Genomic DNA, 113386 nt, shown 5'->3' on the forward strand with positions numbered 1-113386 from the left:
GTCTCCTACCGTCTGGCTTGCAGAAGCGGGTCTTGTCCCTCCACCCCCGACAGGTTCCTACCCTAACGCCATACAAGCGGGCCATGCCCGCGATCGCGCGCATGGCGCGCTCCTACAGGGAGCGTTGCTTAGGCGCCCTGCGTCAGGTGTCGGGCAATCGCCGTGCGCAGCGGCGGCAGGTTCTGCGCCAGGCGCAGGCCGGCGTTGCGCAGCAGGCGCACCGGCGGGCGCGGGTCGGTGTACATGCCGACGATCAGCCGGGTGGCCTGGTACAGCGGCCAGGTCGCCAGGCGATGGGCCATGGCATAGCGGCGCAGCGGCCAGGTGCCGCCGATATCGCCGCCACGACGATGGGTCGCGAGGATTTCATTGGCCAGCCGGCGCTGGCTCTGCAGGCCGAAGTTGAAACCGTGGGCGGTGACCGGATGCATGCCGACGGCGGCATCTCCGATCAGTGCGCTGCGCGGGCCGACGAAACGGTCCGAGTACACGCCCACCAGCGGGTAGCTGTGGCGCGGGCCGAGCAGTTGCATGCCCCCCAGCCGGCGGTCGAAGCGGCGCTCCATCTCCCGGGCGAAGGCCTTCTCGTCCAGTTCCAGCAGCGGCGCCATCTCGCGCTGCGGCAGGGTCAGCACCACCGAAGAGCGGTCGCCGTTGATCGGCAGCAGCGCCAGGGTCTGGCCGTAGCCGAACCATTCCCAGGCGACGTTGTGGTGCGGTTTTTCGTGGGCCATGCGGCAGACCATCATGGTCTTGCCGAAGTCTTCCATGTGCGCGCCGATGCCGAGCATGCGGCGGGTCTCGGAGAAGCGGCTGTCGGCCGCCACCAGCAGGCGCGCGTGGACGCGGCTGTCGTCGTCCAGGGTCAGCGACACACCGTCCTGCTGCACCTGCAACGTGCGCAGGGCACGACCGCAGACCAGCGAGACGTCCGCGCACTCGTGCACCGCGTCGAAGGCGGCACGGCGGATCATCTGGTTGGACACGAAGTATCCCAGCTGCTCGGCGCCGGCCTGCTCGGCCTCGATGCGCAGGGTGAACAGCGAGGGGCCATTGAGCACCTGGGCATCGCGCAAAGGCGAGACTTCCTCGGGATCGATCCGCGACCACATGCCCAGGCGCTGCAGCTCGGCGCGGGAGGCGTGGGTCAGGGCGATCTCGCGGCCGTCCTCGGCGGGCTCGGCCACGGCAGTCAGCGGCTGGCGGTCGATCAGCAGGATCGACAGGCCGTTGCCCGACAGCGAGCGGGCCAGGCAAAGTCCGGCGGGGCCGGCGCCGACGATGGCGATGTCCACGTGCATGGGAGACTCCTTTCGCGAGGGATGGGCGGTCCCGGAGTCTAGGCTGGCCACTGGCCCGTTTCGTTGCCATGGATCAGTGGCCCGCGGCGAATACCTCCAAATAGACGGGGCCCTTGCAACGACCTAGATCGACAGCCGCACGCCCCGCTGCGGATCGATCGCCGTCGCGCCCCGGCGCTTGTTCACCACCAGCTCGCCAATCTCGATCAGCCGCGTGCGCGTGACGTTGCGGCTGAGGCCGAGCAGGTTGGCGGTGTGCACCTGGTTGCAATGGCAGAAGCGATAAGCCGCGCGCAGCAGCGCATCCTCCACCCGCGCATGCAGGTTGCCGCCCTGCTCCTCGAACAGCCGCTGGAACGCCTGCCGGAGTATCTGCTCGGCGCCGAGGGACTCCAGCCGTGGTTCTTCGCTGCGTTCGATACGCAGGTTGGACAGGTGCAGGTCCTCCGCCCGCACCACGCCGTCGCGGCAGATCAGCAGGGTATGGTGGATGACGTTTTCCAGCTCACGGATGTTTCCCGGCCAGGAATAGCTGCGCAGCTTCTGCGCGGCCTCGGCGCTCAGCTGGCTCTGCCCGTAGCCCAGGCGCCGGCTGTACTCGGCGATGAAGTGGCGGGTCAGCGGGAGGATATCGCCGGGCCGCTCGCGCAATGGCGACAGCTCCAGGCTGACCACGTTGAGGCGGTAGTAGAGGTCCTCGCGGAAGTGCCCGGCGTTGATCGCCTTCTCCAGCTGCACGTTGGTGGCCGCCAGCACGCGCACGTTGATCGGGATGCTCTTGCGCGAGCCCAGGCGCACCACCTCGCGCTCCTGCAGCACGCGCAGCAGCTTGACCTGGATCGGCATCGGCAGGTCGCCGATCTCGTCGAGGAACAGCGTGCCGCCGTTAGCCTCCTCGAACCAGCCGGCCTTGGCCGCCAGCGCGCCGGTGAAGGCGCCCTTCTCGTGGCCGAACAGTTCGGCCTCCACCAGGGATTCGGAGAAGGCCCCGCAGTTTACTGCCACGAACGGCCCGCTGCGCCGCGCGCTGAGGTTGTGGATGTGCCGCGCCACCAGCTCCTTGCCGGTGCCGGTCTCGCCGATGATCAGCACGCTGGCCTCGCTGGGTGCGACCTGCTGCAGGTGATCGAGCAGTGCCTGGGATTTCGGGTCCTCGAAAACCTGGGCCGTGGCGCGGATGGAGGTGGCCAGCGCCGGGGACTTGGGCAGGGTCAGCAGACCCTCGGGGGTGGTCGCGTTCATGAGTAGAAGGTCGGTTGCGGCAGTTGCTGGTTCAGCGCCCAGTCGCCCAGCTCGCGGACCTTGTAGTCCACCGGGTCGTGCAGGGTCTGGGTGCGCAGGTTGCGCCAGTAGCGGTCGATGCGCAGTGCGGCATGGGTAGAGCGCGCGCCGGTGACTTCGAACAGGCGGTTGCAGATGTCCAGGCCGTTGCGGGTCGCCGCGACCTTGGCGGTGGCGATGGCCACGGCGAGCCGCCCGCGTTCCTCGGCGTCCAGCGCTGCGCCTTTGCTCCAGGCTTCATCGAGCAGTTGCGCAGCACGACGCACCAGCAGGCGGGTGCTCTCCAGGCCAACCCAGAACTCGCCGTAATGCGCGAGCACGTAGGGGTCTTCCGCGACCGTGGGGACGCTGGCGCGGAACCACGGACGGGCTTCCTTGAGCGTGTACTGCCGCGCCTCCTCGAACGCGCCTTCGGCGATGCCGAGGAACACGTGGGAGAAGATCAGTTGGGCAATCAGCGGGCGCAGGCAGGCGAACGGTGTGCTCAGCGGGCCCGGGTCGAGCAGCAGCTCGCTCTCCTCCACCCGCACGCGCTCGAAGGTGGCGCTGCCGCTGTCGGTCTGACGCTGGCCCATGTTGTCCCAGTCGTGGGCCAGGCTGATGCCGCTGCGCGCGGTGGGAATGGCGGCGATCAGCAGCTTGCCGCCCTCGCCGTCCAGCGCCGAGGCGATGAGCATTTCCGAGTCCAGCGCGCCGGAGCAGAAGCTCTTGCGCCCGGAGAACTCGCGCCAGCCGGCGAAGCTGCGCGACAGGGTGCGGGTGTCCAGCGGGTTCAGCGCGTTGCCCCAGAACCATTGGTTGCGCGCGGTCAGCTCGAACCACGGCTGCCACTGCTCGGGGCGGGAGAACAGGCGTACGGTCGCCAGCATCAGGTGCTGGAAACCGAACACGTGGGCGATGGAACTGTCGACCACGGCGAACTGGCGGACGATGTCCAGCGTGGTGCTCCAGTCGGCGCCCAGGCCACCGTACTCGGTGGGGATGATCAGCGACAGCAGGCCGCTCTGGCGCAACGCGTCGCGCTCGGCCTTCGGCGTGCCGCCACGGATGTCGCGCTCGGCGGCGGTTTCGGCGAAACCGGCGGCCAGTCGCTGGGCTATCTGTCGGGGAGTCGTATCGAACTGCCCGGGTGTCTGTGCGTCGAGACGCGTCTTGGCGTTCACGCTCGCTTCCTCTTGAGTCTGTTCAGGGCAAGCCGGGCCGGTGCCCGGCAAGTCGGGACGTGGATCGCCGGATCAGCCGGCCTTGCGGCCGGGCAGCACGTCGTTGGCGATCATTTCGCCGAAGGGCCCGGTGAGGTTGGTCACACCTTGCCCGGCCAGGCTCGCATAGGGCTCGGGGAGCAAAGGGAAGACCAGCTCGGCGAAGCGGTAGGCCTCTTCCAGGTGCGGGTAGCCGGAGAAGATGAAGCTGTCGATGCCCAGATCCGCGTATTCCTTGATACGTTCGGCCACCTGCTGCGGATCGCCTACCAGCGCGGTGCCGGCGCCGCCACGGACCAGGCCGACACCAGCCCAGAGGTTGGGGTAGATCTCCAGCTGGTCGCGGCGACCGCCGTGCAGCGCAGCCATGCGCCGCTGGCCTTCGGAGTCGAAGCGGGCGAAGGACTTCTGTGCATTGCTGATGGTCTCGTCGGAGATGTTGGCGATCAGCCTGTCGGCGGCCTGCCAGGCTTCCTCGGCGGTCTCGCGGACGATCACGTGCAGGCGGATGCCGAACTTCACGCTGCGGCCCTGCTTCACGGCCTTCTCGCGCACGTCGGCAATCTTCTGCGCGACCGCCTGCGGCGGCTCGCCCCAGGTCAGGTAGACGTCCACCTGTTCGGCGGCCAGATCGTGCGCCTCGGTCGAGGAACCGCCGAAATACAGCGGCGGATAGGGCTTCTGGAGCGGCGGATAGAGCGCCTTGGCGTTCTCCACCTGCAGGTGCTTCCCGGCGAAGTCCACGGACTCGCCCTGCAGCACGCGGCGCCAGATGCGCAGGAATTCGTCGGTGACTTCGTAGCGCTCGGCGTGGCTGAGGTGGATGCCGTCGCCACGGTTTTCATCCGGGTCGCCGCCGGTGACCACGTTGATCAGCAGCCGCCCGCCGGAGAGGCGATCCAGGGTCGCGGCCATGCGCGCGGAAACGGTCGGCGAGATGATCCCCGGACGGATCGCCACCAGGTAGCGCAGGCGCTCGGTGAGCGGCGCCAGGGCCGAGGCGACCACCCAGGAATCCTCGCAGGAGCGGCCGGTGGGAATCAGCACGCCGTAGTAGCCGAGGGAATCGGCGGCCTGGGCGATCTGCCTGAGATACGGCAGCGACACCGGGCGCGCGCCTTCGCTGGTGCCGAGGAAGTGACCGTCGCCATGGGTGGGCAGAAACCAGAAAACGTTCATCGATGGCTCCTCAGGCGGTCTTGCGCAGTGGCGGGCGGACGAACAGCGGCGTGGCGCGCTCGGCGGCCAACTGGATGCGGGCGCGCAAGGTGTCGCTGGTGATCTGGTAGTTGGCGAAATCCGCTTCGCTGGCATACACGCCAATCGGCAGCGTGATCGACTGGAAGAAGCTGAACAGCGGGCGCAGCTGATGGTCGAGGACCAGAGCGTGGCGCTCGCTGCCACCGGTGGCGGCGAGCAACACCGGCGTGTCGATCAGGGCGTTCATGTCCACCAGATCGAACAGATGCTTGAGCAGGCCCGGATAGGAGCCGCGGTAGACCGGCGAAGCGACTACCAGCAGGTCGGCGCTTTCGATCTCGCGCAGGGTGGCTTCCAGCTCGGCGGAGAGCTCCTGGCGCGACAGCGCGGCACCCAGTGGGCGGGCGATGTCGGCCAGTTCGATGATTCGGGCGTCTACCGGAAGCTGCTCGCCGAGGGCGTCGAGCACCGCCTGGGTGAGCACCAGGGTGCGCGAGGGGCGATAGGTGCCGCCGGAGACGGCGACCACTTTGATGGGGCTGGTCATGGGTTTTCCCTGTTGACTGTTGCGCTAGGTACAGAGGCCTTGAGCAAGGGCCGTACCAACCCCTGAAAGGGGCGTAACAACAAGGAAATGTGCGATTTACGGGCACTTCAGCCGGTTTTTCCGGCTTTGCGTGTCACCCAGGCAACAGTGCTGCTGATCGACTGTTGGCTGGGCAACACCCCGCCATCAATGCGCAGGCATCTCGCGCAGACCATGGGAGATATTCAGCCCTTCCAGTTCGGCCAGGTATTCGCCTGTGCTGAGCAGACCGATGCACGCAGTCGCGCCGCGCTGGCGCAGCTGCCCGGCGGCCAGCTTGCGCGCCAGCGCCACCGCCGCCATGCAGGGAATGTTCGGGCCGTGGTCCTGCTGCGCGAGGATTTCCCAGCACAACGCCAGGGGTCTGCCGTCGCCATCGACACCCTGCAGGTGGACGAACATGCCGCTGCGCCCGTCGCCCAATGGCTGCATCGCCACGGCCATGCGATGCAGGCCGGCGCCCAGGCGCGCGGCATCTTTCACCAGCCCGGCGCGCACCAGCCACGACAGGCCCCAGGTGCCGAACTGGGTGAGGCTCAGGCCGAGGCCGGCGGAGAAGCGCACGTCCTGCACGCCGGGATAGCGCTGGGGAAACAGGTCGAGGTCGGGCACATCGCAGTGGGCCAGCCAGCGCTGCCCCAGCGGTTTGGGGAAGCGGTGGCGATTGAGCCCCTGCCAGCCGTGCACGTCCTGCCAGCGGCCCTGGCGCCACTGGCGCAACGGCTTGCCGCAGTAGCCCAGCACGGCGGACACCGTGGCCTGCCCGGGAATCTTCGCCGAGGAACTGATGCCGTGGTGGATGCTGTCCAGGCGCTGGAAGCGCGGCAGCAACTCGTCGATCACCGAGGCGGCCAGCGCCGGGACTGAACTGGCGCCGCTGCAGACCAGCACCCCGGCGCTGCGCGCGGCGCGGTCGAGCTCCTGGATGCCGCAGACGAACTGGCGGGCGTCGGCCAGGTCGACGTAATGCGCGCGGGCTCCGATGGCGGCGCGGGCCACGCGGTAGTCCTGGCCCTGGAAGGGGCCGGCGGTGGAAATGACCATGTCCACCTTCAGCTCATTGAGGCGGCCGGCCAGCGTCGGCTGGTTCATGTCCAGGCACACCGGCTCGCCGCCCACCTGCGCAGCCAGTTCATTGGCGCGGCGCTGGTCACGCCCACCCACCAGCACGCGGATGCCGTCGATACCGCTCAGGCGCCGCACGATCAGGCTGCCGAAGTTGCCGTAACCGCCCAGTACCAGCACACGAAAATTCCGTTCCATTCCCACTGACCCTGTTGCTCCCTGACTGCTGCTGGCCATGCCAGCTCCTTCATCCCGGCTTCGCACCCTCATGGCGCGGCAGATGGTCGTCCAACGGCCACCAGCTGGCACGGGACGCCACGTAGTAATGCGCTTCGAGCTTTGTCTGCACGGGCTCGTCCAGGGTTCCCGCACGCACCCGCAAAGTTTCCGGCAGTGCATCGCGGGCGCTGTAGATCGGCGAGCCGCAGGTTCGGCAGAACACCCGTTTCTTGCCAGGCGTGGCGCGGTATTCGGCCAGCTCGGAGGCGCCGCTGAGCAGGTGGAATGCCGAGCGCTCCACCGGGAGGTTGGTGGCGAACGGCCCCCCCTGCGCCTTGCGGCACTGGCTGCAATGACAGACCTGGATCGGCGCCAGCTCGCCGCTGATCTCGTAGCGCACCGCACCGCACAGACAACCGCCCGACTGCATGCCCTGCTCTCCCGCCCGGGTTCACGAAGCGAAGGAGTCTAGAACAGCCTTGCCGACAAGTACCACCGTGCGCAGGGATGGATTTCAGACATCTGCGCCCCAGCCCAGCGGATACAGCAGTTCTTCCTTGTAGCCGGCCCACACCCGCACCGCCGCCGGAAAGCTGGCATCCAGCGCGGCGTCGCCGCTGTCGACCAGCAGCGGACGGCCGTCGAGGGTGCCCAGCTTGCGCTTGGTGGCGATCACCCGCAGCCGCTCGATGCCGATCGCGCGCAGCACGCGCGGGCTGATCTGCTGGTTGCCACGGCCGAGGATGTGACCCTGCCCGCCGATGGCAGTCACCAGCAGGAAGGCCGGGTGCCCGTCGACCAGGTCGAACAGCTGCGCCTCGGTGACATCGCGGGCGATCACCTCACCGTTCTCGATGACATCGACACCCAGCAGCGTGGTCTCCAGGTGCAGGTCGGCGGCCAGCCCGTGCAGCGTCGAGCCGGGACCGATGACGTAACGCACATCGTCCTCCCAGCTGTCCTCAAGCCAGGCGGCGAGATCGGCGAGCACCAGTTCCTCGGTCTCCATGCCGGCCTGTTTCACGTGCTGCATGAAATGGCCTTCCTCGGGCACCGTCAGCTCGGCGTACCAGCGCGCGGCGACACGGCCTTCGCGCAGCGCGGCTTCGTCGAGGTCGCGCACCTCGCCCTGGGTGAGGCGCACCAGGCCACCGTCCACCAGGCGCCGCGCCAGTTCCCCGGCGGCGCGCGGGCTGATGGTGTAGACCCCGGAGTGGATCTTCACCCCGGCGGGGATGCCCAGCACCGGCTGGCCTTCGCGGGCCACCTCGGCCACGTCGCGCGCGGTGCCGTCGCCACCGGCGAAGAGGATCAGTGCCACGCCGGCCTCCTGCAGCGCCTGCACGGCGTGACGGGTATCCGCCGCGCTGCTCTGCTCCGCTTCCAGGGCACCCACCAGGCGATGGGCAAAGCCCATCTCCGCCAGCAGGTCGGCGCCCATGGGGCCGGGAAAGGTGAGGAACTCCAGGCGCTCGCGCACCGCCAGCAGGTGCTCCAGGGCAACACGCGTGCGTTCCGCCGCCCGTGGTTCGGCGCCGCGCGCCAGCGCCAGGTCGGCCACGCCATCGCTGCCCTTGAGCGCAGTCGGGCCGCCAATACCGGCCAGCGGATTGATGATCAGCCCTATGCGAATCCTGTCCATACTCAACCTCGAGGGAAACTTCTTCGAACCACCGGCGCAAGGCCGGGTCGGACCAGGGAAGCGGCAACTCCACCACTATAACGACAAGCAAACGACCGGGGACCTCGCGATTGGCACGCAATCTGCGAGCGATCCTGTCGTCTGTCTTCGGTGACGGATATTCGGCGCCGCCCTGCGCGCCTCTGTCACCGGGGTTTCATCTGATCTGCCTAGACTGCAACGAACCTGATGTAGAGGAGATTGGCCATGAGCCTGCAAACCCACCAGCAATCCGCCCCCCGTCCCACTCCGCGCCAGCCTCAGCAGCCGGTCGGCGGTTCGATCATCGATGCCCAGGGCCGTGAAGTCCCGATTACCGAAGACATGATCCAGCGCGCCTGCCAGGAACTCGACAAGACCTGCGAACCGCCGCGCCGCTAAGCGAAGCAAAGCGCGGCAGCGCGTCCGCCCTACTCCCCGACCCGGTTGGCGCCCAGCGCGGTCAGCAGGCTTTCCAGGCGCGGCGAATCGCCCTGGATGTCGACCCACAGGCCGGTGATTTCCCGGCGCGGCGGGTAGTGCTTGCGCAGCGCGTCGAAGGCCGCCCGCCGGGTCTGGGTGTCCCCGATCAGACTGCGACGGAAATTGGCGTCATCGCTGCGCGGGTCGTACACCGCGCGGCAGAGCATCGCCAGCGCCCAGTCCGGGTCGCACTCTTCCTTCAGGCTCAGTTCGGCCAGCCATTGCGCGGGCAGCAGGTCGTCGAGATCGACGGCCGGCGCGCACTGCTGCCAGGCGCAGAAGGCCTCGTAGATCTGCGCTGTGCCGCGCAGTTTGCCGTCCAGGCTGTAGCCGGCGATGTGCGGGGTGGCGATGCGGCAACGCTGGGCCAGTTGCACGTTCACTTCCGGTTCGCCTTCCCAGACGTCCAGCGCGACGTCGATATCCGCGCCGGATTCGAGGTGGATGCGCAGCGCCGTGTTGTCGACCACACCGCCACGGCTGGCGTTGATCAGCCAGGTGCCGGGGCGCAGCGCCTTCAAACGCTGCGCGTCGATCAGGTGGCGCGTCGGGTTTTCGCCATCGCGGGTCAATGGCGTGTGCAGGCTGATCACGTCGCACTCGCGCAGCACTTCTTCCAGGCTGCGGAAATCACCCCCTTCGGCGGCGGCGCGCGGCGGGTCGCAGACGCGCACGTCCCAGCCCAGCCCGCGCAGCACATCCACCAGACGACCACCCACCTGCCCCGCGCCGATCACGCCATAACGGCGTTCGGAAAGCCTCGCACCGTGCACTTCCGCCAGGGCCAGCAGGCTGCCCAGCACCCAGTCCACCACACCGCGGGCATTGCAGCCCGGCGCGCTGGACCAAGCGATGCCGGCCTCGGCAAAGTAATCGAGGTCCAGGTGATCGGTGCCAATGGTGCAGGTGCCGACGAACTTCACCTGGCTGCCTTCGAGCAGCTCGCGGCTGACGTCGGTCACCGAGCGCACCAGCAGGACTTCGGCGTCGCCCAGGGCGGCGCGGTCGATGCCGCGCCCCGGCAGGCGGCGGATGTCGCCGTGGGCGCCGAAGAAGGCTTCGACCAGGGGAATGTTTTCATCGGCAAGGATACGCATGGGCTGACTCCAGAAATCGGCACCGGCTACTTTACCAGCGCCGTTGCGCGCGGTCCCGCGCCACACACACCGGGCTTTGCTGACCGGGCGGACAGCCCTTAAACTGGCCGGCTTCCCGCCCATTTCTTCTGCCAAGGAAAGCCGTGACCAGCCTCACCCAGCCCGTCTCCCGCGGACGGCGCACCGCCACCGAACTCAAGGAACTGCTGACCCTCGCAGCGCCCATCATGATCGCCCAGCTGGCGACCACCGCCATGGGCTTCGTCGATGCGGTAATGGCTGGCAGCGTGGGGCCGCGCGACCTGGCCGCGGTGGCGCTGGGCAACTCGATCTGGATTCCGATCTTCCTGCTGATGACCGGCACCCTGCTCGCGACCACCGCCAAGGTGGCCCAGCGCTACGGCGCGGGCGATCAGGCCGGCACCGGCCCGCTGGTGCGCCAGGCACTGTGGCTGGCGTTGCTGGTCGGCCCGCTGGCGGGGGCGACGCTGTGGCTGCTCTCCGAGCCGGTGCTGCGGGCGATGAAGGTCGAGGAGGCGCTGATCGAGCCGAGTTGCTTCTATCTGCGCGGCATCGCCTGCGGCCTGCCGGCAGTGGCGCTGTACCACGTGCTGCGCTGTTTCAGCGACGGCCTGGGGCGCACCCGGCCGAGCATGGTGCTGGGCATCTGCGGGCTGATGCTGAACATCCCGATCAACTATGTGCTGATCTACGGCCACCTCGGTTTCCCGGCCCTGGGCGGCCCCGGCTGCGGTTGGGCCACCGGCTCGGTGATGTGGTTCATGCTGCTGGGCATGCTGGTCTGGGTGAACTGGGCCAAGGTCTACAAACCCAGCGAGCTGTTCCGCCACTGGGAGCTGCCACAGCCGAAGGTGATCGGCAGCCTGGTGGCGGTCGGCCTGCCGATTGGCATCGCGGTGTTCGCCGAGTCGAGCATCTTCTCGGTGATCGCCTTGCTGATCGGTGAACTGGGCGAGAAGGTGGTAGCGGGCCACCAGGTGGCGCTGAACTTCAGCGCACTGGTGTTCATGATCCCCTACTCGCTGGCGATGGCCGTGACCGTCCGCGTCGGCCAGTCCCTGGGCGCCGGTGCCCCGCGCGATGCGCGCTTCGCCGCGGGCGTGGGCATGGGCGCGGCGCTGGCCTACGCCTGCGTCTCCGCCAGCGGCATGCTGCTGATGCGCGAACACATCGCCGGGCTCTATACGCAAGACCCGGAAGTGCTGGCGCTGGCCGCCACGCTGCTGGTGTTCTCGGCGCTGTTCCAGTTCTCCGATGCCGTGCAGGTCACCGCCGCCGGAGCCCTGCGTGGCTACCAGGACACCCGCGCGACCATGATCATGACCCTGTTCGCCTACTGGGGCATCGGCCTGCCGGTGGGCTACAGCCTGGGTCTCACCCACTGGCTGCAGGAACCCACCGGCCCACGCGGCCTGTGGGAAGGCCTGATCGTCGGCCTGACCTGTGCCGCGGTAATGCTGTGCATCCGTCTGTCGCGCAGCGCCAGGCGGCAGATCGTGCTGAACGAGATGCGCACGGCGGCGTAAATCCGCAGGATGCAGAAAAGCCGCCCGAGGGCGGCTTTTTCGTAGCGCTTTGAGGATCAGTCGGTGACCAGCGCCGGTTTCGGCCGACTGCTGAGCGTCGTGCCCACCGAAGCGACGATGATCGCGCCGATGGCGATCCACTGGTGCGAAGTCAGCTGCTCACCGAGGAACACCAGGCCGGACAGCGCGCCGAACGCCGGCTCGATGCTCATCAGGGTGCCGAAGGTACGCGCCGGCAGGCGGGTCAGTGCGATCATTTCCAGGGTGTAGGGCAAGGCGCTGGAGAGCACCGCCACGCCCAGCAGCGCCGGAAACAGACTGACATCGAACAGCGCCATGCCACTGTGCGCGAAGCCGATCGGCGCCACGCAGATCGCCGCGATGCTGATGCCCAGCGCCGCGCCCTGGGCGCCCAGGTCATTGCCGGCACGTTGGCCGAAGATGATGTACAGCCCCCAGCAGACACCCGCTCCCAGCGCCAGTGCGGCGCCCTTCGGATCGATGCCGTGGCCGAAGTCGGCGATGGGCAGCAGCAGGCCGAGGCCTACCACAGCGATGGCGATCCACAGGAAGTCGAGCGGCTTGCGCGAATAATACAGCGCCACCGCCAGCGGCCCGGTGAACTCCAGCGCCACCGCGACCCCCAGCGGGATGGTCTGCAGCGCCATGTAGAAGGTCAGGTTCATCAGGCCCAGGGTCACGCCATAGATGAACAGCGGCTTGAGCGGCTTGCCGCGCAGCGAGGTGCGCCACGGACGCAGGATCGCCAGCAGGAGGATCGCGGCGAAGATCAGGCGCATGGAAGTCACGCCTTCGGCGCCGAGCACCGGGAACAGGCTCTTGGCGACCGAGGCACCGGTCTGGATCGAGGCCATGGACACGATCAGGATAAGGATGGGGAAGACAGTGGAAAGGAAGCGAGAGCGAGGCATGATGCGGACCTGAACAGGCGTTGCAACGGTTGGGATTTCTTGGTTGACTGTTATGCGCAACATAATGCGCAAAAAGGCCAGAATGAGCAATATACTGCCCACTCCTTCCGAACGCCCCAGCGTGCTGGTGCATGTCGCCGACAACGTGAAGACCCACCGCCGCGGCGCCGGCCTGAGCCAGGACGCGCTGGCCAAGGCCTCGGGCGTCAGCCGCAGGATGCTGGTCGGTATCGAGAGCGGCGACACCAACGTCAGCCTCGCCACCCTCGACCGTATCGCCGCGGCCCTGCAAGTCACCTTCGCCGACCTGGTTCGGCCGCCATCCACCGGCGGCTTGTCCCGTGTGGATGCCGTCGCCTGGGGCGGCGAGCAGGCCGACAGCCGCGGCACCCTCCTCGCCAGCACCCCGGCCACGCGCCAGGCCGAACTCTGGCACTGGACCCTCGCCCCCGGCGACCGCTACAACGCCGAGCCCGACGCCGAGGGCTGGTACGACATGGCCTATGTCATCGAAGGCCGGCTGACCATCGTCCTTGCCGACGAGACCGTGGAGGTCGACGCTGGTGGATTCCATGTGTTCAAGAGCAACCAGCCATTTTCCTACCAGAACCATGGGGCTGTACTAGTGCGGTTCGTGCGGAACGTCGTGAATTGAGGGTTCGCGCTCGGTGTTTATGCGCCGCATCGGCGTGCGCTGGGACTACGTGTTTCGCCTCCTCGGGCGAGTCACTTTCTCAAACGCCAGAAAGTAACCAAAGGGCTTGCCCCTCCATCCGGTTTTTCGCTTGGGGCGAAAAATACCCTCGTTGAAAGGGGCCCTCCGGAGTGCGCGGACGTTTTTCTGGAAATCCTCAAGAACCAAAGAAAAAGCCGGCATGAAGCGGGCCTTCATCATCAGTACGTAGGGCGCATAACCCGGAACGGGTTATCCGCCGATGCCCCCACGGCGGATAACGCTGGCGCGTTATGCGCCCTACGGTCTGGATCGTGAAGAGAGCCCCACCCGCCCAACCAGCACCAAAAAGAAAGGCCCGCACCAGGCGGGCCCTTCTTCTGAACACCCAGCGTCAGTTGCCCTGCGGCATCTCACCCCGCGCCAGACGCGCATTGATATCGGCAATCACCGCCGGCAGTTCGGCGATGGTGTCGATCAGGTAGTGCGGGCGCGAGCCTTCGAACATCTGGCCGATGCGGCGGCGCTCCTGGTCCAGCTTCTCCGCCGGCAGCGCCTTGTATTGCTCGTAGGTCAGGCCCAGGGCGTTGCCCGAGCAGGTCAGCGCCACGGTCCACATGCCGGCGCTGCGGCCTTCGAGGATGCCCGGCCAGGTGTCGTCGACCTTCACGCAGGCCGCCACGTCGTTGATGCCCAGGGCAATCACGTTGGCCAGTGCCTGAGCCGGGTGCGGACGGCCATTGGGGACTTCATCGGTAGCAACGACATGGTCGGCGACGTAGCCGTTGGTCTTCGCCAGGGCGACGACTTTCTCCATCACCACCGCCGGGTAGCCGGAGCAGGAACCGATCTTCAGCCCGCCCTTGCGCAGGGTGGCGATGGCGTCCAGCGCGCCGGGGATCAGCGCCGAGTGCTCGGCGATCTTCTCGATCTGCAGCGGCATGAAGCGCTCGTAGATGGCGGTGACGTCATCATCGCTCGGCACGCGACCGAACTTGGCCTTGTAGCGCTCGGCAATGGCCGGGATGTCGCACAGGGTGCGGATATGGTCCCACTTGCCCATGCCCATCGGGCCGCGGGCTTCTTCCAGGCTGACCTGCACGCCGAACTCGGCGAAGGCCTCGACGAAGATCTGGGTCGGCGCGAAGGAGCCGAAGTCGACGACGGTGCCGGCCCAGTCGAGGATCACAGCTTGCAGTTGCTGGGGTTGCTGGTAATTCATGGCATTCAATCCTGTAGGAATTCGGGCGGACATCAGATTTCGAAGACTTCCATTTCCTTCAGCGTCTCGGCGATGGCCGCGACGGCGGCGCGCATGCCGCTGGCGTCGACCTGGCCGATGCAACCGACGCGGAAGGTTTCCACCTGGGTCAGCTTGCCCGGGTAGAGGATGAAGCCCTTCTCGCGCACCCGGTTGTAGAACTCGGTGAAGGTGTAGCGGGCGTCGCTCGGGGCGTGGAAGGTGACGATGATCGGTGCCTGGATCTCGGCCGGCAGAAAGCTGCGCAAGCCCAGTTCGGCCATCTCCGCCAGCAGAGTCTGGCAATTGTTTGCGTAACGCTGATGACGGGCGGCGAGACCACCCTCCTCCTCGTACTGGCTCAGCGCTTCGTGCAGCGCGGCGACCACGTGGGTCGGCGGCGTGAATCGCCACTGGCCGGTCTTGGCCATGTAGGCGTGCTGGTCCTGCAGGTCCATGGACAGCGAATGGCAGTTGCCGGCGCTGGCGTTCAGGGCGGCACTACGGGCGAAGACGAAGCCCATGCCCGGCACGCCTTCCAGGCACTTGCCGGAGGCGGCGATCAGCGCATCGAAGGGGATCTGCCGGGCGTCGATATCGAGCGCGCCGAAGGAGCTCATGGCATCGATGATCAGGCGCTTGCCGTGGGATTCGATGACCTTGGCGATCTCGGCCAGCGGATTGAGGATGCCGGTGCTGGTTTCGCAGTGGATCAGGGCGACGTGGGTGACGCTCGGGTCCGCGCTGAGCAGGCGGTCGACGTCGGCGGCAGTGGTCGGCACGTCCTCTTCGGTTTCGAAGGTGCTGAACTCGCGGCCGATCACCTGGCAGATCTTCGCCAGGCGCTTGCCATAGGCGCCGTTGATCAGCACCAGCACCTTGCCGTCACGCGGCACCAGGGTGCCGATGGCAGCTTCGACGGAGAAGGTGCCGCTGCCCTGCAGGGGCACGCAGGTGTGGCTCGCTTCGCCGTGGATGATCGCCAGCAGGCGCCTGCAGACGTCGGCGGTCAGGTCGTTGAAGTCGCGGTCCCAGGAACCCCAGTCGACCATCATGGCGCGACGGGTGCGGGGGGACGTGGTCAGCGGACCGGGAGTCAGCAGGATGGGGGCTCGCTCGGCAGTGCTCATGCTCGATTCCTCTTTCGTGGGAACGTCGTCAGGGCTGAATTCGCTTGGGCCGGGCGGGTTCGCGGCGGCCTGGGCATAACTTGCCGGCCGGGCAGATATCGTTCAAATTGTTTATCACGATGCACTGCATAAGCCGGACATATACCTTATGAACCTCTTCCAGCTCCGCGCCTTCGACGCCGTCGCCCGCGAACGCAGCTTCACCCGCGCCGCCGAGCGCCTGTTCATCAGCCAGCCGGCGGTGACCGGGCATGTGAAGGCGCTGGAGGAGCACTACCAGGTCAACCTGTTCCGCCGCACCGCGCGCGGCGTCGAGCTGACAGAAGATGGCGTTCGGCTGTCAGCGATCAGTCGCACGCTGTTCGCCCTGGAGGAGGAAGCCGAGGCCGTGCTCGATGCCAGCCGCGAGCTGGTGACCGGGCGCATCGAAGTGGCCGCCGACGGCCCGCACCTGGTGATGCCGATGCTTGCCCGGTTGCGCGCGCGTTACCCCGGCATCACCGTCAACCTGCGCCTGGGCAACGCACAGGAGACCCTTGCCGCGCTGATGGACGAGCATGTCGATATCGCCGTGCTGACCGAGGTGGAGCCGCGCGCCGGGCTGTTCCTGCGCGAGCTGGTGGAGTCACGCATCTGTGCCCTGGTGCCGGCCAGCCATGCCTGGAGCGAGCATGCCGGGGAGTTGCCGCTGGGTGGGCTGGACCAGCAGATCATGGTGCTGCGCGAGCCCGACTCGATCACCCGGCGTACCTTCGATGCGGCCTGCTCGACGGCTTCGGTCGAGCCCCGCGTGCTGCTGGAACTGGACAGCCGCGAAGCGGTGACCGAAGCGGTGGCGGCGGAGCTGGGGATCGGCATCGTGTCGTCGCTGGAGGTCAGTCCGGACCCGCGGGTGAAGGCAATTCCGCTGAGCGGTGACGGCCTGCTCAACCGCCACTCCATCGGCTGCCTGGAGCGGCGCCGGGGATTGCGGGTGGTGAGTGCTTTTCTGGAGTTGGCGCAGGACTGATGGTCCACGCCTGAATCGACTGCAGGAGCGCGCCAGGCGCGCGATCACGGGCATGGCCCGCTCCTGCAACAGCGCCGCGCGTTGAGTTCCCCTGTAGGGCGCATAACGCCCAGGGCGTTATCCGCCGTCCTGGCGGATAACCCGTTCCGGGTTATTCGCCCTACGGGTGCCGACGGAACCTTCGGAAGGATGCGACCAGTCGCCCTACTCCGAGGGCAGATCTTCCTTCACCAGGTCGAGAAAGGTCGCCACGATCCGCCGCGTGCTCTGCTCACGCAGGCACACCAGGGTCTCGCTCATGCGCCAGTGGCAGTCGAGGATCGGCAGCGCATGCACCCGCGCATCCGCCCCCAGTTCGGCGGCCGACACCACACCGACGCCAATCCCCACCGCCACCGCTTCCAGCGATGCCTCGCGGCCTTCCACCTCGATGGCCGGGCGGATGCGCAGCCCGGCACGGGCCATTTCCGCCTCCAGCATCTGCCGGGTCACCGAGCCCTGCTCGCGCAGTACCAGCGGGGCGTTGTCGAGGTCGGCCAGTTCGATGGACTCGCGCCCGGCCCAGGGATGACCACGGCCAACGAAGGCAACGATGGGGTCGCTGCGCAGGGTGAAGGTCAGCAGGCGTTCGTCCTGGACCTCGCGGCCCAGCAGCGCCAGGTCCGCCTGGTAGTCGAACAGGCGCTGCAGGGATTCGTCGGTGTTGCCGGTCTCCAGCTTCACGCGGATGCCCGGATGGCGCTGGCAGAAGCGCGCGATCTGCGGCAATACGTGCACCGGCGCATCCACCGCCAGAGTCAGGCTGCCGGTCTGCAGCGCACTGGATTCCTGCAGCAATTCCTGCGCCTCGGCCTCGATCACGAACAGCCGCTGGGTCACTGCCAGCAGGCGTTCGCCCAGTTCGGTCAGGCGCACCGAGCGCTTGTTGCGGTGGAACAGCAGCACGCCGTAGCGTTCCTCCAGCTTGCGCACCTGGTCGGAGATCGCCGGCTGGGTGAGGAACAGGCGCTCGGCGGCGCGGGTGAAGCTGCCGTGCACGGCAACGGCATGGAAGGCCTTGAGCTGGGCGTGGGAAACGGACATGGGCGCGCCTCTGCAGGAAGGTTCTGACCGTCTTATCGCCAGACGACGGAAAGCGACTACGAGGTCATTCACGCAAAACACTAGCGTCATGGCGCAGTGTCATACAAGCCCAGCTTATTTTTGAAATCTGATAAATCGATTTCAGTTATTTATTCGAAATTGTTTCCATCCCTCCACCGCCGCTGCAACCCACCGGTTCGCAGCGGCGGCACAGAACAGCCTCAGCGCTTCTGACCCGCACCGCGAAGACGGTGCGACGTGCTTCGACAACAACAATAAAAAAGGCGTTACCCACTGACTGCCGGCACAGCACAACAACAACGAGGTCAGACCATGCTCAACCCTCACGGCACCGCTTCGCCGCGCTCTTCCCTTGCACGCTGGAGATGGCAGATCTTCGCCATCACCTGGCTGGCCTACGCGGCCTTCTACTTCACCCGCAAAGCTTTCTCGGTGGCCAAGCTCGGCATCGCCGAAGACCCCTCCTTCCATCTCGACAAGATCGCGATGGCCAACCTCGACGCCATCTACCTCGCCGCTTACGCGGTGGGCCAGTTCACCTGGGGCGTCTTCGCCGATCGCTACGGCCCGCGCGTGGTGGTGTTCGGCGGCCTGCTGATCTCCGCCGCCGCCGCCCTGGTGATGGGCAGCTTCGCCACCCTGCCGATCTTCGCCACCTGCATGGTGGTCCAGGGCCTGGCGCAATCCACCGGCTGGTCCGGGCTGTGCAAGAACATCGGCAGCTTCTTCGCCACCCACGAACGCGGCCGCGTGCTCGGGTTGTGGAGCACCTGCTACGCCTTCGGCGGTCTGGTCGCCTCGCCCTTTGCCGGCTGGTGGGCCTACGAAGTGTTCGGCACCTGGCACGCAGCGTTCTACTCCACCGCCGCCGTGGTCGGTGCGGTCGCCATCCTGTTCCTCCTGCTGCAACGCAACCGCCCGCAGGACGTCGGCCTGCCGCCGGTGGAAGCCGATGTGCAGCAACCCGAGGCGGTGAACTACGCCGGCTTCAAGCACGAGGGCGAGAACGGCAAATCCCTGCGCATCCTCGGCAAGGTGCTGCGCAACCGCACCGTGCTGACCCTGGGCCTGGCGTACTTCCTGCTCAAGCCGGCGCGCTACGCGATCCTGCTGTGGGGCCCGGTGATCGTCTACGAACGCATGCCGGGGCTGGGCAAGGTCGGCGCGGCGATCCTGCCGTCGGCGTTCGAGGTCGCCGGGCTGCTCGGGCCGATCCTGATCGGCTTTGCCTCCGACCGCATCTTCGGCGCACGGCGCATGCCCGCCTGCGTGATCAGCCTGCTCGGCCTGACGGTGTGCCTGGCGCTGTTCGTCCCGGCCATGCAGACCGGCAGCAGCCTGCTGGTGCTGGCCCTGCTGTTCATGATGGGCCTGACCCTGTACGGACCGGACTCGATGATCAGCGGCTCCGCCGCCGTGGACTTCGGCACTGGCGAAGCGGCCGGCACCGCGGCGGGTTTCGTCAACGGCTGCGGCTCCATCGGCGCGATCCTCGGCGGCCTGCTGCCGGGCTACTTCGACACCTACAGCGTGTTCATCGGTTTCACCGTCACCGCGCTGATCGCCGCCGGCATCCTCATCCCGCACTGGAACAGCCGCCCGGAAGCGGCCAGCCAGGCCAAGCCCGCCAGCGAAGAGCCGAGTCTGAACGCACGCCCGGTGCGCTCCTGAGTCCCGCTTACCCCTCACCGGCCGGCTGAGGGAATGGGCGAGGCGCCCCGCGCGCCTCGCCCTTTTTTCGTTTCCCCGTACACATCCGGAACCACGGATGGGCTTGTGCCATCAGCCTCACCTGAATAACATTGATTATCATTTAAAAATTATTCCTGCTGGACGCCCTTGTGAGCACTTCCAACCTCGACGCGGTCTTCCTGGCCCAGCGCCTGCCTTTGCTGCGCACGCTGCTACGGATGGTGAAGAACCCGAGCATCGCCGAAGACCTGGTGCAGGAAACCTACCTGCGCGTCGCCCGCACCCTGCTCGAACGCCGCATCGATCACCTGGAACCCTTCCTCTTCCAGACCGGCCGCAACCTCGCCCTGGACCACCTGCGCCACCTGCGCATGCAGTCGCGGACCATGCTCGAGGACGTGCCTTTCGATGTGGTGCAGGCGGTACCGGCGCCGGGCTCCAGCGCCGAGGACCAGTTGCACGCGGAAAAGCTGCTCGAGCGCCTGGGCGCCACCCTCGCAGAACTCAGCGAGCGCCAGCAGCGCATCTTCATCCTCAGCCGCCTGCATGGCTGCGGCTACGCGGAGATCGCCGAGCAACTCGACATCTCGCCGAGCACCGTGCAGAAGGAACTGAAACTGATCATGGCGATCTGTGTCGGACTGGTCAGCCGCCTCGAGGAAACGGTATGACGGACTACCGTTCGCCGGCCGATTCGACAACAATGCGCGGCTCCCCCCCCCAGCACCGCCCCGAGGATCGCCCCTTGCCCCACGCCGCGCCGCCCGACGACCAGCAGATGGCCGAAGCCCTCGACTGGCTGATCCTCGAGGACGACATGGACGCCGCCACCCGCGCGCGCTTCGATGCCTGGCTCGCCGCCAGCGAAGGCAACGCGCGTGCTTACCAGCGCGTGCGCGATGCGTGGCAGTCGCCTTTGCTGCCGGTCGCCGCCGCACGCCTGGAGCGCACGCGAGAGCCCGAAAAGGTTCGTCCATTGCAGCGCAAACGGCGCTTCCTGAAGCCCTTGGCGACCGCCGCCGCCCTGCTGCTGGCCATCGGCGTCGTGGTGCAGGGCGACCTGCTGACACGCCTGCGCGCAGACCATCTCACTGCGGTCGGCGAACGCCAGAAAGTCCAGCTGGCCGACGGTTCCAACGTGCTGCTCAACACCGACACCGCGTTCTCCAGCAAGGTGGACGACCAACAGCGCGTCGCCCGCCTCTACCGCGGCGAAGTCTTCTTCGACGTCGCCCATGACCGCAGCCGCCCCTTCGAGGTGGAAGCCGGGCCGGTGCAGGTCACGGTGCGCGGCACCGCATTCGCCGTGCGCTACCTGGGCAACGAGGCGGAAGTCAGTGTGCAGCGCGGCGAGGTGGACCTGCGCACGCGCCTGGACGACGCCCGCGTCAGCCTCGGCGCCGGCGACAGCATCCGCGTCGGTCCGCAAGGCTTCGGCGAGCGCCAGCACGGCGCCGAAGCCGAATCCCAGCTGGCCTGGGTCAAGGGCCGCATGGTGTTCGAGAACTGCCCGCTCAGCCAGGTGCTGGCCGAGCTGCGCCGTTACTACCCCGGCTGGATCGTGAACACCAACGAGCGCCTGGAGAACGTCAGCGTCACCGGCAACTGGCGTCTGGATGATCCGCTGGGCGTGGCCCGCTCGCTGGCGCAAATCACCTCCGCCGAGCTGCACGAATACCCGAAACTGCTGATCCTCAACTAATAGCGAATTATTTTTACGCGATACGAATGGCTCGTTCGTTTAGTCAGAAGCCAATGCAATAGATTCGCATTTACGAATGCGAACAAAGACTGACTAAGAGAGCCCTTCGATGACCCTTGCTTCTTCGCGTGCCCCTCTGCGCCGGCTGTCCGCGCCGGCCAGCATCTCGCTGCTCGCCCTGTCCATCGGCCTCGCCAGCCTGCCGGCCACTTCCGCCGTCGCCGCCGAAGCCAGCCAGACCCAGGCCGGCTACAGCTTCGACATCGCCCGCCAACCACTGCCCCAGGCACTGAACGCTTTCAGCGCAGTGACCGGCTGGCAGGTTGGCGTGGCCGGTGACCTGGCTGACGGCGTGGTCTCTCCGGGCGTCAGCGGCCGCCTGCCGGCGGAGCGCGCGCTGAAGACCCTGCTCGGCGGCACTGGCCTGACCGTGCGCCAGCTCGGCCCGCGCAACGTGGTGCTGGAGCGCAACCTCTCCTCCGTCGCCGAGATGCAGCCGCTCACCGTCACCGCCACCCGCCAGGCGCAGAGCGTCACCTCGGTGCCGAGCACGGTGAACGTCGTCGGTCGCGAGGAACTGGACCGCAAGAACGTCAATACCATCAAGGAACTGGTGCGCGACATGCCCGGCGTTTCCGTCGGCGGCACCGGCAACCGTGCCGGCATCACCGGCTACAACATCCGTGGCATCGACGGCGACCGCGTGCTGACGCAGATCGACGGCGTCGAGATTCCCAACAGCTTCTTCAACGGCCCTTACGCGCAGACCGAGCGCAACTACGTCGACCCGGAAATCGTCAAGCGCGTGGAAGTGCTGCGCGGCCCGGCCTCGGCCCTGTACGGCAGCAACGCCATCGGCGGCGCGGTGAGCTACTTCACCCTCGACCCGGACGACATCATCAAGGACGGCCAGGACGTCGGCGCCCGCCTGAAGACCGGTTACAGCTCCGCCGACGACAGCTGGCTGACCTCCGCCACCGTCGCCGGTCGCCACGACGACTTCGATGGCCTGCTGCACCTGAGCCAGCGCAACGGCCACGAGACCGAGTCCTACGGCAGCACCGGCGGCACCGGCCTGTCGCGCACCGAAGCCAACCCGGAGGACGTGCGCACCACCAACGTGCTGGCGAAACTGGGCTGGAACTACGCCGAAGGCAGCCGCTTCGGCCTGGTCTACGAGAAGTACAAGGACGACGTCGACACCGATCAGAAGAGTGCCTACGGCGGCCCGTACTACAACGGCGCGCCGACCATCCCCGACAGCGTGCTGCCCGGCGGCATGTACCAGTGGCGTACCGGCAACGACACCATCACCCGCGAGCGCTTCGGCCTGGAACACCAGATGCTGCTGGACAGCGCGGTGGCCGATCACCTGAAGTGGACCTTCAACTACCAGATCGCCAAGACCGACCAGAGCACTGACGAGTTCTACTACCCCATCACCCGCCAGGTGCTGCGGACCCGCGAGACCCAGTACAAGGAGCGCCAGTGGGTGCTCGACCTGCAGCTGGACAAGGCCTTCGCCCTGGGCGATACCGACCACCTGCTGACCTACGGCACCACCCTCAAGCGGCAGAAGGTCACCGGTTACCGCGAAGGCGACGCCACCTGCCTGGCCGTCAGCCGCACCTGCCCCACCATTGGCGGCCCGAGCTCGGTAGCCTCCGATCGCCTGGCGCGCAGCAGCGACTTCCCCGATCCGACCATCGACACCTACGCCCTGTTCGCCCAGGACGAGATCCGCTGGAACGACTGGACCTTCCTGCCCGGCCTGCGCTACGACCACACCCGTCTGAAACCGCACGTCACCGAGGAGTTCCTCAACACCGTGGACCAGAGCGGCGAAGGCGAAGTGAGCAGCGAAGACAAGAGCTGGCACCAGCTCTCGCCCAAGCTCGGCGTGACCTACGCGTTCAACGACAACTACCTGTGGTACGGCCAGTACGCCCAGGGCTTCCGCACCCCGACCGCCAAGGCGCTCTACGGCCGCTTCGACAACCCCACCACCGGCTACCGCGTGGAGCCCAACCCGGACCTCGACCCGGAACGCAGCCAGAGCTACGAAACCGGCCTGCGCGGCAACTTCGAGGAAGGCTCGTTCGACGTGGCGGTCTTCTATAACAAGTACCGCGACTTCATCAACGAAGATGCCATCACCCCCGGCTACGACGAGCCGACCTTCACCAGCAACAACATCAAGAACGCCATCATCAAGGGCGTGGAGCTGAAGGGTCGCCTGGAGCTGGGCGCCTTCGGCGCGCCGCAGGGTCTCTACACCAAGGGCTCGGTGGCCTACGCCTACGGCCGCAACAAGGACACCGGCGAGCCGATCAACAGCGTCAACCCGCTCACCGGCGTGTTCGGCCTGGGCTACGACGAACAGGCCGGCCGCTACGGCGCCCTGCTCGACTGGACCCTGGTCAAGCGCAAGAACCGTGTCGACGACACCCAGTTCAACGCCCCCGACGGCACCAGCAGCCAGTTCAGGACCCCGGGCTTCGGTATCCTCGACCTGACCGGCTACTACAAGCTGACCGACGACCTGACCCTCAACGCCGGCCTGTACAACCTCACCGACAAGAAGTACTGGCTGTGGGATGACGTGCGCGGCTACGACGGCGTCGGCGAAGCCTCGGTGCTGGCCCCGGCCAACCTCGATCGCCTGACCCAGCCGGGCCGCAACTTCGCGATCAACCTGGTGTGGGATATCTGACGGGCACGCGCCCTACATGCCGGGAAATCCCACGTTGGGCAAGCCCCTCTCCCCCGCCCTGGCTACGCGCCCCGCTCCGAAGGGAGAGGGAGCTATCCGCGCCGGCTGAAACTTCGGCCTCAGCCGGCTCCAATCCAGTCCCCTCTCCCTTCAGGGAGAGGGTTAGGGAGAGGGCCCCCCAGGTACAGACCGTCATAAAGAGCACCTGCCCCTAAACAACGCATCGTACTTACCCCAACAATCTTTACGCTCTCCTCGAACTCGTTCGTCTCGTCTGTAAAGACCTGTAATTTCAAGGAATTGGACATGACCACCCTGGAACTCCCCGCCCTGCGCTCGCAGCGCCTGAACGCGCTGACCCACGCCCCCCACGAGCGTCTCGACCACGCCGTGAAGGCCCGCGAGCCCTTCTCCAGCCGCGAGCGCTTCGCCCGCTTCGTGGTCGCCCAGTACCTGTTCCAGTCCGAGCTGCAGGCCCTGTACCAGGACGCCGAACTGGGCAAGATCTTCCCCGACCTGCCGCAGCGCTGCCGCGCCGAACAGGCCCGCCTGGACCTGGCCGACCTCGACACCGAAGTGCCCGCTCCGGTCGCCGGTGCCATCAGCCACCCGAGCCTGGCCCACGCCCTGGGCTGGCTGTTCGTCTCCGAAGGTTCCAAGCTCGGCGCGGCCTTCCTGATCCAGCGCGTAGCCGCGCTGGGTCTGGACGAAAACACCGGTGCCCGTCACCTGGGCGAACCCGAAGGCGGCCGTGCCGAAGGCTGGAAACGCTTCACCCGCACCCTCGACGGTCTGGAACTGAGCGAAGCCGAAGAACGCGAAGCCGAGGCCGGCGCCGTGGCCGCCTTCGAGCGCTTCTCCCAACTGCTGCAACACAGCTACGACAGTGCTCCCGCTGCCGCCTGAGGCCCTCGAGCGCGCGCCTGCCGATGCGGCGCGCGCCAACCCGTTCGGCCCTGCCCGCTCGCGGCTGGCCCGACTGGCGTTTGCGTTGCTGGCGTACACCAGCCTCGGCGTGGGCATGGTGGGATTGGTGGTGCCGGGATTGCCGACCACCGAGTTCGTCCTGCTCGCCGCCTGGGCCGCGTCGAAGAGTTCGCCGCGCCTGTCCGCCTGGCTGGAGAACCACCGGCTGTTCGGCCCGATCCTTCACAACTGGCGCAATGGCCGCGCCGTCGCCCGCCGCGCCAAGATCAGCGCCAGCCTGGCGATGCTCGTGGCGCTGGCGATCATGCTGATCACCCTGCCCCACGGCCTCTGGCTGTACGCGGTGATCCTGGGCATGGCGGTTGGCAATCTGTGGATCTGGTCGCGACCGGATACACCCAGGCCGTAGTCAGCGCGCGGGCCTGGATTTATGCTGGAGGTCCTATTCCGCACCTCCGCCACGAGCCATGAACCAGCCCACCAGCAAAGTCGACGCCGTCCTCGCCGAAGCCCAGCGCCGCCGCGAAACCAGCTACCGCGAAAAAGCCCTGAAGATGTACCCCTGGATCTGCGGGCGCTGTGCCCGCGAGTTCAGCGGCGTGCGCCTGCGCGAGCTGACCGTGCATCACCGCGACCACAACCACGACAACAACCCCGAGGACGGCTCCAACTGGGAGCTGCTCTGCCTGTTCTGCCACGACAACGAGCACCAGCGCCAGGTGGACCTGCATTACCAGAACAGCAACGACGCGGGCGCGAAAGGGCCGAAGGTCACCCACAAGGGCCTGGCCGGGCTGGCGGACCTGCTGAAGAAGAAGGATGACGGAGAGGCCTGAGACCCGCCGCTCCCTCGGGTGCACCGACCCTCTGCAGGAGCGGGCCATGCCCGCGATCGCGCGCATGGCGCGCTCCTGCAGATGGGCGCTTCGTGTCGGTCTATCCCTGCGGTAATGGAGTCCTCCGCAGCGGATTTCGCGGACAAAGTCTGCTCCTACGACAAGAGCGTAGGGCGCATAACGCGCCAGCGATATCCGCCACAAGGCCATCGGCGGATAACCCACGCCGGAACCTGTAGGAGCGAGCTTGCTCGCGAACCCAGCCCCGCTGCGAGACCATTCGCGAGCAAGGGCTAGGCGCCCCCTCGGTCCTGCGAAGAGACTCGATCAGCGCAGGCCGGCAACGATCTCCAGCGAGCGCAGACGCAACTCGTGGTCGTAGATATCGCTGGTGAAGATGATCTCGTCCACGCCGGTCTGCTCCAGCAGGATCTCCAGGCGGCTGCGCACCTTCTCCGGGCCGCCGATCACCGCCAGGCCGAAGAAATTACCCACCGCGTCCTGCTCATGGGGCAGCCACAGGCCGGCCATGCTGTTCACCGGCGGTTTCTGCTTCAGGCTGTCGCCACGGATCAGCGCCAGCACGCGCTGGAAGGCGGTGGTTGCCAGGTATTCGGCTTCCTCGTCGGTGGGCGCCGCCACCAGCGGCACACCGATCATCGCGTAGGGCTTGTCGAGCACCGCCGAGGGCTGGAAGTTCTCGCGGTAGATGCGCAGCGCATCGTGCAGGTAGCGCGGCGCGAAGTGGGAAGCAAAGGCATAGGGCAGGCCCTTCTGCGCGGCCAGATGGGCGCTGAACAGGCTGGAGCCCAGCAGCCAGATCGGCACGTTGGTGCCCTCCCCCGGAATCGCCAGCAGCGACTGCTGGGAGCGGCGCGGGCCGAGGAGCATCTCCAGTTCGGCGACCTGCTCGGGGAAGTCCGCGCCGTCGCCCAGGCGATCGCGGCGCAGCGCGCGCATGGTCGCCTGGTCAGCGCCGGGCGCGCGGCCCAGGCCCAGGTCGATGCGGCCGGGATAGAGGGTTTCCAGGGTGCCGAAGTTCTCCGCCACCACCAGCGGCGGATGGTTGGGCAGCATCACCCCGCCGGAGCCGACGCGGATGCGCTCGGTCTTGCCGGCAATGTGGCCGATCAGCACGGCGGTGGCCGAACTGGCGATACCATCCATGTTGTGGTGCTCGGCCAGCCAGTAGCGGGTGAAGCCCAGGTGCTCGACGTGGCGGGCAACCGCGACGGCGTTGTTCAACGCCTCGGCAGCGGTGCCCTGGTCGCGCACGGGCACCAGATCGAGCATGGAGAAGGCAATATCTGACAGGGACTTCATAAGCACTCCGATTCGGGTCACGCAGGCACCGCAATGCAACGCCGCGGACATGACTTTGACCGTGACTCTATCGATGCAGTCCGCGCCTGACCACTTGTCGGGATCGATAGTACTCATGCCGTCGAGTGATACAGGGTTATTGGCGCATTGCCATCACCTGTTCACCAGACGGTCACCGCGCTGTCATGCCGGCGCTCCAGAATGGCCCTCGCGCTGAAGGACCAGCGCCCCATCTCTACGGGAATCCGCCGCCATCCTCCCCAGGCAACGGCGAAGCCCTGTGGCCTACGAAGCAAAAAGCCCGCATCCGTGCGGGCTTTTTGCTTTGTCATCGCCGGAAGCTTCAGTCGCGGTTCTTCACCATTTCGAAGAGCTTCAGGCGATCGCTGATTTCCTGCAGGGTGTGGCGAAACGGGTCGTGCTGCTCGCTGTGGGCGGGGTCGACGAAATTCCACACGATCACTTCGCTGGAAGTGGGCAGCTCGTCGCCCTCGTCGGTGGACTTGTCGCAGAGGTCGATCAGGTAGTCGAAGTGCTGGCCACGAAACTCGGCGATGGACTTGCTGCGCAGGCCCTCGACGGAAATCCCCGCGTGCTCCAGCACATCACGAGCGCGCGGGTCGATGGCGGTCGGGTGGATACCTGCGCTGAAGGCTTCGAAGTGCTCGTCGTCGGTATGCCGCAGCAGCGCCTCGGCCATGGGCGAGCGCGCATCGTTGGCGACGCAGACGAACAGGACTCGGCGTTTCTCGGTCATCTCTACCTCGGCACGGGGTCGGCTGTGCGCCCCTTATACGTCAGGTTTTATGACAGGGCCGTGTCAGCAGCATGAAGGCTCACAACACGATGTAGTCGCTGCGCTGCACGATGCCGCGGCTCTCGCCCTCCACCAGGTGCACGTAGCGCCCGCCAACCTGGTCGACAGCGATGCAGTCGTCGACGTCGATCACCGCGTCGGTGTGCGCCTTGTCCCAGCTACGCGGCATGCGCCGCTTGGCGCGCACCTTGGCATCGGCGGCGTCGCGCGCGGCCACCAGCACATACTGGTGCGCCTCGCCGAAGGTGCCCAACTCATAGCCGCCCAGGTTGACGAAGAACAGCCGCTGCTCGCCCGGCGCCGGCATCGCCTCGCTGAACTCGACGCGGTAGGCCTCGACGCCATCCACCTCCAGCCACGAGTCGATGTGCAGGCCATCGGGGCTGCCGAACCAGGCCTCGCGCAATTGCGGGTAGGTGGATTTCAGGGTGTCACCAATGACGAAGGCCACATCGTGGATTTCGATCCGGGCACGCGGATGGCGTCCGCCCAGCATGACTACGAACAGCATTTCAGACCCTTCCTAGGTTTCAGATTTGGTCTGACAGATCCGTCACACGGCAGGTTCAATCTACTGGCGGATAAATGGCCATCCGCCAGTCAATCCGGTGGGTGGCAAGCGCTATATAGAAAGTTATATTCTGATTCTTCGTTTCACTGCCCCGATGTTTTCCCATGCCTCAGACCGCGCCTACCCCGACGCGCCGCCGCCAGCGTCCAGCCCTCAGCATCCGTGACCGCAACCGCCAGCGCATCCTGCTGGCCGCCGGCGAGGAGTTCGCCGAGAAGGGTTTCACCGCCGCCAAGACCCAGGACATCGCCAGCCGCGCCGAGTTGCCCAAGTCCAACGTCTACTACTACTTCCAGAGCAAGGAGAACCTCTACCTGCGCCTGCTGGAGAACGTGGTGGACGCCGTGCTGGAGGCCTCCGCCCTGCTGCGCGAGTGCGACGACCCGGCCTGGGCCCTGCCCGCGCACATCCGCGCGCGCCTGTACATCGCCCGCCAGTGGCCGCATGCCTACAAGGTGTTCGCCAGCGAGATGCTCCACGGCGCGCCGCACCTGCCGCCGGAGTGGTTGCAGCGGCTGCGTGCCGAGTCGCGGCGCAACGTCGAGTGCATCGGCGCCTGGATCGACCGTGGCCTGCTCGCCGCGGTGGACCCGCAGCACCTGCTGCTGAGCATCTCCGCGGCCACCCGCACCTACGTCGATTTCGACTGGCAGATCGCGATGATCACCGGCAAGGCGCAGCCCGCCGCCGAGGACTTCGAGGCGGCAGCGGCGACCATCACCCGCCTTGTCCTGCGCGGCACCGAGCCGGAGCCGGCCGCACGCCTGCGCCCCTTGCCGCTCTAGCGCGCGACGGTGTCTGCACTAAGCTGAGGATGTCCGCACGGCCACGTGCCGTGCCCGCATTCGTCTGGGAGACGCCATGAAACCGCTACTGATCGCTGTATCGATGATCGTTGTGCAGCCCGCCTTTGCCGCCATCCCCATGCTCAACTACGACTGCCCGAACGATATCCAGGTCCATACCGATGAGGGCGGGCCGGTTTACATCAACGGCAAGCAGGCCAAGGTCAAGCAGAGCAACGACAAGTACATCGAAGCCAAGGGAGAAGGCGTCACCATATCCATCAGCGTCAATGACGACGGCACCGCCACCGTGTCCTACACCGGCCCCAAAGGCGCCAACGGCGTCTGTCAGCCCGCCGAAGGCGACTGAATCATTCCTTCGGTGCCCGTGTGAGACAGCGCTGGTAACGCTCGTCCACCCGCTGGGCGAACCAGGCAGTGGTGAGCTGACGGGTGATCTTCGGACTGTGCAGCGTGATGCCCGGCACCATCGCCCGCGGCATCGACTTGCCAGCGGCGCGTTCGGCCAGCGCGAAGACCTTGGTGTAGAGCTCCGACTTCGTGAACTCCGGCTTGTCGCCCAGCTCCAGGTCGCGGCGGATTTCCCGATCGCTCATGCCCAGCTTCGGCCCCAGGGTGCGCACCGCCTTCTCGGTGCTGCCGGCGTCGTAGCTGCCGTAGAGGATCACGTCGCCATCCAGGGCCAGGGTGATGCCGGTGAGGTCCGCCACCACGCGCTGGAAAGCCGCGTTGCGGCTGGCGTACCAGCCGGCGTTGAAGTCGGCGAAACGGTACAGCTGACGCGGGTAGTTCACCGGGTAGCCGAGCAGGTGGGCGATACCGAAATACATGCCGCCACGGCGGCTGAACACCTCGCGGCGGATACTGCCGTCCACCGGGTACGGATAGCCTTCGGCATGGGCCTGGGCGAACTCGATGCTGACCTGCATCGGCCCGCCGGTATGCACCGGGTTGAAGCGGCCGAACAACTGCTGGCCCAGTGGTACGCCACCGATGAAGTCGTCGAAGATCGCGCTCAGCTCCCTCTCGGTCTTCGCACTCGCCAGACGCTGGCTGTAGGTGCGGCCGTTCGGCGACTTCAGCGCCAGCGCGGTATCGATGAGGAAGCCCGGCACATGCACCTTGCCTGCGCGGCGGTCGATCTCGGCGCGGGCGATCTTGCCCAGCCCGGGCACCGGCGGGTCGGCCTTGAAGTTGGACTCCTGCTCGGTGATCGCCACCACCGAGCAGAGGTTTTCGGTGGTCGCCGGAATGCGCTGGGTGGTGAAGGCGACCTGGATATCCTTCGCCCAACCCTGGCGGTCACTCGCGCCCGCGGGAATCAGCTTGGCCAGCGTGCCGCGCACCTCGTCCGGAGTCGGCTCCGGCACGCTCGGCGCGCGGCTGCCGCAGCCGGCCAGCGCCAGCAGCGCGGCCACGCCCAGCAGATGAATGATTCGTGATGAGGGCCTTTTCAGGCTGAATGAATCTGCCGTCAGGGCAGCCGCAGTCATAGTCCGTTCCTTGCTTGATTTCTGCCGCCTACAGGACCTGCGCCCGGCGGCACAGGTTCCCCGGCATTGTCAGGCAAGCACGGATTTCAGCGCCAGGCCAGGCGCCGCAGGTTCAGGCGCCAGCCGCGCTGCATGCCAGCGGCGGCCAGCAGGATGGCAACCACGCCCAGCCATTGCAACGGGGTCAGGCGGTGGCCGAAGGCGAACCAGTCGACGAAGATCGCGGCGATCGGGTAGATGAACGACAACGCACCGGTCAGCGCCGTCGGCAATTTCTGGATCGCGCCGTAGAGCAGTACATACATGAAGCCGGTGTGCACGATACCCAGGGTCGCCAGGCTGGCCCAGGCGCTGGTGGCCTGGGGCAGCGGCGAAAGGTTGGCCCACGGGGCCAGCAGGAGCACACCGGTCACCGCCTGGATCAGCGCGATCAGGTGCGGCGGTACGCCGGTCAGGCGCTTGATGATCAGCGCCGCCACCGCATACAGCGCGGCGGCGCCGAGGGCAAGGGCGATGCCGCCCAGATAGTCGCTGCCCACCTGCCCCGCTTCGCCGTGTGCGCTGACGATAGCCAGCATGCCGAGGAAGGAAACGCCGAGCCAGGCAAGTTTCTGCGCGGTCACCTTCTCGCCGAGGAACAGCGCGCCCAGCAGCACCAGCAGGAACGGCTGCACGTTGTAGACCGCCGTGCCGATGGCGATGGACGCCCGCGAATAGGAGCCGAACAGCAGCACCCAGTTGCCGACGATGGCTATGCCGCTCAGCAGTGCCAGGCCGAAGGTGGCGCGGGTGAGGATGCCGGGCCGCAGGAAGCCCATGGCCGCGCAGATCACCAGCAGGGTTGCGGCGCCGAATGCGCAGCGCCAGAACACCACGTCCAGCACGGGCTGGCCGGACACCACCACCAACCAGCCGATGGTGCCGCAGATCAGCATGGCGCTGACCATTTCCAGCGTGCCGCGTCGGATTCGATCGTTCATGGTTCACCTCCATTCAATGGTGAACAGTATGAACAGGCAGATTCGTGCACTCCATCGCCTGGCGCAGGTAAAGCTGGCCGTTCACCTTTAGTATCAAGGCAATTCCTTTATTTCACCTTTCGAGACCAAGATGACCGACGACATCGACCAGTTGCTGATCTCCGCGCTGATGGAAGACTCGCGCCTTTCCCTCAAGGCCCTGGCCCAGGCCAGCGGCCTGAGCTCACCCAGCGTCGCCGAGCGCCTGCGCAAGCTCGAGGAGCGCCAGGTGATCACCGGCTACACGGTGAACGTCGACCCACGCGCCTTCGGCTACCAGTTGCAAGCCATCGTCCGGGTGCGCCCGCTGCCGGGGAAATTGCAGGAGGTGGAGAAGCAGATCCTGGCGATCCCCGAGTTCACCGAGTGCGACAAGGTCACCGGCGAGGATTGCTTCTACGCACGGATGTGTGTGCGGTCGATGGAGCAGCTGGACGAAATCCTCGACCACCTCAACGGCTTCGCCGAGACCAATACGGCCATCGTCAAGAAGAGCCCGGTGAAGCGGCGGTTGCCGCCAATGGCGTAAGCCCGGCGTCCTGCCGCAGGAAAGAAAAAGGCCCCTTGCGGGGCCTTTGTCGTTCACACGCTTAGCGCGATGCCTTACGGCGCAGCGCCGACGGGCTGAAGTTGGAATCGTCCGGCGCCGGCTGGCTGAAGTCGGCAGTGCCCGGCTCCTCGTTGTCCAGCCACTGGATGCTGTAACGATGTGCCTGCAGGTCATGGAAGGTGTCCAGCGCGGTCCACACCATCGGCTGCTCGTAGAAGCTCTTCAGGTACGCCAGCGAGACACGCCACAGCTCGCCGCGACCGTCGTACTGGTCCACCACGGCGGCACCCCAGCTGTCCTCGTCGAGGTACAGGGTGCGGCGCGAATAGATATGCCGCGCGCCGGCCTTCAGCTTGCCATCCACTACCCACACGCGGTGCAGCTCGTAGCGGGTGTACTTGGGATTGACGTGGCCGGGGGTGAGCAGGTCCTTGTACTTAACCTCCGGGCTGGTGATCTGGTAGTTGTTGTAGGGAATGTAGATTTCCTTCTTGCCCACCAGGGTCCAGTCGTAGCGGTCCGGCGCGCCGTTGTACATGTCGGTGTCGTCGGCGGTGCGCAGGCCATCGGAGTCTTCGATCGGGGTGTCGTAGGCCAGCGTCGGGGCACGGCGCACGCGGCGCTGGCCGGGGTTGTAGCCCCAGGCCTGGCGCGGTTCCTTGACCTGGTCGAGGGTCTCCTGCACCAGGGCGCCGTTACCGGCGAGACGCGCCGGGGCGGTGGTGAAGGTCATGTAGTAGAACATGGTGTTGCCGAGCTTCTCGAAGCTGCCTTTCGGATCGTAGAAGCGGAACAGCGCCTCGTCCTGGGAGGTCACCAGCGAGTAGGCGCCATTGCGCTGCACGCCGGCCTGGGACGAGCGCCGCACGATGTAGGTGCCACGGTAGCGGGCGATGTGGTTCCACACCGCTTCCACGCCGCTCTGCGGGATCGGGAACGGCACGCCGCCGTAGGCATCGGTGAAGCCGTTACCGCCTTCCACCAGTTTGGCACTGGTGGCGTTCTTGTAGATGTTGTCGTAGATCCACTGCGGCGCGGAGCCGGTGCGGTGGGTCTCGTAGACCGGCATCTGGTAGCTGTCCGGGTAGGCATTGAACAGCGCAATCTGCCCCGGCGTCAGGTTGGCCTTGTACTGGTCGAGGTTGGCCTTGGTGATGACGAACTTGGGCTTCTCGCCGGCGAACGGGTCGACATGGTGCGAGCCCGGTCCCTTGTAGCCGGCAGGAGCCGAGGTCAGGCCGCCGCTCCAGGCGGGAATGCTGCCGGCGGCGTTGCCGGCCTTCTCCGCGCCCATGGGCGTCAGGCTGCTCTTGAGCTGGGCGGCCTGGTCGGCCGAGACGGCAGCACGCGCATCGGTGACGGCCAGGGCCGTCAGCGTGGCAAGGACGATCAGGGAACTCTTCTTGTACATGGTCCTCTCCGGATCAGAACGAGTATTTCGCGGTGATCGAGACGTTGTCGCGATCGCGCGCGGAGTTGCTGGAGCCGGCGCCGTAGTAGCTGGTGTACTGGGTGCCGACCTCGAAGGTGTTCAGGTAGCTGGCGTCGATACCGAGGGTGTAGGCCTTGCGGCCTTCGATGAAGTTGCCGGTGCGGTCGGAGTTGCCGCTGAAGTCCTCCTGGTAGACGGCGTAGGGCGAAAGCTTCACCCCAGCGTAGACGTCGTTCCAGCTGCCGGTGAGCAGCAGGGTGTAGCCGTAGCTGTCGCGGCTGATCTGCACGTCGTCGCCGTTGCCGCCGACATAGGCCTTGTCCTGGGCGCCGACGAACTTGCGCTTGCTGCCGTCCCAGGCGGTGTATTCCAGGCTGCTGCCGCGGATATGCTCGGAAGCCAGCTCGGCCACGCCGGTCATGGAGTCGAAGGTCAGGTGCGGGCCGAAGTTGTAGATGGTCGACAGCGAGATGTTGTAGGTCTCGGCGCGCTCGTAGTTCTCGAACAGTTCACCACGACACAGCTGCTTGCCGGCCACCGGGGCGCAGGCCTGGCCGGCCGCCACGTTGCCGTCGTACAGGTTGGTCTGGCCGAGTACGCCCTGGGTCAGCAGGTCGCCCAGCAGGTCGTCGGTGGCGGAGATGCTGATCGGCATGTTCGGCCGGTAGGCAATCTCACCGGAAACCGAGGCATCACCCAGCGTGGTGTTGAAGCTGAAGCCGTACATGCGGATGTTTTCGACGTAGTCACGGCGTGCTTCGGCGTTGCTGGCCATGTCCAGCGTGGCCAGCCCCGGCACGGCCTCGCCCAGGCCCAGCGGGCCGAGCAGCGCGTTGAGCGAATCGACGTCGACGCCCTGGTAGCGGCGAAGGTCGACCGCAATCTGCGGCTCCTTGGCGTGGTAATTGACGAAGTAGAAACCGAACTCGGTGGAGTTCAGTTCCTCGGCGATGTAGCGGAACGCCACGCCGAACTGGCCACTGTCGCTGGCTTCGATGTCCTTGCCGACGTTGGCGACCTTGAAGGTGCCGGTGTTGGCGTTCAGGTAGGAGTTCGGCCCGTGCGGCCCATTGCCCAGCAGGCCGAGGGACGCCACGGTCGGGTAGCCGGCCAGCAGCTCCTTGATCAGCGGGTTGTCCTCGGTGGTGTAGGCGGTGTTGCCGCCGTCGCTGAACAGGTCGGTGTCGGAGAAGTAGGTGCCCACCGAATCCAGGCGCGTCTCCTTCCACTTCCACTGGTAGAAGCCTTCCATGGACAGGTCGTCGGTGAGGCCGAAGTTGAGGCTCAACGCCTCGGTCGGCACCAGCACTTCCTTGAGTTCGGAGCCCGGCAGGTGGAAGCGCGCGGCGTCCACCGGGTTGATGGTGTTGATGCCACCCCTGTAGAACACGCCCTCGCCCCAGTTCAGCACCTGGCGGCCGACACGGCCGGTCAGCGGGTGCTCGGCGACGTCCCAGCTGCCGGACAGGTAGGCATCCAGCAGTTCGGCCTTGCGCCCGGCGATGTGGCGGGTGTCATCGGTGAAGTGATCGTCCTGGGGGAACGACTGACTGGGACGCTCCACGCCGTTGGTGGTGTCGTAGTAGTCGTTGCGCTTGTCCATGATCTGCGTGTCGTAATAGGCAGTGCCACGCATGAACAGGCCGTAGTTCTGGTACTTGGCCGAGAGGTCGGAGGTGAGCTTGAAAACCTGGGAAACCAGGCCGGTATCGAAGTTGCGGTTACCGTCGTCGGCGTTGATGTCGCTGATGTTGCTCTTGTCGCGCCCCTGCACGCGCCACATGGCGCCGTAGGACAGCGTGCTGTCGAGCGAGCCGGTGATCTCGTTCTCGGCCAGCTTGAACTCCAGGGCCTGAGCCGACCCCGCCACCAGCAGCGGCAAGAGTCCCATCACCGCCCCCGCCCGCCGCGGCGCCCAGAAAATGGACGAACGCGCACCCAATCGACTGTTCATAGACAGCATTACCTCCATGGCCAAGATTTATCGCCCCGGTCATTGCGGCCGGCGCTGTTCTTATTCGTTTCTCGGCTGCCGACGACCTCGGACAAGCCGGGCCACCGTGCAGTAACACTCCTGCCAGAGCGCTTGCGGGCGCTTTGGCTCCCTCTCCTCTTCTGCTTGCACGCCGGGAGTTGGGACTATCGTGCAGGCAAAGTAACAAACTGTTTCCCCCCTGCCAATGGAAAGGATGTAATCCGTGTCTTTCAGCAGGCAAAGAAAAGCCCGGCACATGGCCGGGCTCTTTCATACAACGAGACTTATTCGACAGTGAAGGTCTTCTCCGCCAGCAGGCGGTCACCCTGGAACACCATGAAGCGCCACTGGCCCTGCACCACCTCGTGGTTCTCGGTGAACTGGTAAGCCATCACGTCCGTGGGCGCGCCCACCACCAGTTTCTGTACGACCTCCAGCTTGTCGTGGCGCTGGCCGTCCGGGGTCACCACGCCGGGGGTGAAGTACAGCAGGGTCAGCGGGGTGTCGCCTTCCTGCTTGCCGCTGAGCTGGTAGCGCATGCCGAACTTGGTGCCCAGCTTGGCCGGAACGCGGGTCGTGGACTCCAGTTGCTCCTTGCTGCTGGTCAGCACGCGCTCACCGGGCTGGTAATCCTTGTAGTTGCTGACGAAGACGCCGTACTCCACCGGGCCGTTGACGCGCACTTCGGCGAAAGCCGAGGAAGCGAAGGCACAAGTCAGGGAGAGAGCCAGGACTGCTGGCAGGCGGGAAATGGACATGTCGCGCTCCTTGTTGGGGTCCGCGCGAGGCTATGACATCGCCGTGACAGCCTGATGACAGCTTGACGCCGTACGGGGCGATGCGGCGCCAAGCGTCTATCATGCGTGGATCGGACCACTGGACACCATCATGAGCGACAGCCTGCTAGCCATCCGCCCGCGCGCCGAAGACGTCGAGGGCGTGCCTATCCTGCGGCCCCTGCCCTCGGCCCAGCGCCGCAGTGTCGGGCCCTTCGTGTTCTTCGACCACATGCTCGCGAGCAGCTTTGCGCCGCAGCACGGCATGGACATCCGCCAGCACCCGCACATCGGCCTGTCCACCCTCACCTACCTGTTCGAAGGCCAGGTACAGCACAAGGACAGCCTCGGCTCGGACCAGCTCGTGCTGCCAGGCGACGTCAGCTGGATGACCGCCGGGCACGGCGTCGCCCATGTCGAGCGGACCCCGGCCAACCTGCTGCACAGCGGCTCGCGCCTGCACGGTCTGCAGGTCTGGCTGGCCCTGCCGCGCGAGCTGGAAGGTTGCGAACCCAGCTACAGCCACCACGCCAGCGCCAGCCTGCCCGAGAGCGAAAGCCTGGGCGTGCGTATCCGCATGATCGCCGGCTCCGGCTTCTGCCTGGAGTCGCCGGTACCGGTGCGCTCGAAAACGCTCTATGCCGACCTGCAGTTGGCCGCCGGCGCCACCCTGGCGATCCCCGACGAACACCCCGAGCGCGCGCTATACCTGATCGAAGGCGAAGCGCTGCTGGACGATGAAGCGCTGCCGCTGCACCAGTTGGTGGTACTGCCCGAAGGAGAAACCTTCACCCTCTCCGCCTGCGGCGACTGCCACGCGGTGATCATCGGTGGCGCAGCGCTGGACGGCCCGCGGCGGATGAACTGGAACTTCGTCGCCAGCGCCCCCGAACTGATCGACAGCGCCCGAGCCCGTTGGGCCGCCCGCGACTGGCCGAGCGTGCCGGGCGAGCAGGAACGCATCGAGCTGCCGCGTTAGCCCTGCAGAGAAACCGATCATAAATCGCCGCCGTGCAGTCGAAACCAGCGAATGCCCGAGGACTCGCGCAGCGAAATACCGCAGCATCGCGCGCCCCGAACCCTTGCCGATGGCAAGCCCGCCACTTCTGGCCCAAGGAGTCCGTGATGGACCAGTCGACCGCCAACCGCCACACCAGCGCCCTCACCGTGCTGACCCTGCTGTTCTTCATGTGGGGCCTGATCACTTCGCTGAACGACATCCTCGTGCCACACCTCAAGGCGGTCTTCACCCTGTCCTATGTGGAAGCCTCGCTGGTGCAGTTCTGCTTCTTCGGTGCCTACTTCATCATGTCCTTCCCCGCCGGGCGGCTGGTGGAGAAGGTCGGCTACAAGAGCGGCATCATCGTCGGCCTGGCCACCGCCGGCATCGGCTGCCTGTTGTTCTACCCGGCGGCCGGCTCGCAGTCCTACCCGTTCTTCCTCGCCGCACTGTTCATCCTCGCCTCGGGTATCACCCTGCTGCAGGTCGCGGCCAACCCCTACGTGAACATACTCGGCCCGGCGCACACCGCCGCCAGCCGGCTGAACCTGACCCAGGCCTTCAACTCCCTGGGCACCACGGTCGGCCCGCTCGTGGGGTCGGTGACCATCCTCGCCATCGGCGCCGGCGCCGCCTCGCAGATCGGCAGCTCCGCCGCCAGCGAGGCGGACTCGGTAAAGACGCCCTACCTGGTGCTGGCCGGCCTGCTGTTCGCCATCGCCGTACTGATCGCCCTGTTCCGCCTGCCAAAGATCCACCATGGCGACCCCACCGACGGCGTGGCCGGGCGCCAGTCGATCTTCGCCCACCGCCACCTGGTGTTCGGGGTCATCGCGATCTTCTGCTATGTCGGTGCCGAGGTGTCCATCGGCAGCTACCTGGTCAGCCTGATGGGCCAGCCGGACATCGCCGGGCTGCCGGCAGACCAGGCCGGCAAGTACCTGTCCTTCTACTGGGGCGGCGCCATGGTCGGTCGCTTCATCGGTAGCGCGTTGATGCGCACCATCGCTCCGAACCGCCTGCTGGCCTTCAACGCGGTGGCCATCGCCGCGCTGATCGGCATCGCGCTGAGCGTCGGCGGGCACGTGGCGATGTGGGCGCTGATCCTCATCGGCCTGTTCAACTCGATCATGTTCCCGACCATCTTCTCCCTCGCTCTGGAAGGCCTGGGCAACCTCACCAGCAAGGGTTCCGGCCTGCTCTGCATGGCCATCGTCGGCGGCGCCGTGATGCCGCTGGTGCAGGCCTTCTTCGCCGATCGCATCGGCCTGCTGCCCTCCTTCGCCGTACCCTTGGTGTGCTACCTGTACATCGTCTGGTTCGGCGCACGAGGCTACCGCGCCGATCAACGTTCCACGGTTCCCGCTGGCAACGCCTGACGCCGATTCCTGACGGGGCGCCGTACCTGTGCCCCTATCACCTGATTCCTACAGTCCTTTCGGCCTGCTCGCCCTAGCTGGCATCAGGCTGCTCCCGAAGACTTCCTTCCTTTTCCCTACACCCGGCCGGCGCCAGGGTGTCGGCATGACTCTCTCAGGAAGGAGCCTACCCCATGGACGCCCCTCTCACGCTGGTCGTCAACGGCCAGTCGCGGCAGCTCGCCGTGGCAGCCGATACGCCCCTGCTCTACGTCCTGCGCAACGACCTGCAGCTCAACGGCCCCAAGTTCGGCTGCGGCCTGGGCGAGTGCGGCGCCTGCACCGTCCACCTCGATGGCGTCGCCACCCGTTCCTGCATCACGCCGGTCTCGGCAGCCGTCGGACGCCCGATCACCACCCTGGAAGGCCTCGGCACGCTGGAGGCCCCGCACCCGGTCCAGCAGGCCTTCATCGACGAGCAGGCCGCACAGTGCGGCTACTGCACCAACGGCATGATCATGACCAGCGCCGCCCTGCTCGCCCGGCATCCCAACCCGAGCGATGCGCAGATTCGCCAGGAGCTGGCCTACAACCTGTGCCGCTGCGGCACCCATGTTGAAATCCTCAATGCGGTGAGACGGGCCGCCGGCCGCAGCACCGATGACGGTCAGGGGAACCCGCCATGACCCCGCTCAGCCGCCGCAACTTCCTCAAGGCCGGCGGCGTGCTGCTGGTCAGCGTGCAGCTGCCGCGCCCTTTGTTCGCAGGGGGCACCGACGCAACACTGCCGCTGGACCAGGTCGACAGCTTCATCGCCATCGCCGCCAACGGCACGATCACCGCGGCGTGCGGCCATGTCGACCTCGGCACCGGTATCCGCACTGCTCTGAGCCAGATTGTCGCCGAGGAGCTGAACGTCGCCATCGGGCAGGTGACCCTGCTGCTGGGCGACACTCGCTATACCCCCGACCAGGGGCCGACCATCGCCAGCTCCAGCATCCAGGTCAGTGCCATTCCGCTGCGCCGCGCCGCTGCCGAAGCGCGGGAGTTCCTGATGCAGCGCGCGGCACAGGCCCTGAAGATCGACATCCGTCAACTCGACTGCACTGAGGGTGAAGTCTTCGACCGGCGCAAACCGGCCCGGCGCATCGGTTACGGCGAGCTGCTGCGCGGCGAGCGCTTCGAACTGAAGATCGATGCCAGCGCACCACTCAAACCGCACAGCGAATACCGGGTGGTGGGCCATTCGGCGCCGCGGCTGGATATTCCGGCCAAGGTCACCGGCGGGCTGACCTACGTGCACGATATGCGTCTGCCGGGCATGCTCCACGGCCGCGTCGTACGCCCGCCGTACACCGGCGCCGACGTCAACGCCCCCCTGGGCAGGAGCCGGCTGGAAGTCGATGAGCAGTCCGTGTCACACCTGCCCGGTTTCGTCCGCCTGGTGGTGATCGGCGACTTCATCGGCGTGATAGCCGAGCGCGAGGAACAGGCGATCCGCATTGCCCGCGAGCTGAAAGTGCGCTGGAAGAGCTGGAGCGACCTGCCACCGCTGGGCCTCGAAGACCTGGAAGCCACCCTGCGCGCCCACCCCAAGCAGCCACGCATGCTGCACGATGACGCGCAGATGGACGACCTGCTCAGGCATGTAGAGCGCCCCTTGCAGCGCACCTACGTCTGGCCCTACCAGCAGCACGCCTCTATCGGCCCCTCCTGTGCGCTGGCGAATGTGGAGCGCGACGTGATCAAGGTCTGGTCCGGCAGCCAGAACCCTCATGACCTGCGCGCCGACCTGGTGACCCTGCTGGGCATGCGGCCCGAGCAGGTCGAAGTCATCCGGATGGAGGCCTCCGGCTGCTACGGGCGCAACTGCGCCGATGACGTGGCCGCCGACGCCGCCCTGCTGGCCCTGGCAGTGGGCCGTCCGGTGCGTGTGCAATTGATGCGCGAACAGGAGCACGGCTGGGAACCCAAGGGCTCGGCGCAACTGATCGAAGTCCGTGGCGGGCTGGACAAGGACGGCAACGTGGCGGCCTATGACTTCGCCACCTGCTATCCCTCCAACAACGGCATCAACCTGGCGTTGCTGCTCACCTCGCGGGTGGACGCGAAGCCCCAGGTGACCCGCATGGGCGACCGCACCGCCGTGCCTCAGTATGCCTATCCGCACCTGCGCGTGGTCTGCAACGACGCCGCGCCCATCGTCCGCGCGTCGTGGATACGCGGCGTGTCGGCATTGCCCAACGTCTTCGCCCACGAGTCCTACATCGACGAACTGGCGCAGATGGCCGGCGCCGACCCCATCGAGTTCCGCCTGCGCTACCTGCACGACGAGCGCGCGGCTGCGCTCATCAACGCGCTGGCCACCGCCGCCCACTGGCAGCCACGTGCCGCCCCCAACCCACAAGCCCGCCAGGGCAACCTGCTGGTCGGCCGCGGCTTCGCCTATGCGCGCTACTTCCACAGCGACTTTCCGGGGTTCGGCTCAGCCTGGGCCGCCTGGATCGTCGACGTCGAGGTCGAACCGCACACCGGCGCCGTCCGCGTGACCGATGTCCATGTCGGACAGGACTGCGGGCAGATGGTCAACCCCGACGGCGTGCGCCATCAGGTCCACGGCAACGTGATCCAGGCCACCAGCCGGGCGCTGATGGAGTACTCGACCTTCGACCGCAGCGGTGTCACCAGTCTCGAATGGGGTGGCTATCCGATCCTCGGGTTTGCCCAGGTACCGAAGATCAGCGCGCTGCTGCTCGACCGCCCCGGCACCCCGCCGCTGGGGGCAGGCGAGTCCACCTCGGTGCCCAGCGCCGCTGCTATCGCCAACGCCCTGTACGACGCCACCGGCGTGCGCTTCACCCGGCCTCCGTTCACCCCGGAGCGGGTTCGCGCCGCCCTGCAGGAGAAGCAACCGTCATGAACAAGACTGCACTGGCCGTTATCGGCGGGCTGGCCATACTCGCCGTGACGGGCCTGATCGCCACCGGGCAACCAGGCATCGCGCCGATCGACCCGCCGGCTCCCGACAGCTTCAGCGCCGAGTCCATCGCCCGCGGAAAACGGCTGGCAGCCCTCGGCGACTGCGCGGCGTGTCACACCCGCGATGGCGGCGCAGCACTGACGGGGGGCCGCGCCATGGTTACCCCCTTCGGCACGCTCTATACCAGCAACCTGACCCCGGACCGCAATACCGGTATCGGCGTCTGGTCCTTCGAGGCTTTCAAGAGGGCGATGCGCGAAGGCATCTCGCGTGAGGGCGAGTACCTCTACCCGGCCTTCCCGTACACCGCCTTCACCCGCGTCGGCGACGAAGACCTGCGCGACCTCTACGCCTACCTGATGAGCCGCCCGACGATCGAAACGGAGACACCGGACAATCGCCTGCCCTTCCCCTACAACCAGCGTCGGATCATGGCGGGCTGGAACTTCCTGTTCTTCGACAAGGGCGTTTTCCAACCGCAGCCGCAGCGCGATGCCGCGTGGAATCGTGGTGCCTATCTGGTGGAAGGGCTGGGCCATTGCAGTGCTTGTCACACGCCGCGCAACGCGCTGGGCGCCGAGCGCACCGGCAAGGATCGCTTCGCCGGCGCAACGTTGGACGGCTGGCAGGTGCCGCCGCTCAATGACAGCAGCAAGCCAGCCATTGCCTGGACCCAGGCGACGCTGTACGACTATTTGCGCGATGGTTTCTCGCGATACCACGGCGCCGCCGCCGGCCCGATGGCACCGGTGGCCGCCGGGCTCACGCAGCAACCGGAAGCAGACCTGCAGGCCATGGCGCGCTACCTCGCGACCTTCCTCCCGGAGCAAACCGGCGACTTCTCGCCGGAGCAGCGGGCAGCTGAACTGGAGCAGCGCACCTACGGCACGCTGCAGCCCGTCAGTGGCAGCGGTGGACGGCTATTCAATGGCGCCTGCATGGCCTGCCACCATGACGGCGACAGCCCGAAGCTCAACGGTGTGCGGCCATCGCTGGCGGTCAGCGACAACCTGTATGCGCCCACGCCGAACAACCTGCTGCGGGTGATCCTCGACGGCATCGGCGATCCGGCTCGGCCGGAGCTGGGCTTCATGCCGGCCTTCCGCAACAGCCTGAACAATGAACAGATCATCGCACTGGCGCGTTTTCTCCGGGAGGACTTCGCCGGCCTGCCAGCCTGGCCGGACCTGGAGTTCAAGGTGGCCAAGCTGCGTTGAGTCCGGCAGGGGGAGTGACGACATGCCCTCCCCCGACCCGGTCAGGCGCCGAAACGTTCGTCCAGCAGGTCGAACATCGCGGCGAAGGCGCGGCGCGCCACCTTGGCGTCGTACTGCATCTTGCCCGGGACCTGGGCATGCGGGTCGGTGAAGGAATGCGCAGCGCCGCCGTAGCTGGTCAGGGCCCAGTCGACCTTGGCTTCGGTCATTTCCCTGGCGAACTCGCCCAACTGCTCGCGCGGCACCAGCGGGTCGATGGCGCCGTCGAGAACCAGCACCGCGCCCTTGATGTTCTTCGCGTCCGCCGGGTTCGGCGTATCCAGGGTACCGTGGAAGGAAACGGCGGCGGCCACTGGAGCGCCGTCGCGGGCCAGCTCCAGGGAGCAGCAGCCGCCGAAGCAGAAGCCGAAGGTGGCCAGCTTCGCGGTATCCAGCGGGGCCTTGCCGGCCTGCTCCAGCAGCGCCTTGAGCGAGCCCTGCATGCGTTTGCGCAGCAGCGAGCGGTCATTCTTCAGCGGCATCATGGCAGCGAGTGCCTGGTCCGGGCCATTGGGACGCACATCCTTGCCGTAGAGGTCGGCCACCAGCACCACGTAGCCGCGCTCGGCGACCTTGCGGGCGGTGTCCAGGGCGCCCTGGCTGACGCCCATCCAGTTCGGCGCCATCAGCAGGCCGGGACGCGGCGCAGCGCTGGAAGCATCGAATACCAACTGGCCTTCGAAGGCCTGGCCATCGACGCTGTAGGCGACGGGTTGCACGCTGATCTGACTCATCGGGTATTCCCCTTGTCACTGTTTTCAGGAGTGGAGAAACACAAAGCCCGCCGAGGCGGGCTTTGCTTCTGCTTCGAGCTTAGGCGGAAAGCTCCACCAGCAGCTTGTTCAGGCGGCGCACATAAGCCGCCGGGTCCTTCAGGCTGTCCCCCGCGGCCAGGGCGGCCTGGTCGAAGAGGATGTGGGTCAGCTCGCCGAAGCGGTCTTCGTCGGCTTCCGCATCGAGCTTCTCGATCAGCGGGTGGGCCGGGTTGAACTCGAAGATCGGCTTGGCTTCCGGCACCTTCTGCCCGCTGGCCTCGAGGATCTGGCGCATCTGCAGGCCCAGGTCCTGTTCGCCGATGGCGAGGATCGCCGGCGAATCGGTCAGGCGGTGGGACACGCGCACCTCGGCGACTTCATCGCCCAGCGCGGCCTTCAGGCGCTCGGCCAGGCCTTCCTTCGCCTTGGCGATCTCTTCCTGGGCCTTCTTGTCCTCGTCGGAATCCAGGCTGCCCAGGTCCAGGTCACCACGGGCGACGTCGACCAGTTGCTTGCCGTCGAACTCCGGCAGGTAGCTCATCAGCCACTCGTCGATACGGTCGGTGAGCAGCAGCACTTCGATGCCTTTCTTGCGGAAGACTTCCAGGTGCGGGCTGTTCTTCACCTGGGCGAAGCTTTCGCCGGTGAGGTAGTAGATCTTGTCCTGGCCTTCCTTCAGGCGACTGATGTAGTCGGCCAGGGAAACACTCTGCTCGCCGCTCTCGTCGCTGGTGGAGGAGAAGCGCAGCAGGCCGGCGATCTTGTCCTTGTTGGCGAAGTCCTCGGCCGGGCCTTCCTTCAGCACCTGGCCGAAGTTCTTCCAGAAGCCCTTGTAGGCTTCGGCGTCGTTGCTCGCCAGCTTCTCCAGCATGTCCAGGGAACGCTTGGTCAGCGCCGACTTCATCGAGTCGACGATGGGGCCGGACTGCAGGATCTCGCGGGAGACGTTCAGCGACAGGTCGTTGGAGTCCACCACGCCCTTGATGAAGCGCAGGTACAGCGGCAGGAACTGGTCGGCCTGGTCCATGATGAACACGCGCTGCACGTACAGCTTCAGGCCGCGCGGGGCCTCGCGGTGGTACAGGTCGAACGGCGCGCGCGCCGGGACGTACAGCAGCGAGGTGTACTCGAGCTTGCCCTCGACCTTGTTGTGGCTCCAGGTCAGCGGGTTCTCGAAGTCATGGGCGATGTGCTTGTAGAACTCCTGGTATTCCTCGTCCTTCACCTCGGTGCGCGGACAGGTCCACAGGGCGCTGGCGCGGTTGACCACTTCCCACTCGGTCTCGGCCGGGGCGTCTTCGCCAGCAGCCTCTTTCGGCAGCTCGATGGGCAGCGCGATGTGGTCGGAGTACTTCTTGACGATGTTGCGCAGGCGCCAGCCGTCGGCGAACTCGTCTTCGCCGTCCTTCAGGTGCAGGACGATGCGGGTGCCGCGTTCGGCCTTGTCGATGCTCGCCACATCGAATTCGCCCTCGCCTTTCGACGACCAGTGCACGCCCTCGCTGGCCGGGGCACCGGCGCGGCGGGTGAACACGTCGACCTTGTCGGCGACGATGAAGGCGCTATAGAAGCCCACGCCGAACTGACCGATCAGGTGGGAATCCTTCTTCTGGTCACCGGACAGGTTCTTCAGGAAGTCGGCGGTGCCGGACTTGGCGATGGTGCCCAGGTGCGCGATGACTTCCTCGCGGCTCATGCCGATGCCGTTGTCTTCGAGGGTGACGGTCTTGGCGTCCTTGTCGAAGCTCACACGGATTTTCAGCTCGGCGCCGCCTTCGAGCAGCTCCGGCTTGGCCAGGGCTTCGAACCGCAGCTTGTCGGCGGCGTCGGAGGCGTTGGAAATCAGTTCGCGAAGGAAGATTTCCTTGTTCGAATACAGGGAATGAATCATCAGGTGAAGCAGCTGCTTCACTTCGGTCTGGAAGCCCAGTGTTTCTTTTTGAGTCTCCGCGCTCATTGTTTCTCGCTCCGAGGATGACAAATGCCGCGTCATGCGGCCGATGTCAGCGAGATGGGGGCTTCGCGAACCAATTCAAGGGGTTGGCGAAAAATCGTCGGCACATTGCAGGCACATCGTCGGCAAGGCGGCAGAGCGCCGGCGGATGGTCAGCGCGCCGGCAACTCGATATCAGTGATTTCGCCGGGGCGCAGCGTGTAGCTGGCCTCGCCCGGCCCCTCGATGACCCGACGAATGACCACACGGCCGTCGGCATTCAGACCAACGAAGACGCCCTCGGCGGTGCGCCCACGCTCGGTGGTCACGCGCATGCTGCGGTTGACGTAGCGCTGGGGGGCGGCCAGCAGGCGCTCCAGGGACAAGCGGCCGCTTTCCGTTGCCACCGGCGCCGACGTGCTGGCCGTGGCGGGAGCAGGAAGCGGAACCGCCGCCACGGAGACGCTTGCCGCCTTCAATCGCGGATAGCGGTCGCCACGTACGCCCCAGCCGCGGGTCGGACTCTTCTCCAGTTCCACCTGCAGATCCTGCGACTCGCCGTCCATTTCGACGGTCAGCGGGACCTCCTGGGAAGCCCGCTGGGTATCCAGGGTCGGCAGCCGGCTGATGGTGACATCACGCCGGGCGAAACGGCGCTGCAGGTAGTCCTGCAGTACGTAGCGCAAGGTATCGCGGGAATCGAAGCGGGTATCCACTTCGCCGCCGACGTAGCGCAGCCGATCCGTGAAGACTTCGATACTGCCCGACAGCGTGGTCTGCATCTGGGCCGGCAGGACCAGGTGGAAAGCGCCTTCCAGGCGGTTGGGGGCCTTGGGCGTCAGGTCCAGGTGCAGACTGTAGCCACGCTGCAGGCGTACCGCCTCGGGCAGGTCCTGGCCTGGCGCGAGCCAGCTGACTTCGATTTCCGGCAGGCGGCCCTTGTCGTCAGGCAGCACGTCGAGCCGGACCGGGCCGCTGACCGGCGCAACCAGGCGCACCTGGACTTCGCGGTGGGCGTAGAAGTCCTGCCCTTCGCGCAGGCTGAGCACGCCATCGATGAACTCGGCCTGCTCGGGTACGAAGGGTTTGCCATTGAGCTCGCCCCGCAGGTCGATGGCCAGTTCAGGCTTCACCGCCGGCTCGGACTTCAGCCAGTCCAGGCGCAGGATGGCCTCCAGGCGCGCACTATCGTGGCTGGCCAGCAGGGTCAGGCCGACCACCAGCGGAATGCAGCCCAGTCCTCCGAGGGCGACGGCACTGCGGGCCTGGCGCCAGTGGACCAGGACGAACAGCAGCGCCAGCGGCGGCAGCATGCTGGCCAGACCCCAGAACAGGCTGCGCTCGAAGGCGCGGGCGATCAGCCAGACGTATCCGGCAAGGATCAGCAGCAGTCCGAGCAGGATCAGCAGCGTGTCCATTCAGGCGCCGTCGACCTTGAAGTGCGCACGGGCGGTGGCGATGGGCTCGGTTCGGGTGGTCTGCCAGGCGGTGATGGCGACGTTGGCCACGCGCCGGCCCTGGCGCCAGACCTGGCATTGCGCGTAGGTATCGCGGAAATGCCCGGCGCGCAGGTAATCGATGGAAAAGTCGATGATCTTGGGCATGTGCGGGATGCCCATGAACATCAGCAGGTGCAGCAGCGCCGATTGCTCCATGAAGCCGGCGATCACCCCGCCATGCAGGGCCGGCAGCGTCGGGTTGCCGATGTTGTCCGGGTTGGCCGGCAGGTGGAAGATCGCGTCGTCGCCCAGGCGCAGGCAGCGGATGCCGAGCAGCCGGGCGTAGGGGATCATCTCCAACAGCGGCTCGTAGTTCTTGCTCTCGTGCGCCTCGCGCACCATCGCCTCGATGCTCACCGCGGTCATCCCTGGCCTCCGTCGACGTCGCGCTTCACAGTGCCGGCGGACACCGCCTTGCCCATGCGCATGAAGGTACCGACTACGTGGGCGATGGGCTCCGAGGGGTCGTCCTGGTAGGCGTAGCCGCGGGTGAAGATGATGTTCGGGGTGACCCGGTAGCACTCGGCGAATCCGTAGACGTCCTTGTGCGGCTGGGCCGGGTGCATGTAGTCGATGCGCAGGTCCAGGGTCGGGCAGATCTCGAACTGCGGCAGCACGCAGACGGTGGAGATGCCGCAGGTGGTGTCCATCAGCGTGGTAATGGCACCACCGTGGATCACGCCGGTTTCCGGATTGCCGACGATGGCCTCGCTGTAGGGAAGCCGCAGGGTCAGGCCGGAAGCGTCCGCCGCTTGTGCGCTGATGCCCAGCAACTGGCAGTGGCGCAGCGCCGAAAGGAAGCGTTGGGCGCGCTCCAGGAGTGGGTTTTCGGACATGGGAGGGGTCGACCGATCGACTGCACGGGGCCGCATCATACCCCGTGCGTTGTCACTCCTGCAGTGATGGATTACAGGGCCTGCGGAATATTCGTTGAACTAATTCACACAACGTCGGTTCAAAGGGCTAACACCAGGAAAGCCGCACATGGAGGCTCCGCATGAAAAAAACCCTTCCCTTCGCTCTGCTGATCGTTGCCGGTCTCGGCCTTGCCGCCTGCGACAAGAAAGAAGAGCCGAAAGCGCCGGCCGCCCCCGCCGCGACCGAGCAGCCGGCAACTCCGGCGCCGACCACCCCGCCGGCACCTGAAGCCGCCCCGGCTGCTCCGGCTGCCCCGGCCACCGCGCCGCAGGAGCCCGCCGGCGAGCAGAAGCAGCAGTAACAGCGCTTCCGCCGCACAGTACAAGGCCCGCCTATGGCGGGCCTTGTCGTTTCTGCCGGCAGCCGGTCAGCCGCTGGGGGGAATGTCGTTGTCCCGAGGCGCGTCGCCCTGCAGCGTCGGCGTGTAGACCATCACGTGGAGCACGCTGGAGTGGAATTCGCGCTGGTACAGCACGCCCACCACGCCCGCGGTCACCAGCATGAAGATCCACGGGTTGATGAACCAGGCCAGCATGGCCAGGGCGAAGTAATAGGTCCGCAACCCTTGGTTGAACTGGTGCGCCGCCAGCGACACCACGCGCGCCGCGCGCTCGGCAAAGGACTTGCGCTCCAGCTCGCCGACGTTGCGCTCCCCCACCATGGGCGCCGAGCCGATCAGCACCGCCGCGAAGTTGTACTGGCGCATGCACCAGCTGAAGGTGAAGAAGGCGTAGACGAACACCACCGCCAGGCACAGCAGCTTGAGCTCCGACAGGCCACGGGTCGGCGCCGTGACGAAAGGCAGGTCGGCCAGCACCGAGATCGTGCGCTCGGCCGAACCCAGCAAGGTGAGGATGCCGGCCAGGATGATCAGGGTGCTGGAAGCGAAGAACGAAGCGTTGCGCTCCAGGTTGCCGATCACGCTGGCATCCGCCACGCGGTTGTCGCGCAGCAGCACGCGGCGCATCCAGTCCTGGCGGTAGAGGTGCAGCACGCTGGCCAGGCACGCGGTGTCGCGGGCCTTGGTCTTGGCGTAGCGGGTGTAGCCGATCCAGCAGAAGAGGAACCAGAGCATGGCGAGCAGGTTCCAGAAGTACTGGATGTCGAACAGGTCGACGACGTCGGTCATGGATTTCCTTGCGATTCGAGACGGAATGAAGTCAGTACGCAGCCGATAGACGCCAGATCCTACCGTCAGGACACGAAATCCGCTGCCGCGAGCAACGCCTTCTCCCTTTGAGCCCCACCTGCCGCCTTGCCTGTCGAGGGCCTCGAGCGGACCAGGAATATTTCTGAATAAAATACCAATATTGACGTTATCGTCATTTTTGCTAGATTCCGCTGCACCCGGATCAGCGAAATCCGGGCCCACTTTCTGGCTGCGGAACTCCCAATGCATAACAACAATGAGCTCCTCCCCGAATCGGTCGACGTTCTGGTGATCGGCAATGGCCCGGTCGGCGCGACGCTGGCTTCCCTGCTGGGCCGCTATGGCGTGGACGCCCTGGTGATCGACAAGGCCCACGACATCCTGCCGATGCCGCGCGCCATCGCCCTGGACAACGAAGCGCTGCGCATCCTCCAGCTCGCCGGGCTGGAGGAAGATGCCTTCGAGACCGTGGTCATCCCCCAGGTGAAGATGCACTGCCCCATCGTCGGCCAGTTCGGCCAGGCCAACACCAGCGGCCGCATCGACGGCCACCACAAGCTGGTGACCTTCTACCAGCCGGACCTGGAGCAGGCGATGCGTCGGCAGGCCCGGCACTACGGCAACCTGCGCTGGCGGGGAGGCCTGGAGCTGCAGGAGTTCACCCAGGACGACAGCGGCGTCAACGCCACCCTGCGCGATGAAGCCGGCGCGCTGCACCCGCTGCGCTGCCGCTATCTGGTCGGCGCAGACGGCGCCAGCTCGCGGGTGCGTGGGCTGATCGGCCAGGAGTTCAACGGCCAGAGCTATTCCGAGGACTGGCTGATCGTCGATGCCGGAGCGCGCCAGGGCAAGGCCATCGACCATGTCGAATTCCTCTGCGACCACCGCCGGCCGACGCCGCACATGCCCGCCCCCGGTGGCCGCGAGCGCTGGGAGTTCATGCTGCGCCCCGGTGAAAGCCGCGACGAGATGGAGGACCAGGAGCGCATCCGCACCCTGCTGGCGCCGTGGATCGAGCCGCAGCAACTGACCATCGAGCGCAAGGCGGTGTACCGCTTCCACGCCCGCTGCTGCGAGCGCTTCCAGCTGGGCCGGGTGTTCCTCGTCGGCGACGCCGCACACATTACCCCGCCCTTCGTCGGCCAGGGCCTGGTGGCCGGTTTGCGCGACGTGGCCAATCTCGCCTGGAAACTCTCCTGGGTCCTGCAGGGGCGTGCCACGCCGCGGATACTCGACAGCTACGACCAGGAGCGGCAGCCCCACGCGCGGGAGATGATCGACCTGGCCAAGCTCATGGGCCGCCTGGTGATGCCCGGCAACGCCCTGGCCGCCACGCTGATCCATGGTTTGATGAAGGCGCTGCGACTGATCCCGGCGGCGCGGCGGCATTTAGAAGAGCTGGACATCAAGCCGAAGCACCGTTTCCGCAACGGGCTGTTCGTGCGCAGCCCGCGACGGGCCCGGCTGGTCAGCGGCGGGCTGTTCCCCCAGGGCTGGGTGCGCAACGCCGGGCGCATCTGCCTGAGCGACCAGCTGCTGGGCGACCGTCTGCAACTGGTCGGCCTGGGCACCGACCCGCGCCGCTGGCTGGATGCGGCGCAGCAACAACAATGGCTCGACCTGGGCGGCAGCTTCCTGCAGATTGGCCATGCCCGCGACGACAGCCGAGCGGACCTCGCCGAGACGCTGGACGGCTCCCTGCTGGCGTCCTGGCCGGATCCGGCGCTGGCGGTGGTACGCCCGGACCGCATCATCATGCACCAGGGCAGGCCCGAACAGGCCGCCGACATGCTGCGCCACTGCCACGCGCTGCTGCGCGCCTGAGCGGGTACCGGTCGGCCATGGGCATCCCGTATCATCGCCGCAGCTCCGCAGACGAATGACCGCCATGACCGACCGCGACCCCCGCGAAGACCACAGCGAACCGCTCACCCGTGGCCACAAGAAGCGCGCCCGTACCCGCCAGAGCCTGCTCGATGCGGCCCTGCGGGTGTTCGCCCGGCAGGACATCGCGGCCACGGTGTTCCAGGACCTGGCCGCCGAGGCGCAGGTGTCCACCGGCACCATCTACAACTACTTCAAGACCCGCGAGGAGCTGGCCGAAGCCGTGGGCATCTCGCTGGCCGGCGAGTTCTCCGAGACCATCAGCCAGCTCAGCGTCGGCATCGCCAGCGGCTCGCGGCGCCTGGCCATCGGCGTGCGCATGTTCGTCCTGCACGCCCAGGCCAACCCGCAATGGGCCAGTGCGCTGCTGCGGGTCATCCACTACGACCAGGCCATGCACTCCACGCTGGCCAACCATGTCCGCGAAGACCTGCGCGGCGGCCTGGCCGAAGGCGTGCTCAGCTATGCCAACGAAGACCTCGCCCTGGACCTGGTGATCGCCGGCGCCACCGGTGCCATCCGCGCCAGTCTCGAAGGCCGCGCGCCGGAGGGCCAGGACATCCTGCTCAGCGAAATGCTCCTGCGCGCGCTGGGCGCCACGCCCGCCAAGGCCGCGAAGATAGCCGCCCTGCCCTTGCCGCAGGGCGACTGAAGGCGCCTCAGGCCTGCGCGACCCAGCGCCGGTAGCGGCGCGACAGCTTGCGCAACTTCAGCTGGTTGCCGATCAGCGCCAGCAGCGGCGAGGTGTGCGGATTGGTCGGGCGCCCCTGGCTGAGCAGCGTCAGCTGCTTCTTCACCACTGATTGAGTGGCCACGGCGGCGAAGGCCTTGTTCTTCCACGCCACGACTATGGGCTCGACCTTCGTCCCCTCACCCGCCTGCCAGCGCCTGGGCAACGTCGGCTCCACCGCCAGGGCGGTGGCCATGCCGACCATCGCCACCGGCCCCTGCAGGGCGCGCTCGGCGACTTCGCGCCGGCGAATGCCGCCGGTGACCATCAGCGGCATGCGTGCCGTCGCGGCGATACGCTCGGCGAACTCGAGGAAGTAGGCTTCCCGCGCCAGGGTGCTACCGTCGCGGGTCTGGCCCTGCATTGCCGGGCTTTCATAGCTGCCGCCGGACAGCTCGACCAGGTCCACGCCGCGCTCGTTGAGCAGGCGCACCACAGCCTCGGCGTCCTCTGCCGCGAAACCGCCACGCTGGAAATCAGCGGAATTGAGCTTCACCGCCACGCAGAATTCCGGCGCCACCCGCTCGCGGATCGCCTCCACCGTGCGCAGCAGGATGCGCGCGCGGTTCTCCAGACTGCCACCCCAGTCATCCTGACGCTGGTTGCTCAGCGGCGAGAGGAACTGGCTGAACAGGTAACCGTGCGCGGCGTGCACCTGCACACCGGTGAACCCCGCGCGCTCGGCCAGCAGCGCGGCGTTCAGATAGCGCAGGATCAGCCCGTCGATTTCCGCGGCGGACAATGCGCGCGGCTGGGCGAAAACGTTCTTCAGGCCGGGAATGTCCACGGCGATGGCCGAAGGGCCCAGGGCCTGCTGGCCGAGATCGGCCATCAGCTGGCGGCCCGGATGGTTGATCTGCATCCAGGCCTGCGCACCATGGCTGCGACAGACCTCGGCCCAGCGGCGGAAGCGCGGCAGCAGGCGGTCATCCTCCAGCACCACGCCGGCCGGGCCGGTCAGCGCGCGGCGGTCGACCATCACGTTGCCGGTGATGATCAGCCCGGCCCCGCCTTCGGCCCAGCGCTGGTACAGACGCAGCAGCGTGTCGCCGGGCGCGTGGTCGGCATCAGCGAGGTTCTCTTCCATCGCCGCCTTGGCGATGCGGTTGCGGATCACCTGGCCATTGGGCAGGCGCAAGGGTTGGAACAGGGTGCTCATGGGATCGGCTCTCCGTTAACTGATGGGCCTGGCTCAACGGCTGCGCACGCGCTCGACGTAGGCGCCCAGCGGGCGGGTGAGGCTGCGCTTGACCCGGCTGGCGAACGACTCGCCGCTATGGATCGGTGCGGCCACCACCTGCTCGCGGGTATCGCGGTACTGCGGGAACAGGCTCAGCGCGTGGCCCCGGTTGATCCCGTAGCGCTGCGAATCCGACCACAGGGTGTTCTGCTCCAGGGTCTGGCAGGTCAGGGTGGTGACCGGCGCCGGAGCGAAGGGGAAGTCACTGCCGAAGAGAATCTGCGAGGGCTCCACCAGCTCCTTGAGCGCCGCCATGGAACAGCGCGAAGGCGACAGCGCGGTGTCGAAGTAGAAACGCCTGAGGTAGGTCATCACTCCCTGCGGCGCCTTGTCCTGGAACTGCGGCAAGGCGTTGGCCAGGGACACGCGCCAGGCCACGTAGGGCAGGAAGCCGCCGCCGTGAGCGAGAATCCAGCGGATGCGCGGGTACTTCTCCAGGGTGCCGGTGAGGATCAGGTTCACTGCTGCACGGGTGGTGTCGCAGAGGAACTCGACCAGGAAGCCCGGCGCGGCGATGCCGAGCTTCTCACTGCTTTCGTGCATGTTCGGGTGGACGAAAACGATGGCGGCACGGCGGTCCAGCTCAGCCATCAGCTCGTCGAAGCGCGCGTCGCCGAGGAACACCCCGTCGGTGCTGCCCAGCAGCACCACGCCCTCGGCCTTCAGCTCGTCCAGCGCGCGGATGGCCTCGCGGCAGGCAGCCTCGGTGAAGGGCGTGGGCAGTACGGCGAAGTTGCCGAAGCGCCCCGGATGATCGTCACGCATCTGCGCGGCGAAGTCGTTGCAGCGCATCGCCAGCTCGCGGGCCTGCTCCACTCCCCCGCCGAAATGCACGCCCGGCGCCGAGAGCGAGGTGATGGCGGTCTGGATACCGTTGAGGTCCATCACCTCGATGGACTTCTGCGGCGACCACTTCGGCAGCGGCGCGCCGGCGACCATGTCCAGCCCCTTGCTCGCCATCACCTCGACGAAGGCCGGCGGGATGATGTGGTGATGCACGTCGATTCGACCTTGTTGGATCGTCATTCTTGTTGTCCTTCTGTGATCCAGGAAAGGGCTAGGCAGCCCGGGCGATCTTCATGGCTTCGTTGAACCACAGGGCCACCGCGAAGCGCCCCTGCAGTTGGCACTGCCCGCCTTCGACGGCGCGCAGCATGTCGGTCTCGTCGCGGCTGAGCATCACCCGCAGCGCATCCGCGCTGCATTGCCAGTGCTGGACGAAGTCCGGCCGGCGGTGTTCGCCACGGTGCAGGCTGAGCACTCCGCCACGCAGCTGGTAATAGCCACCGACGCCATCGCCGGTGCGGATCTGCAGTACGAAGGACTCCTCGTGGAGCAGTTCGCGCAGGCGTGCCGAACGGCGCTCGGCACGGCGCAGCAGCGGGATGGATGCCAGCAGGAGCAGGCGCAGTTTCAGCGAATCGATGAACAGGCTCATGGTCAGCGGGCTCCGCGCAGACGGTTGAACAGCGAGTAGCAATCGACCGGCAGACTGTCGCCGCGCCAGCACACATGCTGGTCAGGGCGCACCAGCACGAAGCGCCGCTCGTACAGGGTTGCCAGGTCTTTCTCGTGGATCGGCAACACGCTCAGCGGCACGCGGCATTCCTCGGCGGCCGCCTGCAGCGGTGCGCAGCTCGCGGCGTCCGCATCGAAGGCCAGCAGGGTGTAGCCGCCAAGGGCCAGTTGATCGAAGAGCGCCGTGCCGTCTTCGCGAAAAGCGCTGGGCAGCCGCGCGCCGGACCAGGTGGTGGGCGTGTAGCGAATCTCCTCGTAAGCCGGCTCGCTGGCGGTGTCCGTTTCGATAGCCGGCGAGCCGTGGTAGCGGTAGCCGATCTCCACGCCCAGTGATTCGTAGAGCCGCGACACCTTGCGCTCGAACTCGCGTCCGGCGGCCTCGCGTGCCGCCTCGCCAGCCGCGCCCTGGGCGAGCAACGCGTCGTCGCGGCGCATCTGCGCCTCGAAGGTCGCCGCCGCGCATTTCTTCACGTGGTCGCGATTGCGCCGGGCCACCGGCAGGCGCTCCGCTTCATAGCTTTCCAGCAGGCGCGGGCCGCCCCAGCCGGCCAGGCAGGCTGCCAGCTTCCACGCCAGGTTGTGCGCCTCGGCCACCCCGGTGTTCATCCCCAAGCCGCCGGTGGGCATGAACTGGTGGGTGGCGTCGCCGGCAATGAATACCCGCTGCCGGCCGAACGAACGGGCCACCAGGAACTGCGGGCGCCAGGGGCCGGACTGGATGATTTCATAACGCAGCTTGCAGCCCAGGGCGGCGTCCACCACGCTCTCCAGCGACTCGCCGGGGCGCGGCGCGAAGGGCCGGTGCAGCACGTAGTCGTTGCGACTGGCATCGGGCGAGACCAGCAGGCCGGCAAAGCCCGGACGGGTCAGCCAGGTGTGCCAGTAAGGCTGGTTGTTCGGGAACAGTCCGGCGATCTTGTCGGAGCGCAGGTGGATGATGAACAGCTCGCCGACCAGGTCGCGGGTGCCGTCGTAATCGATGTTGAGGAAGTTGCGCACCCGGCTGTTGGGCCCGTCGCAGCCAATCAGGTACTGGGCGAAGAACTGCTGCGCCTCGCCACTCTCCACTTCGTGGGCCATCGCCACCACGCCGGTGGAACCCTGCTCGAAGCCGTACAGGCGCCAGCCCATGCGCAGATCGATGTTCGGGTCGGCCTCCACCTCGGCCATCAGCACCGGCTCCAGGTGCATCTGCGCGATGCGCTGCATCGACTCCAGCGGCAGGCTGCCGTCACGGCAGGCGCGGATGCTCCGCTCGGCCTGCTCGACCGGCTGGTAGATCAGGTGACGGTCGGCCATCACGCTGTAGAAAGGCCCGCTGGCGGTCGCCGCCATCGCCGAGTACTGGTTGGCGGTGGTCGGGTTGCCGGCGGCGCGGATGCGCTCGGCCAGGCCGAGCTGGCGGAAGATTTCCATCGAGCGGCAGTTCACCACGTCCAGCTTGGGATGGGTGGTGGTCTGCCGGCGGTCGTTGAGCAGCACTGAGCGAATGCCCAGGCGGCTGAGGTTCAGCGCCAGGGTCAGCCCAACCGGGCCGGCACCGCTGATGAGAACGGGGGTGTCGATCATGCCGCCACTCCTTGGGGTTGATGGCTGTGGCGAACCAGCGACAGGCCGGCGAGGAAGCGCTCGGCGACGCGGCCCAACTGGTCGGCGCGGCCGGCATCGAAGACGTAGCGGTCAGGGCGGATCAGCACGAAGTCCATGCCGGCTGCGTCGAACCAGTCCTGCAGCGCACCGGTGGGGTCGCCCAGTACCGGGCCGTCGGGGTCTTCGGCGAACTCCAGCACGCGCAGGTCGACCTGCTGTGCCAGGCGCTCCAGCTGGGCGCGCTGGCTATCGAGGCAACCGCGCCGGGCGAGCAGGGCAAAGCCGTGGCCGAGGGCCTCGTCGAGCAGCACGCGCTCGCCGCCCTCCTCCCGCTGCACCTTCGGCTGCAGCGCCAGGTGACCGGACAGCCGATGCCCCCAGCCGCAGAAACCGGCAGCCAGCGGCTTCTTGCGGTTGGCCTTGTCGGCGAACGCCTTGTTGGCGAAAGGCAGCATGCCGGCTATGCGGAACAGCAGCCAGTCGCGCAGGAAAGCCACGCCGCGGTGGCGCGTCTGGATGACGTTGCCGAGGAACATCGCGCCGTTGATGATTTCGCGCACGTGGGCCGAGCGTTCGGCCTCGTAGTCGTCGAACAGTTTCTCCCGCGCGGCGCCGCGCAGCACCATGTCCAGCCGCCAGCACAGGCTGCTGGCATCGCGCACGCCCGAGCACATGCCCTGGCCGAGGAACGGCGGCATCTGGTGCGCCGAGTCGCCGGCGAGGATGATCCGGCCGTTGCGCCAGTCGTTGGCCCACAGGCCGTGGAACTTGTAGTAGGCGATGCGGGTGATCTCGATCTTGTCGAGGTCGACGAAGTCGCGCAGCTGCTGGCGCACCAGGTACGGGTCGGTAGCCTCGCGCTCGGACTTGCCGCCGGTGACCATGAACTGCCACTCGTAGTACGGGCCGGCCATGGGCACGTAGGTCACCGGCTGGGCCGGGTTGCACACCTGCGAGTGGTTGGCCGGCAGCAGCGCATCCTTCTCGCCGGAACGGGTCCTGGTATCCACCACCACCCAGGCCTCGTCGAAATCCGCCGACTCCAGGCGCAGCCCGGCCTCGCGGCGGACGAAGCTCTTGCCGCCGTCGCAGCCGATCAGGTAGCGCCCCTGGAACACCCGCTCGCTGCCGTCGCGCTGCACCGCGGTGGCACGTACGCCTTCGGCATCCTGCTCGACGCCAGTGACACGGCAGCCATACACCGGGGTGACGTTGGGGTAGCGCTTGAGCCCGTCGTGGAAATGCCGCTCCAGGGTCGGCTGGTGGAACCACCAGGCGCCGGGATGGCCGTAACGGCGGTCCTGGCTACCGATGCGCGAGCGGGTCACCGGCTTGCGCCCGGGGCGCAGGATGATCTCCATGTCGGTGAAGGATTCGCTGGTGCGGCCGATGTCGTCGGCCAGGCCGGCGAACTGGAAGATACGCATGATCTCGTCGTCGAAATGTACGGCACGCGGGGCGTAGTAAAGGTCCTCGTCGCGCTCCAGGCCGACCACCGACCAGCCATAGCGGCCCAGCAGGTTGGCCAGCACCGCCCCGGTGGGGCCGAGGCCGACGATGATCACGTCACAGGTTGTCGTTGTTGTTGTGGACTGTTGCATTGCTTGCTCCAGGGGAAGACATCGCCGAATCATTTTGAACACCAGTGTTCAATTCAGTCAACTGGAGATCAATTTCGATCTGTAATCTCGGCTGAAACCCGCCCGCCAGAGCCTTTGCCAATATCCGAAGGGATGCTGGAAAGCCGCGCAGAACGGGGAAGATCGCGGAAAAAGAGGAAAAAATGACAAGCAATAGACCCTGTTGACTTATTTTGAACGCAAGTGTTCAATCATCCCAAGCTTGACCTCGGAGCCATCTCTTCATGGAAACCCTCAACCCCGTGCAACGCCGCATCCACCAGGCCGCTCTGCGCCTGTTCGCCGAAAAGGGCGCCAGCCAGGTGAACATCAGCGACCTCGCGCAGGAAGCCGGCGTGGCCCGGGGCACCATCTACAACAACCTGCAGTCCATCGACGACCTGTTCCAGCACGTGGCCAGCCACCTGGCGGCGGAGATGCACCAGCGCGTGGTGAAGAGCTTCGGCGAGACCTCGGACCCGGCCCTGCGCCTGGCCAACGGCATCCGCTTCTTCATCCGCCGGGCCCACGAGGAACAGCACTGGGGCGCCTTCATCAGCCGCTTCTCGATGAGCGAGGAGTCGCTGCGCGGCATGTGGTTCGGCCCACCCACCGCCGACCTGCTCAGCGGGCTTGCCAATGGCCGCTACAGCTTCCGCGAGGAACAGCTGCCCTCGGCGATCTCGATGATCGCCGGGGCCGTGCTCAGCTCCATCTTCCTGGTCCTGGAAGGCCACCGCACCTGGCGCCAGGCCGGCAGCGATGCCGCGGAACTGACCCTGCGCGCGCTCGGCGTGGCGCCGGAGGAAGCGCGCAGCCTGGCCACCGGTGAGCTGCCGGTGCTACCGCCAGCGGACTGACCCAGCCGAACCTGCCAACGCTCCTTTTCAGGGGCGATGGCGAAGCCTTGCCTGACGAAAGCCACGGAGAACAACAAACATGAGCCGTCAGCCCACCTCCACCCGCCAGTCCACCGCGCTGGCCACACCGCAGCCGGCCCGCCATCCGCAGCCGACGGTCAAGGCCCGCGCACTGACGCACCTGATTTTCGAGCGCCCGGACCTGGAGCAGGCCGAACGCTTTCTCGGCGACTTCGGCCTGACTCTGGCGCGCCGCGATACCGACTGCCTGTACCTGCGCGGCACCGGCCCGGCGCCTTACTGCTATCGGGTGCAACGGGCGGAACTGGCGCGCTTCGTCGGCTTCGGCCTGGCGGTGGCGTCACGCGAGGACCTGCAACGGCTGGCACGTCTGCCGGGGGCATCGCCGATCCAGAAACTCACTATGCCTGGTGGCGGTGAAAGCGTGACGCTGCGCGACCCATCCGGCTTCGTCGTCGAGGCAGTCCACGGCCAGCAGCTGGCCAGCGAACTGGCGCACCGCCCGGCCCTGCCGCTGAACCAGGTCGACGACGCACCGCGGATCAACGCCACCCAGCGCCCGCCGGTGGCGCCGCCAGACATCATCAAGCTCGGCCACGTGGTGCTCGAAGTGGCCGACTACCAGGCCACCGCTGGCTGGTACACCGAGCATTTCGGCCTGATTCCCAGCGACGTGCAGGTGCTGCCCGATGGCTCCCCGGCGGTGGCCTTCCTGCGTCTGGACCTGGGCGACACGCCCGCCGACCACCACACCCTGGCGCTGGCCCAGGGCTTCATGGCGGCCTACAGCCACAGCGCCTACGAAGTGGTGGATGCCGACGCCGTCGGCATGGGCCAGCGCATTCTGCGCGAGCGCGGCTGGAAGCATGCCTGGGGCATGGGTCGGCACATTCTCGGTAGCCAGATCTTCGACTACTGGCAGGACCCCTGGGGCGACAAGCACGAGCACTACTGCGACGGCGACCTGTTCACCGCCGAGCGCCCCACCGGGTTGCACAGCGTCAGCCCCGAGGCCATGTCGCAGTGGGGCCAGCGCATGCCCAGGAACTTCACCAAGCCGGCGATGAACCTGCAGAAGCTGCGCACCCTGCTGCACAACCTGCGGCACAGCCCGGACCTGACGCTGCGCAAGCTGATCACCCTGGCACGGATGTTCGGCTAGGTACGCAGCCCAAGAACAGCACAACAAAAATCGCCGCTTCCCAGTCGGCCCACAGCAGTACCAGGAGTCGCTCCCATGCCCGTGCACCTTGTCCGCTTCGAACACCAGAACGAAACCCGCTGGGGCGTGCTGCGCCAGGGGCGCATCAGCCTCCTGCCCGGCCGCTACGCCAGCACCGGCGAGCTGATCCGCCAGGTGCCGGTCGAGGAGCTCGCCGAACTGCGGGGCGACGAACTGGCGCTGGACGCGGTGAAGCTGCTCTCGCCGATCACCCGCGACCAGCAGTTCGTCTGCCAGGGCGCGAACTACCGCCAGCACATGATCGAGTCGGGCATGGACCCGGACGCCAAGCACTTCAACATGATCTTCACCAAGGCGCAGAGCTGCATCGTCGCTGCCGACAGCGAGCTGATCAAACCACGCCAGGTGCGCTTCCTCGACTACGAGATCGAACTGGGCCTGGTGCTGCGCCGCGAGATCACCGGCAAGGTCGCGGTGACCGACGCCAACCTGCACGAGTTCATCGCCGGCGTAGTGATCGTCAACGACTACTCGGCGCGGGATATCCAGATCCCGCAGATGCAGTTCTACAAGGGCAAGAGCTTCCGCACCTTCGGCCCGGTCGGCCCGTACCTGTGCCTGCTGCACAAGAGCGACATGCGCTACCTGAAGGAGCTGCAGCTGCGCCTGACGGTCAACGGCGAAGTGCGCCAGAGCGACAGCACCGCCAATCTGGTGCACGGCCCGGCGGAAACCCTGAGCGAGCTCTCCGGCGTGCAGGACTTCGCCGCCGGCGATCTGATCGCCACCGGCACGCCCGCCGGTTGTGCACTGTCGGTCCCCTCGCCGGCCAAACAGCGCATTGCCGCGCTGCTGCCCGAGCACATCAAATGGAAAGCCTTCCTCAAGACCCAGGCGGGGCGCAGCCAGTACCTCAAGGCCGGCGACCTGGTCGAGGCGAGCATCCGCAGCGCCGACGGCGTGATCGACCTGGGTGTGCAGCGCAACCGCGTGGTGGAGCAAGCCTGATGGCCGTGCAGACCCTCGCCGACATCCAGGCGCTGGAGAGCGTGCCGCTGCCTCGCCGCGAGTTGCCGGCCAGCACCTATGAGGCGCTGTGCCGCTGCGCCGTGCAGCACGGCCAGGCGACGGCGCTGAGCTTCTTCCTCGAAGCCAAGGACTTCCGCCGTACCCACGACTGGACCTATGCCGAGCTGTTCGCCGACATCACTCGCGCCGCCAACGCCTTCCACCGGCTCGGCATCGGGCCGAAGGACGTGGTCGCCTTCCTGTTGCCGAACCTGCCGGAAACCCATTTCGTCATCTGGGGCGGCGAGGCCGCGGGCATCGTCCTGGCGATCAACCCGCTGCTGGAAGCCGCGCAGATCGGCGACCTGCTGCGCGCCGCCAATGCGCGGCTGGTGGTGACCCTGGCGCCCACACCCGGCAGCGACCTGTGGCCCAAGCTGGCCAGCCAGCTCGACAGCCTGCCCGGCGTGCGCGATGTGCTCTGGGTGAGCATGGCGTCCTACGTCGGCCCCGTCGCCTCCCTCGCACTACGCTGGATGGCCCGCCGCGAACGCGCCCGCCACCCGCGCCTGCGCATCCACGACCTGCGCCGCCTGATGCGCCGCGAGAACGGCAAGCAGCTCAGCAGCGGCCGGGTGATCCGCGCGGAGGAGCCCTCCTCCTACTTTTGCACCGGCGGCACCACCGGCCTGCCGAAGATCGCCAGGCGCAGCCACGGCTCGGAAGTCTTCAACGCCTGGGCCATGGCCGCCAACATGCAGCCACGCCAGAGCGGCCAGGTGATCTTCTGCGGGCTGCCGCTGTTCCACGTCAACGGCCAGCTGGTGACCGGGCTGATGCCCTGGACCCACGGCGACCGGGTAATCATCGGCACGCCCCAGGGCTATCGCGGCGAGGGGGTGATCCCGGCGTTCTGGGCGATGGTCCAGCACTTTCGCATCAACTTCTTCTCCGGCGTGCCCACGGTCTACTCGGCGCTGCTGCAACAGCCCACTGCCGGCCACGACCTGTCCAGCCTGCAGTACGCCCTGTGCGGCGCCGCGCCGATGCCGGTGGAGCTGTTCCGCGAGTTCGAGCGGGGGGTCGGCGTGCGCATCCTCGAAGGCTACGGCCTCACCGAAGGCGCCTGCGTGTCGTCGAGCAACCCGCCGGACGGCGAGCGCCCGATCGGCTCCATCGGCCTGCGCCTGGCCTACCAGGGCATGCGCGCGGTGATCCTCGACGACCACGGCGACTACCTGCGCGATGCCGAAACCGACGAGGTCGGGGTGATCGCCATTAACGGCCCCAACGTCTTCCTCGGCTACCTCGAAGACAGCCACAACAAGGGCCTGTGGATCGACATCGGCACGCAGCGCTGGCTGAACACCGGCGATCTCGGCCGGCAGGACGCCCAGGGCTACTTCTGGCTCACCGGGCGCAAGAAGGAGCTGATCATCCGCGGCGGCCACAACATCGACCCGAAGCAGATCGAGGAAGCCTTGCAGGCCCACCCGGCGGTGGCCCTGGTGGCAGCGGTGGGCAGCCCCGATCCGCATGCCGGCGAGATTCCCGTGGCCTACGTGCAGCTTGCCGCCGGCCAGCGTGCCGACAGCGCCGCGCTGCTGGACTTCGCCAACCAGCGCATCAGCGAGCGCGCCGCGGTGCCCAAGCGCATCGAGATTCTTGACGCCCTGCCGGTCACGCCGGTGGGCAAGATCTTCAAGCCCGCGCTGCAGCAACGCGAGATCGCCCGGGTGATCCACCAGGAAGCGGACAACCAGGGCCTCGCCGGCATCGCCGTGGAGGTGGTGCAGGACGCCCGTCGCGGGCTGGTGGCGCAGGTTCGCGCCGGCTCCGGGCGCGATGAACTGGCCCGCGCGCTGGGGCGCTACAGCTTCCAGATCGACTGGTCGGGATGACCGCCACCATCGCCTTGCACGCGCGCTGCCACCCATAACAAGAAAAGCCAAGTAAAGGACCAGAGACATGCGATTGAAGTGGAAACTTGCCGTACCCGCCCTGCTGCTTGCCACCGTGGCCGCTGCCGCCGTGCTCAACGGCCAGCGCATCCAGGAGGCGATCCTCGATGCCGAAGTGCGCGACCGCACCGACAACTCGCTGACCGCTGCCGACGGCAGCATCCGCGTCATCCTTTGCGGCACCGGCACGCCGCAGGTCAACGCACCGCGCGGGCAGGCCTGCACCCTGGTGGCGGCCGGCGGCCAGCTGTTCCTCTTCGACGCCGGCGAGAACGCCATGCGCAATGTCGAGGACAATCACGTGCCTCTGCCGGCGCTGACCCGCGTGTTCATCACCCACTGGCATTCGGACCACTTCAACGGCCTGGGCGCACTGATCAATCACACCTGGATCAATGGCCGCAAAACGCCTTTCGAGGTCTACGGCCCGCGCGGCGTCGAGCAGGTGGTCAAGGGGCTGGCGATGGCCTATGCAGAGGACGTCGAGTTCCGCCACGAGCATGCGCTGCCGGCGATCTCCACCGAACTGGCCTATGCCCAGGCCCACGAGGTCGACCTGGCCGACGGCGTCGAATCGATGCGGGTGTACGACAAGGATGGCGTGACCATCGACGCCTTCCGTGTCGATCACCGCCCGGTGGATCCGGCTTTCGGCTACGTACTGCGCTACAGCGGCAAGAAGATCTTCATCAGCGGCGACACGCGCGTCACCGAGCGTTACTTCGGCGCCATGCAGGACGCCGACCTGGTGGTACACGAGGCCATCAACGGCCACCTGATCCGCATGGGCGCCGCCGCGCTGCAGCGTACCGGCCAGGCCGCCGCCGCGGCGCAAGCAGTACGGGTGCTCGACTACCACGCCGACACCCTCGGCCTGGCCAAGCTGGCCGAGAAGGCCAAGGTCCGCCATCTGGTGCTCACCCACCTGATTCCCAGCCCAACCAACTTCGTCAGCCGCCAGCTGTTCCTGCGCGGCATGGCGGAGCGTTTCTCGGGCGAACTCACCCTGGGGGAGGACGCCATGGAAATACGCCTATGAGTCGGCGCGTTCGCTGAAACCGGGCACCCGCTGAATCTGCGCGCCGGCTGTCCGCGAACGCCACCTGCCTTGCCAGCTGCACCTCACCAACACAATAAAAAAAGGTGATCCCATGCAACGCTTCCCTCTGCGCCAGCCACTGCGGCTGAGCGTGCTCGCCCTCGCCATCTCGGCAACCCACGCAGCGGCTGCCACCTGGCAGCTCAACGACGACTGGAGCCTGACCAGCAACACCACGCTGTCGCTGGGCACCAGCTGGTCCCTGCAGGGTGCCGACAAGGCCCAGGTGACCAGGGCCGACGCCAACAGCATCGGCAAGTCCGGCCACGGCGTGGCCTATAACGGCGACGACGGCCGGCTGAACTTCGACAAGGGCGACACCATCTCCACGGTGTTCAAGGGCCTGTCCGACTTCGACCTCAACGACGGCAGCCAGGGCGCCTTCCTGCGCCTGAAGTACTGGTACGACCAGGCCCTGGAAAACGCTGACGGCGACTTCACCCGCTTCGACGACTCCGGCTGGCAGGACCTGGCCAGGTTCAAGGGTTTCGAAGCCCTCGACGCCTATCTCTGGAAGGACTTCGACCTCAATGGCCACAAGCTCGGGGTGCGCGCCGGCAAGCAGGTGCTCAGCTGGGGCGAGGCGCTGTTCCTGCAGAACGGCATCAACGCCATCAACCCACTGGACGCCTCGGCATTCAACCGTCCCGGCGTGGAGCTCAAGGAAGGCCAGTTGCCGGTGGAGATGCTCAGCTTCAACTACGACCTCACCGACAAGGTGAGTGTCGAAGGCTTCTGGCAGTACAACTTCCGCCCCACCGTGCTGGACGGCTGCGGCACCTTCTTCAGCCTGGGCGACAACATCCAGGAAGGCTGCCAATTCGACGCGCTGATCGTCGGCGGCATCGGTACCACCCAACAGAGCCTGGTACCCAATGCCCTCGACGCAGCTCCCGGCGAAGCGGCCTATGCCGAGCGCTACCTGCGCCGCACCTCCACCGACTGGGCTCGTGACACCGGCCAGTACGGCCTGGCCGTGCACTACTCGATCGAGCAACTCGGCGATGCCGACCTGGGCCTCTACTACGCCAACTACCACAGCCGCACTCCGCAGCTGGCCGGCGTCATCGCCCGGCAGGCACCCAACAGCGGCGGCAATCCCGGTGCGAACCTCAATACCGGCGACTACTTCACCGTCTACCCCGAGGACATCCGCCTGTTCGGCATCAGCCTGAGCACCGTGCTGGATACCACCGCCGTGTTCGGCGAGCTGAGCTACCGCCCCAACATGCCGCTGGGCTACAACCCGGTGGACATGGGTGCGCTGCTCGCCGGCCAGGCCAACACGCCGATCCTGCCGATGACCGCCGACCAGCTCACGGACGCACGCGGCACCACGGTGGAAGGCTACGCGCGCAAGGAGTTCTGGCAGCTCAGCCTGGGCGCCATCGACACCGTCTCCAACGTACTGGGTGCCGAGCGCTTCGCCTGGGCCGGGGAAGTGGGCGCCAACTGGATCGGCGGCCTGCATGAGCGCTTCGGTCGCGCCGGCAGCTTCGGCCGCACGCCGCCCACCGACGGCAGCCTGTGCAACCCCGGCACGGCGTTCGGCAATCCGGGCGGGCTGAGCGATTCCGAGCTGGCCGCCTACAACGCCGACAACTGCAACACCGACGGGCTGATGACCGACTTCTCCTGGGGCTACCGCCTGCGCCTGGCACTCAACTACGAAGGCCTGCTGCCGGCCACCGTGGTCACCCCGTCGATCACCTGGCGCCACGACGTCGAGGGCAACAGCCCGAACTTCCAGGAAGGCCAGCAAGCCGCCGGCCTCGCCCTGACCTTCGACTACCGCAACAACTACTCGCTGGAACTGGCCTACAACGCGTTCTTCGGCTCCAACGACTACTCCACCATCGATGACCGCGACTTCGCCTCGGTCACCCTCAAAGCGAGCTTCTGACCATGACCCTCAAAGCACACTTCTCTGCTCTGACCCTGGCGCTCTCCGTGGTGGCTGCCACCCCGCTCGCCCAGGCCAAGGAAACCGACGCGGCGAGACTCGACGGGCCGCTGACCATCGTTGGCGCCGAACGCGGCGCCAACGCCGACGGCAGCATCCCGGCCTGGTCCGGCGGCCTCAAGCCGGGCGCCGCCGCCATCAGCGCCAATGGCGACTATGCCGACCCCTTCGCCCAGGAGAAACCACTCTACGTCGTGACGCAGGCCAACCTCGCCCAGTACACCCAGGTGCTGAGTCCCGGCCAGCAGGCGATGTTCAAGCGCTATCCCGATTACCGTATGCCGGTCTATCCCACCCATCGCACCAGTACCCTGCCCAAGGCGTACCAGGACGAAAGCCGCGCCAACCTGAGCAAGGTCACCCTGGCCGAAGGCGGCAATGGCCTGGAGGGCTACAACTTCGGTGTGGCCTTTCCCGAGCCGACCCAGGCGCTGGAGGTCATGTGGAACCACCTGACCCGTTACCGCGGCGGCTCGGCCCGCCGCTCCACGGCCTCGGTCACCGTGCAGGAAGGCGGCGACTTCACCGTGGTGACCAACGACGCGCTGACCGCCTTCCGCGAACGCGTCAGCGACCTGGATGCGGGCGAGAACCTGCTGTTCTTCAATCGCATCCTCACCACCTCCCCCTCGCGTTACGCCGGCGAAGCCCTGGTGGTACAGGAGCCGATCAACCAGGTGGAGGAACCGCGTTCGGCCTGGCAGTACATCCCCGGTCAGCGTCGCGTACGGCGCGCGCCCACCCTCGCCTACGACAGCAGCGCGCGGCAGAGCTTCGGCCAGGTAGTGACCGACAGCGTCGACGGCTACAACGGCGCACCGGATCGCTACGACTGGAAGCTGATCGGCAAGCAGGAGCTGCTGGTGGGCTACAACGCGTTCCGCCTGGCGAGCAAGTCCGTCAGCTACAAGGACCTGCTCAAGCCCGGCTACATCAATCCCGAGCACACCCGCTACGAAAAGCACCGCGTCTGGGTGGTCGAAGCCAGCCTCAAGCCCGGCGCACGCCACGTGTATGCCAAGCGTCGTTTCTACATCGACGAGGACACCTGGCAGATCATGGTTTCCGACATCTATGACACCCGCGGCGAACTGTGGCGCCTGTATGAATCGCACCTGGCCAACTACCACGACATCGAGCTGCCCATCACCGTCGCCGAAGCTACCTACGACCTGATCTCCGGCCGCTACGCGGTGGGCTACCTGAGCAATGAAGTGACCAGCAAGGCCGAGTTCGGCATGCCGCTTTCCAAGTCCGAATTCACCTCGGCGCAACTCAAGCGCCTGGGCAAATGATCCCTTTCACCTGACAGGAACAGACACGAGGAGTCCACTGCATGGCCCTGAGCAAGAAAACCCGCCTGGCCCTGGGAATCGGCGCGGCCGTCGTCGTCGCCGGGGGCCTGGCGGCCAAGAGCGTCATCGACCAGGCCAGGGAAACCGCCGCGGCCTACCTGTTTGGCTATCCGCTGGTGATGATGGAGGTGACCAAGCAGCACCAGATGCTGATCGGCACCAGCGCGATGAACCGCTTCAACCACAGCAAGCGCTTCCCCGACCCCGGCTTCAACGGCGTGGTTTCGCCCAATGTCGACACGCTCTACAGCATTGCCCACTTCGACCTGCGCGCCGAACCGCTGGTGCTGGAAATCCCCGAAACCCGCGGGCAGTTCTACATGATGCAGATCCTCGACGCCTGGACCAACGTCACCCTCAGCCCCGGCACGCGAACCCTCGGCAGCCAGGCGAAGACCTACCTGATCGCCGGGCCGACCTGGGCTGGCAGCGTCCCCGCCGGGATGGAACTGGTGCGTGTGCCAACCCGACTGGCGTGGATGATCGGGCGGATTCGCAGCAGCGGTGAAAGCCAGTACCAGCAGGTCACCGCGCTGCAGGAAGGCTTCAAGCTGATACCGCTGAGCGCCTGGCAAGGCGCGCCTGAAGACAGCCCGGTGCCGCCCATCGCACTGGTGAAGCTGCCGGCGCTGGCGAAAAGCCCCTCCCCTGACCGCCAGGTCGCCTCCTGGAGCCAGGACCAGTTCTTCTCCACCTTCTGCCAACTGATCAAGGACAACCCGCCGACCGCGGCCGACGCACCGATGATGCAGCGCATCCAGACCACCGGACTGCTCGGCGAAGGCTGCACCGCGCAGCTTTCGCCCCTGCAGAAAATCGGCAGCGCACTCGGCTACAAGAAGGTGCAGGAAGTCCTGGCCAACAGCCGCCAAGTGCTCGAGCAACTGCCGACCTACAACGGCTGGCGCATTGGCTACGACCTTGGCGACTACGGCACCCGCTACGAACAGCGAGCTATCGTCGCGAAGATTGCGCTGGGCGCCAACCTGGCGGCTGACGCCATCTACCCCAACCTGTGGAAGGACCAGGAAAACCAGGCGTTGAGCGGTGAGCACCGCTACGTACTGCACTTCACCAGGGACCAGTTGCCCCCGGTACGCGCCTTCTGGTCGCTGACCCTGTACAACGGCAAGCAGTTCCTCAGCGACAACCCGCTCAATCGCTATGCCCTCAGCGACCGCAGCGACCTGCACTACAACGCCGACGGCTCGCTCGACCTGTACGTGCAGAACGACCAGCCGCAGTCCCCCGACCAGCAGCGCAACTGGCTACCGGCCCCGCAGGACGAGTTCAACCTGTTCCTGCGCCTGTACTGGCCCAAGGACTCGGCGCTGAACAAACAGTGGTTGCCGCCCGCCATCCAGCGCCTGCAATAGTCGGCCACGTAACGCCCCGTCAGCATCGGCTACGGGGCCTTCTCCCTGAATCCCTGACGCAGCGCGCCGGCGCTCGGAAGGACCGCAATACGGGAAGCGATGATGAACCACCTGAGCCTGTCTGAACGCTCGTCTTGCAAGCCGCGCAGGCTCCATCGGCGCCTGCTGGGTGCCGCCGCACTGGTGCTCGTACTGGGTGCCGGGCTGCTCTGGGGCCAACGCGAAAACGTGGGCCTGGCGGCCCGCGGGTATGTGTTCGGCTATCCCCTGGTGCTGGCCGAACTCACCCGGCACAACTTTGTCAGCGGCATCGCCCCGGCCAACCGCCTGGTACATATGGCGAGCTTCCCCGACGCCGACTTCCGCGAGTTCGTCCGGCCCAACGTGGACACGCTCTACACCCAGGCCTGGCTGGATATGGACGCCGGCCCGTGGGTCTTCGAGATACCCGTCAGCCCGCGCTACCAGCTGATGCAGTTTCTCGACGCCTGGAGCAACGTGTTCGCCAGCCTGGGCACACGCACCCTCGGCAGCCAGGGCGGACACTTCCTGCTGGTGGGCCCCGACTGGAAGGGATCAGTGCCGCCGGGGCTCACCCTGCTGCGCTCACCGACCCGCCTCAGCTGGCTGCTGGGACGCATCCAGACCAATGGCAAGGCCGACTACCCGACAGTGCACGCGCTGCAGGCCGGCATCCAGCTGCGCAGCCTGGAGGACTGGCAGCGCGGTACGGCCAGCCCTGCTCTGCCCTTCGCCCTGCCCAAGACACCCGAAATGTCGCCGCTCTACCAGCTGCGCGCGCTGAGTGCAGAGGCATACTTCACGCAGCTGGCTGCACTTCTGCCGGACAACCCCGCCGCCGCCGGGGATGCGCAAGCCCTCGCCGACCTGCAACGGCTGGGCGTGCATGCCGGTGCTGAGCCGAACTGGAGCTGGCTGCAGAAGCAGGCCGTGCGCCTGGGCATCTGGCTGGCCGAACGGGAGATGCGCGCCTCCCTGCAGCGTAGCGATGGCCTGGTCGACGGCTGGCGCCAGCCCCCCTCACACATTGGCGCTTACGCCCAGGACTACGGGCTGCGTGCCGTGGTGGCGATGGCCGGGTTCGGCGCGAACCTGGCAGCGGACGCGATCTACCCCAACGCCAATCTCGACGGCCAGGGCAGACAACTGCAAGGCGGGCAGCGCTACCGGCTGCACTTCGCTGCCGGCGCCCTGCCGCCGGCCAGGGCGTTCTGGTCGGTGACCGCCTACGATGGCGACGGCTACCTGATTGCCAACCCACTGGCGCGCTATGCCCTGGGCGACCGCGACCCGCTCCGCTACAACGCCGACGGCTCCCTGGACCTCTGGCTGCAGGAGCAGGCTCCGGCACAGCAGAGCAACTGGTTGCCGATTCCCGCCAGCGGCCCCTTCAGCCTGACCGGGCGCATCTACCTGCCCGAGCAGCGCCTGCTCGACGGCCAGTGGCATATGCCAGGCATAGAACGGTTGTGAAAGCCGCTGGCCGCACCTGCCGCAGGCAGCGTCTGCCAGCAGTATCAGGCAGGATGAAAAAAGGCCGCCTTGTGGGCGGCCTTTTTCATGGAGGGCGGGATATCAGGCCATCGCTTCCTGGGGTTTGCCCAGCAGGCGGTCGATCACCACCATCACGGCCAGCATGGCCACCGAGGGGATCAGCCAGGCGAGGCCCTGCTCGGCCAGCGGCAGGTGTTCCATCCAGGCCGGCATCCAGGCGTCGAGCTTGGCGCCCTTCAGGGCATCGATGAGGCCGAAGACGAAGGAGATCACCATCACCGGTGCGACGATGCGGGTCTGCGAGCGCCACAGGCTGGCGCAGAAGCTCAGCGCCACCAGCACGATGCACGGCGGGTAGATGGCGGTCAGCACCGGGATCGAGAACTGGATGAGCTTGGTCAGGCCCAGGTTCGATACCAGCAGCGAGAAGCCGGCCAGGATGACCACCAGGCTGCGGTACGACAGCGGCAGGATGCGGCAGAAGTACTCGGCGCAGGCACAGGTCAGGCCGACGGCGGTCACCAGGCAGGCCAGCGCGATGAGCACGGCGAGGAAGGTGCTGCCCAGCGAGCCGAAGGTGTGCTGCACGTAGGCATGCAGGACGGCTGCGCCGTTGGCGGCGCCGGCGGCGATGTCGTGGCTGCCGGCCCCCAGGCGGAACAGGCTGATGTACACCAGCGCCAGGCCGACCCCGGCGATCAGGCCGGCGATGATGGCGTAGCGGGTGATCAGGCGCGGCGAGTCGACGCCACGGGAGCGGATCGCGTTGACGATGACGATGCCGAAGACCAGCGCGCCAAGGGTGTCCATGGTCAGGTAGCCATTGACGAAGCCCTGGGAGAACGCTGCGGCCTGGTAGGCCGGCTCAGCGATGCCAATGGGGCCGGCTGGCAGCATGAAGGCGGCGATGCCCAGCGCGGCCAGGGCGACGATCTTCAGCGGCGCGAGGAAGCGGCCGACGGTATCCAGCAGCTTGCCCGGGTACAGCGAGATCACCAGCACGATCAGGAAGTACACCAGGCTGTAGAGGAACAGCGGCAGCGCGCCCTCACCGGTCAGCGGCGCCAGGCCGACTTCGAAGGAGACGGTGGCGGTACGCGGGGTGGCGAACAGCGGCCCGACCGACAGGTAGCAGACAGCCGCGAGCACGCCGCCGGCGACTTTGCCGATGGGATGGCTCAGGGCGTCCATCGCACCACCGACCTTGGCCAGGGCGACGACGGTGATCACCGGCAGGCCGACCGCGGTGATCAGGAAGCCCAGCGCGGCCATCCACACGTGCGGCCCCGACTGCAGGCCCACGATCGGCGGGAAGATGATGTTGCCCGCGCCGACGAACAGCGCGAAGGTCATAAAACCCAGTGCCAGGATGTCCTGGCCTTTCAAGACTTTCATGAAGGGAAATACCACAGTGCTGAAACGGTTTCGTGGTCTCCCAAGGCAGATCGACCGTACAGACGTGACAAAGCCGCATCGGACGGGATTGGCCAACTCACGCGGGGTGAGTCCGGGCATCCTGTGATGCTGCTGTCATCGGTACGGTGATTTGTTCTTGGAAGTCCGATAGCAGAGGTTTTCCATGGGCTCGTGGCCCGGTTGCTCCTGCATTCTGGTTATCCCGACATCCTTGCCGGTCAGGAATCGCCGTCGCCTCCGGGTAGGAATTGACGGTGAGCGAGCCTTCCCTTGTGGGGAACGCGACGCTTCATATAGTTGCTAGCCTAACGATCTATTCCGATGAGCTGCACTGACATACGTCAGATCGTCCGCGGAATGAAAGCGGGTGTCGCCTGAACGACACTTTGTAGACGCGGCCATAACGACAGAGGCCACCCGAAGGTGGCCTCTGTTGACGGACGGTCAGGTAAGCGAGGGGCTTACTTGACCGGCCAGCCGGTCAGCTCGGCCAGGGCCTTGCCGATGTCAGCCAGGGAACGCACGGTTTTCACACCAGCGTCCTGCAGGGCGGCGAACTTCTCGTCCGCAGTGCCCTTGCCACCGGAGATGATGGCGCCGGCGTGGCCCATGCGCTTGCCGGGCGGTGCGGTGACACCAGCGATGTAGGACACCACCGGCTTGGTCACGTTGGCCTTGATGTAGGCAGCCGCTTCTTCTTCGGCCGAACCACCGATTTCGCCGATCATGACGATGGCTTCGGTTTTCGGGTCTTCCTGGAACAGCTTCAGGATGTCGATGAAGTTGGAGCCCGGGATCGGGTCACCACCGATGCCCACGCAGGTGGACTGGCCGAAGCCGGCGTCGGTGGTCTGCTTCACGGCTTCGTAGGTCAGGGTGCCGGAACGCGACACGATGCCTACCTTGCCCGGCAGGTGGATGTGACCCGGCATGATGCCGATCTTGCACTCGCCGGGAGTGATCACGCCCGGGCAGTTCGGGCCGATCAGGCGTACGCCCAGCTCGTCGCACTTGACCTTGGCTTCCAGCATGTCGATGGTCGGGATGCCTTCGGTGATGCAGACGATCAGCTTGATGCCGCCGAAGGCCGCTTCCAGGATCGAGTCCTTGCAGAACGGAGCCGGAACGTAGATGACCGAAGCGTCAGCGCCGGTCGCTTCCACGGCTTCCTTGACGGTGTTGAACACCGGCAGGCCCAGGTGGGTGGTGCCGCCCTTGCCGGGGGTCACGCCGCCAACCATCTTGGTGCCGTAGGCGATGGCTTGTTCGGAGTGGAAGGTACCCTGCGAGCCGGTGAAGCCCTGGCAGATGACTTTGGTGTCTTTATTGATCAGGACGCTCATTACTTACCCTCCGCGGCCTTGACGACTTGCTGGGCAGCGTCGGTCAGGCTGGTCGCCGCGATGATGTTCAGACCGCTTTCGGCCAGGACCTTGGCGCCGAGGTCGGCGTTGTTGCCTTCCAGACGAACGACAACCGGGATTTTCACGCCGACTTCTTTCACGGCGCCGATGATGCCTTCGGCAATCATGTCGCAGCGAACGATGCCGCCGAAGATGTTCACCAGAACGGCAGCGACGTTGCTGTCGGACAGGATGATCTTGAACGCTTCGGTCACGCGCTCTTTGGTGGCACCGCCGCCAACGTCGAGGAAGTTGGCCGGCTTGCCGCCGTGCAGGTTGACGATGTCCATGGTGCCCATGGCCAGGCCAGCGCCGTTGACCATGCAGCCGATGTTGCCTTCCAGCGCGACGTAGTTCAGTTCCCACTTCTGCGCATGGGCTTCACGAGCGTCGTCCTGGGACGGGTCGTGCATGGCGCGCAGCTTGGGCTGACGGTACATGGCGTTGGAGTCGATGTTGATCTTGGCGTCCAGGCAGTGCAGGTTGCCGTCCTTCTTGATCACCAGCGGGTTCACTTCCAGCAGTGCCAGGTCGTAGTCCTGGAACAGCTTGGCCAGGCCCACGAAGATGTGGGTGAACTGCTTGATCTGGTCACCTTTGAGGCCCAGCTGGAAGGCCAGCTCGCGACCCTGGTAGGGCTGTGCGCCAACCAGCGGATCGATGGTGGCCTTGAGGATCTTCTCAGGGGTCTCGTGCGCAACTTTCTCGATGTCCACGCCACCTTCGGTGGAGGCCATGAAGACGATGCGACGGCTGGAACGGTCGACAACGGCGCCGAGGTACAGCTCCTTGTCGATGTCGGTGCAGGATTCCACCAGGATCTTGCTGACCGGCTGGCCGTTGGCGTCAGTCTGGTAAGTCACCAGACGCTTGCCCAGCCAGTTGGCGGCGAACGCCTTGGCGTCCTCTTTGCTCTTGACCAGCTTCACACCGCCCGCTTTACCGCGGCCACCGGCGTGTACCTGGGCTTTAACGACCCACTCGGTACCACCGATCTTTTCACAGGCTTCTGCGGCCTCTTCGGGTGTGTCGACGGCGAAGCCCTTGGATACGGGCAGGCCGTACTCAGCGAACAGCTGCTTACCCTGATATTCGTGGAGATTCATGCTTGTCTACCGTTTTCGTCTTGGGTATTGCGCATTCGGCGCGGCGCTCGTGGCACCACGCCACCTGTGACCGAGTCCCCCTCGGGGGAGAAACGATCCGGCGGGATGGACGGCAGCCCCTCGCAAAAGACTGCCGCCCTCCCCGCCGTGGTCCCGTTCCTTAGCGCTTCTTGCGGTTGGCGATGTGGATGGCGTGGCCATTCACTGCCAGGGCCGCTTCGTGCAGCGCTTCGGACAGAGTCGGGTGGGAGAAGACCATCATGCCCAGGTCTTCGGCACTGGTGCCGAATTCCATGCCGATCGCGCCTTGCTGAACCAGCTCGGCGGCGCTCGGGCCGATCACGTGGACGCCCAGTACGCGGTCGGTCTTGGCATCGGCGATGACCTTGACCAGACCGCCGGTGTCGTTGGCAGCCATGGCGCGGCCACTGGCGGCGAACGGGAAGGTACCGACGTTGACTTCGACGCCTTCACCCTTGAGCTGCTGCTCGGTCTTGCCGACCCATGCGATTTCCGGGTGGGTGTAGATCACCGACGGAATCAGGTCGTAGTTCATCTGGGCCTTGTGGCCGGCGATGCGCTCGGCAACCATCACGCCCTCTTCCGAGGCCTTGTGCGCCAGCATGGCGCCGCGGACCACGTCACCGATGGCGTAGACGCCCGGAACGCTGGTCTTGCACTGGTCGTCGACGAAGATGAAGCCACGCTCGTCCAGGGTCACGCCGCTGTCGGCAGCCAGCAGGTCGGTGGTCACCGGGCGACGGCCCACGGCCACGATCAGCTTGTCGAAGACTTCCTTCTGCTCGCCGTTGGCGTCGGTGAAGGTGACGGTTACCTGCTTCTTCTTCACGTCCGAACCGGTGACGCGAGCGCCCAGGCGGATGTTCAGACCTTGCTTGGTCAGGGTCTTCAGGGCTTCCTTGGCGATCTGCTCGTCGGCAGCCGGGAGGAACTTGTCCAGGGCTTCCAGGACGGTGACTTCAGCGCCCAGGCGAGCCCAGACCGAACCCAGTTCCAGGCCGATGACGCCAGCGCCAATCACGCCGAGCTTCTTGGGTACGCTCTGGAATTCCAGGGCGCCGGTGGAGTCGACGATGATGTCTTCGGTCAGCGGGGCCGGCGGAATTTCGACCGGCTTGGAGCCCGAAGCGATGATGATGTTGTCGGCTTCCAGAACCTGGGTCTTGCCATCCAGGCCGGTCACTTCGACCTGCTTGTTGGCCAGGACCTTGCCGTGGCCTTCGAAGGAGGTCACGCCGTTGGCCTTGAACAGGGTGGCGATGCCGCCAGTCAGGTTCTTCACGATGTTGGCCTTGCGACCGATCATCGCCGGAACGTCCATCTTCACTTCGCCAGTGGAGATGCCATGGACGTCGAAGCTCTCTTTGGCTTCCTTGTACTTCCAGGAGCTGTCCAGCAGCGCCTTGGACGGAATGCAGCCTACGTTCAGGCAGGTACCGCCGAGAGCGACCTTGCCCTCTTTACCGATGTACTTCTCGATGCAAGCGGTCTTCAGGCCGAGTTGGGCGGCACGGATGGCGGCTACGTAACCGCCGGGGCCGGCACCAATCACAACCACGTCGAATTTCTGGCTCATGTCTCAATCCTTATTCCGGTGAAGCGGACGGCCCCTCGCGGGGCCGTCGTGTAGTACGGGGCCGTCGTGTGAACTGACGTATCAGACGTCGAGCAGCAGGCGAGCCGGATCTTCCAGCAGATCCTTCATGGTGACCAGGAAGCTGACCGCTTCCTTGCCATCGATCATGCGGTGATCGTAGGACAGTGCCAGGTACATCATCGGCAGGATCACGACCTGGCCGTTAACGGCCATCGGGCGCTCCTGGATCTTGTGCATGCCGAGGATGGCGGTCTGCGGCGGGTTGACGATCGGAGTCGACAGCAGGGAACCGAATACGCCACCGTTGGAAATGGTGAAAGTACCACCGGTCATGTCTTCGATGGACAGCTTGCCGTCTTTGGCTTTCTTGCCGAAGGTGGCGATGCCGTTCTCGATCTCGGCCAGGCTCATGAACTCGGCGTTGCGCAGTACCGGTACGACCAGACCGCGGTCGCTGGAAACTGCTACGCCGATGTCCTGGTAGCCGTGGTAGACGATGTCGTTGCCGTCGATCGAGGCGTTGACGCCCGGGAAGCGCTTCAGGGCTTCGGTGGCGGCCTTGACGAAGAAGGACATGAAGCCCAGGCGAACGCCGTTGTGCTTCTTCTCGAACAGGTCCTTGTACTTGTTGCGCAGGTCCATGATCGGCTTCATGTTGACTTCGTTGAAGGTAGTCAGCATGGCCATGGAGGACTGGGCTTCGACCAGACGCTCGGCAACCTTGGCGCGCAGGCGGGTCATCGGTACGCGCTTCTCGACGCGGTCGCCAGCGGCGAATACCGGAGCAGCAGCGGCAGCGGGAGCCGCCGCCTTGGCGGCCGGAGCGGCAGCCGGGGCATTCTTCTTGGCTTCAACGGCAGCGACGACGTCTTCCTTGGTCACGCGACCGCCCTTGCCAGTGCCGGCCAGGCTGTTCGGGTCGATGCCGTTCTCTTCGGCCAGCTTGCGGGCGGCCGGCGAGAGGATGTTGTCGTCGCCAGCGGCGGCGGCCGGGGCAGCAGCGGCCGGAGCGGCAGCCGGAGCCGAGGCAGCAGCCGGAGCGGCAGCGGCAGCACCGCCTTCGCTCAGCTTGCCCAGCAGTTCGTTGGAGAGAACGGTGTCGCCTTCGTTCTTGACGATCTCAGCCAGGACGCCGTCGGCCTCGGCCAGTACTTCGATCACGACCTTGTCGGTCTCGATGTCGACGATCAGTTCGTCACGCTTGACGGCTTCACCGACCTTCTTGTGCCAGGTTGCGACGGTGCCGTCGGCAACCGATTCCGGGAAGGTTGGGGCTTTGATTTCGATAGCCATTATGTGTGTTTCCTTAAATTCGGTATCAACTGCGCGTTGGCGTTAAACGGTGAAGGCGTCCTGCAGCAGTTTTTCCTGCTGCTCGGCGTGCATCGAAGCGTAGCCGCAAGCCGGAGCTGCCGAGCCTTCGCGGCCCGCGTATTCCAGGTTGAGACCTTTCTTGTGCGCGGCGATGACACGACGCATGTGGTGCTGCGAGCAGAACCAGGCGCCCTGGTTCATCGGCTCTTCCTGGCACCAGACGATGTGCTTGAGGTTCTTGTACTGCGACAGTACCTCGGCCAGATCGTCCTCCGGGAAGGGATACAGCTGCTCGAGACGAACGATCGCGATGTTCTCGAGACCTTCGGCACGACGCTTCTCCAGCAGGTCGTAGTAGACCTTGCCGCTACACAGCACGATGCGATCGACTTTCTTCGGATCCAGGCTGTCGATCTCGTTGATCACAGTCTGGAACGAACCGTCGGCCAGATCTTCCAGGGTGGAGATGGCCAGCTTGTGACGCAGCAGCGACTTCGGCGTCATCACGATCAGCGGCTTGCGCAGCGGACGGATCACCTGACGGCGCAGCATGTGGTAGACCTGGGCCGGGGTAGTCGGCACGCAGACCTGGATGTTCTGCTCGGCGCACAGCTGCAGGTAACGCTCCAGACGCGCGGAGGAGTGCTCCGGACCCTGGCCTTCGTAACCGTGCGGCAGCAGCATGGTCAGACCACACAGGCGTTGCCACTTGGTTTCGCCGCTGGTGATGAACTGGTCGATCACGACCTGCGCACCGTTGGCGAAGTCACCGAACTGCGCTTCCCACACCACGAGTGCATCCGGGGTGGTGGTGGCGTAGCCGTATTCGAACGCCAGTACAGCTTCTTCCGAGAGGTAGGAGTCGTACAGGCTGACGCGCGGCTGGCCGTCGAACAGGTTGGCCAGCGGGATGTAGACCGAGTCGTCCTTCTGGTTGTGCAGCGCCGCGTGGCGGTGCGAGAAGGTGCCGCGGCCGACGTCCTGACCGGTCATGCGCACCGGGTGACCTTCGAACAGCAGGGTGGCGTAGGCCAGGTTCTCGGCGAAGCCCCAGTTGATCGGGAAGCCACCGGCAGCCATCTTGGCGCGGTCTTCGTAGATCTTCTGCACCTGACGCTGCATGACGAAGCCGTCCGGGGTTTCCAGCAGCTTGTTGGACAGGTCCTGCAGGGTCTTCAGGTCGCAACGGGTGTCGTGACGCGCGGTCCAGGCGTGACCGATGTACGGACGCCAATCGACGAAGAGCTCCTTGTTGGGCTCCTTCACCAGGCTCTTCACCACGTGCAGGCCGTTGTCGAGAGCGTCGCGGTATTCGTCGACTTTCTCCTGGGCCTGCTCGGTGGTCTGCACGCCAGCGGCGATCAGCGCGTCGGCATACAGGTCACGGGTGGTGCGCTGCTTGGCGATCTGCTGGTACATCAGCGGCTGGGTGCCGCTCGGCTCGTCGGCCTCGTTGTGGCCGCGACGGCGGTAGCAGACCAGGTCGATGACCACGTCACGCTTGAACTGCATGCGGTAATCGATGGCCAGCTGGGTCACGAACAGGACCGCTTCCGGATCGTCGCCATTCACATGGAAGATCGGCGCCTGGATCATCTTCGCCACGTCGGTCGCGTACTCGGTGGAACGAGCATCGTCCTGACGGCTGGTGGTGAAGCCGACCTGGTTGTTGATCACGATGTGGATGGTGCCGCCCGTCTTGTAAGCACGGGTCTGCGACATCTGGAAGGTTTCCATGACCACGCCCTGCCCCGCGAAGGCGGCATCGCCGTGGATGGAGATCGGCACAACCTTGTCGCCGCTGCCGTCTTTACGACGGTCCTGGCGAGCGCGTACCGAGCCCTCGACCACCGGGGAAACGATTTCCAGGTGCGAGGGGTTGAACGCCAGAGCGAGGTGGACTTCGCCGCCGGAGGTCATGACGTTGGAGGAGAAGCCCTGGTGGTACTTCACGTCACCCGAGCCCATCTCGACCAGCTTCTTGCCTTCGAACTCGTCGAACAGCTCGCGCGGGTTCTTGCCCAGGGTGTTGACCAGGACGTTCAGACGGCCGCGGTGGGCCATGCCGATGACGATTTCCTTCACGCCGTAGGAGCCGGAGCGCTGGATGATCTCGTCAACCATCGGGATCAGGCTCTCGCCGCCTTCCAGGCCGAAGCGCTTGGTGCCCGGGTACTTGGTGCCCAGGTACTTTTCCAGGCCTTCGGCAGCGGTGAGGCGCTCGAGCAGGTGGGAACGGGCGTCGACAGAGTACGTCGGACGGCCGCGCACGCTTTCCAGGCGCTGGGCGAACCAGTGGCGTTGCTCGGAATCGACGATGTGCATGAACTCGGCGCCGATGGTGCTGCAGTAGGTCTGCTTCAGCGCGTCGATGATTTCACGCAGGGTCGCTTCTTCCTTGCCGATGTAGAGCTCACCGGTACGGAAAGTAGTGTCGAGGTCTGCAGCGGTGAGCCCGTAGTGTTCGAGCGACAGATCGGAGGGAGCGGTACGCACCCAGAGACCCAGCGGATCGAGCGATGCTGCCTGATGTCCACGCAGACGGTATGCCAGGATCAGACGCAGGACTTCAACCTGCTTTTTCTCGTGCTCGGTGCTTACGCTGCCAGCGGAAACAGGCGCAGCACGGCGCTGGTTCTTGGCCAGGAGTACGAAATGATCACGGATAGAGGAATGCGAGACGTCGGGGGCAGGATTGCCGTCGGCGGGGAGCTTCTGGAAGTACGTGCGCCACTCTTCTGGCACAGCGTTCGGGTCGTGCAGGTAGAGCTCGTAGAGCTCTTCGACGTAGGCAGCGTTTCCACCGGATAGATGGGCACTGTTCCACATCCGCTGCATTACGCTTTCGTGCATGCTTGGTCACCCTCGGTAAGGGGACTCCACCTGTGGAATCTCTGGCGCGAAGTCATACACAGCGACTTCAAGCCACCGATCCCCGCAGATAGTCCGGGTACCAGCCCGGATGCCCCTGCTGGTCATATATACGTTTTCAAAACAGGACCCCCGCTTTGTGGGCTTGGGTCCTAGGGACTGTACCGCCGGACAATGTTCCGGCGGCACAGGTGTCGCTCTTGCAATGATCTTTGGGCGCGAGGCCCTCAGATCAAGTGCCGCTCTGCAGCAGCATGTTACGGATGTGACCGATTGCCTTGGTGGGGTTCAGACCCTTCGGGCAGACGTTCACGCAGTTCATGATCCCGCGGCAGCGGAAGACGCTGAACGGGTCATCCAGGCTCGCCAGGCGCGCCTGAGTTTCGGTGTCACGGCTGTCGGCCAGGAAGCGATAGGCCTGCAGCAGTGCGGCGGGACCCAGGAACTTGTCGGGGTTCCACCAGAACGACGGGCAGGAGGTCGAGCAGCAGGCGCACAGGATGCACTCGTACAGACCGTCCAGCTTCTCGCGTTCCTCCGGGCTTTGCAGACGTTCGATGGCCGGCGCTGCATATTTGTTCTGCAGGAACGGCTTCACGCTCTCGTACTGCTTGTAGAAGATGCGCATGTCGACGACCAGGTCACGGATGACCGGCAGGCCGGGCAGCGGGCGAATGACCAGCTTGCCGCCCTTCAGGCCAACGGCCGACAGGGGGGTGATGCAGGCCAGGCCGTTCTTGCCATTCATGTTCATACCGTCGGAACCGCACACGCCTTCACGGCAGGAACGACGGTAGGAGAAGCCCTCGTCCTGTTCCTTGATCAGCGCCAGCACGTCCAGGACCATGATGTCCTTGCCGTCGGTATCGACCTGGAAGTCCTGCATGTAAGGTGCAGCGTCCTTCTCAGGGTTGTAGCGGTAAACACTCACTTGCAACATGGCGGGCACCCTTAGTAAGTACGAACCTTGGGTTCGAATGCCGGAACAGTTTTCGGCGCGAAGTTGACGGCACGCTTGGCTACACGCTTCTCACCCGGGAAGTACAGGGTGTGGCACAGCCAGTTCTCGTCATCGCGCTCCTCGAAGTCTTCACGGGCATGCGCGCCGCGGGACTCTTTGCGGGCTTCGGCCGCAATCGCAGTGGCTTCGGCCACTTCGAGGAGGTTCTGCAGTTCCAGCGCTTCGATACGCGCCGTGTTGAATGCCTGGCTCTTGTCGTTGATCTTGACCGCGGCGATACGCTCACGCAGATCAGCCAGCTGAGCGATACCTTTCTGCATGTACTCGCCGGTACGGAACACACCGAAGTAGTTCTGCATGCAGGATTGCAGCTCGCGCTTGAGCGGAGCGACTTCTTCGCCGCTGGTGCGCTCGTTCACGCCGTTCAGGCGCTTGAAAGCGGATTCCAGGTCGGACTCGGAAGCCTGGCGGTGCTCGATACCATCCTTGAGCGCCTTCTCCAGGTGCAGACCGGTGGCACGACCGAACACCACCAGGTCGAGCAGCGAGTTGCCGCCCAGGCGGTTGGCACCATGTACCGATACGCAAGCCACTTCGCCTACGGCGAACAGGCCTTCGATGATCTGCTCGTTGCCGTTGGCGTCCATGGTCAGGGCCTGGCCGTGGATGTTGGTGGCAACGCCGCCCATCATGTAGTGGCAGGTCGGGATAACCGGGATCGGAGCGACAACCGGGTCAACGTGGGCGAAGGTCTTGGACAGTTCGCAGATGCCGGGCAGGCGGCTGTGCAGAACTTCTTCGCCGAGGTGGTCGAGCTTCAGCAGTACGTGGTCCTTGTTCGGGCCCACGCCGTTGCCGGCGATCACTTCTTTCACCATGGAGCGGGCAACCACGTCGCGGCCGGCCAGGTCTTTCGCGTTCGGAGCGTAACGCTCCATGAAGCGCTCGCCATGGGCGTTGATCAGGTAGCCACCTTCACCGCGGCAGCCTTCGGTGACCAGTACACCAGCGCCGGCGATGCCGGTCGGGTGGAACTGCCACATCTCGATGTCCTGAACCGGCACGCCAGCGCGCAGGGCCATACCGATGCCGTCACCGGTGTTGATCAGGGCGTTGGTGGTGGAGGCGTAGATACGGCCGGCACCGCCAGTGGCCAGGACCACGGCTTTGGAGCGGATATAAACGGTGTCGCCGGTTTCGATGTCGATGGCGATGACGCCAACCACATGACCGTCCTGGTTCTTCACCAGGTCAACCGCGTACCACTCATTAAGGAAGGAAGTACCGCTCTTCAGGTTGGCCTGATAGAGGGTGTGCAGCAGGGCGTGACCGGTACGGTCAGCCGCGGCGCAGGTACGGGCAGCCTGGCCACCCTTGCCGAAGTCCTTGGACTGGCCACCGAACGGACGCTGGTAGATACGGCCCTGCTCGGTACGGGAGAACGGCAGGCCCATGTGTTCCAGTTCGAACACGGCTTCCGGGCCGACGGAGCACATGTATTCGATAGCGTCCTGGTCACCGATGTAGTCGGAGCCCTTGACGGTGTCGTACATGTGCCAGCGCCAATCGTCGTTCGGGTCGGCCGAAGCGATGGCGCAGGTGATGCCGCCCTGGGCGGATACGGTGTGCGAACGGGTCGGGAAGACCTTGGTCACCACGGCGGTCTTGTGACCGCCCTGGGCCAGTTGCAGCGCAGCGCGCATGCCGGCGCCGCCACCACCCACGATGATGGCGTCGAAGGAAAGAGTACGAATGCTAGCCATGGATCAGTTACCCCAGAGAATCTGCACACCCCAGACGAAGAATGCGAACATGGCCATGCCGCATACCGCCTGGACGAGGAAACGCACGACAGTCGCGGACTTGCCCAGCGCCATCGGAGTCAGGTAGTCGGTAGTGATGGTCCACATACCAACCCACGCGTGCACGCTCAGGGAAACCAGCGTCAACAGGCTGAAGATCTTCATCAGGCTGTGGGAGAACAGACCATGCCACTCGGCGTAGGTGATACCCGGGTGAGCGATCAGGAAGCCCAGCAGGAAGAGAACATAAGCCGCGAGAACGACCGCGGAGACGCGCTGGACCATCCAGTCATAGAGACCCGAACGCGACAAGTTAGTGACGTTAGTTACCATACCCATACCCCCGCCAGAACGATCAGCACCACTGCGACAGCGATGACGATTTTCGAACCACGCTTACCGCCTTCCAGTGTTTCGCCAATACCTGCGTCCATGACGAGGTGACGAATACCGGCTACCAGGTGGTACAGCAGCGCAGACAGCAGGCCCCAGATCACAAGCTTGACCAACGGATGGGTCAGACACGCCTTCACCTGCTCGAAGCTTTCTTCCGAAGCGAGGGAACGATCCAGTGCGAACAGCAGCACTGCGATGCCCACGAACAGAATGACGCCAGAGATGCGGTGGAGAATCGACGTGTAAGCAGTGATAGGGAGTTGGATGGTCCTTAGGTCTAGGTTTACGGGTCGTTTGCTATTCACGGCTTTTTTCACACTGAGAGCCCTTCTATGAATCAGGGCTAGTTGTCGGGAGGTGCACTTGTCAGGTACCCATCACCTTCGGGAGTGACAACCACCAATCAAGCGAGGCCGGACGGCCCTTGGCGGCTGGTCGCCGAGTATAGACAGTTAGGCTCCTAATGACAACGGAAAGACCTCCACCTAAGGACTAATTGCCGCACCCCCATAAAAGGCGTAAACAGGCAAATTTTTCCGGCAAAACAGGGGCTTGGAGGAGCCAAACTTCTCCGATTGTGCAAATTGACATTCGGATTTATCTCTCTATAGTGGTGCGGGCCCTGCGTGGGGGGTCGTACAGATGATTTCAAGCATAAATAGGAGGCCATCATGGCTGACAAAAAAGCGCAGTTGATCATCGAGGGCGCTGCCCCCGTCGAACTGCCCGTCCTCTCCGGCACGCTGGGCCCCGATGTAGTCGACGTGCGGGGCCTGACCTCCACGGGTCACTTCACTTTCGACCCCGGCTTCATGTCCACCGCCTCCTGCGAGTCGAAGATCACCTACATCGACGGTGATAAGGGTGTACTGCTGCATCGCGGCTACCCGATCGAACAGCTCGCCGAGAAGTCCGACTACCTGGAAACCTGCTACCTGCTGCTCAACGGCGAACTGCCGACTGCCGAGCAGAAGGAAAAGTTCGTCGGCACCATCAAGAACCACACCATGGTTCATGAACAGCTGAAGACCTTCTTCAACGGTTTCCGCCGTGATGCGCACCCGATGGCCGTGATGTGCGGCGTAATCGGTGCCCTCTCCGCCTTCTATCACGACTCCCTGGACATCAATAATCCGAAGCACCGGGAAGTCTCGGCGCATCGTCTGATCGCCAAGATGCCGACCATCGCTGCCATGGTGTACAAGTACTCCAAGGGCGAGCCGATGATGTACCCGCGCAACGACCTGAACTATGCAGAAAACTTCCTGCATATGATGTTCAACACCCCTTGCGAGACCAAGCCGATCAGCCCCGTGCTGGCCAAGGCCATGGACCGCATCTTCATCCTGCACGCCGACCACGAGCAGAACGCCTCCACCTCCACCGTGCGCCTGGCGGGCTCCTCGGGCGCCAACCCGTTCGCCTGTATCGCCTCGGGCATCGCTGCCCTGTGGGGACCGGCTCACGGCGGCGCGAACGAAGCCGTTCTGCGCATGCTCGACGAGATCGGTGACGTATCGAACATCGAGAAGTTCGTGGCCAAGGCCAAGGACAAGAACGATCCGTTCAAGCTGATGGGCTTCGGCCACCGCGTTTACAAGAACTTCGACCCGCGCGCCAAGGTCATGAAACAGACTTGCGACGAAGTCCTCCAGGAGCTGGGCATCAACGACCCGCAGCTGGAACTGGCCATGAAGCTGGAAGAAATCGCCCGCCACGACCCCTACTTCGTGGAGCGCAACCTCTATCCGAACGTGGACTTCTACTCCGGCATCATCCTCAAGGCCATCGGCATTCCGACCAGCATGTTCACCGTGATCTTCGCCCTGGCACGTACCGTGGGCTGGATCTCGCACTGGCAGGAAATGCTCTCCGGTCCGTACAAGATCGGCCGTCCGCGTCAGCTGTACACCGGTGCCACCGAGCGTAACTTCGTGGACCTCAAGGCCCGCTAAGCGCTACGACGTACGAAAAAAGGCCGCCCTCGGGCGGCCTTTTTTATTGCCCGTGTTCTACGGTACTTGCCTGTTACGTAGGAGCGGACTCCGTCCGCGATGGGCCAGCAGCACGCTGAAATCCATCGCGGACAAAGTCCGCTCCTACGATTAGCCAGACGGCACAGCTCTGACAATTCGCGAGCAAGCTCGCTCCTACGAAGAGCCTCACCGGCGCACCACGACAGGAACAAAAAAGCCGCCCGAAGGCGGCTTTTCATGCAGGGAGACAGCGCCGATTACTTCTCGGCAGCGCTGCGCAGGCCCTTCAGGGTGTTCATCGGGGCATCGACCACGAAGCTGTTGGCCAGCCAGGACGGGATGCTGCCACCCGGCTCGGTCTGCACCTGGTAGGTCACTTCGGTGACGCCAGCGCCCTTGGGCACCAGTTTCCACTCGCCGATCAGCTTCGGCACGCGGATTTCACCCTTCTCTTCCGGGATGTAGGTCGGCTCGGCCTTCAGGTGACGAATGATGCCGCCGTCGGCGGTCTTCTCGGTGGTCACGTGGATCACCACGTCGCGGCCGGTCACCGGCCAGGGCATGTCGATCTTCGAGTAGGTCCAGGAATTGTCGCCTTCGGTCTTCAGCAGGCGCATCTCGGCGCAGGCGTGGATCCACTTGCAGGAGCCGCTCACGTCTTCCTGCAGGGCATTGATCTTGGCCACATCAGCCTTGATGTCGACGACGCCACGGTAGGCCTTGTACTTGGAGCCTGCCACGGGGCTGAGGAAGACCTTCACACCGTCCTCGTCCTTCTCCAGCTTCCAGTCGTCCGCCAGGGCAGCACCGGCAAAGCCCATCACGGCAGTGGCCAGCAGGGTCATACGCAATACACCACGCATCGTCTTACCTCTCTTTATTCTTGATCTTGTGGGGATGGCAAATGCCGCCGCCCCTTCGCAATCCGCGGTCTTGAGCGGGTTGGGGCGTCAGTATGGACCGCGAAAACGTGACTTCCAAGTCACATCAGGCGGCGGTGATGCGTTCCCATTCGGTGAGGATCTGCAAGGCCTGCTCGTTGCTGCTGCCGCAGGCATCGGCGTCTGCATCGAAGGCCGCACAGACCTTTGGACGCCGCGAGTCGCCGAATAGTTTGCACAGATTGCGTTCATCCAACTGCACGCAACGCACACCCGCCGGCTTGCCGTCAGGCATACCGGGGATGGGCGAGGAAATCGACGGCGCTATGCAGCAGGCGCCACAGCCGATACGGCATTGCATGGATGAACTCTCGACAGGGAAATCATGGGCTGGAGCGCAGCAGCCCCTGCTTGCGCAGGGCCGCCACCAGTTGCTCGCCATCGGTGGAACCGGCGCGGTAGAACACCGCCGGCTCGCCAATCGGCGCGGGAACCTCAACCGTCCCGCCGGCGGCGACTTCAAAGGTCGCTCCGCTCCACAGGTGTATCCAGCGGCCCTCGGGCAACGCCACGTTCAGACGCTGCACACCAGGCTCCAGCACCGGGGCCACCAGAAATTGGTCGCCGAGCATATAGCTCGTCGGCGTTTCCGCCAAGCTGGCCGGATCAGCGGGGAACTCCAGCCACAGCGGGCGCACCAGCGGCCAGCCATGCTGCGCCGCCTCGTCCATCAGCCGCGCGCGATACGGCGCCAGCTCGCGGAACAGCGTGGCGAAGCGCTGCAACTGCGCCACAGTGGCCGGCGTGCTGTAGGCCTGCACGTTGTCGTCCGGGCGATTACCCTCGTGGGTGCGCAGCAGGCTGGTGAAGGCGGAGAACTCCATCCAGCGCAGCAGCAGCTCCTCGCTGCGGTGGTAGTTCCTGATCGGGCTGCTGATGGTGGTGTAGCCACCGGTATCGCTGTGATTCAGGCTGAACCCCGACACACCGCCCGACAGCAATCCCAGTAGCGCGCTGTGCAAGCCGTCGTCGGCATCCCAGGTCACCAACTGGTCGCCCAGCCACAGGCTGGTAGTCAGGCCGGGGCTGCGGCTGTAGGCGGAGCGCATGAAGAACAGCAGGTCCCCGGCGCCCTCCTCGTCCACCAACTGCCGGTTCAGCTTCGCCCACAGCTCCGGATAGCGATTGTGCAGGACGGAAGCTGGCTCGCCGGAGGCCAGCTTCGCCTCATAGGGCAAGGCTTCGCCGAAGTCCGCCATCCAGCCGGAGAAGCCCGCGCCGAGCATTTCCTCGCGCATCACCCCGCGCAGCCAGTCGACCGCCTGAGAGTTGGTGAGGTCCACCAGCCCGGCACTGAAGCTGGTGTTCTGCAACAGCAGCGGCTGCCCCTGCTGATCCAGGGTGAGGTAGCCGTGCTCCAGCGCCTCGCGGTAGAGATTGCGGATCGCCCCGCCCTTCTCCGCCGTGTCCACCAGGAATGGATTCACGTAGGCCAGGCTGCGAATGCCCTTGGCACGCAGCTCGGCGTTGAAGGCGGACCAGCCCGGATAGCGATCGCCATCCAGCACCCAATTCCACCACAGTTGCTTGCCAAAGCTGGTGGTGCGCTGGCCGACCCAGTCCTGCACCCAGACGCCGGCCAGCGGCACCCTGGCCTGTTCGAACTGCTGGACGATGCCACGTACCCGCTCGGTGCCGCCCTGCAGCCCGAGGATCGCACCCTGCTGGGTCCAGGCCGGCAATGGCGGCATGCGTCCGACCACCGAGGTGTGCGCCTCGATCAATTCCTTGGGGCTGCTGCCTTTATAGAAGTGGGCCTGGAGCGTGCCAGCATGCACCTCCAGCGCCACCCGCTGGTCGTCGCGCAGGTCGAAGACCTGGTACTCCGCCGCTTCGCTGAAGAAACCGTGCAGCCGTGAGGTGAGATAGAAAGGCACCGGCGCGTAGGTAGTCCACCAGTCGCCACCGGCGCGGGCGCTCAGGTCCGCGGCCAGGGTGATCGGCTGCAGGCCGCGCCCAACGCCCTGCTCCTGGACCAGGATCGGCAGGCGGCGCCCGCTCAGGTCGAAGCGGGTGAACTGCTCGCCGAAGCCGTGGAACTGCTCGTCGGCCTCCCGCGCCCAGGCCAGGTAAAGGCGGTTCAATGCCGGATCGCCCAGGCTCACGTCCATCACCACGCCGCGCTCGCCATCGGCGTGCAGTGCAACGGTATAGGGCACCTGCCGACCGTCGGCGCAACCCAGGGTGCCGGAGATCAGCAACCTGTCTGCTTCAGCGTGCACGGCAGCCAACTGTTGCTGGCGACACAGCAGCTCGCGGTGTTCATGGACGAACATCGCACCACGATGCTCCTCGGCATCCACGCGACCTATGCCGGCAGCGAGGAAGCCGCCGCGGGTCTGCCATAGCGTCTGTGCCGGATGCTCGCCGGCACGCAAGGCGAAGGACTTGCCGTCCCACTCCAGGCGATAGTCACCCAGTGTCCAGCGCTGCCCCGCCGTCATCGCCGGCGCCACCGTCAGCTGCGCCCAGACCGGCTGCTGCTGCCACCACTGCCAGCCCTTCCAGCCGGCAAAACCCAGTAACCCCAGCGCCAGCAGCGCTACGCTTCCCCGCAACAAGAACCTGATCAAATCCCCGCCCCTTGGCTGTGGCGCAGCGCTCCACTAGGCTCAGGCGCAGTCCCCTACTGGAGCCGCTGCCATGCCGGTCTGGCTGCAAACCGCGTTTCTTCTGTCGCTCTCCAACCTGTTCATGACCTTCGCCTGGTACGGCCACCTGAAAACCCTGAGCAGCAAGCCGTGGATCATCGCGGCGCTGGTCAGCTGGGGCATCGCCCTGTTCGAATATCTTCTGCAGGTGCCGGCCAACCGCATCGGCTACACGGTGATGTCGGTGGGGCAGCTGAAGATCATGCAGGAGGTCATCACGCTGGCGGTCTTCGTGCCGTTCAGCGTGTACTTCATGCAGCAGCCACTGAAGCTCGACTATCTCTGGGCCGGCTTGTGCCTGCTGGGCGCGGTGTACTTTATCTTCCGCGCCTGAAGCGATCAGGAGCGGCGCACGACGATCTCTGCGACCGATGGCGCCACCTGAGGGAGAGAAGCACGGATCAGGCCTCGGGCGAGTCCTGAAGGCGGGTGATCAGGCTGGAGGTATCCCAGCGTCCGCCGCCAGCGGCCTGCACCTCGGCGTAGAACTGGTCGACCAGCGCCGTGACCGGCAGTTGCGCGCCGTTGCGGCGAGCCTCGTCGAGGACGATGCCCAGGTCCTTGCGCATCCAGTCCACCGCAAAGCCGAAGTCGAAGCGACCTTCCAGCATGCTCTGGTGACGATTCTCCAGCTGCCAGGACTGCGCGGCGCCCTTGCTGATCACTTCCATCGCCGCCATGCCGTCGAGGCCGGCGCTCTGGGCGAAGTGCAGCGCCTCGGACAGCCCCTGCAACAGGCCACCGACGCAGATCTGGTTGACCATCTTGGTCAGTTGGCCGCTGCCCACCGGCCCCATGCGCCGAACCATGCGCGAATAGGTGGCGAGCACTGGCTCGGCGCGGGCGTAAAGGTTTGCGTCGCCGCCGACCATCACCGTCAGCGCACCATTCTCGGCACCTGCCTGGCCGCCGGATACCGGCGCATCGAGGAAGCCCACCTCCCGCTCGGCGGCAGCAACTGCCAGCTCGCGGGCCACTTCAGCCGAAGCGGTGGTGTGGTCCACCAGCACGGAGCCGGGCTGCATGCCGGCCAGCGCCCCGTCCTCGCCCAGCACCACGCTGCGCAGGTCGTCATCGTTACCCACGCAGCACATCACGAAGTCGGCCCACTGCGCAGCGTCACGCGGAGTCGGCGCCGAGCGGCCGCCGAACTGCTTGACCCACTGGGCGGCTCGGCTCGCGGTGCGGTTGTAGACGCAAACCTCATGGCCTTCCCGGGCCAGATGCCCGGCCATGGGATACCCCATCACACCCAGGCCGATGAATGCCACTTTCGCCATCGCAGTCCCCTTGTCCGATCAAGTCGCTCAGCCTAGCACAGCGGTTTGCCGGTCCCGCAAACGCCTTCCATACTCGATTCGAACCCAACCACGAGCACCGACTATGCCCCACTGGCTGGTGATCGACCTGGAAGCCACCACCGAGGAAGGCGGCTGGCCGGTCGAGGAAATGGAGATCATCGAGATCGGCGCGAGCCTGGTGGCCGAGGCCGATGGCCGTGAACTGGATCATTTCCAGCGATTCGTCCGCCCGCAGCGGCGCCCGCTGCTGACGGCCTTCTGCCGTGAGCTCACCCACATCACCCAGGCCAACGTCGATTCGGCGGCCCCGCTGCACGAGGTGTGGCCGCAGTTCGAGCGCTGGCTGGCGCAACACAGCCCGCGCCTGGCCGGCTGGACCAGCTGGGGCGACTACGACCGCCACCAGCTGGAACTGGAATGGCGTCGCCAGCACCTGGACAGCCATCTGGCCCGCGTCCCCCACGTCAACCTCAAGCAGCGCTTCGCCCAGGCTCGCCAGCTCAAGCGCCCGGTGGGCCTGAATGCCGCGCTGCACCTGGCCGGCCTGCACTTCCAGGGGCAGCCGCACCGCGCGCTGGAAGACGCCCGCAACACCGCACGCCTGCTGCCGCTGACCCTGCCGGTCGCCGGCTGAATCCGTCCATCCGGCGCCGACCTGGCGCTGACCGCACAGTCGCCTGCGCCGCTCTAGTGACGGGGCCGGTGGCCTTGGGCATACTTGCCAGCCCTTTTTCACCCCTCTAGCAGGAGAAGCCCATGTTCAAGGTCAACGAGTACTTCGACGGCACCGTCAAATCCATCGCCTTCGACATGACCGCAGGCCCGGCCACCATCGGCGTGATGGCACCCGGCGAATACGAATTCGGCACCAGCCAGCTGGAGGTGATGCACGTCGTCGCCGGCGCGCTGACCGTCAAGCTGCCGGGCAGCGACAGCTGGGAAACCTTCGAAGGCGGCAGCCACTTCACCGTGCCGGCCAACAGCAAGTTCCAGCTGAAAGTCGCCCAGGACACCGCCTACCTCTGCGAATACCGCTGAGTTCGGTGCGCGATGAAAAACCGGCCCTGAGGGCCGGTTTTTTATTGCCTGCTGCTCGGGAGCAGACCTTGTAGGAGCGAGCTTGCTCGCGAACCTCTTCCCGGCAACTCCGGCGCTGGGCTGTTCGCGAGCAAGCTCGCTCCTACGAAGAGCAGCTATGCAGGCCGACCTCAAGATCCGCCCGCAACCCCGCATCCTTCTCGGCAATGAACACCAGCCGCGAGCCCTGCGCCGCCTCGGCCGCCGTCGCCGGGCGCAGCTGGTAGCGTCCGCCCACGTACTGCAACCAAAGTGCCTCATCCCTGCCAGCCAGTCTGATCAGACCCTTGAGCCGCAGCAGGCCGCGCGGCAACGTCTCCAGCCAGTGTTTCAGGCGCGCGCCGTCGAATCTCGACTCGCCCTGCCAGCTCCAGCTGTCGAACAGCTCGCCATGGTCGACACCGTCCTGCCCGTGGGGCCGCAACTTGCGCGACGGTTCGCCGAGCAGCAGCTCATCCGGAATCTGCGCCTGAATGGTTTCCAGCACCCGCGCACCGCGGCCGAAGCGCTCGCGTTGGGCGGCCAGCTCATCGGCCTGCAGCAGGTCGCACTTGTTCAGCAACAGCAGGTCGGCAGCCGCCGCCTGCATACGCTCCAGTCGTGCGTACTCGCCTTCCAGCGGTTCGCGACGGGCCGCGTCAACCACTGTCAGCACCGCATCCAGATGCAGACGCCGGCGCAGTTTCGGGTAGCCCAGTGTCTGCACGATGCGCTGCGGGTCGGACACCCCGCTGCACTCGATCACCACCTGCTCCAGCGGCGGATGCATGTTTGCCAGGCGCTCAAGCTGGGCGAGCAAATCGTCCTGCACGCTGCAGCAGATGCAGCCGTTCTCCAGGCTGTACACCGCCTCGGTCTGCTCGGCGATCATCCCGGCGTCGATGTTCAGCTCGCCGAAATCATTGACGATCACCGCCAGGCGCCGGCCTTCGCAGCGCTCCAGCAGGTTGCGCAGCAGCGTGGTCTTGCCGGCGCCGAGGAAGCCGGCGACCACCGTCACCGGGATGCTCGCGGCGTTCATGCGTTGACGCCTTCGATGCGCGGCGGCTCGCCCTGCCACACCGCCGCCAGGGCGGTATCGCTGAACTGGCCGAGGCGGTCATACACCGGGCGACCCTCGACGAAGGTCAGCTGCACTTCGGTGCGGTGGATGAAGTTGCGCGCCGGCTGTTCGAAGAGGTTTCGGTCGAGCACGATGAAGTCCGCCGACTTGCCCGCTTCCAGGCTGCCGGTGAGTTTTTCCAGGCCCATGGCATAGGCGCCATTGAGGGTTGCCACGCGAATCGCCTGCTCCAGTGTGATCGGTTCGCCGAAGCAGGCCGGGTCGTCGTTCCACGGGTTCTGCCGGGTGACCAGGGTTTCCAGCGCCAGCCACGGGTCGATGGACGCCACCGGCCAGTCGGTGCCGAACACCGCGATGCCGCCGGCGGCCAGCACGCCCTTGAAGTCGTAGATGCGCTTCAGGCGATCCGTGCCGTAGCCCGAACGCGCGCCGCTGGCGAAGGGTGTCGGGTACCAGGCTGCCGGGGAGAACTCGGCGATCACTTCCAGCTCGCGGAAGCGCTTGAGGTTGCCCGGATGCAGGATGGTGCTGTGCGCGCACTGGTGGCGCACGCCGCTGAAGCCGTTGCGGCGGCGTGCTTCGGCCACGGCGTCGAGGAACACGTCAGACGCCGCGTCGCCGGTGCAGTGGGCGATGACGCGGATGCCGCGACTATCCATGTCCACCACCATGTCGGTGATGTGTTCGGGGGTCAGGTTGAGCTTGCCGCGCCAGGCGTCCTCGCCCGGCCAGGGGGTAATGAGGAAAGAGGAGCGCGGCTCGACGGTGCCGTCGAAGTGGAACTTCACCGCGTTCGCCGACAGCCGTGCACTGCGGTAGTAGTGGCGCTCGCCGCTGAGCAGTTCCCAGCGGCGACGCACCGGGAAGATATCGTCCTGCCAGCTGATTGCCGCTTCCACCCGCAGGGTCAGTTGTCCGGCATCGTCAAGGTACTTGAGCGCGTCCAGACGGTTCTCGCAGACGTGCAGGTACTTCGCCGCCGTGACGCCACGCGAGCTCTGGAAGTGCACACCCTCGCGGTAGGACTGGCGCAGCACCTTGGCCGGGGTCGGCGGCATGGCGGCGTGGATCAGCGCGTAAGCGCCGTCAATCAGCAGGCCGTTGGGCTCGCCGGTCAGCTCGTCGCGCTCCAGGTAGCCGTTGCGCGGGTCGGCGGTGCTGGCGTCGATGCCGGCCAGTTCCAGGGCGCGGGAGTTGACCATCATGGTGCCCCACATGCGGTCGAGAAGCGCCACCGGGCGGTCCGGCAGGATGCTGTCGAGCCACTCGCGGCCCGGCTTCAGCCCGGCCTCGCGGAAGGTGTAGCGCACCCAGTACTGGCCATAGACCCAGCCGTCGCCGGGGTGACTGTCGGCGTAATCGCGGATAGCTTTGGCCAGTTGCTCCGGGGTCGGGTCTTCGATGCCGACGTCGAGGTCGTCGGCGTAGCGCGGGTTCAGCGCCAGGTCCGGGTGGGTGTGCATGTCGTGCAGGCCGGGCATGCAGAACGCGCCTTCGAGGTCGCGCACCAGGGTCTCCGGGCCGATCAGGTGCTGCATGTCCTCGTGGCGACCCACCGCCAGCAGCCGGCCATCGCGGATGGCCACGGCCTCGGCCCAGGGCTGGGCGGGGTCGAGGGTATAGAAGCGGCCGTTGTGCAGCAGCAGTTCGGCGAAGCGCTCGGTGGGGGAATTGGAGGAGCGGAAGCGGTCCGGAGCGGTCATGGGAGGCCCTTGTTGTTCTTGTCCGTGGAGGCAGTATAGGGCTCGGCTTTTGGCCATTGACTAGCATAAGATGACAACTCACTAGCAGCAGACGACAGCTTGAGCCTGCACCATGCCTACCGCGTCCTTCGACATCGATTACGCCGCCCGCCAGCTGTTCCGCCACTTCCTCGACGAGTGGCGCGCCCGCCCTGTGCTACCCGCTCTGGCGCCATTGCTCGGCGGCCTCGGCTTGCCCACCAGCAGCGAAGCGGCCGCCGCCGAGATGAACTTCGCCCGCTATTACCGACTGCTGCAGCAGGCCGCCGGGCTGCTCGGCCCGAGCGACTTCTTCCTGCGCCTGGGCCAACGCTACAACCTCTATGACCTGGGGGTGATCGGCTACGCGCTGATCAGCGCGGCCAACCTGCGGCGTTCCTGGGACATCTCCCTCGGGCAGCCTTCGAGCCTGATGCCGCACCCGATCCACACCCACCGCGAGGAAGTCTGCGAACACATCCGCCTGACGCTACAGCTACCGCCCTTCAGCGAGGTGGAGCGCATCGCCCTCTGCGAGGAATGGCTGAGCAGCACCTGGCGCTGGCTGTGCCAGCGCCTGCCGGACCTGGAGAGCTGCACCGGCATGCAACTGCACCTGCCGTACCCGCCGCCGGCCCATGCGGCCCTGTATCGCCAACTCTTCCCCGGCCCCTGCCACTTCAATGCCGGGCAGGCCGAGTTGTGGATGCCGAAGGCCTTCCACGACCAGCCCTTCTCCACCGCCAACCCGTCGGTGAGCCGGCTGTGCCAGGCCCAGGGCGCGGCCACGCTGGCCAGCTTCGAGCGCGGCCCGGCGCTGCCGGATGATGTGCGCTACTACCTGCTGCAGAATGCGCGCATCCCACTCCCGGACCTGGAGCAGACCGCCGCTTGGCTGCGCCTGCCACCGCATACGCTGCAGCGCCGGCTGCGCGAACATGGGCTGACCTTCAAGGGAATAGTGCTGGAGGTAAGGATGGCGCTGGCCCAGCGTTACCTGCTGGCCAGCAGGATGGCGTTGCAGGAGATTGCCTTCCTGCTCGGCTATGAACACGTCACCAGCTTCCACCGGGCATTCCAGCGGTTCACCGGGACGACGCCGGAGCGGTTTCGTGCAGCGGGTGGAATCGCGCCGGAGTGAAGCGATCGCGGACAGAGTCCGCTCCTACGCCAGGGTTGATCATCGTGTAGGAGCGGACTCTGCCCGCGATTGTCTCGGCCGCGCGTTTAGGCTTCCTTCTCGCAATTGATCATCCACGGCACCCCGAAGCGATCCTCCAGCGCGCCGAACAGCTCGGCCCAGAAGGTCTGGTCCAGCGGCATGGTGACCTTGCCGCCCTTGCCGAGGGCTTCGAAGATGCGCCGCGCTTCGGCCTTGGTGTCGACGTTGAGGGTGATCGACACGCCTTTCACGCCCTCGTACTGGCCGCACTGCGGGGAGGCGTCCGAGCCCATCAGCACGTGGCCGCCCACTTCCAGGCGGATGTGGATGATGCGGTTCTTCAGCGCCTCGGGCATGTCCTCGCAGCCCGGCGCGTCGGAGAAGCGCATCAGGTGCGGCAGCTTGCCATTCAGCACTTCGGCGTAATAACGGAAGGCTTCTTCGCAGTTGCCGTCGAAGACCAGGTAGGCATTCATCAACATGACAGTGTCCTCTTCAATCAGGATTTGCTGGCGATTTCCGCGCGCAGGCGTTCTTCCTGCTCGCGCAGTTCAGGGGTGAATTCAGCGCCGAAGTCCTCGGCCTCGAAGATCTGCCGGATCTCGATCTCGGACTCGCCGTCGAAGGGATTGGGCGAGCGCCTGACCCAGTCGATGCACTCCTGCAGCGAGGCGGTCTGCATGATCCAGAAGCCGGCGATCAACTCCTTGGTCTCGGCGAACGGGCCGTCGACCACCTGCCGCGACGCGCCATCGAAGCGCACCCGCGCACCTTTCACGCTGGGGTGCAGGCCCTCGCCGGCGAGCATCACACCGGCCTTCACCAGTTCCTCGTTGTAGGCTCCCATGGCGGCGAGCAGCTCCTCCTTGGGCATCACGCCGGCTTCGGAGTCGGCGGTGGCTTTGACGATCACCATGAAACGCATGGTCTTTCTCCTCTTGTTGTCATTCTCTGTAAGGGCCAGCGTGGCGGCCGGTTGTTTCCGGTTCCTGAGGAGTAGTCGAAGGGCGCGACAGCAGATCGACAGGCCAGCCAAAAAAAATTTGCGCAGGGCTACGGGGTTTCTGAGCATAGGCCGGCGATTGTGATGACGCAGTGAGCGCGCCAGGGATTCACAGCCCGGCTCGACGGCCGGGGAACAGACGAATGGCTGACTGGACAGCCTCGGCCGCGCTCCCTAGATTCAGTCCTTTTCGCACGACACGGAGCATCACCCCATGAGCCTGGAATCGGTTCGCGCCTTCTTCGCCGAAAAGGCCCCCGACATCGCCATCATCGAGCTGGAAACCAGCACCGCCACCGTCGCCCTGGCCGCCGAGGCCCACGGCGTGGAGCCGGGCCGCATCGCCAAGACCCTTTCCCTGCGCGTCGGCGAGCGCACCGTACTGGTGGTGGCGCGCGGCGATGCACGGCTGGACAACCGCAAGCTGAAGGAAGCCTTCGGCGCCAAGGCGAAGATGCTCGGCGCCGAAGAAGTGGTGGAGCTGACTGGTCATCCGGTGGGCGGCGTCTGTCCGTTCGGCCTGGCGACGCCGTTGCCGGTGTATTGCGATGTGTCGCTGCAGGCCTTCGACGAAGTGCTGCCGGCGGCGGGCGCGGTGCACAGCGCAGTGCGGATCGAACCGCAGCGCATGGCGCAGCTGGTGGCGGCGGATTGGATCGATGTTTGCCAGGAATTGGCCTGATAGTTTTTTGCTGCCCATGTCGCCTGACCTGCGGGAGCGGGCTATGCCTGCGACCAGCAATTAAGTCCATCGCACCGACGTTCGCCGGACCTGTCGATGTATCCGTCAGGGACTTCGCGGACAAGGTCCGCTCCTACAGTGGAAATCGGCGTTGGGCGGTTCGCGAGCAAGCTCGCTCCTACGAAAAGCCAATGCGCCGCTCTGGTTCTGGCTCCTACTCTGAAAGGCTTCCAGAGGAACATCCGCACGCGCCGACTGCCCCGTTCAGGAGGCCTCGTTGAAGCGGAGTTTCAGGGGTTGAGCGGCATGGATGCCGCGAGAGCCGCGATGGGCCAGGGATGGCCCTTCGTGGGGGGACGCCTAGTTCGGGCCCCTGAAATTTCGTTTCAACGAGGGAATTTTTCGCCTAAGCGAAAAACCGGATGTCCGGGGCAAGACCTTTTGGTTCCTTTTGGGTCGTTTGCCAAAAGGGACTCGCCCGAGGGGGTGAAACAGAGCATCTGCGCGCACGCCAAAGCGGCGCTAAAACACCCAAGCTGAAGCAACATAAACCGGCACCACAGAAGCCGAGAACAAGCGCCGGCCCTGCCGGCGGATCGCGGGCATAGCCCGCGCCTGCACCCTGTTCCTGAAGTGTTGTTCCAGCAACACCCACCCAACACTTTGCTGTTCACCCAGCGCCGCAACTGTTGGCAATAACAACCAAATCATTGATTTAAAAGGATTTTAATTTCCGGCACAGCTTGTGCAATGACCTCATCAGACAGACCCGAACGCCGGGTCGAATCATCTGCCGAGGTCGCTGTACTGCCATGCCACAACTCCCCGAATCCGCCCACTACGACATCCGCGAGCCGAACGCGCAGCGGATCGTCTCCGACGCGCAAGCCATCGAAGTCGCCCATAAGGTCGCCGCCTTCCTGCTCGAAGGCGCCGCCGCGCGCGACCGTAACCGCGAAGTCCCGCCCGAGATCGTCGAGGTCTACTCCAACAGCGGCCTGTGGGGCATCACCGTGCCCCGCGAGTTCGGCGGCGCCGAGGTGTCCTACGCGACCCTCGCCGAAGTCATCGCCATCGTCTCCGCCGCCGATCCGTCACTGGGGCAGATTCCGCAGAACCACTACTGCCTGCTGGAAGACATCCGCCTGCAGGGTAGCGCCGAACAGAAGCGCTTCTTCTTCGACCTCGCGCTCAAGGGCAACCGCTTCGCCAACGCGCTGTCGGAAACCGGCGGCAAGAACGTCCAGGACATCCAGACCCGCCTGCGCCATGACGGCGACAGCGTGGTCATCGATGGCCGCAAGGGCTACTGCACCGGCTCGCTCTACGCCCACTGGATCGGCGTACTTGGCCTGGACGAACAGAACAACGCCCAGCTCGCTTTCGTCCCGCGCGGCACGCCAGGGCTGGTGATAGTCGATGACTGGGCCAGCATCGGCCAGCGCACCACCTCCAGCGGCACCGTGCTGGTGGAAGGCCTGCGCGTGCCAGCGTTCAACGTCTTCCCCACCCACCGCTCCTACGACGTGCCGACCCTGGCCGGCCCCTTCGCGCAGATCACCACCGCCGCCATCGACGCCGGCATCGCCCGCGCGGCGCTGCGCGATACCATTGCCTTCGTCCGCGAGCAGGCCCGCCCATGGATCGACGCCGGCGTGGAGAAGGCCAGCGAAGACCCGCTGACCATCATCCAGGTCGGTGAACTGGGCATCCGCATCGAAGCCGCCGACGCCCTGCTGGAACGCGCCGGAAAGGTGATGGACGCCGCCCGCCCGGCGCCGGACGAAGACAGCGTGGCCCGCGCCTCGGTCGCCGTGGCCAAGGCCAAGGTGCTGACCACCGAGGTCGCCATCGAGGCCTCGAACAAGCTGTTCGAACTCGGCGGCACCCGCTCCACCCTCGCCCGCCACGGCTTCGACCGCCACTGGCGCAACGCCCGCGTGCACACCCTGCACGACCCGGTGCGCTGGAAGTACCACCTGGTCGGCAACTGGCTGCTCAACGACAAGCGCCCGCCGCGCCACGACTGGAACTGAGGACGCGCGATGAGCAAGCAGATCCGCCTCAACGCCTTCGCCATGAACTGCGTCGGCCACCTGTCACCCGGCCTCTGGCGCCACCCGCGCGACCAGCAGGCCGCGCGCTACACCGACATCCACTACTGGATCGAGCTGGCGAAAACCCTCGAACGCGGCAAGATCGACGGCCTGTTCCTCGCCGACGTGCTGGGCGTCTATGACGTCTACCACGGCAACGCCGACGCCGCCCTGCGCGCCGGCGCGCAGGTGCCGGCCAACGATCCGCTGCAGATCGTCCCGGCCATGGCCGCGGCCACCGAGCACCTGGGTTTCGGCATCACCGCCTCGGTGTCCTTCGAGCACCCGTTCCCCTTCGCCCGGCGTATCTCCACGCTGGATCACCTGACCCGCGGCCGCGCCGGCTGGAACATCGTCACTTCCTACCTCAACAGCGGCGCGCGCAACCTGGGGTTGAAGCAGCAGCTCAACCACCAGCAGCGCTATGCCCTGGCCGAGGAGTACCTGGAGGTCTGCTACAAGCTCTGGGAAGCCAGCTGGGATGATGATGCGGTGGTCGCCGACCGTGCGAGCGGCGTCTACGCCGACCCGCGCAAGGTGCACCCCATCGAGCACAAGGGCGAGCACTTCGAAGTGCCCGGCTTCCACCTGAGCCAGCCGTCGCCGCAGCGCACGCCGGTGCTCTATCAGGCCGGCGCGTCGAGTCGCGGCAAGGCGTTCGCCGCCGGCAATGCCGAGTGCGTTTTCGTCGCTGCGCCGACCAGGCGCATCCTCCGCGACCAGGTCGCCGACCTGCGCCGCCTCGCCGTGGAAGCCGGACGCCAGGCCAGCGACGTGCTGGTGCTGAACCAGCTCACCGTGATCGTCGCACCGACCGACGCCGAAGCGCTGGCCAAGCTGGAAGACTACCGCCGTTACAGCGACCGCGAAGGCGCCCTGGCGCTGGTCTCCGGCTGGACCGGCATCGACTTCGGCCAGTACGCGCCGGACCAGGTGTTGCGCCACGTACAGAGCGACGCGATCCAGTCCGCGGTGGACGCCTTCAGCGCCGCCGACCCGGAGCGCCAGTGGACCGCCGCCGAGATCGCCGACTACTGCGCCCTGGGTGGCGACGGCCCGCTGCTGGTGGGATCGCCGCAGACCGTGGCGGACCAGTTGCAGGCCTGGGTCGAGGAAACCGACGTCGACGGCTTCAACCTCTCCAGCCTGGTGGCGCCGGAAACCTTCGTCGACGTCGTCGACCTGCTGGTGCCCGAGTTGCAGGCGCGCGGGCTGTTCAAGCGCGAGTACGAGCACGGCACCCTGCGCCACAAGCTGTTCGGCCAGGGCGACCGCCTGCGCGCGCCGCACCGTGCTGCGACCGTCAGAAGGAGCGCGGAATGATGGACGGCTGGTTTCGCAACCTCGACTGGCACGACCTCGCCCAGGCCTGCCTGGACACCCTCGCCATGCTCGGCGGCGCGCTGGCCTTCACCGTGCTGCTGGGCCTGCCGCTGGGCGTACTGCTGTACCTCACCGGCAAACGCCAGCTGCATGCGAAGCCCGGCCTGTACCGTGCGCTGTCGGTGGTGGTGAACATGCTGCGCTCGCTGCCGTTCATCATCCTGCTGATCGTGCTGATCCCGGTCACCACGCTGATCACCGGCACCTCGCTGGGCGTCGCCGGGGCCATCCCGCCGCTGGTGGTGGGTTGCACGCCGTTCTTCGCTCGGCTGGTGGAAACCGCCCTGCGCGAAGTCGACCGCGGCCTGGTGGAAGCCACCCAGGCGATGGGCGCCAGCACCTGGCAGATCATCTGGCACACCCTGTTGCCGGAAGCGCGCACCGGGCTGATCGCCGCCGTGACCGTCACCGCCATCGTGCTGGTGGACTACACCGCGATGTCCGGCGTGATCGGCGGCGGCGGCCTCGGCGACCTGGCCATCCGCTTCGGTTACCAGCGTTTCCAGACCGACGTGATGATCATCACCGTCGCGCTGCTGATCCTGCTGGTGCAGGCCCTGCAGATGAGCGGCGACCGCCTCGTGGCGCGCTACACCCGGCGCTGAATTCCCCGCCCACTCCCCATCCGGGAGCGGCACTTGCGATCCACCCGCCGGCAGCCGGGCCCCGCTGCCATCAAGGCCCCACGTCCACACCACGACGGCCCACCCACTACTGCCAAGGAGCAACACCCATGAAAAAGGCCATCGCCATTCTGGCGGCCGTCGTCGCCTTCTCCGCAAACGCGGGGGAGAAACTCGTGGTCGGCGCCACCCCGGTGCCCCACGCCGAGATCCTCGAGTTCGTCAAACCGCAACTGGCCAAGGAAGGCGTCGACCTCGATATCAAGGTCTTCACCGACTTCATCCAGCCCAACCTGCAGCTCGCGCAGAAGAACCTCGACGCCAACTACTACCAGTACCGCCCCTTCCTCGATGACTTCAACAAGACCCGCCACACCGACCTGGTGCCGGTAGTGGGCATCCACATCGAGCCCTTCGGTGCCTACTCCACCCGGTACAAGTCCCTCGCCGACCTCCCCGACGGCGCCAGCGTGGCCATCCCCAACGACCCGGTGAACACCGGCCGCGCCCTGGTGCTGCTGGCCGAGAGCGGCCTGATCAAGCTCAAGGACCCGACCAACCCGCAGTCCACCGAGCGCGACATCACCGACAACCCCAAACACCTGAAGATCCGCGAACTCGAAGGCGCCCTGCTGACCCGCGCGGTGAAGCAGGTGGACCTGGCGTTCATCTTCGCCAACTACGCGCTGGAGGCCGGGATCGACACCAAGAGCGCGCTGATCGTGGAGAAAGGCAAGGACCTCTACGCCGAGTTCCTCGTCGCCCGTCCGGACAACATCCAGGACCCGGGCATCCAGAAACTGGCCAAGGTGCTGAATTCGCCGGAAGTCCGCCAGTTCATCCTGACCCGCTACAAGGGTGAGATTGCCCCCGCCTTCTGATGGGGGTGCGGGCGCGGGGCGAATCACCCTCTCCCCCCGCCCTCTCCCGCAAGCGGGAGAGGGCGCTATCCGAGTCGCCTGCGAACTCTGCTCTCACCGGCAACTTCAGCGCGCGCCGTCATGAACGTCTGACGTCGCACTGGCAACACGCTCCGAACGGCCCCTCGCCCTTCAGGGAGAGGGTTGGGGAGAGGGCAAACCGCTCGCTCCGGACTACCGAACAGGCCCCACCATGGTCAGCTTCAACCGCAATCTCCAACTCGCCACCCAGCACATCGCCCTGCGCGGGCTGGGCAAGACCTACGCCGGCCACCACGGCCCGGTGGAGGCACTGAGCGACATCGAACTCGCCGTCCGCCGTGGCGAAGTGTTCGGCATCATCGGCCGCAGCGGCGCCGGCAAGAGCTCGCTGATCCGCACCCTCAACCGCCTGGAACACCCCAGCGTCGGCCAGGTGCTGATCGACGGCGAGGACATCGGCATTTTCGACTCCCGGCAACTGGCCGGCCTGCGCCGTCGAGTCGGCATGATCTTCCAGCACTTCAACCTGATGTCGGCCAAGACCGTGGCGCAGAATATCGCCCTGCCCCTGCGCGTGGCCGGCGTACCCAAGGCGCGCATCGCCGAGCGGGTTGACGAACTGCTGCAGCTCGTGGGACTGGAGGACAAGCGCCACGCCTACCCGGCGCAGCTCTCCGGCGGGCAGAAGCAGCGTGTCGGTATCGCCCGCGCGCTGGTGCACCAGCCGGAAATCCTGCTCTGCGACGAAGCCACCTCGGCGCTGGATCCGGAAAGCACCCAGGCCATCCTCGCGTTGCTGCGCGACATCAACCGCCGCCTCGGCCTGACCATCGTGCTGATCACCCACGAGATGGCGGTGATCCGGGAAATCTGCGACCGCGTGGTAGTGCTCGAGCGCGGGCGCATCGTCGAGCAGGGCGAAGTCTGGGAAGTCTTCGGCAATCCTCGGCACGAGGTCAGCCGCACCCTGCTCGGCTCGCTGCAGCACCTGCCGCCGGACCTGCTGGCACGGCTGGAACACCCCACGGAAAACGAGGTCATCCTCGACCTGCACTACACCGGCGTGCGCGAACAGGAGCCGGACCTGCTGGCCATCGCCCAGGCCCTGGGCAGCCACATCAGCCTGCTGCACGGCGGCATCGAGCGTATCCAGGGGCGCGCCCTTGGTCGCCTGCTGCTGAGTGTCGCCGCCCCCGCCGCCAGCGCCACGCAACTGCTCGAACGTGCCCGCGATGTCGCCGACCGCCTGGAGCTGCTCGGCCATGCCTGACCGCCTGCCGATGATCGGCGCGTTCTCGGCCATCGTCCTGCGGATGGGCATCCCGCAGGTACTGGTGCGGGTCATCACCGCCCTGATGGAATCTTCCAGGCGCGCTGGCTCAATCAGCGCCGGTGACGTTCGTCGGTTGAATCCGGCGCAGCCCTGTCACCACGTGGGTTGCGTCTAACCTGACAACACACCCGCCCCTCCGTGCCCCGGCACAGCTCGTGGATGCGTGGCGTCCCTGTGCTCACTGCGGAGGCGTTCGTCATGGCCAATCCCCTTTCCACCCTGGGTATCGTGCATACCGCCATCAGCCTGGTGCCGCTGGTCGCCGGCTTGTGGGCGTTCTACCAGGCCGGGCGCATCGACCCACGCAGCCCGGTGGGACGCTGGTACGTCTACGGGATGATCCTCGGCGTGCTGACGGCTTTCGGCCTCTCCAGCACCGGCGGTTTCAACGCCGGACACGCCATCGGCATCCTCTGCCTGATCGCCCTTGCGGTGGGCTGCTACGCGCAGCGGATCCATGCCCTTGGCGGCCTGGGCGAATACCTGGCAACGGCAGCGATGAGTTTCAGCTTCTTCCTGATGATGATCCCCACGCTCAACGAATCCCTCTCGCGCCTGCCGCCGTCCAACCCCATCGGCCACGGCCCGGACTCGCCGCCGGTGCAGACGGCGGTGATGGTCGCGCTGCTGATTTTCGTCCTCGGCGTGCTCTACCAGTTCTACCGCATCCACCGCCGGCGCATGCCACCGGCACGCCCGGCGCACTGAACGTCTATGCTGGCGGCGACCCTTCAAGGAGCGCCGCCATGACCGTCCGCCGCATCGTCGCCAACCTCGCCACCGGCAAGCCTGCCGACGTCGCGCGGTTCTACCGCGAGCTGTTCGACCTGGACGTGGTGATGGACCACGGCTGGCTGATCACCCTCGCCAGCGGCAACAGCGCGCTCGCACAGATGAGCCTGGCCAGCGAAGGCGGCTCGGGAGCGCCGGTGCCCGACCTGTCCATCGAGGTGGACAATCTCGACGAGGTGCACGAGCGCGCCCTCACGGCCGGCCACGAGATCACCTACGCACTGACCGTCGAGCCCTGGGGCGTGCGACGTTTCTTCGTGCGTGACCCGTTGGGGACGCTGCTCAATGTGCTGGAGCACAGCCGTTGACGGGCGGATTCGCGAGCAAGCTCGCTCCTACCGGGGAAGCGCCGAGGCACAGGTAGAAGCCAGCCTGCTCACGGCTGGTCTCAGCGATTGAGGAAGCCCAGCAGGTCCTCGTTCACCTGGTCGGCCAGGGTGGTGCACATGCCGTGCGGGCCGCCCTTGTAGACCTTCAGTTCCCCCTTCTGCACCAGTTCCACCGAGCGCTGACCGGCGGCGCCGATGGGCACGATCTGGTCATCGTCGCCGTGGAGGATCAGCGCCGGTACATCGATCTTCTTCAGGTCCTCGGTGTAGTCCACCTCGGAGAATTCGTGGATGCACAGGTATTGCCCGAGGTGCCCGCCAGTCATGCCCTGCAGCCAGAAGTTGTCGATCACGCCCTGGGACTGCTTCGCGCCGGGCCGGTTGTAGCCGTAAAACGGCACCGCCAGGTCCTTGAAGAATTGCGAGCGGTCTTCCTTCACGCCCTTGCGGATGCCATCGAACACGTCGATCGGCAGGCCGCCGGGGTTGGCAGCCGTCTTGAGCATCAGCGGCGGCACCGCACCGATCAGCACCGCCCCGGAAAGACGTTTGGTGCCATGCCGGCCGATGTAGCGCGTCACCTCGCCGCCACCGGTTGAATGGCCCACCAGCGTGGCGGACTTGAGGTCCAGTGCGTCGATCACTGCCGCCAGGTCGTCGGCATAGGTGTCCATGTCGTTGCCGTTGGCCGGCTGGCCCGAGCGACCATGGCCACGGCGGTCGTGGGCGATAACCCGGTAGCCCTTCTGCACCAGGAACAGCATCTGCGCGTCCCAGGCGTCGGCATTCAGCGGCCAGCCATGGGAGAACACCACCGGCTGCCCGCTGCCCCAATCCTTGTAGAAGATCTGTGTGCCATCTTTCGCTTTGACGAAGCTCATTTAGGTCGTTTCCTTCAGGGAGTGGTTGAAAAGAAACGCCGCAACTCCAGCGACTACGGACCGCTCTACGGCGGCCTTGAGCATAGCCAGCACAGTGATTCAGGCAGCCACGCCCGGTGGCTTTCCGACGAGCGACGGCTCAATCGATGCCGGCCGCGAACAAACCGCCGAGCCAGTCGGAGAACACCCGCAGGCGCCGCGACATCTGCCGGCGCACCGGGTGCAACACGCTGACCGGCAGCGGCGGCGGCTGCCAGGCGCGCAGCACCTCCACCAGCTCACCGCTGGCGAGGCCTTCGCGCAGGTGGTAGCGCGGTGCCTGGATCATGCCGAAGCCCGCGCGGCAGGCAGCGATATAGGCGTCGGCGTTGTTCACCGTGATCCGGCTGGGCAGCCGCTGGGTGCGCAGTTGGCCATCGAAGCGGAACTCCAGGTCGAAGATGCGCCCGCTGGAGGCCGACTGGTAGTTGACCGCCAGATGCCCTTCGAGCCGGTCCGGATGCTCGGGCAGGCCAAACTCCTGCACGTAGGCGCGGCTCACGCAGGTCAGCTGCTCCAGCTCGGCGATGCGCCGGCCGACCAGGCTGGAGTCCGGCAGTTCGCCCGCACGCAGCACGCAGTCCACGCCTTCGCGCACCAGGTCCACCTGGCGGTCATTCAGGCTCAGTTCGAGTTCGATCTGCGGGTAGCGCCGGCAGAACTCCGGCAGTGCCGGGATAACCACCAGTCGGCCCAGCGAGCTGGGCAGGTCGACGCGCAGCTTGCCGCGAGGATTGTCGGGGGAATCGGAAAAACAGTTCTCCGCCTCCTCCAGGTCCTCCAGCAGGCGCACGCAGCGCTCGTAGTAGGCCTGGCCATCGGCGGTGACGCTGACCTGCCGCGTGGTGCGGCGCAGCAGTTGCACGCCCAGGTGCGTCTCCAGTTGCTGGATCAGCTGGGTCACGCTGGCGCGCGGCAGCTGCAGGCTGTCCGCCGCCTTGCCGAAGGCCTTGAGTTCGACGATGCGGGTGTAGACCTGCATGGCCTGCAAGCGGTCCATGGCGCACTCCGATTATTCATCCAGGCCAAATAGTTAAACCGTAATCCGCCGGTTTATCCATGCCGGACAAACAACAAGAATGGTCCTGTCTCACTACCCACCCGGAGAATCACGCTATGAAGACCCGCCGCCTGGGCTCGCAAGGCCCCGTCGTCTCCGCCATCGGCCTCGGCTGCATGGGCATGTCCGACTTCTACACCACCGGCAGCGACGAGCAGGAATCCATCGCCACCCTGCACCGCGCGCTGGAGCTGGGCGTCACCCTGCTCGACACTGCCGACATCTACGGTCCGCATACCAATGAAGAGCTGCTCGGCCGCGCGCTCAAGGGCAAGCGCGAGCAGGTTTTCCTCGCTACCAAGTTCGGCATCGTGCGCACCCCGGACCAGCCGCAGGCACGTGGCGCCAACGGCAGCCCGGAGTACATCCGCCAGGCCGTGGAAGGCAGCCTGAAGCGCCTGGGCACCGACCACATCGACCTCTACTACCAGCACCGCGTCGACCCCGGCGTGCCCATCGAGGAGACCGTCGGCGCCATGGCCGAGCTGGTGAAGGCCGGCAAGGTGCGCTACCTGGGCCTGAGCGAGGCCTCGGCGCAAACCCTGGAGCGCGCGCACAAGGTGCACCCCATCACCGCGCTGCAGAGCGAGTACTCGCTGTGGACCCGTGACCCCGAGGAAAACGGCGTACTGGCCGCGTGTGCACGCCTGGGTGTCGGTTTCGTGCCCTACAGCCCGCTGGGCCGCGGCTTCCTCACCGGCGCGCTGAAGAGCCCGGATGATTTCGCGCAGGACGACTACCGCCGCTCCAGCCCGCGTTTCAGCGGAGACAACTTCGCGAAGAACCTGCTGCTGGTGGACAAGGTCGCCGAACTGGCCGCCGCCCGCGGGGTGAAGCCCTCGCAACTGGCGCTGGCCTGGGTGCTGGCCCAGGGCGAGCACCTGGTGCCGATCCCCGGCACCAAGCAGCGCAAGTACCTGGAAGAGAACGTCGCCGCCGTGGACCTGACGCTGACCCGGGCTGAACGGCTGGAGCTGGACGCGATCTTCCCGGCCGGTGCGGCCGCCGGTGGGCGCTACAGCGAACAGGTGATGACGCTGATCCAGTAAAAGCTCTGCAACGGGGCTCCGGTGGACGCTCGCAGCGGTTATGCTGACGGGGTCCACCGGAGGCTCCATGCGATTCGTTCCCGCCGTACTGCTCGCACTTTCCTTCCTTCCCCTCGCCGCCCACGCGGATGAGGAATGCCAGGTGACGGCCGTGTTCAGCGGCGACCAGTTGACCTGCCAGCGTGCAGACGGCGGCGATACCACCATCCACCTGCGCGGCGTCAGCGCCCCGGAACTGGAACAGCCCTTTGGCCAGCGCTCCCGCGCGGCCCTGGTGCAACTCGCCCTGGGCAAGAGCGCCACGCTCAAGCACGCCGAGCCGCTACCCGACGGCAGCCTTCGCGCGGCGGTCTGGGTCACCCCGGCCGAATGCCCGAACTGCGGTCACACCCTGGATATCGGCCGGGCACAGCTGAGCATCGGCCTGGCGCGCTGGCGGCAGAGCGACGCGCAGACGCCCGAGGAAGTCGGCCAGTACCAGTTCGAGGAACACGAAGCCAGGGCGCGGCGCACCAACCTCTGGCGCAAGCCCTGACGCGGGCATCCGTCAGTTGCTGACGTAGTGCTGCAGGATGCGCCGGTCCTCGCCCTCTTCCACCAGCGTCTTGAGCGTTTGCGCATAGCGACGGACGAATTCCTCGTCCTGGGTGCGCTTGCTGAAGGCGACTTCCGCCGACTCCGCTGACACCACCACGCCGGTGGGCTCGATGCGCCCGGCCAGGCCCAGCTGCTGCAGCTCGTACTGGCCGCTGTGCTCGTCGGCGATGATGCCGTCGATGCGGCCCTTGTCGACCATGTGCCAGAGATTGGTCCGGCTGGGATTGAAGAACACCCGCGCGGCGTAGTCCGGGTCAGCCATCAACTGGCGGTAAGGCTCGCCGTAGGACACGTCGATCTGCGCGCCCAGGCGGAAATCACTGCCCGGCAGATCGGCAAGCTGGTGCAGGCTGCCCAGTTGCGGGAGCCCGCGACGCACGAAAAGAATGTTGCGCGAGGGCGGCAGCACGGTGCCGGAAAACCACGCGTAGGCCTCGCGCTCGGGCTTGCGGAAGGCGCCGGGCAGTACGTCGAGGCGGCCCAGTTCCAGCTCCTTGAGCGCCCTCGCCCAAGGCAGCTTGACCATGTGCACCTCGCAGCCCAGGCGCTCCAGCACGGTGCGATTCAGCTCGACGTAGAGCCCGCCGACGCTGCCGTCGGGCAACTGCATGCTGAAGGGCGGGTCGTCATCCCAGCGCAGGGTCTTCTCGCAGGCGGCCAGCGGCAAGCTGGCCAGCGCCAGGCCCAGCAGGACCAGGCGCCTCAGGCGCGCACGCGGGAACAATGGCAGGCGATGGACTTGCGACGGCAAGATCACGACTCACAGCAGGAGAAGACGGATGACCTGAGTGTATTGAACCCGATGCCTGTGTGACCAGAGGCGATCGGGTTCGCACGTTGGTTCCGTTTCGCTCACTGCCAGCCGTAGCGCCGGGCGAACCAGCCTTTCACCGTCTGGGTCAGCGCCATGTAGCCCAGCAGAATCGCCACCAGCCACGGCCAGTAGCCCAGCGGCAGTGCCTCCATGCGGAAGGAGTGCGCCAGCGGCCCCATGGGCAGGAAGATCGCCACCGCGACTATCACCAGGGTCATCCCCAGCAGCGGCCAGGCGGCGCGGCTCTGCAGGAAGGGAATGCGCCGGGTGCGGATCATGTGCACCACCAGCAGCTGCGAAATCAGCCCTTCGACGAACCAGCCGGACTGGAACAGCGTCTGGTGCGCCGGTGAATTCGCGCCGAACACGTGCCAGAGCACGAGGAAGGTGGCGATGTCGAAGATCGAGCTGATCGGCCCGAAGAACACCATGAAGCGCCCCAGCCCGTCCGGGTTCCACTGCTGCGGCCGGCGCAGCAGTTCGTCGTCGACGTGGTCGAAGGGAATGGCGATCTGCGACAGGTCGTAGAGCAGATTCTGCACCAGCAGTTGCAGCGGCAGCATCGGCAGGAAGGGAATGAAAGCACTGGCCACCAGCACGCTGAACACGTTGCCGAAGTTGGAGCTGGCGGTCATGCGGATGTACTTGAGCATGTTGGCGAAGGTGCGGCGCCCTTCGATCACGCCCTCCTCCAGGACCATCAGACTCTTTTCCAGGAGGATCAGGTCGGCGGCTTCCTTGGCGATGTCCACCGCCGAATCCACGGAAATACCGATGTCCGCCGTGCGCAGCGCCGGGGCGTCGTTGATGCCGTCGCCAAGGAAGCCGACTACGTGGCCGCGCTCGCGCAGTACCCGCACCAGGCGTTCCTTGTGGCTGGGGGTTAGCTTGGCGAACAGCGTGGTGCGCTCGGCCAGCTCGCCCAGCTCCACGTCCTCCAGCTCGTCCAGCTGGGGGCCGAGCAGCACGCCCTCGACCACCAGGCCCACGTCGCGGCAGACCTTCAGGCTCACCCGGTCGTTGTCGCCGGTCAGCACTTTCACTGCCACACCGTTCTGCGCCAGTGCACGCAGCGCCGGGGCGGTGGTTTCCTTGGGCGGATCGAGGAAGGCGATGTAGCCGGCCAGGCAGAGGCTGCTCTCGTCCGCCACGCCGTAGACATCGCGGTTCGGCGGCAACTCGCGAGTGGCCACGGCGACCACCCGCAGGCCCTCCTGGTTGAGCCCGTCGGCCACCGCGCGGATGCTGTCCAGGCGCGCACCGGTGAGCGGCTCGACGCCGCCGGCAGTCTCCACCGTGGCGCAGACCGCGAGCACCTCTTCCAGCGCGCCCTTGCAGATCAGCAGGTGGTTGTCCTCGCGTTCGCTGACCACCACCGACATGCGCCGACGGGCGAAGTCGAAGGGAATCTCGTCGAGCTTGCGGTAGCGGCTGTCCACCTTCAGCGCATGGCGCAGTTCGACGTGCTCGAGCACGGCGACATCCAGCAAATTCTTCAGCCCGGTCTGGTAGTGGCTGTTGAGGAAGGCCAGTTGCAGCACACGGTCCTGCACCTGGCCGAAGGCGTCGGTGTGGCGCTCGAGGACGATGCGGTCCTGGGTCAGGGTGCCGGTCTTGTCGGTGCAGAGGATGTCCATGGCGCCGAAGTTCTGGATGGCGTCCAGACGCTTGACGATCACCTTGCGCCGGCTGAGCACCACCGCGCCCTTGGCCAGGGTCGAGGTGACGATCATCGGGAGCATTTCCGGAGTCAGGCCGACGGCGATGGACAGCGCGAACAGCGCGGCCTCCAGCCAGTCGCCCTTGGTGAAACCGTTGATCAGCAGGACCACCGGCGCCATCACCAGCATGAAACGGATCAGCAGCCAGCTGACCCGGTTGACGCCGGTCTGGAAGGCCGTCGGCGTCGGGTCGCTGGCGATCACCCGCTCGGCGAGAGAGCCGAAATAGGTGCGCGTGCCGGTGCCGATCACCACCGCCAGGGCAGAGCCGCTGACCACCGTGGTGCCCATGAAGCAGAGGCTGTCGCGCTCCAGCGGATTGCCCTGGCGGGCGTCACGCAACTGGGCGAACTTCTCCACCGGCAGGGATTCGCCGGTCAATGCGGCCTGGCCGACGAAGAGGTCCTTGGCGCTGAGCAGGCGCACGTCTGCCGGCACCATGTCACCCGCCGACAACCACAGTACGTCGCCGGGAACCAGCTCGCGGATCGGCACTTCCACCCGCCGCGCGGCCCCATCGCCCTCGGCACTGCGGAACACCGTGGCCGTGTTGCTGACCATCGCCTTGAGCTTTTCGGCGGCACGGTTGGAGCGCTTTTCCTGGATGAAACGCAGCAGCGTGGAAATACCCACCATGCTGCCGATCACCACGGCGGCCTCGACGTCCTCGGTGAACCAGGAAATGGTCGCCAGCACGGTGAGCAGCAGGTTGAAAGGATTGCAGTAGCAGTACCACAGGTGCATCCAGGCGCCTATCGGCCGGTCCTGGTCGACCTCGTTGAGCCCCTCGCGCTGGCGGCGCTCGCCCGCCTCGGTCTCGTTGAGGCCTTCGCGCCGGCTCTCCAGGCGCTCCAGCACGGTGGTCGGCTCCAGCGCGGACCACTCCAGCAGGGCTGCAGCCAGCGCATTGGGCGCCTGCCTCCCGGCGGCAGAACCGCGCAGCAGGTCGCGCGCAGCCAGCCGGCGCAGTTGACGGGCCGGGAAGCCCTTGTTGATGAATTCGAGCAGGTGGGTCCTGATGAGGTCCAGGCGCATGATGACTTTCCCCTTGTGCGCACATCGTCCGGCGGCGCTGGGGAGTCTGTGCCGGGTACCTTAAGGGGCCATGAAGGCTGGCAGGTTGCCGTCGCGGGCGAGTCCGCAGCGGTGCCGGGGCACCACCGCCGACTGCCGTCAGAAGTCGCGCTTGTAGAAGATATCGAGGGAACTGGCCAGGCCGCTGGCGGCCTCCAGGTAAACCTTCTTGCTCAGCAGGTAGCGCAGCGCAATGGTGTTGGCCGGTTCGAACACGCCCACGCCGTAACGCAGGCTGAGGCGATCGGAGAGCTGTCCGCTGGCGACTACGCTGGTGCTGTTACCGGTGCCTTCGGTGTCCAGCTGGAAGTCCTGGATGCCCAGACGCTGGGCGACTTCACCGGTCAGCGGCGCGCTGCCGGCCAGGCCGAGTGCCAGGGCTGCCTCGCCGAGCATGTTGCTGTCCTCGCCACTGGACATGGGCCGGCCCAGCACCAGATAGGACAGCGCCTGCTGCTGGCTCATGGCCGGTTCGGAGAACACCTCGCTGCGCGGCTGCTCGGCGTTGCCGGTCAGGCGCAGACCGGCCACCACGTCGTCGACCTTGCGGATCGCCTCGACATCGAGGAATGGCTGGTCGATGGGCCCGGCGAACAACAGGCGTGCACGGCGGATGGTCAGCTTCTGGCCATAGGCGCGGTAGCGGCCGTTGTTCAGCCGCAGCTCGCCACGGGTGTCCATGTTGTCGCCGATGTGCACCTGGCCCGCCAGCTCCGCGTTCAGGCCGAAGCCGCTGAAGGTCAGCTTGTCGCTGCCGACCCTGACGTCGATATCCATGTTCAGCGCCAGAGCGCTTTTGGGTTCCTGCTTCGCGCCGACGATCACGCTGTCATCGGACACCTTGACCGTGGACGGCGGCAGCTGGCGAATGGTGATGGCGCCGCGCGGCACCTGCACCGAGCCGGAAACGGCGAGGCGTTCACCGGCCATCTGCACCGTGAGATCGGGCTCCACTTCCAGATTGGCATAGGGCTCTACGGTCACCGGCAGGCGGCTGCCGCGCAGCTTCACGTCGACATCCAGGCCGCTGAACCAGGCGATACGCCCGGACAGGCTGCCGTTGCCGTGCTCTCCGGCCTTCCAGTCGCCACTCAGGTCAACCTGCTCACCGGCGATTCGCGCGATGACCTGCAACTGCTCGAAGCGGGTCGGCAGATCGCCGCCGGAGATTTCGCCCCCGCTCAGCCGCAGCTCGCCATCCACCCGTGGTGCCAGCAGTCCACCAGAAATCTGCCCGCTGCCATTGAGGTGACCCTTGAGGGTTTCCACCATGGGCGCGAACGGCCGGGCCAGGGAGATATCCAGGCCATTGAGGCTGAAGGTGCCGTTGACCGGCTTGTTCTTCGGCCGTGGGTCGAGCTGCACCTGCGCCTGCAGGCTGCCGAGCTTGTCGCCCTGGAACTGCAGGCTGGTGTCGATACGCCGGGGCGTCAGGCGGCTCTCCAGTTGCAGGCGCTGGTAGGGGAAGTCGACCCACTCCTCCTGCTCCTTGATACGCAGGGTGCCATTGTTCGCGTTGATCAGGATGGAGCCGTTGGGGCCGCTGGCGGGCAGGTCGAGTTGCACGTCGCCGTCGAGTTTGCCCTTCCAGGCGAAGTCCTCGGGCAGCCAGCGCGCCAGGCTGTCCAGCGGGAATTCGCGCAGGTGCAGGCGCAGGCGTGGGTCGGGCATCAGCCGCTGATCTTCCATGCACAGGCTGGCGGGGCCGGAAGCCCAGCAATGGGCGCCAAGGTTGATCCGCCCGTCTGCCAGGCGTTCCAGGCGCGCCGGCTGTTGCAGGCGCCAGTCCTGGCCGCCGCTCTGGATGTCGCCTTTGGCCAGACGACCGCGCCAATCCTTGCCGTTCCAGCTGCCATCCAGGCCGAGGTCGAGCACCACCGGTTTGCCCTGCAGGTTCAGGGTCAGCTGCTGGCGCTGGAGGTCGCCGCTGCCGTCGAGCTTGAGTACGCCGAAATTCGTGTCGCCGCTGCGCAGCCCCTGGGCCGTCAGGCTCACCCGGCCGCGCTGGGCGGCATCCAGGGAGGCGCTCAGGTCCAGCGCGCGCAGCCCCTGGTCGGCGTAGGCGACGCGCTGACCATCGAGTTTCAATTGGCCCTG

The 113386-nt window shown here is 66.1% G+C and carries 102 protein-coding genes (1 of these 102 cut by a window edge); 47 read left to right on the forward strand and 55 right to left on the reverse strand.

The genetic code is table 11. From position 1 onward, the window contains the following. Window positions 1-128: 128 nt before the first annotated feature. The 8 genes from ubiM to J2T47_RS25455 form a co-directional block, all read right to left on the reverse strand. Window positions 129-1301, reverse strand: coding sequence for a 5-demethoxyubiquinol-8 5-hydroxylase UbiM (gene ubiM / locus J2T47_RS25420; RefSeq protein WP_253453006.1), 1173 nt, complete (start codon window positions 1299-1301; stop codon window positions 129-131). Between the two features lie 123 nt (window positions 1302-1424). Continuing rightward, the gene (locus J2T47_RS25425) at window positions 1425-2543 is read right to left on the reverse strand and encodes a sigma-54 interaction domain-containing protein (protein WP_253453008.1); all 1119 of its coding nucleotides are present in this window, start codon (window positions 2541-2543) and stop codon (window positions 1425-1427) included. Continuing rightward, window positions 2540-3745: an acyl-CoA dehydrogenase family protein gene (locus J2T47_RS25430; protein WP_253453009.1), complete on the reverse strand. Its 1206-nt coding sequence runs from the start codon at window positions 3743-3745 to the stop codon at window positions 2540-2542. The genes J2T47_RS25425 and J2T47_RS25430 overlap by 4 nt, the downstream gene beginning before the upstream one ends. Window positions 3746-3817: 72 nt before the next feature. Continuing rightward, window positions 3818-4963 carry an FMNH2-dependent alkanesulfonate monooxygenase gene (gene ssuD, locus J2T47_RS25435; protein ID WP_253453011.1) on the reverse strand — a complete coding sequence of 382 codons (1146 nt, stop codon included), beginning with the start codon at window positions 4961-4963 and terminating at the stop codon, window positions 3818-3820. 10 nt (window positions 4964-4973) lie between these two features. Further along, window positions 4974-5531, reverse strand: coding sequence for an FMN reductase (gene msuE / locus J2T47_RS25440; protein ID WP_253453013.1), 558 nt, complete (start codon window positions 5529-5531; stop codon window positions 4974-4976). 186 nt (window positions 5532-5717) lie between these two features. After that, window positions 5718-6833 carry a saccharopine dehydrogenase family protein gene (locus tag J2T47_RS25445; protein WP_253453015.1) on the reverse strand — a complete coding sequence of 372 codons (1116 nt, stop codon included), beginning with the start codon at window positions 6831-6833 and terminating at the stop codon, window positions 5718-5720. A gap of 49 nt (window positions 6834-6882) precedes the next feature. Then, window positions 6883-7284: a GFA family protein gene (locus J2T47_RS25450; protein WP_253453017.1), complete on the reverse strand. Its 402-nt coding sequence runs from the start codon at window positions 7282-7284 to the stop codon at window positions 6883-6885. Between the two features lie 84 nt (window positions 7285-7368). Then, window positions 7369-8496 carry an ATP-NAD kinase family protein gene (locus J2T47_RS25455; RefSeq protein WP_253453018.1) on the reverse strand — a complete coding sequence of 376 codons (1128 nt, stop codon included), beginning with the start codon at window positions 8494-8496 and terminating at the stop codon, window positions 7369-7371. Window positions 8497-8742: 246 nt separating this feature from the next. On the opposite strand from J2T47_RS25455, the gene J2T47_RS25460 reads away from it, so the two are divergent. Next, complete coding sequence (locus J2T47_RS25460; protein WP_253453020.1) at window positions 8743-8916, forward strand: PA1571 family protein; 174 nt, start codon at window positions 8743-8745, stop codon at window positions 8914-8916. Window positions 8917-8945: 29 nt separating this feature from the next. Here J2T47_RS25460 and pdxB read toward each other — a convergent pair whose 3' ends face one another. After that, window positions 8946-10094, reverse strand: a complete 1149-nt coding sequence (pdxB, locus tag J2T47_RS25465; RefSeq protein WP_253453022.1) for a 4-phosphoerythronate dehydrogenase PdxB — start codon at window positions 10092-10094, stop codon at window positions 8946-8948. A gap of 143 nt (window positions 10095-10237) precedes the next feature. Here pdxB and J2T47_RS25470 point away from each other — a divergent pair, with 143 nt between their 5' ends. Beyond that, window positions 10238-11641: an MATE family efflux transporter gene (locus J2T47_RS25470; RefSeq protein WP_253453024.1), complete on the forward strand. Its 1404-nt coding sequence runs from the start codon at window positions 10238-10240 to the stop codon at window positions 11639-11641. A 56-nt stretch (window positions 11642-11697) separates the two neighbouring features. On the opposite strand, the gene rhtA is transcribed toward J2T47_RS25470, so the two are convergent. After that, window positions 11698-12573, reverse strand: coding sequence for a threonine/homoserine exporter RhtA (gene rhtA / locus J2T47_RS25475; protein ID WP_253453026.1), 876 nt, complete (start codon window positions 12571-12573; stop codon window positions 11698-11700). A 52-nt stretch (window positions 12574-12625) separates the two neighbouring features. Between rhtA and J2T47_RS25480 the strand changes: the two genes are divergently transcribed. After that, window positions 12626-13228, forward strand: a complete 603-nt coding sequence (locus J2T47_RS25480) for a helix-turn-helix domain-containing protein (protein WP_253453028.1) — start codon at window positions 12626-12628, stop codon at window positions 13226-13228. 412 nt (window positions 13229-13640) lie between these two features. Here J2T47_RS25480 and phnX read toward each other — a convergent pair whose 3' ends face one another. Continuing rightward, entirely contained in the window at window positions 13641-14468 is an 828-nt protein-coding gene (gene phnX, locus J2T47_RS25485; protein ID WP_253453030.1) for a phosphonoacetaldehyde hydrolase, read from the reverse strand. Window positions 14469-14500: 32 nt separating this feature from the next. Next, window positions 14501-15616, reverse strand: a complete 1116-nt coding sequence (locus J2T47_RS25490; protein WP_253453032.1) for a 2-aminoethylphosphonate--pyruvate transaminase — start codon at window positions 15614-15616, stop codon at window positions 14501-14503. Window positions 15617-15764: 148 nt separating this feature from the next. On the opposite strand from J2T47_RS25490, the gene J2T47_RS25495 reads away from it, so the two are divergent. Continuing rightward, window positions 15765-16625 carry a LysR substrate-binding domain-containing protein gene (locus J2T47_RS25495; protein ID WP_253453034.1) on the forward strand — a complete coding sequence of 287 codons (861 nt, stop codon included), beginning with the start codon at window positions 15765-15767 and terminating at the stop codon, window positions 16623-16625. Between the two features lie 204 nt (window positions 16626-16829). Here the strand turns inward: J2T47_RS25495 and J2T47_RS25500 are convergent, their stop codons facing one another. Beyond that, window positions 16830-17708 (reverse strand): LysR substrate-binding domain-containing protein, encoded by an 879-nt coding sequence (locus J2T47_RS25500; RefSeq protein WP_253453036.1) that lies wholly within the window; start codon window positions 17706-17708, stop codon window positions 16830-16832. A gap of 333 nt (window positions 17709-18041) precedes the next feature. Between J2T47_RS25500 and J2T47_RS25505 the strand changes: the two genes are divergently transcribed. The 7 genes from J2T47_RS25505 (at window position 18042) to J2T47_RS25535 (ending at window position 25599) form a co-directional block, all read left to right on the forward strand. Further along, window positions 18042-19400: an MFS transporter gene (locus J2T47_RS25505; RefSeq protein ID WP_253453037.1), complete on the forward strand. Its 1359-nt coding sequence runs from the start codon at window positions 18042-18044 to the stop codon at window positions 19398-19400. 170 nt (window positions 19401-19570) lie between these two features. Beyond that, complete coding sequence (locus J2T47_RS25510) at window positions 19571-20092, forward strand: RNA polymerase sigma factor (protein ID WP_253453039.1); 522 nt, start codon at window positions 19571-19573, stop codon at window positions 20090-20092. A 107-nt stretch (window positions 20093-20199) separates the two neighbouring features. Beyond that, entirely contained in the window at window positions 20200-21123 is a 924-nt protein-coding gene (locus J2T47_RS25515) for a FecR family protein (protein ID WP_253453226.1), read from the forward strand. 109 nt (window positions 21124-21232) lie between these two features. Next, complete coding sequence (locus J2T47_RS25520; protein WP_253453040.1) at window positions 21233-23836, forward strand: TonB-dependent receptor; 2604 nt, start codon at window positions 21233-21235, stop codon at window positions 23834-23836. Window positions 23837-24142: 306 nt separating this feature from the next. Next, window positions 24143-24742 (forward strand): biliverdin-producing heme oxygenase, encoded by a 600-nt coding sequence (locus tag J2T47_RS25525; RefSeq protein WP_253453042.1) that lies wholly within the window; start codon window positions 24143-24145, stop codon window positions 24740-24742. Further along, window positions 24732-25172 (forward strand): YbaN family protein, encoded by a 441-nt coding sequence (locus J2T47_RS25530; RefSeq protein WP_253453229.1) that lies wholly within the window; start codon window positions 24732-24734, stop codon window positions 25170-25172. The genes J2T47_RS25525 and J2T47_RS25530 overlap by 11 nt, the downstream gene beginning before the upstream one ends. A gap of 58 nt (window positions 25173-25230) precedes the next feature. Next, window positions 25231-25599, forward strand: a complete 369-nt coding sequence (locus J2T47_RS25535; RefSeq protein WP_081516740.1) for a YajD family HNH nuclease — start codon at window positions 25231-25233, stop codon at window positions 25597-25599. Window positions 25600-25926: 327 nt separating this feature from the next. Here the strand turns inward: J2T47_RS25535 and J2T47_RS25540 are convergent, their stop codons facing one another. The 3 genes from J2T47_RS25540 to J2T47_RS25550 form a co-directional block, all read right to left on the reverse strand. Continuing rightward, a complete protein-coding gene (locus J2T47_RS25540; protein WP_253453044.1) occupies window positions 25927-26922 on the reverse strand; it encodes an LLM class flavin-dependent oxidoreductase in 996 nt (331 codons plus the stop codon). Window positions 26923-27265: 343 nt separating this feature from the next. Then, a complete protein-coding gene (locus J2T47_RS25545; RefSeq protein ID WP_253453046.1) occupies window positions 27266-27679 on the reverse strand; it encodes an arsenate reductase ArsC in 414 nt (137 codons plus the stop codon). A 79-nt stretch (window positions 27680-27758) separates the two neighbouring features. Beyond that, window positions 27759-28250, reverse strand: a complete 492-nt coding sequence (locus J2T47_RS25550) for a DUF1543 domain-containing protein (protein WP_253453048.1) — start codon at window positions 28248-28250, stop codon at window positions 27759-27761. A 164-nt stretch (window positions 28251-28414) separates the two neighbouring features. On the opposite strand from J2T47_RS25550, the gene J2T47_RS25555 reads away from it, so the two are divergent. Next, entirely contained in the window at window positions 28415-29095 is a 681-nt protein-coding gene (locus tag J2T47_RS25555; protein ID WP_253453050.1) for a TetR/AcrR family transcriptional regulator, read from the forward strand. A gap of 76 nt (window positions 29096-29171) precedes the next feature. Next, a complete protein-coding gene (locus J2T47_RS25560) occupies window positions 29172-29465 on the forward strand; it encodes a hypothetical protein (protein ID WP_253453052.1) in 294 nt (97 codons plus the stop codon). Window position 29466: 1 nt separating this feature from the next. Here J2T47_RS25560 and J2T47_RS25565 read toward each other — a convergent pair whose 3' ends face one another. Continuing rightward, entirely contained in the window at window positions 29467-30609 is a 1143-nt protein-coding gene (locus J2T47_RS25565; protein ID WP_437181015.1) for a DUF1615 domain-containing protein, read from the reverse strand. 86 nt (window positions 30610-30695) lie between these two features. After that, complete coding sequence (locus J2T47_RS25570) at window positions 30696-31589, reverse strand: DMT family transporter (protein ID WP_253453054.1); 894 nt, start codon at window positions 31587-31589, stop codon at window positions 30696-30698. A 130-nt stretch (window positions 31590-31719) separates the two neighbouring features. Here J2T47_RS25570 and J2T47_RS25575 point away from each other — a divergent pair, with 130 nt between their 5' ends. Beyond that, window positions 31720-32157: an Lrp/AsnC family transcriptional regulator gene (locus J2T47_RS25575; RefSeq protein WP_253453056.1), complete on the forward strand. Its 438-nt coding sequence runs from the start codon at window positions 31720-31722 to the stop codon at window positions 32155-32157. A 61-nt stretch (window positions 32158-32218) separates the two neighbouring features. On the opposite strand, the gene J2T47_RS25580 is transcribed toward J2T47_RS25575, so the two are convergent. From J2T47_RS25580 to J2T47_RS25590, 3 genes are all read right to left on the reverse strand, one after another. After that, window positions 32219-33589 (reverse strand): DUF1329 domain-containing protein, encoded by a 1371-nt coding sequence (locus J2T47_RS25580; RefSeq protein ID WP_253453058.1) that lies wholly within the window; start codon window positions 33587-33589, stop codon window positions 32219-32221. Window positions 33590-33602: 13 nt separating this feature from the next. Then, complete coding sequence (locus tag J2T47_RS25585) at window positions 33603-35564, reverse strand: DUF1302 domain-containing protein (RefSeq protein ID WP_253453060.1); 1962 nt, start codon at window positions 35562-35564, stop codon at window positions 33603-33605. Between the two features lie 305 nt (window positions 35565-35869). Beyond that, the gene (locus J2T47_RS25590; protein WP_151186696.1) at window positions 35870-36343 is read right to left on the reverse strand and encodes a DUF3859 domain-containing protein; all 474 of its coding nucleotides are present in this window, start codon (window positions 36341-36343) and stop codon (window positions 35870-35872) included. A 130-nt stretch (window positions 36344-36473) separates the two neighbouring features. On the opposite strand from J2T47_RS25590, the gene J2T47_RS25595 reads away from it, so the two are divergent. The 5 genes from J2T47_RS25595 to J2T47_RS25615 all read left to right on the forward strand — a co-directional run bounded on the left by J2T47_RS25595 (window position 36474) and on the right by J2T47_RS25615 (window position 42916). Further along, window positions 36474-37340 (forward strand): pirin family protein, encoded by an 867-nt coding sequence (locus J2T47_RS25595; RefSeq protein ID WP_253453062.1) that lies wholly within the window; start codon window positions 36474-36476, stop codon window positions 37338-37340. 146 nt (window positions 37341-37486) lie between these two features. Beyond that, on the forward strand, window positions 37487-38740 hold the full coding sequence (gene fucP / locus J2T47_RS25600; RefSeq protein ID WP_253453064.1) for an L-fucose:H+ symporter permease: 1254 nt from the start codon (window positions 37487-37489) through the stop codon (window positions 38738-38740). Window positions 38741-38913: 173 nt separating this feature from the next. Then, window positions 38914-39405 carry a (2Fe-2S)-binding protein gene (locus tag J2T47_RS25605; protein WP_253453066.1) on the forward strand — a complete coding sequence of 164 codons (492 nt, stop codon included), beginning with the start codon at window positions 38914-38916 and terminating at the stop codon, window positions 39403-39405. After that, window positions 39402-41639, forward strand: a complete 2238-nt coding sequence (locus J2T47_RS25610) for a xanthine dehydrogenase family protein molybdopterin-binding subunit (RefSeq protein ID WP_253453068.1) — start codon at window positions 39402-39404, stop codon at window positions 41637-41639. Before J2T47_RS25605 ends, J2T47_RS25610 begins: the two co-directional genes overlap by 4 nt. Further along, the gene (locus J2T47_RS25615) at window positions 41636-42916 is read left to right on the forward strand and encodes a cytochrome c (protein ID WP_253453070.1); all 1281 of its coding nucleotides are present in this window, start codon (window positions 41636-41638) and stop codon (window positions 42914-42916) included. Before J2T47_RS25610 ends, J2T47_RS25615 begins: the two co-directional genes overlap by 4 nt. A gap of 41 nt (window positions 42917-42957) precedes the next feature. Here the strand turns inward: J2T47_RS25615 and J2T47_RS25620 are convergent, their stop codons facing one another. The 5 genes from J2T47_RS25620 to J2T47_RS25640 all read right to left on the reverse strand — a co-directional run bounded on the left by J2T47_RS25620 (window position 42958) and on the right by J2T47_RS25640 (window position 47978). Continuing rightward, the gene (locus J2T47_RS25620; RefSeq protein WP_253453072.1) at window positions 42958-43689 is read right to left on the reverse strand and encodes a dienelactone hydrolase family protein; all 732 of its coding nucleotides are present in this window, start codon (window positions 43687-43689) and stop codon (window positions 42958-42960) included. A gap of 79 nt (window positions 43690-43768) precedes the next feature. Next, on the reverse strand, window positions 43769-45667 hold the full coding sequence (htpG, locus tag J2T47_RS25625; protein WP_253453074.1) for a molecular chaperone HtpG: 1899 nt from the start codon (window positions 45665-45667) through the stop codon (window positions 43769-43771). Window positions 45668-45816: 149 nt separating this feature from the next. Further along, window positions 45817-47061, reverse strand: a complete 1245-nt coding sequence (locus J2T47_RS25630; RefSeq protein ID WP_253453076.1) for an MFS transporter — start codon at window positions 47059-47061, stop codon at window positions 45817-45819. Then, entirely contained in the window at window positions 47062-47508 is a 447-nt protein-coding gene (locus J2T47_RS25635; RefSeq protein WP_253453078.1) for a PaaI family thioesterase, read from the reverse strand. It abuts the gene before it with no gap. Beyond that, on the reverse strand, window positions 47505-47978 hold the full coding sequence (locus J2T47_RS25640) for a PaaI family thioesterase (protein WP_253453080.1): 474 nt from the start codon (window positions 47976-47978) through the stop codon (window positions 47505-47507). Before J2T47_RS25640 ends, J2T47_RS25635 begins: the two co-directional genes overlap by 4 nt. Window positions 47979-48139: 161 nt before the next feature. Between J2T47_RS25640 and J2T47_RS25645 the strand changes: the two genes are divergently transcribed. After that, the gene (locus tag J2T47_RS25645; RefSeq protein ID WP_138216606.1) at window positions 48140-48361 is read left to right on the forward strand and encodes a hypothetical protein; all 222 of its coding nucleotides are present in this window, start codon (window positions 48140-48142) and stop codon (window positions 48359-48361) included. 66 nt (window positions 48362-48427) lie between these two features. On the opposite strand, the gene J2T47_RS25650 is transcribed toward J2T47_RS25645, so the two are convergent. Beyond that, the gene (locus J2T47_RS25650; protein ID WP_253453082.1) at window positions 48428-49189 is read right to left on the reverse strand and encodes a DUF599 domain-containing protein; all 762 of its coding nucleotides are present in this window, start codon (window positions 49187-49189) and stop codon (window positions 48428-48430) included. 264 nt (window positions 49190-49453) lie between these two features. Between J2T47_RS25650 and J2T47_RS25655 the strand changes: the two genes are divergently transcribed. Together J2T47_RS25655 and J2T47_RS25660 are read left to right on the forward strand one after the other, a co-directional pair. Next, window positions 49454-51034 (forward strand): bifunctional 3-(3-hydroxy-phenyl)propionate/3-hydroxycinnamic acid hydroxylase, encoded by a 1581-nt coding sequence (locus J2T47_RS25655; protein ID WP_253453084.1) that lies wholly within the window; start codon window positions 49454-49456, stop codon window positions 51032-51034. A gap of 64 nt (window positions 51035-51098) precedes the next feature. Further along, the gene (locus tag J2T47_RS25660) at window positions 51099-51746 is read left to right on the forward strand and encodes a TetR/AcrR family transcriptional regulator (RefSeq protein WP_253453086.1); all 648 of its coding nucleotides are present in this window, start codon (window positions 51099-51101) and stop codon (window positions 51744-51746) included. 7 nt (window positions 51747-51753) lie between these two features. Here the strand turns inward: J2T47_RS25660 and J2T47_RS25665 are convergent, their stop codons facing one another. The 5 genes from J2T47_RS25665 to J2T47_RS25685 are packed head-to-tail and all read right to left on the reverse strand — an operon-like array spanning window position 51754 to window position 57773. After that, entirely contained in the window at window positions 51754-52983 is a 1230-nt protein-coding gene (locus J2T47_RS25665) for an NADH:flavin oxidoreductase/NADH oxidase family protein (protein WP_253453088.1), read from the reverse strand. 33 nt (window positions 52984-53016) lie between these two features. Continuing rightward, complete coding sequence (locus tag J2T47_RS25670) at window positions 53017-54090, reverse strand: amidohydrolase family protein (RefSeq protein ID WP_253453090.1); 1074 nt, start codon at window positions 54088-54090, stop codon at window positions 53017-53019. 31 nt (window positions 54091-54121) lie between these two features. Further along, window positions 54122-54502, reverse strand: coding sequence for a hypothetical protein (locus J2T47_RS25675; protein WP_253453092.1), 381 nt, complete (start codon window positions 54500-54502; stop codon window positions 54122-54124). Window positions 54503-54504: 2 nt separating this feature from the next. Beyond that, entirely contained in the window at window positions 54505-56151 is a 1647-nt protein-coding gene (locus J2T47_RS25680; protein ID WP_253453094.1) for an FAD-dependent monooxygenase, read from the reverse strand. Then, the gene (locus J2T47_RS25685; protein ID WP_253453096.1) at window positions 56148-57773 is read right to left on the reverse strand and encodes a bifunctional 3-(3-hydroxy-phenyl)propionate/3-hydroxycinnamic acid hydroxylase; all 1626 of its coding nucleotides are present in this window, start codon (window positions 57771-57773) and stop codon (window positions 56148-56150) included. The genes J2T47_RS25680 and J2T47_RS25685 overlap by 4 nt, the downstream gene beginning before the upstream one ends. A gap of 263 nt (window positions 57774-58036) precedes the next feature. On the opposite strand from J2T47_RS25685, the gene J2T47_RS25690 reads away from it, so the two are divergent. The 9 genes from J2T47_RS25690 to J2T47_RS25730 all read left to right on the forward strand — a co-directional run bounded on the left by J2T47_RS25690 (window position 58037) and on the right by J2T47_RS25730 (window position 70111). Then, the gene (locus J2T47_RS25690; protein ID WP_253453098.1) at window positions 58037-58651 is read left to right on the forward strand and encodes a TetR/AcrR family transcriptional regulator; all 615 of its coding nucleotides are present in this window, start codon (window positions 58037-58039) and stop codon (window positions 58649-58651) included. Between the two features lie 79 nt (window positions 58652-58730). Then, the gene (locus tag J2T47_RS25695; RefSeq protein WP_253453101.1) at window positions 58731-59834 is read left to right on the forward strand and encodes a VOC family protein; all 1104 of its coding nucleotides are present in this window, start codon (window positions 58731-58733) and stop codon (window positions 59832-59834) included. Window positions 59835-59909: 75 nt separating this feature from the next. Further along, window positions 59910-60863, forward strand: a complete 954-nt coding sequence (locus tag J2T47_RS25700) for a fumarylacetoacetate hydrolase family protein (RefSeq protein ID WP_253453103.1) — start codon at window positions 59910-59912, stop codon at window positions 60861-60863. Then, on the forward strand, window positions 60863-62764 hold the full coding sequence (locus tag J2T47_RS25705; protein ID WP_253453105.1) for an acyl-CoA synthetase: 1902 nt from the start codon (window positions 60863-60865) through the stop codon (window positions 62762-62764). Before J2T47_RS25700 ends, J2T47_RS25705 begins: the two co-directional genes overlap by 1 nt. A gap of 67 nt (window positions 62765-62831) precedes the next feature. Next, window positions 62832-63863, forward strand: a complete 1032-nt coding sequence (locus J2T47_RS25710; protein ID WP_253453107.1) for an MBL fold metallo-hydrolase — start codon at window positions 62832-62834, stop codon at window positions 63861-63863. A gap of 112 nt (window positions 63864-63975) precedes the next feature. After that, complete coding sequence (locus tag J2T47_RS25715) at window positions 63976-65826, forward strand: DUF1302 domain-containing protein (protein WP_253453108.1); 1851 nt, start codon at window positions 63976-63978, stop codon at window positions 65824-65826. 2 nt (window positions 65827-65828) lie between these two features. After that, window positions 65829-67181 carry a DUF1329 domain-containing protein gene (locus tag J2T47_RS25720; RefSeq protein ID WP_253453110.1) on the forward strand — a complete coding sequence of 451 codons (1353 nt, stop codon included), beginning with the start codon at window positions 65829-65831 and terminating at the stop codon, window positions 67179-67181. A 41-nt stretch (window positions 67182-67222) separates the two neighbouring features. After that, the gene (locus J2T47_RS25725) at window positions 67223-68617 is read left to right on the forward strand and encodes a DUF1254 domain-containing protein (RefSeq protein ID WP_253453112.1); all 1395 of its coding nucleotides are present in this window, start codon (window positions 67223-67225) and stop codon (window positions 68615-68617) included. A 102-nt stretch (window positions 68618-68719) separates the two neighbouring features. Continuing rightward, on the forward strand, window positions 68720-70111 hold the full coding sequence (locus J2T47_RS25730; RefSeq protein ID WP_253453115.1) for a DUF1254 domain-containing protein: 1392 nt from the start codon (window positions 68720-68722) through the stop codon (window positions 70109-70111). Between the two features lie 102 nt (window positions 70112-70213). On the opposite strand, the gene brnQ is transcribed toward J2T47_RS25730, so the two are convergent. From brnQ to sdhC, 10 genes are all read right to left on the reverse strand, one after another. Then, window positions 70214-71527, reverse strand: a complete 1314-nt coding sequence (gene brnQ, locus J2T47_RS25735; RefSeq protein ID WP_253453117.1) for a branched-chain amino acid transport system II carrier protein — start codon at window positions 71525-71527, stop codon at window positions 70214-70216. 482 nt (window positions 71528-72009) lie between these two features. After that, on the reverse strand, window positions 72010-72891 hold the full coding sequence (gene sucD, locus J2T47_RS25740) for a succinate--CoA ligase subunit alpha (protein WP_038803160.1): 882 nt from the start codon (window positions 72889-72891) through the stop codon (window positions 72010-72012). Then, on the reverse strand, window positions 72891-74057 hold the full coding sequence (gene sucC / locus J2T47_RS25745) for an ADP-forming succinate--CoA ligase subunit beta (protein ID WP_015477516.1): 1167 nt from the start codon (window positions 74055-74057) through the stop codon (window positions 72891-72893). The genes sucD and sucC overlap by 1 nt, the downstream gene beginning before the upstream one ends. 160 nt (window positions 74058-74217) lie before the next feature. Continuing rightward, window positions 74218-75654, reverse strand: a complete 1437-nt coding sequence (lpdA, locus tag J2T47_RS25750; protein WP_081516701.1) for a dihydrolipoyl dehydrogenase — start codon at window positions 75652-75654, stop codon at window positions 74218-74220. An 81-nt stretch (window positions 75655-75735) separates the two neighbouring features. Continuing rightward, window positions 75736-76968 carry a 2-oxoglutarate dehydrogenase complex dihydrolipoyllysine-residue succinyltransferase gene (gene odhB, locus J2T47_RS25755; RefSeq protein ID WP_138525723.1) on the reverse strand — a complete coding sequence of 411 codons (1233 nt, stop codon included), beginning with the start codon at window positions 76966-76968 and terminating at the stop codon, window positions 75736-75738. A 42-nt stretch (window positions 76969-77010) separates the two neighbouring features. Next, window positions 77011-79842 carry a 2-oxoglutarate dehydrogenase E1 component gene (locus tag J2T47_RS25760; protein ID WP_253453119.1) on the reverse strand — a complete coding sequence of 944 codons (2832 nt, stop codon included), beginning with the start codon at window positions 79840-79842 and terminating at the stop codon, window positions 77011-77013. A gap of 250 nt (window positions 79843-80092) precedes the next feature. Further along, window positions 80093-80800: a succinate dehydrogenase iron-sulfur subunit gene (locus tag J2T47_RS25765; protein ID WP_045208028.1), complete on the reverse strand. Its 708-nt coding sequence runs from the start codon at window positions 80798-80800 to the stop codon at window positions 80093-80095. An 11-nt stretch (window positions 80801-80811) separates the two neighbouring features. After that, window positions 80812-82584, reverse strand: coding sequence for a succinate dehydrogenase flavoprotein subunit (sdhA, locus tag J2T47_RS25770; protein ID WP_045208031.1), 1773 nt, complete (start codon window positions 82582-82584; stop codon window positions 80812-80814). 3 nt (window positions 82585-82587) lie between these two features. Then, the gene (sdhD, locus tag J2T47_RS25775; RefSeq protein WP_024765472.1) at window positions 82588-82956 is read right to left on the reverse strand and encodes a succinate dehydrogenase, hydrophobic membrane anchor protein; all 369 of its coding nucleotides are present in this window, start codon (window positions 82954-82956) and stop codon (window positions 82588-82590) included. Then, window positions 82950-83336, reverse strand: a complete 387-nt coding sequence (gene sdhC, locus J2T47_RS25780) for a succinate dehydrogenase, cytochrome b556 subunit (RefSeq protein ID WP_167523168.1) — start codon at window positions 83334-83336, stop codon at window positions 82950-82952. Before sdhC ends, sdhD begins: the two co-directional genes overlap by 7 nt. Window positions 83337-83690: 354 nt before the next feature. Between sdhC and gltA the strand changes: the two genes are divergently transcribed. Continuing rightward, window positions 83691-84974 (forward strand): citrate synthase, encoded by a 1284-nt coding sequence (gene gltA, locus J2T47_RS25785; RefSeq protein ID WP_192295132.1) that lies wholly within the window; start codon window positions 83691-83693, stop codon window positions 84972-84974. Between the two features lie 278 nt (window positions 84975-85252). Here the strand turns inward: gltA and J2T47_RS25790 are convergent, their stop codons facing one another. The 3 genes from J2T47_RS25790 to J2T47_RS25800 all read right to left on the reverse strand — a co-directional run bounded on the left by J2T47_RS25790 (window position 85253) and on the right by J2T47_RS25800 (window position 88509). Beyond that, complete coding sequence (locus tag J2T47_RS25790; protein WP_253453121.1) at window positions 85253-85858, reverse strand: START domain-containing protein; 606 nt, start codon at window positions 85856-85858, stop codon at window positions 85253-85255. A 124-nt stretch (window positions 85859-85982) separates the two neighbouring features. Then, complete coding sequence (locus J2T47_RS25795) at window positions 85983-86237, reverse strand: YkgJ family cysteine cluster protein (protein ID WP_054907940.1); 255 nt, start codon at window positions 86235-86237, stop codon at window positions 85983-85985. A 22-nt stretch (window positions 86238-86259) separates the two neighbouring features. Further along, window positions 86260-88509 (reverse strand): alpha-glucosidase, encoded by a 2250-nt coding sequence (locus tag J2T47_RS25800; RefSeq protein ID WP_253453123.1) that lies wholly within the window; start codon window positions 88507-88509, stop codon window positions 86260-86262. Window positions 88510-88579: 70 nt separating this feature from the next. Here J2T47_RS25800 and J2T47_RS25805 point away from each other — a divergent pair, with 70 nt between their 5' ends. Continuing rightward, window positions 88580-88921, forward strand: a complete 342-nt coding sequence (locus tag J2T47_RS25805; RefSeq protein WP_045208042.1) for a DMT family protein — start codon at window positions 88580-88582, stop codon at window positions 88919-88921. A gap of 67 nt (window positions 88922-88988) precedes the next feature. Here J2T47_RS25805 and J2T47_RS25810 read toward each other — a convergent pair whose 3' ends face one another. Then, entirely contained in the window at window positions 88989-89867 is an 879-nt protein-coding gene (locus J2T47_RS25810; RefSeq protein ID WP_253453125.1) for an NAD(P)-dependent oxidoreductase, read from the reverse strand. A 103-nt stretch (window positions 89868-89970) separates the two neighbouring features. Between J2T47_RS25810 and J2T47_RS25815 the strand changes: the two genes are divergently transcribed. After that, complete coding sequence (locus J2T47_RS25815) at window positions 89971-90522, forward strand: exonuclease domain-containing protein (RefSeq protein ID WP_253453126.1); 552 nt, start codon at window positions 89971-89973, stop codon at window positions 90520-90522. Window positions 90523-90644: 122 nt separating this feature from the next. After that, a complete protein-coding gene (locus J2T47_RS25820) occupies window positions 90645-90926 on the forward strand; it encodes a pyrimidine/purine nucleoside phosphorylase (protein ID WP_253453128.1) in 282 nt (93 codons plus the stop codon). A gap of 142 nt (window positions 90927-91068) precedes the next feature. On the opposite strand, the gene J2T47_RS25825 is transcribed toward J2T47_RS25820, so the two are convergent. Together J2T47_RS25825 and J2T47_RS25830 are read right to left on the reverse strand one after the other, a co-directional pair. Beyond that, window positions 91069-91986, reverse strand: coding sequence for a CobW family GTP-binding protein (locus J2T47_RS25825; RefSeq protein WP_253453130.1), 918 nt, complete (start codon window positions 91984-91986; stop codon window positions 91069-91071). Then, window positions 91983-93731, reverse strand: coding sequence for an amidohydrolase (locus J2T47_RS25830; protein ID WP_253453133.1), 1749 nt, complete (start codon window positions 93729-93731; stop codon window positions 91983-91985). Before J2T47_RS25830 ends, J2T47_RS25825 begins: the two co-directional genes overlap by 4 nt. A gap of 112 nt (window positions 93732-93843) precedes the next feature. On the opposite strand from J2T47_RS25830, the gene J2T47_RS25835 reads away from it, so the two are divergent. Continuing rightward, window positions 93844-94890 (forward strand): AraC family transcriptional regulator, encoded by a 1047-nt coding sequence (locus J2T47_RS25835; RefSeq protein WP_253453135.1) that lies wholly within the window; start codon window positions 93844-93846, stop codon window positions 94888-94890. A gap of 86 nt (window positions 94891-94976) precedes the next feature. Here the strand turns inward: J2T47_RS25835 and J2T47_RS25840 are convergent, their stop codons facing one another. Together J2T47_RS25840 and J2T47_RS25845 are read right to left on the reverse strand one after the other, a co-directional pair. Then, window positions 94977-95393 carry a VOC family protein gene (locus J2T47_RS25840; protein ID WP_253453137.1) on the reverse strand — a complete coding sequence of 139 codons (417 nt, stop codon included), beginning with the start codon at window positions 95391-95393 and terminating at the stop codon, window positions 94977-94979. Window positions 95394-95410: 17 nt separating this feature from the next. Next, window positions 95411-95836, reverse strand: coding sequence for a YciI family protein (locus J2T47_RS25845; RefSeq protein WP_253453140.1), 426 nt, complete (start codon window positions 95834-95836; stop codon window positions 95411-95413). A 292-nt stretch (window positions 95837-96128) separates the two neighbouring features. Between J2T47_RS25845 and J2T47_RS25850 the strand changes: the two genes are divergently transcribed. The 9 genes from J2T47_RS25850 to J2T47_RS25890 all read left to right on the forward strand — a co-directional run bounded on the left by J2T47_RS25850 (window position 96129) and on the right by J2T47_RS25890 (window position 104033). Beyond that, the gene (locus J2T47_RS25850; protein WP_253453142.1) at window positions 96129-96596 is read left to right on the forward strand and encodes a YbaK/EbsC family protein; all 468 of its coding nucleotides are present in this window, start codon (window positions 96129-96131) and stop codon (window positions 96594-96596) included. A gap of 812 nt (window positions 96597-97408) precedes the next feature. Then, a complete protein-coding gene (locus J2T47_RS25855; protein WP_253453144.1) occupies window positions 97409-98632 on the forward strand; it encodes an SfnB family sulfur acquisition oxidoreductase in 1224 nt (407 codons plus the stop codon). 9 nt (window positions 98633-98641) lie between these two features. After that, window positions 98642-100015, forward strand: coding sequence for an LLM class flavin-dependent oxidoreductase (locus J2T47_RS25860; protein WP_253453146.1), 1374 nt, complete (start codon window positions 98642-98644; stop codon window positions 100013-100015). Then, a complete protein-coding gene (locus tag J2T47_RS25865) occupies window positions 100015-100680 on the forward strand; it encodes a methionine ABC transporter permease (RefSeq protein ID WP_192434518.1) in 666 nt (221 codons plus the stop codon). The genes J2T47_RS25860 and J2T47_RS25865 overlap by 1 nt, the downstream gene beginning before the upstream one ends. A gap of 128 nt (window positions 100681-100808) precedes the next feature. Further along, the gene (locus J2T47_RS25870) at window positions 100809-101579 is read left to right on the forward strand and encodes a MetQ/NlpA family ABC transporter substrate-binding protein (protein WP_253453148.1); all 771 of its coding nucleotides are present in this window, start codon (window positions 100809-100811) and stop codon (window positions 101577-101579) included. A 232-nt stretch (window positions 101580-101811) separates the two neighbouring features. Continuing rightward, window positions 101812-102870 carry a methionine ABC transporter ATP-binding protein gene (locus tag J2T47_RS25875; protein ID WP_253453150.1) on the forward strand — a complete coding sequence of 353 codons (1059 nt, stop codon included), beginning with the start codon at window positions 101812-101814 and terminating at the stop codon, window positions 102868-102870. Beyond that, a complete protein-coding gene (locus tag J2T47_RS25880; protein WP_253453151.1) occupies window positions 102863-103048 on the forward strand; it encodes a hypothetical protein in 186 nt (61 codons plus the stop codon). Before J2T47_RS25875 ends, J2T47_RS25880 begins: the two co-directional genes overlap by 8 nt. Window positions 103049-103131: 83 nt before the next feature. Then, window positions 103132-103641: a hypothetical protein gene (locus J2T47_RS25885; RefSeq protein ID WP_253453153.1), complete on the forward strand. Its 510-nt coding sequence runs from the start codon at window positions 103132-103134 to the stop codon at window positions 103639-103641. A 38-nt stretch (window positions 103642-103679) separates the two neighbouring features. Further along, window positions 103680-104033, forward strand: a complete 354-nt coding sequence (locus tag J2T47_RS25890; protein ID WP_253453155.1) for a VOC family protein — start codon at window positions 103680-103682, stop codon at window positions 104031-104033. A gap of 80 nt (window positions 104034-104113) precedes the next feature. Here J2T47_RS25890 and J2T47_RS25895 read toward each other — a convergent pair whose 3' ends face one another. Both J2T47_RS25895 and J2T47_RS25900 read right to left on the reverse strand, forming a co-directional pair. Further along, window positions 104114-104935, reverse strand: a complete 822-nt coding sequence (locus J2T47_RS25895) for an alpha/beta fold hydrolase (protein WP_253453157.1) — start codon at window positions 104933-104935, stop codon at window positions 104114-104116. Between the two features lie 139 nt (window positions 104936-105074). Then, on the reverse strand, window positions 105075-105974 hold the full coding sequence (locus tag J2T47_RS25900) for a LysR family transcriptional regulator (RefSeq protein ID WP_253453159.1): 900 nt from the start codon (window positions 105972-105974) through the stop codon (window positions 105075-105077). 116 nt (window positions 105975-106090) lie between these two features. On the opposite strand from J2T47_RS25900, the gene J2T47_RS25905 reads away from it, so the two are divergent. Both J2T47_RS25905 and J2T47_RS25910 read left to right on the forward strand, forming a co-directional pair. Beyond that, window positions 106091-107083, forward strand: coding sequence for an aldo/keto reductase (locus tag J2T47_RS25905; RefSeq protein WP_253453161.1), 993 nt, complete (start codon window positions 106091-106093; stop codon window positions 107081-107083). 67 nt (window positions 107084-107150) lie between these two features. Then, window positions 107151-107618 (forward strand): thermonuclease family protein, encoded by a 468-nt coding sequence (locus J2T47_RS25910; protein ID WP_253453163.1) that lies wholly within the window; start codon window positions 107151-107153, stop codon window positions 107616-107618. A gap of 12 nt (window positions 107619-107630) precedes the next feature. Here the strand turns inward: J2T47_RS25910 and J2T47_RS25915 are convergent, their stop codons facing one another. The 3 genes from J2T47_RS25915 to J2T47_RS25925 all read right to left on the reverse strand — a co-directional run. Further along, window positions 107631-108437, reverse strand: coding sequence for a substrate-binding periplasmic protein (locus tag J2T47_RS25915; RefSeq protein ID WP_253453165.1), 807 nt, complete (start codon window positions 108435-108437; stop codon window positions 107631-107633). A 95-nt stretch (window positions 108438-108532) separates the two neighbouring features. Beyond that, window positions 108533-111250 (reverse strand): magnesium-translocating P-type ATPase, encoded by a 2718-nt coding sequence (gene mgtA / locus J2T47_RS25920; RefSeq protein ID WP_253453167.1) that lies wholly within the window; start codon window positions 111248-111250, stop codon window positions 108533-108535. Between the two features lie 138 nt (window positions 111251-111388). Continuing rightward, window positions 111389-113386 carry the 3' portion of a translocation/assembly module TamB domain-containing protein gene (locus J2T47_RS25925; RefSeq protein ID WP_253453233.1) on the reverse strand. Its footprint extends 1668 nt past the window's final position, so the window shows 1998 of its 3666 coding nt (coding positions 1669-3666); the start codon falls outside the window, past its right edge; the stop codon is at window positions 111389-111391.

Source organism: Pseudomonas nitroreducens (assembly GCF_024170165.1).
GTDB classification, from domain to species: Bacteria; Pseudomonadota; Gammaproteobacteria; order Pseudomonadales; family Pseudomonadaceae; genus Pseudomonas; species Pseudomonas nitroreducens_C.

Bases quoted from the DNA above. Each gene is read 5' to 3' on its own strand.
- ubiM (WP_253453006.1), bottom strand. From the start codon at position 1,301: ATGCACGTGGACATCGCCATCGTCGGCGCCGGCCCCGCCGGACTTTGC.
- J2T47_RS25425 (WP_253453008.1), bottom strand. From the start codon at position 2,543: ATGAACGCGACCACCCCCGAGGGTCTGCTGACCCTGCCCAAGTCCCCG.
- ssuD (WP_253453011.1), bottom strand. From the start codon at position 4,963: ATGAACGTTTTCTGGTTTCTGCCCACCCATGGCGACGGTCACTTCCTC.
- msuE (WP_253453013.1), bottom strand. From the start codon at position 5,531: ATGACCAGCCCCATCAAAGTGGTCGCCGTCTCCGGCGGCACCTATCGC.
- J2T47_RS25445 (WP_253453015.1), bottom strand. From the start codon at position 6,833: ATGGAACGGAATTTTCGTGTGCTGGTACTGGGCGGTTACGGCAACTTC.
- J2T47_RS25450 (WP_253453017.1), bottom strand. From the start codon at position 7,284: ATGCAGTCGGGCGGTTGTCTGTGCGGTGCGGTGCGCTACGAGATCAGC.
- J2T47_RS25455 (WP_253453018.1), bottom strand. From the start codon at position 8,496: ATGGACAGGATTCGCATAGGGCTGATCATCAATCCGCTGGCCGGTATT.
- J2T47_RS25460 (WP_253453020.1), top strand. From the start codon at position 8,743: ATGAGCCTGCAAACCCACCAGCAATCCGCCCCCCGTCCCACTCCGCGC.
- pdxB (WP_253453022.1), bottom strand. From the start codon at position 10,094: ATGCGTATCCTTGCCGATGAAAACATTCCCCTGGTCGAAGCCTTCTTC.
- rhtA (WP_253453026.1), bottom strand. From the start codon at position 12,573: ATGCCTCGCTCTCGCTTCCTTTCCACTGTCTTCCCCATCCTTATCCTG.
- J2T47_RS25480 (WP_253453028.1), top strand. From the start codon at position 12,626: ATGCGCAACATAATGCGCAAAAAGGCCAGAATGAGCAATATACTGCCC.
- phnX (WP_253453030.1), bottom strand. From the start codon at position 14,468: ATGAATTACCAGCAACCCCAGCAACTGCAAGCTGTGATCCTCGACTGG.
- J2T47_RS25490 (WP_253453032.1), bottom strand. From the start codon at position 15,616: ATGAGCACTGCCGAGCGAGCCCCCATCCTGCTGACTCCCGGTCCGCTG.
- J2T47_RS25495 (WP_253453034.1), top strand. From the start codon at position 15,765: ATGAACCTCTTCCAGCTCCGCGCCTTCGACGCCGTCGCCCGCGAACGC.
- J2T47_RS25500 (WP_253453036.1), bottom strand. From the start codon at position 17,708: ATGTCCGTTTCCCACGCCCAGCTCAAGGCCTTCCATGCCGTTGCCGTG.
- J2T47_RS25505 (WP_253453037.1), top strand. From the start codon at position 18,042: ATGCTCAACCCTCACGGCACCGCTTCGCCGCGCTCTTCCCTTGCACGC.
- J2T47_RS25515 (WP_253453226.1), top strand. From the start codon at position 20,200: ATGGCCGAAGCCCTCGACTGGCTGATCCTCGAGGACGACATGGACGCC.
- J2T47_RS25520 (WP_253453040.1), top strand. From the start codon at position 21,233: ATGACCCTTGCTTCTTCGCGTGCCCCTCTGCGCCGGCTGTCCGCGCCG.
- J2T47_RS25525 (WP_253453042.1), top strand. From the start codon at position 24,143: ATGACCACCCTGGAACTCCCCGCCCTGCGCTCGCAGCGCCTGAACGCG.
- J2T47_RS25535 (WP_081516740.1), top strand. From the start codon at position 25,231: ATGAACCAGCCCACCAGCAAAGTCGACGCCGTCCTCGCCGAAGCCCAG.
- J2T47_RS25540 (WP_253453044.1), bottom strand. From the start codon at position 26,922: ATGAAGTCCCTGTCAGATATTGCCTTCTCCATGCTCGATCTGGTGCCC.
- J2T47_RS25545 (WP_253453046.1), bottom strand. From the start codon at position 27,679: ATGACCGAGAAACGCCGAGTCCTGTTCGTCTGCGTCGCCAACGATGCG.
- J2T47_RS25550 (WP_253453048.1), bottom strand. From the start codon at position 28,250: ATGCTGTTCGTAGTCATGCTGGGCGGACGCCATCCGCGTGCCCGGATC.
- J2T47_RS25555 (WP_253453050.1), top strand. From the start codon at position 28,415: ATGCCTCAGACCGCGCCTACCCCGACGCGCCGCCGCCAGCGTCCAGCC.
- J2T47_RS25560 (WP_253453052.1), top strand. From the start codon at position 29,172: ATGAAACCGCTACTGATCGCTGTATCGATGATCGTTGTGCAGCCCGCC.
- J2T47_RS25565 (WP_437181015.1), bottom strand. From the start codon at position 30,609: ATGACTGCGGCTGCCCTGACGGCAGATTCATTCAGCCTGAAAAGGCCC.
- J2T47_RS25570 (WP_253453054.1), bottom strand. From the start codon at position 31,589: ATGAACGATCGAATCCGACGCGGCACGCTGGAAATGGTCAGCGCCATG.
- J2T47_RS25575 (WP_253453056.1), top strand. From the start codon at position 31,720: ATGACCGACGACATCGACCAGTTGCTGATCTCCGCGCTGATGGAAGAC.
- J2T47_RS25580 (WP_253453058.1), bottom strand. From the start codon at position 33,589: ATGTACAAGAAGAGTTCCCTGATCGTCCTTGCCACGCTGACGGCCCTG.
- J2T47_RS25585 (WP_253453060.1), bottom strand. From the start codon at position 35,564: ATGAACAGTCGATTGGGTGCGCGTTCGTCCATTTTCTGGGCGCCGCGG.
- J2T47_RS25590 (WP_151186696.1), bottom strand. From the start codon at position 36,343: ATGTCCATTTCCCGCCTGCCAGCAGTCCTGGCTCTCTCCCTGACTTGT.
- J2T47_RS25595 (WP_253453062.1), top strand. From the start codon at position 36,474: ATGAGCGACAGCCTGCTAGCCATCCGCCCGCGCGCCGAAGACGTCGAG.
- fucP (WP_253453064.1), top strand. From the start codon at position 37,487: ATGGACCAGTCGACCGCCAACCGCCACACCAGCGCCCTCACCGTGCTG.
- J2T47_RS25605 (WP_253453066.1), top strand. From the start codon at position 38,914: ATGGACGCCCCTCTCACGCTGGTCGTCAACGGCCAGTCGCGGCAGCTC.
- J2T47_RS25610 (WP_253453068.1), top strand. From the start codon at position 39,402: ATGACCCCGCTCAGCCGCCGCAACTTCCTCAAGGCCGGCGGCGTGCTG.
- J2T47_RS25615 (WP_253453070.1), top strand. From the start codon at position 41,636: ATGAACAAGACTGCACTGGCCGTTATCGGCGGGCTGGCCATACTCGCC.
- J2T47_RS25620 (WP_253453072.1), bottom strand. From the start codon at position 43,689: ATGAGTCAGATCAGCGTGCAACCCGTCGCCTACAGCGTCGATGGCCAG.
- htpG (WP_253453074.1), bottom strand. From the start codon at position 45,667: ATGAGCGCGGAGACTCAAAAAGAAACACTGGGCTTCCAGACCGAAGTG.
- J2T47_RS25630 (WP_253453076.1), bottom strand. From the start codon at position 47,061: ATGGACACGCTGCTGATCCTGCTCGGACTGCTGCTGATCCTTGCCGGA.
- J2T47_RS25635 (WP_253453078.1), bottom strand. From the start codon at position 47,508: ATGACCGCGGTGAGCATCGAGGCGATGGTGCGCGAGGCGCACGAGAGC.
- J2T47_RS25640 (WP_253453080.1), bottom strand. From the start codon at position 47,978: ATGTCCGAAAACCCACTCCTGGAGCGCGCCCAACGCTTCCTTTCGGCG.
- J2T47_RS25645 (WP_138216606.1), top strand. From the start codon at position 48,140: ATGAAAAAAACCCTTCCCTTCGCTCTGCTGATCGTTGCCGGTCTCGGC.
- J2T47_RS25650 (WP_253453082.1), bottom strand. From the start codon at position 49,189: ATGACCGACGTCGTCGACCTGTTCGACATCCAGTACTTCTGGAACCTG.
- J2T47_RS25655 (WP_253453084.1), top strand. From the start codon at position 49,454: ATGCATAACAACAATGAGCTCCTCCCCGAATCGGTCGACGTTCTGGTG.
- J2T47_RS25660 (WP_253453086.1), top strand. From the start codon at position 51,099: ATGACCGACCGCGACCCCCGCGAAGACCACAGCGAACCGCTCACCCGT.
- J2T47_RS25665 (WP_253453088.1), bottom strand. From the start codon at position 52,983: ATGAGCACCCTGTTCCAACCCTTGCGCCTGCCCAATGGCCAGGTGATC.
- J2T47_RS25670 (WP_253453090.1), bottom strand. From the start codon at position 54,090: ATGACGATCCAACAAGGTCGAATCGACGTGCATCACCACATCATCCCG.
- J2T47_RS25675 (WP_253453092.1), bottom strand. From the start codon at position 54,502: ATGAGCCTGTTCATCGATTCGCTGAAACTGCGCCTGCTCCTGCTGGCA.
- J2T47_RS25680 (WP_253453094.1), bottom strand. From the start codon at position 56,151: ATGATCGACACCCCCGTTCTCATCAGCGGTGCCGGCCCGGTTGGGCTG.
- J2T47_RS25685 (WP_253453096.1), bottom strand. From the start codon at position 57,773: ATGCAACAGTCCACAACAACAACGACAACCTGTGACGTGATCATCGTC.
- J2T47_RS25690 (WP_253453098.1), top strand. From the start codon at position 58,037: ATGGAAACCCTCAACCCCGTGCAACGCCGCATCCACCAGGCCGCTCTG.
- J2T47_RS25695 (WP_253453101.1), top strand. From the start codon at position 58,731: ATGAGCCGTCAGCCCACCTCCACCCGCCAGTCCACCGCGCTGGCCACA.
- J2T47_RS25700 (WP_253453103.1), top strand. From the start codon at position 59,910: ATGCCCGTGCACCTTGTCCGCTTCGAACACCAGAACGAAACCCGCTGG.
- J2T47_RS25705 (WP_253453105.1), top strand. From the start codon at position 60,863: ATGGCCGTGCAGACCCTCGCCGACATCCAGGCGCTGGAGAGCGTGCCG.
- J2T47_RS25710 (WP_253453107.1), top strand. From the start codon at position 62,832: ATGCGATTGAAGTGGAAACTTGCCGTACCCGCCCTGCTGCTTGCCACC.
- J2T47_RS25715 (WP_253453108.1), top strand. From the start codon at position 63,976: ATGCAACGCTTCCCTCTGCGCCAGCCACTGCGGCTGAGCGTGCTCGCC.
- J2T47_RS25720 (WP_253453110.1), top strand. From the start codon at position 65,829: ATGACCCTCAAAGCACACTTCTCTGCTCTGACCCTGGCGCTCTCCGTG.
- J2T47_RS25725 (WP_253453112.1), top strand. From the start codon at position 67,223: ATGGCCCTGAGCAAGAAAACCCGCCTGGCCCTGGGAATCGGCGCGGCC.
- J2T47_RS25730 (WP_253453115.1), top strand. From the start codon at position 68,720: ATGAACCACCTGAGCCTGTCTGAACGCTCGTCTTGCAAGCCGCGCAGG.
- brnQ (WP_253453117.1), bottom strand. From the start codon at position 71,527: ATGAAAGTCTTGAAAGGCCAGGACATCCTGGCACTGGGTTTTATGACC.
- sucD (WP_038803160.1), bottom strand. From the start codon at position 72,891: ATGAGCGTCCTGATCAATAAAGACACCAAAGTCATCTGCCAGGGCTTC.
- sucC (WP_015477516.1), bottom strand. From the start codon at position 74,057: ATGAATCTCCACGAATATCAGGGTAAGCAGCTGTTCGCTGAGTACGGC.
- lpdA (WP_081516701.1), bottom strand. From the start codon at position 75,654: ATGAGCCAGAAATTCGACGTGGTTGTGATTGGTGCCGGCCCCGGCGGT.
- odhB (WP_138525723.1), bottom strand. From the start codon at position 76,968: ATGGCTATCGAAATCAAAGCCCCAACCTTCCCGGAATCGGTTGCCGAC.
- J2T47_RS25760 (WP_253453119.1), bottom strand. From the start codon at position 79,842: ATGCACGAAAGCGTAATGCAGCGGATGTGGAACAGTGCCCATCTATCC.
- J2T47_RS25765 (WP_045208028.1), bottom strand. From the start codon at position 80,800: ATGTTGCAAGTGAGTGTTTACCGCTACAACCCTGAGAAGGACGCTGCA.
- sdhA (WP_045208031.1), bottom strand. From the start codon at position 82,584: ATGGCTAGCATTCGTACTCTTTCCTTCGACGCCATCATCGTGGGTGGT.
- sdhD (WP_024765472.1), bottom strand. From the start codon at position 82,956: ATGGTAACTAACGTCACTAACTTGTCGCGTTCGGGTCTCTATGACTGG.
- gltA (WP_192295132.1), top strand. From the start codon at position 83,691: ATGGCTGACAAAAAAGCGCAGTTGATCATCGAGGGCGCTGCCCCCGTC.
- J2T47_RS25790 (WP_253453121.1), bottom strand. From the start codon at position 85,858: ATGCGTGGTGTATTGCGTATGACCCTGCTGGCCACTGCCGTGATGGGC.
- J2T47_RS25795 (WP_054907940.1), bottom strand. From the start codon at position 86,237: ATGCAATGCCGTATCGGCTGTGGCGCCTGCTGCATAGCGCCGTCGATT.
- J2T47_RS25805 (WP_045208042.1), top strand. From the start codon at position 88,580: ATGCCGGTCTGGCTGCAAACCGCGTTTCTTCTGTCGCTCTCCAACCTG.
- J2T47_RS25810 (WP_253453125.1), bottom strand. From the start codon at position 89,867: ATGGCGAAAGTGGCATTCATCGGCCTGGGTGTGATGGGGTATCCCATG.
- J2T47_RS25815 (WP_253453126.1), top strand. From the start codon at position 89,971: ATGCCCCACTGGCTGGTGATCGACCTGGAAGCCACCACCGAGGAAGGC.
- J2T47_RS25820 (WP_253453128.1), top strand. From the start codon at position 90,645: ATGTTCAAGGTCAACGAGTACTTCGACGGCACCGTCAAATCCATCGCC.
- J2T47_RS25825 (WP_253453130.1), bottom strand. From the start codon at position 91,986: ATGAACGCCGCGAGCATCCCGGTGACGGTGGTCGCCGGCTTCCTCGGC.
- J2T47_RS25830 (WP_253453133.1), bottom strand. From the start codon at position 93,731: ATGACCGCTCCGGACCGCTTCCGCTCCTCCAATTCCCCCACCGAGCGC.
- J2T47_RS25835 (WP_253453135.1), top strand. From the start codon at position 93,844: ATGCCTACCGCGTCCTTCGACATCGATTACGCCGCCCGCCAGCTGTTC.
- J2T47_RS25840 (WP_253453137.1), bottom strand. From the start codon at position 95,393: ATGTTGATGAATGCCTACCTGGTCTTCGACGGCAACTGCGAAGAAGCC.
- J2T47_RS25845 (WP_253453140.1), bottom strand. From the start codon at position 95,836: ATGCGTTTCATGGTGATCGTCAAAGCCACCGCCGACTCCGAAGCCGGC.
- J2T47_RS25850 (WP_253453142.1), top strand. From the start codon at position 96,129: ATGAGCCTGGAATCGGTTCGCGCCTTCTTCGCCGAAAAGGCCCCCGAC.
- J2T47_RS25855 (WP_253453144.1), top strand. From the start codon at position 97,409: ATGCCACAACTCCCCGAATCCGCCCACTACGACATCCGCGAGCCGAAC.
- J2T47_RS25860 (WP_253453146.1), top strand. From the start codon at position 98,642: ATGAGCAAGCAGATCCGCCTCAACGCCTTCGCCATGAACTGCGTCGGC.
- J2T47_RS25865 (WP_192434518.1), top strand. From the start codon at position 100,015: ATGGACGGCTGGTTTCGCAACCTCGACTGGCACGACCTCGCCCAGGCC.
- J2T47_RS25870 (WP_253453148.1), top strand. From the start codon at position 100,809: ATGAAAAAGGCCATCGCCATTCTGGCGGCCGTCGTCGCCTTCTCCGCA.
- J2T47_RS25875 (WP_253453150.1), top strand. From the start codon at position 101,812: ATGGTCAGCTTCAACCGCAATCTCCAACTCGCCACCCAGCACATCGCC.
- J2T47_RS25880 (WP_253453151.1), top strand. From the start codon at position 102,863: ATGCCTGACCGCCTGCCGATGATCGGCGCGTTCTCGGCCATCGTCCTG.
- J2T47_RS25885 (WP_253453153.1), top strand. From the start codon at position 103,132: ATGGCCAATCCCCTTTCCACCCTGGGTATCGTGCATACCGCCATCAGC.
- J2T47_RS25890 (WP_253453155.1), top strand. From the start codon at position 103,680: ATGACCGTCCGCCGCATCGTCGCCAACCTCGCCACCGGCAAGCCTGCC.
- J2T47_RS25895 (WP_253453157.1), bottom strand. From the start codon at position 104,935: ATGAGCTTCGTCAAAGCGAAAGATGGCACACAGATCTTCTACAAGGAT.
- J2T47_RS25900 (WP_253453159.1), bottom strand. From the start codon at position 105,974: ATGGACCGCTTGCAGGCCATGCAGGTCTACACCCGCATCGTCGAACTC.
- J2T47_RS25905 (WP_253453161.1), top strand. From the start codon at position 106,091: ATGAAGACCCGCCGCCTGGGCTCGCAAGGCCCCGTCGTCTCCGCCATC.
- J2T47_RS25910 (WP_253453163.1), top strand. From the start codon at position 107,151: ATGCGATTCGTTCCCGCCGTACTGCTCGCACTTTCCTTCCTTCCCCTC.
- mgtA (WP_253453167.1), bottom strand. From the start codon at position 111,250: ATGCGCCTGGACCTCATCAGGACCCACCTGCTCGAATTCATCAACAAG.